This window comes from Bradyrhizobium valentinum (assembly GCF_001440405.1).
Classification (GTDB): Bacteria; Pseudomonadota; Alphaproteobacteria; order Rhizobiales; family Xanthobacteraceae; genus Bradyrhizobium; species Bradyrhizobium valentinum.
In genome coordinates, this window is record NZ_LLXX01000141.1 from 25,230 (window position 1) to 122,833 (window position 97,604).

83 protein-coding genes and 5 pseudogenes are annotated in these 97,604 nt (G+C 59.7%); 60 read left to right on the forward strand and 28 right to left on the reverse strand.

The genetic code is table 11. The features are described from left to right. The 8 genes and pseudogenes from CP49_RS24160 to CP49_RS24195 form a co-directional block, all read left to right on the forward strand. Positions 1-1,107: pseudogene (locus tag CP49_RS24160) on the forward strand (cupin domain-containing protein); the annotation flags it as partial. A 323-nt stretch (positions 1,108-1,430) separates the two neighbouring features. Next, the gene (locus CP49_RS24165; protein WP_057852678.1) at positions 1,431-1,835 is read left to right on the forward strand and encodes a cupin domain-containing protein; all 405 of its coding nucleotides are present in this window, start codon (positions 1,431-1,433) and stop codon (positions 1,833-1,835) included. A gap of 52 nt (positions 1,836-1,887) precedes the next feature. Further along, on the forward strand, positions 1,888-2,562 hold the full coding sequence (locus CP49_RS24170; protein ID WP_057852679.1) for a 2Fe-2S iron-sulfur cluster-binding protein: 675 nt from the start codon (positions 1,888-1,890) through the stop codon (positions 2,560-2,562). Next, complete coding sequence (locus CP49_RS24175) at positions 2,559-3,539, forward strand: FAD binding domain-containing protein (RefSeq protein ID WP_057852680.1); 981 nt, start codon at positions 2,559-2,561, stop codon at positions 3,537-3,539. Before CP49_RS24170 ends, CP49_RS24175 begins: the two co-directional genes overlap by 4 nt. 12 nt (positions 3,540-3,551) lie before the next feature. Beyond that, positions 3,552-5,753 carry a xanthine dehydrogenase family protein molybdopterin-binding subunit gene (locus CP49_RS24180; protein ID WP_057852681.1) on the forward strand — a complete coding sequence of 734 codons (2,202 nt, stop codon included), beginning with the start codon at positions 3,552-3,554 and terminating at the stop codon, positions 5,751-5,753. A gap of 38 nt (positions 5,754-5,791) precedes the next feature. Then, positions 5,792-6,286: a cytochrome c gene (locus CP49_RS24185; RefSeq protein ID WP_245310837.1), complete on the forward strand. Its 495-nt coding sequence runs from the start codon at positions 5,792-5,794 to the stop codon at positions 6,284-6,286. A gap of 120 nt (positions 6,287-6,406) precedes the next feature. Further along, positions 6,407-7,648 (forward strand): oxalate decarboxylase family bicupin, encoded by a 1,242-nt coding sequence (locus CP49_RS24190; protein ID WP_057852682.1) that lies wholly within the window; start codon positions 6,407-6,409, stop codon positions 7,646-7,648. Between the two features lie 86 nt (positions 7,649-7,734). Then, positions 7,735-8,151: a thioesterase family protein gene (locus CP49_RS24195; RefSeq protein WP_057852683.1), complete on the forward strand. Its 417-nt coding sequence runs from the start codon at positions 7,735-7,737 to the stop codon at positions 8,149-8,151. A gap of 95 nt (positions 8,152-8,246) precedes the next feature. Here CP49_RS24195 and CP49_RS24200 read toward each other — a convergent pair whose 3' ends face one another. The 4 genes from CP49_RS24200 to CP49_RS24215 form a co-directional block, all read right to left on the reverse strand. Continuing rightward, on the reverse strand, positions 8,247-9,500 hold the full coding sequence (locus tag CP49_RS24200; protein ID WP_057852684.1) for an arsenic transporter: 1,254 nt from the start codon (positions 9,498-9,500) through the stop codon (positions 8,247-8,249). Positions 9,501-9,651: 151 nt separating this feature from the next. After that, entirely contained in the window at positions 9,652-10,275 is a 624-nt protein-coding gene (locus CP49_RS24205) for an ATP-binding cassette domain-containing protein (protein ID WP_156438612.1), read from the reverse strand. Between the two features lie 33 nt (positions 10,276-10,308). After that, positions 10,309-11,337: an aldo/keto reductase gene (locus tag CP49_RS24210; RefSeq protein ID WP_057852686.1), complete on the reverse strand. Its 1,029-nt coding sequence runs from the start codon at positions 11,335-11,337 to the stop codon at positions 10,309-10,311. Between the two features lie 61 nt (positions 11,338-11,398). Beyond that, positions 11,399-12,340 carry an NAD(P)-dependent oxidoreductase gene (locus CP49_RS24215; protein ID WP_057852687.1) on the reverse strand — a complete coding sequence of 314 codons (942 nt, stop codon included), beginning with the start codon at positions 12,338-12,340 and terminating at the stop codon, positions 11,399-11,401. 503 nt (positions 12,341-12,843) lie between these two features. Between CP49_RS24215 and CP49_RS24220 the strand changes: the two genes are divergently transcribed. Both CP49_RS24220 and CP49_RS24225 read left to right on the forward strand, forming a co-directional pair. Beyond that, complete coding sequence (locus CP49_RS24220) at positions 12,844-13,761, forward strand: AraC family transcriptional regulator (RefSeq protein ID WP_063791752.1); 918 nt, start codon at positions 12,844-12,846, stop codon at positions 13,759-13,761. A 237-nt stretch (positions 13,762-13,998) separates the two neighbouring features. Continuing rightward, on the forward strand, positions 13,999-14,949 hold the full coding sequence (locus CP49_RS24225) for a hypothetical protein (protein ID WP_063791753.1): 951 nt from the start codon (positions 13,999-14,001) through the stop codon (positions 14,947-14,949). A gap of 45 nt (positions 14,950-14,994) precedes the next feature. Here the strand turns inward: CP49_RS24225 and CP49_RS45030 are convergent, their stop codons facing one another. After that, positions 14,995-15,255 (reverse strand): hypothetical protein, encoded by a 261-nt coding sequence (locus tag CP49_RS45030; RefSeq protein ID WP_156438613.1) that lies wholly within the window; start codon positions 15,253-15,255, stop codon positions 14,995-14,997. A 196-nt stretch (positions 15,256-15,451) separates the two neighbouring features. On the opposite strand from CP49_RS45030, the gene tetH reads away from it, so the two are divergent. The 3 genes from tetH to CP49_RS24240 all read left to right on the forward strand — a co-directional run bounded on the left by tetH (position 15,452) and on the right by CP49_RS24240 (position 17,837). Continuing rightward, positions 15,452-16,249: a thiosulfate dehydrogenase gene (gene tetH, locus CP49_RS24230; RefSeq protein ID WP_057852690.1), complete on the forward strand. Its 798-nt coding sequence runs from the start codon at positions 15,452-15,454 to the stop codon at positions 16,247-16,249. 14 nt (positions 16,250-16,263) lie between these two features. Then, positions 16,264-17,409, forward strand: coding sequence for a TQO small subunit DoxD (locus CP49_RS24235; RefSeq protein WP_082646198.1), 1,146 nt, complete (start codon positions 16,264-16,266; stop codon positions 17,407-17,409). An 83-nt stretch (positions 17,410-17,492) separates the two neighbouring features. After that, on the forward strand, positions 17,493-17,837 hold the full coding sequence (locus tag CP49_RS24240) for a carboxymuconolactone decarboxylase family protein (RefSeq protein WP_057852750.1): 345 nt from the start codon (positions 17,493-17,495) through the stop codon (positions 17,835-17,837). 126 nt (positions 17,838-17,963) lie between these two features. Here the strand turns inward: CP49_RS24240 and CP49_RS42010 are convergent, their stop codons facing one another. From CP49_RS42010 to CP49_RS24265, 4 genes are all read right to left on the reverse strand, one after another. Continuing rightward, a complete protein-coding gene (locus tag CP49_RS42010) occupies positions 17,964-19,334 on the reverse strand; it encodes a sensor histidine kinase (RefSeq protein WP_063791754.1) in 1,371 nt (456 codons plus the stop codon). A gap of 300 nt (positions 19,335-19,634) precedes the next feature. Next, positions 19,635-20,018, reverse strand: a complete 384-nt coding sequence (locus tag CP49_RS24255) for a response regulator transcription factor (protein WP_156438622.1) — start codon at positions 20,016-20,018, stop codon at positions 19,635-19,637. Positions 20,019-20,268: 250 nt separating this feature from the next. Beyond that, positions 20,269-20,928 carry a response regulator transcription factor gene (locus CP49_RS24260; protein WP_057852694.1) on the reverse strand — a complete coding sequence of 220 codons (660 nt, stop codon included), beginning with the start codon at positions 20,926-20,928 and terminating at the stop codon, positions 20,269-20,271. Beyond that, positions 20,925-23,651, reverse strand: a complete 2,727-nt coding sequence (locus CP49_RS24265; RefSeq protein ID WP_057852695.1) for a PAS domain-containing protein — start codon at positions 23,649-23,651, stop codon at positions 20,925-20,927. The genes CP49_RS24260 and CP49_RS24265 overlap by 4 nt, the downstream gene beginning before the upstream one ends. A gap of 1,033 nt (positions 23,652-24,684) precedes the next feature. On the opposite strand from CP49_RS24265, the gene CP49_RS43220 reads away from it, so the two are divergent. From CP49_RS43220 to hemA, 5 genes are all read left to right on the forward strand, one after another. Beyond that, positions 24,685-25,083, forward strand: coding sequence for a hypothetical protein (locus tag CP49_RS43220; RefSeq protein ID WP_156438614.1), 399 nt, complete (start codon positions 24,685-24,687; stop codon positions 25,081-25,083). Between the two features lie 596 nt (positions 25,084-25,679). Then, on the forward strand, positions 25,680-26,339 hold the full coding sequence (locus CP49_RS24275; RefSeq protein ID WP_057852697.1) for an HD domain-containing protein: 660 nt from the start codon (positions 25,680-25,682) through the stop codon (positions 26,337-26,339). Positions 26,340-26,447: 108 nt separating this feature from the next. Next, positions 26,448-27,926 (forward strand): catalase, encoded by a 1,479-nt coding sequence (locus CP49_RS24280; RefSeq protein WP_057852698.1) that lies wholly within the window; start codon positions 26,448-26,450, stop codon positions 27,924-27,926. A 108-nt stretch (positions 27,927-28,034) separates the two neighbouring features. Continuing rightward, the gene (locus tag CP49_RS24285; RefSeq protein ID WP_057852699.1) at positions 28,035-28,781 is read left to right on the forward strand and encodes an MIP/aquaporin family protein; all 747 of its coding nucleotides are present in this window, start codon (positions 28,035-28,037) and stop codon (positions 28,779-28,781) included. Between the two features lie 80 nt (positions 28,782-28,861). Next, on the forward strand, positions 28,862-30,124 hold the full coding sequence (gene hemA / locus CP49_RS24290) for a 5-aminolevulinate synthase (RefSeq protein ID WP_057852700.1): 1,263 nt from the start codon (positions 28,862-28,864) through the stop codon (positions 30,122-30,124). A 173-nt stretch (positions 30,125-30,297) separates the two neighbouring features. Here the strand turns inward: hemA and CP49_RS24295 are convergent, their stop codons facing one another. After that, positions 30,298-30,534, reverse strand: a complete 237-nt coding sequence (locus tag CP49_RS24295) for a hypothetical protein (protein ID WP_057852701.1) — start codon at positions 30,532-30,534, stop codon at positions 30,298-30,300. Between the two features lie 272 nt (positions 30,535-30,806). Here CP49_RS24295 and CP49_RS24305 point away from each other — a divergent pair, with 272 nt between their 5' ends. From CP49_RS24305 to CP49_RS43230, 9 genes are all read left to right on the forward strand, one after another. After that, the gene (locus CP49_RS24305; protein WP_057852703.1) at positions 30,807-31,190 is read left to right on the forward strand and encodes a YidH family protein; all 384 of its coding nucleotides are present in this window, start codon (positions 30,807-30,809) and stop codon (positions 31,188-31,190) included. Positions 31,191-31,229: 39 nt separating this feature from the next. After that, positions 31,230-32,327: a sulfite oxidase gene (locus tag CP49_RS24310; RefSeq protein ID WP_057852704.1), complete on the forward strand. Its 1,098-nt coding sequence runs from the start codon at positions 31,230-31,232 to the stop codon at positions 32,325-32,327. Between the two features lie 199 nt (positions 32,328-32,526). Further along, a complete protein-coding gene (locus CP49_RS24315; RefSeq protein ID WP_057852705.1) occupies positions 32,527-33,048 on the forward strand; it encodes a Dps family protein in 522 nt (173 codons plus the stop codon). Positions 33,049-33,135: 87 nt separating this feature from the next. Next, positions 33,136-33,369: a hypothetical protein gene (locus tag CP49_RS24320; protein ID WP_057852706.1), complete on the forward strand. Its 234-nt coding sequence runs from the start codon at positions 33,136-33,138 to the stop codon at positions 33,367-33,369. Positions 33,370-33,380: 11 nt separating this feature from the next. Beyond that, complete coding sequence (locus tag CP49_RS24325; protein ID WP_057852707.1) at positions 33,381-36,335, forward strand: formate dehydrogenase subunit alpha; 2,955 nt, start codon at positions 33,381-33,383, stop codon at positions 36,333-36,335. Positions 36,336-36,347: 12 nt separating this feature from the next. After that, positions 36,348-36,944 (forward strand): formate dehydrogenase FDH3 subunit beta, encoded by a 597-nt coding sequence (fdh3B, locus tag CP49_RS24330; protein WP_057852708.1) that lies wholly within the window; start codon positions 36,348-36,350, stop codon positions 36,942-36,944. Positions 36,945-37,001: 57 nt separating this feature from the next. Next, positions 37,002-38,021 (forward strand): formate dehydrogenase subunit gamma, encoded by a 1,020-nt coding sequence (locus tag CP49_RS24335; RefSeq protein WP_057852709.1) that lies wholly within the window; start codon positions 37,002-37,004, stop codon positions 38,019-38,021. Positions 38,022-38,116: 95 nt separating this feature from the next. Continuing rightward, complete coding sequence (locus CP49_RS24340) at positions 38,117-38,680, forward strand: DUF3305 domain-containing protein (RefSeq protein WP_338060376.1); 564 nt, start codon at positions 38,117-38,119, stop codon at positions 38,678-38,680. Then, positions 38,677-39,753 carry a DUF3306 domain-containing protein gene (locus tag CP49_RS43230; RefSeq protein WP_082646202.1) on the forward strand — a complete coding sequence of 359 codons (1,077 nt, stop codon included), beginning with the start codon at positions 38,677-38,679 and terminating at the stop codon, positions 39,751-39,753. Before CP49_RS24340 ends, CP49_RS43230 begins: the two co-directional genes overlap by 4 nt. A gap of 453 nt (positions 39,754-40,206) precedes the next feature. Here the strand turns inward: CP49_RS43230 and CP49_RS47745 are convergent. Then, positions 40,207-40,326, reverse strand: a pseudogene (locus CP49_RS47745) (formate dehydrogenase accessory sulfurtransferase FdhD); the annotation flags it as partial. Positions 40,327-40,803: 477 nt separating this feature from the next. Between CP49_RS47745 and CP49_RS24350 the strand changes: the two are divergent. The 3 genes from CP49_RS24350 (at position 40,804) to rpoH (ending at position 43,964) form a co-directional block, all read left to right on the forward strand. Further along, positions 40,804-42,186 carry a sensor histidine kinase gene (locus CP49_RS24350; protein WP_057852711.1) on the forward strand — a complete coding sequence of 461 codons (1,383 nt, stop codon included), beginning with the start codon at positions 40,804-40,806 and terminating at the stop codon, positions 42,184-42,186. A gap of 205 nt (positions 42,187-42,391) precedes the next feature. Next, complete coding sequence (locus CP49_RS46260; protein WP_197423211.1) at positions 42,392-42,751, forward strand: hypothetical protein; 360 nt, start codon at positions 42,392-42,394, stop codon at positions 42,749-42,751. 280 nt (positions 42,752-43,031) lie between these two features. Further along, complete coding sequence (rpoH, locus tag CP49_RS24360; protein WP_057852713.1) at positions 43,032-43,964, forward strand: RNA polymerase sigma factor RpoH; 933 nt, start codon at positions 43,032-43,034, stop codon at positions 43,962-43,964. Between the two features lie 79 nt (positions 43,965-44,043). Here the strand turns inward: rpoH and CP49_RS46265 are convergent, their stop codons facing one another. Further along, positions 44,044-44,322 (reverse strand): hypothetical protein, encoded by a 279-nt coding sequence (locus CP49_RS46265; RefSeq protein WP_057852714.1) that lies wholly within the window; start codon positions 44,320-44,322, stop codon positions 44,044-44,046. Here CP49_RS46265 and CP49_RS49360 point away from each other — a divergent pair. Continuing rightward, entirely contained in the window at positions 44,249-44,503 is a 255-nt protein-coding gene (locus CP49_RS49360; RefSeq protein WP_420807642.1) for a DUF3551 domain-containing protein, read from the forward strand. The two genes, CP49_RS46265 and CP49_RS49360, sit on opposite strands and share 74 nt — an antisense overlap. 40 nt (positions 44,504-44,543) lie before the next feature. On the opposite strand, the gene CP49_RS24370 is transcribed toward CP49_RS49360, so the two are convergent. The 5 genes from CP49_RS24370 to CP49_RS24385 form a co-directional block, all read right to left on the reverse strand. Continuing rightward, positions 44,544-45,860 (reverse strand): sensor histidine kinase, encoded by a 1,317-nt coding sequence (locus CP49_RS24370; protein WP_245310838.1) that lies wholly within the window; start codon positions 45,858-45,860, stop codon positions 44,544-44,546. 118 nt (positions 45,861-45,978) lie between these two features. Next, positions 45,979-46,656 carry a response regulator transcription factor gene (locus CP49_RS24375; protein WP_057852716.1) on the reverse strand — a complete coding sequence of 226 codons (678 nt, stop codon included), beginning with the start codon at positions 46,654-46,656 and terminating at the stop codon, positions 45,979-45,981. 356 nt (positions 46,657-47,012) lie between these two features. Next, the gene (locus CP49_RS45050; RefSeq protein ID WP_156438616.1) at positions 47,013-47,255 is read right to left on the reverse strand and encodes a hypothetical protein; all 243 of its coding nucleotides are present in this window, start codon (positions 47,253-47,255) and stop codon (positions 47,013-47,015) included. A gap of 787 nt (positions 47,256-48,042) precedes the next feature. Continuing rightward, positions 48,043-49,305, reverse strand: coding sequence for an efflux RND transporter periplasmic adaptor subunit (locus CP49_RS24380; protein WP_057852717.1), 1,263 nt, complete (start codon positions 49,303-49,305; stop codon positions 48,043-48,045). Next, the gene (locus tag CP49_RS24385; RefSeq protein ID WP_057852718.1) at positions 49,302-52,484 is read right to left on the reverse strand and encodes an efflux RND transporter permease subunit; all 3,183 of its coding nucleotides are present in this window, start codon (positions 52,482-52,484) and stop codon (positions 49,302-49,304) included. Before CP49_RS24385 ends, CP49_RS24380 begins: the two co-directional genes overlap by 4 nt. 549 nt (positions 52,485-53,033) lie before the next feature. Between CP49_RS24385 and CP49_RS24390 the strand changes: the two are divergent. The 7 genes and pseudogenes from CP49_RS24390 to CP49_RS24420 all read left to right on the forward strand — a co-directional run. Beyond that, a pseudogene (locus CP49_RS24390) lies at positions 53,034-53,930 on the forward strand (heme o synthase); the annotation flags it as partial. Between the two features lie 151 nt (positions 53,931-54,081). Then, positions 54,082-54,957 (forward strand): ubiquinol oxidase subunit II, encoded by an 876-nt coding sequence (gene cyoA / locus CP49_RS24395; RefSeq protein ID WP_063791756.1) that lies wholly within the window; start codon positions 54,082-54,084, stop codon positions 54,955-54,957. After that, on the forward strand, positions 54,954-56,939 hold the full coding sequence (gene cyoB / locus CP49_RS24400; RefSeq protein ID WP_156438617.1) for a cytochrome o ubiquinol oxidase subunit I: 1,986 nt from the start codon (positions 54,954-54,956) through the stop codon (positions 56,937-56,939). Before cyoA ends, cyoB begins: the two co-directional genes overlap by 4 nt. Next, on the forward strand, positions 56,936-57,568 hold the full coding sequence (gene cyoC, locus CP49_RS24405; RefSeq protein WP_057852719.1) for a cytochrome o ubiquinol oxidase subunit III: 633 nt from the start codon (positions 56,936-56,938) through the stop codon (positions 57,566-57,568). The genes cyoB and cyoC overlap by 4 nt, the downstream gene beginning before the upstream one ends. Next, a complete protein-coding gene (cyoD, locus tag CP49_RS24410; RefSeq protein ID WP_057852720.1) occupies positions 57,565-57,960 on the forward strand; it encodes a cytochrome o ubiquinol oxidase subunit IV in 396 nt (131 codons plus the stop codon). The genes cyoC and cyoD overlap by 4 nt, the downstream gene beginning before the upstream one ends. A 276-nt stretch (positions 57,961-58,236) precedes the next feature. Further along, positions 58,237-58,731, forward strand: a complete 495-nt coding sequence (locus CP49_RS24415) for a Dps family protein (protein ID WP_057852721.1) — start codon at positions 58,237-58,239, stop codon at positions 58,729-58,731. A gap of 449 nt (positions 58,732-59,180) precedes the next feature. Continuing rightward, complete coding sequence (locus tag CP49_RS24420; RefSeq protein ID WP_057852722.1) at positions 59,181-60,116, forward strand: lactate/malate family dehydrogenase; 936 nt, start codon at positions 59,181-59,183, stop codon at positions 60,114-60,116. A gap of 99 nt (positions 60,117-60,215) precedes the next feature. Here the strand turns inward: CP49_RS24420 and CP49_RS24425 are convergent, their stop codons facing one another. Continuing rightward, complete coding sequence (locus CP49_RS24425; RefSeq protein ID WP_057852723.1) at positions 60,216-60,785, reverse strand: NADPH-dependent FMN reductase; 570 nt, start codon at positions 60,783-60,785, stop codon at positions 60,216-60,218. A gap of 233 nt (positions 60,786-61,018) precedes the next feature. Here CP49_RS24425 and CP49_RS45055 point away from each other — a divergent pair. Together CP49_RS45055 and CP49_RS24430 are read left to right on the forward strand one after the other, a co-directional pair. After that, a pseudogene (locus tag CP49_RS45055) lies at positions 61,019-61,225 on the forward strand (HU family DNA-binding protein); the annotation flags it as partial. Between the two features lie 87 nt (positions 61,226-61,312). Then, positions 61,313-62,410, forward strand: coding sequence for a hypothetical protein (locus CP49_RS24430; protein ID WP_057852724.1), 1,098 nt, complete (start codon positions 61,313-61,315; stop codon positions 62,408-62,410). An 88-nt stretch (positions 62,411-62,498) separates the two neighbouring features. On the opposite strand, the gene CP49_RS24435 is transcribed toward CP49_RS24430, so the two are convergent. The 5 genes from CP49_RS24435 to CP49_RS24455 all read right to left on the reverse strand — a co-directional run bounded on the left by CP49_RS24435 (position 62,499) and on the right by CP49_RS24455 (position 65,824). Further along, positions 62,499-62,783 (reverse strand): hypothetical protein, encoded by a 285-nt coding sequence (locus tag CP49_RS24435; RefSeq protein WP_156438619.1) that lies wholly within the window; start codon positions 62,781-62,783, stop codon positions 62,499-62,501. Positions 62,784-62,950: 167 nt separating this feature from the next. Further along, positions 62,951-63,514 carry a c-type cytochrome gene (locus CP49_RS24440; RefSeq protein WP_057852726.1) on the reverse strand — a complete coding sequence of 188 codons (564 nt, stop codon included), beginning with the start codon at positions 63,512-63,514 and terminating at the stop codon, positions 62,951-62,953. Beyond that, positions 63,501-64,787: a sulfite dehydrogenase gene (gene soxC / locus CP49_RS24445; protein ID WP_057852727.1), complete on the reverse strand. Its 1,287-nt coding sequence runs from the start codon at positions 64,785-64,787 to the stop codon at positions 63,501-63,503. Before soxC ends, CP49_RS24440 begins: the two co-directional genes overlap by 14 nt. Positions 64,788-65,070: 283 nt before the next feature. Next, positions 65,071-65,319 (reverse strand): hypothetical protein, encoded by a 249-nt coding sequence (locus tag CP49_RS24450; RefSeq protein ID WP_057852728.1) that lies wholly within the window; start codon positions 65,317-65,319, stop codon positions 65,071-65,073. 226 nt (positions 65,320-65,545) lie between these two features. After that, positions 65,546-65,824 (reverse strand): hypothetical protein, encoded by a 279-nt coding sequence (locus tag CP49_RS24455; protein WP_057852729.1) that lies wholly within the window; start codon positions 65,822-65,824, stop codon positions 65,546-65,548. 163 nt (positions 65,825-65,987) lie between these two features. Between CP49_RS24455 and CP49_RS24460 the strand changes: the two genes are divergently transcribed. The 6 genes from CP49_RS24460 (at position 65,988) to CP49_RS24485 (ending at position 70,631) form a co-directional block, all read left to right on the forward strand. After that, a complete protein-coding gene (locus CP49_RS24460) occupies positions 65,988-66,248 on the forward strand; it encodes a hypothetical protein (RefSeq protein WP_057852730.1) in 261 nt (86 codons plus the stop codon). 361 nt (positions 66,249-66,609) lie between these two features. Beyond that, the gene (locus CP49_RS24465; RefSeq protein ID WP_063791757.1) at positions 66,610-67,083 is read left to right on the forward strand and encodes a DUF2231 domain-containing protein; all 474 of its coding nucleotides are present in this window, start codon (positions 66,610-66,612) and stop codon (positions 67,081-67,083) included. Between the two features lie 5 nt (positions 67,084-67,088). Then, a complete protein-coding gene (locus CP49_RS24470) occupies positions 67,089-68,432 on the forward strand; it encodes a PQQ-dependent sugar dehydrogenase (RefSeq protein WP_057852754.1) in 1,344 nt (447 codons plus the stop codon). Positions 68,433-68,601: 169 nt separating this feature from the next. After that, positions 68,602-69,633 (forward strand): catalase family peroxidase, encoded by a 1,032-nt coding sequence (locus CP49_RS24475; protein WP_245310839.1) that lies wholly within the window; start codon positions 68,602-68,604, stop codon positions 69,631-69,633. Beyond that, entirely contained in the window at positions 69,630-70,226 is a 597-nt protein-coding gene (locus CP49_RS24480) for a cytochrome b (RefSeq protein WP_063791758.1), read from the forward strand. The genes CP49_RS24475 and CP49_RS24480 overlap by 4 nt, the downstream gene beginning before the upstream one ends. A gap of 9 nt (positions 70,227-70,235) precedes the next feature. Further along, on the forward strand, positions 70,236-70,631 hold the full coding sequence (locus CP49_RS24485; protein WP_082646205.1) for a c-type cytochrome: 396 nt from the start codon (positions 70,236-70,238) through the stop codon (positions 70,629-70,631). A gap of 495 nt (positions 70,632-71,126) precedes the next feature. On the opposite strand, the gene CP49_RS43250 is transcribed toward CP49_RS24485, so the two are convergent. Further along, complete coding sequence (locus tag CP49_RS43250; RefSeq protein WP_082646206.1) at positions 71,127-71,816, reverse strand: formate dehydrogenase accessory sulfurtransferase FdhD; 690 nt, start codon at positions 71,814-71,816, stop codon at positions 71,127-71,129. A gap of 159 nt (positions 71,817-71,975) precedes the next feature. On the opposite strand from CP49_RS43250, the gene pqqA reads away from it, so the two are divergent. The 9 genes from pqqA (at position 71,976) to CP49_RS24540 (ending at position 89,108) form a co-directional block, all read left to right on the forward strand. Next, complete coding sequence (gene pqqA, locus CP49_RS24490; RefSeq protein WP_057852732.1) at positions 71,976-72,056, forward strand: pyrroloquinoline quinone precursor peptide PqqA; 81 nt, start codon at positions 71,976-71,978, stop codon at positions 72,054-72,056. A 33-nt stretch (positions 72,057-72,089) separates the two neighbouring features. Beyond that, positions 72,090-72,476, forward strand: coding sequence for a hypothetical protein (locus CP49_RS45060; protein WP_156438620.1), 387 nt, complete (start codon positions 72,090-72,092; stop codon positions 72,474-72,476). After that, on the forward strand, positions 72,473-73,993 hold the full coding sequence (locus tag CP49_RS24500) for a multicopper oxidase family protein (RefSeq protein WP_057852734.1): 1,521 nt from the start codon (positions 72,473-72,475) through the stop codon (positions 73,991-73,993). Before CP49_RS45060 ends, CP49_RS24500 begins: the two co-directional genes overlap by 4 nt. Before the next feature lie 68 nt (positions 73,994-74,061). Then, a complete protein-coding gene (locus CP49_RS24505) occupies positions 74,062-74,445 on the forward strand; it encodes a carboxymuconolactone decarboxylase family protein (RefSeq protein ID WP_057852756.1) in 384 nt (127 codons plus the stop codon). Between the two features lie 3,264 nt (positions 74,446-77,709). Next, the gene (locus CP49_RS24515) at positions 77,710-79,335 is read left to right on the forward strand and encodes an ABC transporter substrate-binding protein (protein WP_197423212.1); all 1,626 of its coding nucleotides are present in this window, start codon (positions 77,710-77,712) and stop codon (positions 79,333-79,335) included. 64 nt (positions 79,336-79,399) lie between these two features. Continuing rightward, entirely contained in the window at positions 79,400-80,431 is a 1,032-nt protein-coding gene (locus tag CP49_RS24520) for an ABC transporter permease (RefSeq protein WP_057852737.1), read from the forward strand. Beyond that, complete coding sequence (locus tag CP49_RS24525; RefSeq protein ID WP_082646209.1) at positions 80,428-82,254, forward strand: ABC transporter permease subunit; 1,827 nt, start codon at positions 80,428-80,430, stop codon at positions 82,252-82,254. Before CP49_RS24520 ends, CP49_RS24525 begins: the two co-directional genes overlap by 4 nt. Beyond that, complete coding sequence (locus tag CP49_RS24530) at positions 82,251-83,237, forward strand: ABC transporter ATP-binding protein (protein ID WP_057852739.1); 987 nt, start codon at positions 82,251-82,253, stop codon at positions 83,235-83,237. The genes CP49_RS24525 and CP49_RS24530 overlap by 4 nt, the downstream gene beginning before the upstream one ends. A gap of 330 nt (positions 83,238-83,567) precedes the next feature. Then, positions 83,568-89,108, forward strand: a complete 5,541-nt coding sequence (locus CP49_RS24540) for a trifunctional serine/threonine-protein kinase/ATP-binding protein/sensor histidine kinase (protein WP_057852741.1) — start codon at positions 83,568-83,570, stop codon at positions 89,106-89,108. A gap of 394 nt (positions 89,109-89,502) precedes the next feature. Here the strand turns inward: CP49_RS24540 and CP49_RS24545 are convergent, their stop codons facing one another. Then, positions 89,503-89,919: a GlcG/HbpS family heme-binding protein gene (locus CP49_RS24545; RefSeq protein WP_057852757.1), complete on the reverse strand. Its 417-nt coding sequence runs from the start codon at positions 89,917-89,919 to the stop codon at positions 89,503-89,505. Between the two features lie 454 nt (positions 89,920-90,373). On the opposite strand from CP49_RS24545, the gene CP49_RS24550 reads away from it, so the two are divergent. Continuing rightward, positions 90,374-90,538 (forward strand): hypothetical protein, encoded by a 165-nt coding sequence (locus CP49_RS24550; RefSeq protein ID WP_156438621.1) that lies wholly within the window; start codon positions 90,374-90,376, stop codon positions 90,536-90,538. Positions 90,539-91,063: 525 nt separating this feature from the next. Continuing rightward, entirely contained in the window at positions 91,064-92,983 is a 1,920-nt protein-coding gene (locus CP49_RS24555) for a potassium transporter Kup (protein ID WP_082646210.1), read from the forward strand. 735 nt (positions 92,984-93,718) lie between these two features. On the opposite strand, the gene fdhA is transcribed toward CP49_RS24555, so the two are convergent. Next, complete coding sequence (gene fdhA, locus CP49_RS24560; protein ID WP_057852743.1) at positions 93,719-94,927, reverse strand: formaldehyde dehydrogenase, glutathione-independent; 1,209 nt, start codon at positions 94,925-94,927, stop codon at positions 93,719-93,721. A 526-nt stretch (positions 94,928-95,453) separates the two neighbouring features. On the opposite strand from fdhA, the gene CP49_RS46270 reads away from it, so the two are divergent. Genes CP49_RS46270 through CP49_RS46280 form a run of 3 tightly spaced genes read left to right on the forward strand, consistent with a single transcriptional unit; the run spans position 95,454 to position 96,631 of the window. Beyond that, a complete protein-coding gene (locus CP49_RS46270) occupies positions 95,454-95,843 on the forward strand; it encodes a hypothetical protein (protein ID WP_197423213.1) in 390 nt (129 codons plus the stop codon). A gap of 36 nt (positions 95,844-95,879) precedes the next feature. Next, a complete protein-coding gene (locus tag CP49_RS46275) occupies positions 95,880-96,266 on the forward strand; it encodes an NAD(P)H-binding protein (protein ID WP_197423214.1) in 387 nt (128 codons plus the stop codon). After that, a complete protein-coding gene (locus CP49_RS46280; RefSeq protein ID WP_197423215.1) occupies positions 96,263-96,631 on the forward strand; it encodes a hypothetical protein in 369 nt (122 codons plus the stop codon). Before CP49_RS46275 ends, CP49_RS46280 begins: the two co-directional genes overlap by 4 nt. A gap of 241 nt (positions 96,632-96,872) precedes the next feature. On the opposite strand, the pseudogene CP49_RS49365 reads toward CP49_RS46280, so the two are convergent. Both CP49_RS49365 and CP49_RS49370 read right to left on the reverse strand, forming a co-directional pair. Next, a pseudogene (locus tag CP49_RS49365) lies at positions 96,873-97,157 on the reverse strand (recombinase family protein). Next, positions 97,081-97,494, reverse strand: a complete 414-nt coding sequence (locus CP49_RS49370; RefSeq protein ID WP_420807640.1) for a recombinase family protein — start codon at positions 97,492-97,494, stop codon at positions 97,081-97,083. The pseudogene CP49_RS49365 and the gene CP49_RS49370 overlap by 77 nt, the downstream one beginning before the upstream one ends. Positions 97,495-97,604 lie beyond the last annotated feature (110 nt).

A 97,604-nucleotide genomic window follows, 5' to 3' on the forward strand; every position in this document is an offset into this window, starting at 1 on the left:
GAATCCGGCCATAAGGGACCAGTTTCCAGCCGCATTTTCTCCGCCGGCGACGGACGTCGGCAGCATGCCGCTGAGCTGGGCATCGTTCAACAACGCGCCGCGGACGTATTCAAAATGGCGGCTGGGCCCGTCAGGTCACGCAGGACTCCTTTGCGGTTGCGGACACCATCTCCGGCGTCAACATGCGGCTGACGGCCGGCGGCATCCGCGAGATGCACTGGCACCAGTTTGCGGAGTGGGCCTACATGACGTACGGCACGTGCCGTATTACCACTCTGGACGAATTGGGACGACCGTATATCGCCGACGTGAAAGAAGGCGACCTTTGGTATTTCCCCGCCGGCTTGCCGCATTCTCTCCAGGGGCTCGGCCCGAACGGCTGCGAGCTTCTTATTTTCTTTGATGAAGGCAAGGCCTCCGAGTTCACCACCCTCCTGATGTCGGAATGGTTCACGCACACGCCGCCGGATATCCTCGGCCACAATTTCGGCGTCCCCGCCGAGACGTTCAAGGATATTCCGCTGCGCGACCTCTACATCTTCCAAGGCAAATTGCCGGGCGATCTGGCCGCCGACCGCGCGGCGGTGAGCGGAAACGGCGTGCCGCCGCATCCTTTCACCTTCTCGCTCGGATCGGGAGCCCCGGCGCGCGAGACCAAGGGCGGTTCGGTGCGGATCGCCGACAGTCGCAACTTCACCGTTTCCACAACGGTCGCCGCCGCACTGGTCACCGTGCGTCCCGGTGGCCTGGGAGATGCACTGGCACCCCAACGCCGACGAATGGCAGTATTGGATCAAGGGCAAAGGGCAAATGACGGTGTTCAACACCGGCCCGAACGCCGTCACCATGGATTTCAACGCGGGCGACATCGGCTACGTCAAGAAGAACCTCGGACATTATATCAAGAACACTGGCGACACCGATTTGCAGTTTCTCGAAGTGTTCAGAGCTCCCTATTTCGCAGATGTCTCCCTCTCCGACTGGATTTCCCGCACGCCGCCATCGATGGTTGCCCAGCACCTGAACGTGAGCAAGGCTACCATCGCAAAATTCCCCAAGAACAAGCCGGAAGTCATGCCGGAGTGTTCGGATCACGGGTGCATGTAGCCGAAAGCAACATGCTGCCCCCTCCGACTTGGGCCGGCCGATTGCCCTGATATCCGCTTCGCCGGCCGGGTGTTTAGCATCCAGCCGGCGGTTCTCGACAAGGGCGCGCTTTCTTCGATCGGCGGAAGAAACTCACCGCGAGCACACCCGGACGAGAAATGGGAAGATGCGCGCAGTCGATCATGTCACGATCGGTGTCACCACCGAGCAGCCGCGACCGTGGCCTCAGTTCGACGCGGATATCTAAACTCCAATTTAGTGGTTTTCTGAACGGCCGCTGCTAACTTTTCACGGTTACCCATTCAAACAGGATCCGGGACGCCATGAGTTCTCCTTCTGAAATTCATATCGTCAGCCCCGCCCAATTCGATCCGGGAACAGCGCAGACGCCAGGCTCCGAACGTCGCGCTGCTATCGCGCCAACGCTTGGCATAGCGTCCGGAATCTGGGGCGGCCTGTTCGTGGTGGAGCCAGGATCGCGGACGGGAATACATCATCACGGAGAGCAGGAGACGATCGCCTACGTGCTCTCTGGCATCTGCGAAATACGATGGGGTGCGCGAGGAAAATCGGTCGCGCGTGCGAAGGCCGGAGACTTCATTCATGTCCCCGCCTTCCTGCCCCACATGGAAATCAATCCTTCGAAGAAGGCGCCGTTTCGATGGGTTGTCGTGCGTAGCACGGCGACGCCCATCGTGATCAACCTACCGGACGACACTTGGCCGTAAGCCCGGATGTCTTCCAGACAGCCATCATCGACTTGGCGAACATGGAGCAGTCATGGACGAGCATGATTCCAATACAGAACCCGGTACTCCAAATGCATTTGAAGTTACGCGCCGCACGGTAATTGAGACGGGAGCCACCGCATTGCTGTTGACCACGCTGCCGAATGCTGTACTTGCGGACGATCAGATCGATGGCAACGAGCCCCCTTCATCCCCCGTGAAGGTCGAACTCCAGATCAACGGCCGTTCGCATTCGCTGGCCCTCGATCCCCGGACGACATTGCTCGATACTTTGCGGGAGCACCTCGCGCTGACGGGCTCGAAAAAGGGCTGCGATCACGGCCAATGCGGCGCGTGCACTGTGCTGATCGAAGGACGCCGCATCAACTCCTGCCTGACGCTCGCGGTGATGCACGACAGCCAATCGGTCACCACGATCGAGGGGTTCGCCCAAGGCGCGAATTTGCATCCAATGCAAACGGCCTTCGTCGAGCATGACGGCTTCCAGTGCGGCTACTGCACCTCCGGCCAGATCTGCTCGGCCATCGGAATGCTGGCCGAAAGCCAGCAGGGCATGCCGAGCTACGTGACCGAGGACCTGACGAAGTCGGCCCCCGAACTCACCGATGCGGAAATCCGCGAGAGAATGAGCGGCAACATCTGTCGCTGCGCAGCCTACCCCAACATCGTGGAGGCCATCAAACAAGCCGCGGGAATGCCAACATGAAAGCCTTTACTTACCAACGCGCCGACTCGACGGCGCAAGCGGCCGCCGCTGCCGTCAAGCCTGGCGCGAAAATTATCGCTGGCGGCACCAATTTGCTCGACCTGATGAAATTGCAGGTCGAGACACCTTCGAATCTGGTCGATATCAACCGCCTGCCGCTCGACAAGATCGAAGAGACTCCCGATGGCGGCTTGCGTATCGGCACGCTGGTTCGCAACAGCGATCTCGCCGCCGACCCACATGTGCGGCAGCGTTACGGCGTGCTGAGCCGTGCGCTGCTGGCTGGCGCCAGTGCGCAATTGCGCAACAAGGCCACAACTAGCGGCAATCTGCTGCAGCGAACCCGCTGCTATTACTTCTATGACGTCACAAAACCCTGCAACAAGCGCAGCCCCGGCTCCGGCTGTGCGGCGCTCGCTGGCTTTAACCGCATTCATGCCGTCCTGGGCACAAGCGAGCACTGCATCGCGACGCATCCGTCGGATATGGCGGTGGCGATGCAGGCGCTCGACGCCAAGGTGGAGACGGTCAATCGCCAGGGTGAAACCAAAGCGATTCCGATCGCGGAATTTTATCGTCTTCCCGGCAACACCCCCGAGATCGAGACGTCGCTCAAACCGGGTGAAATCATCACCGCTGTGACGCTGCCTCCACCGCCTCCGGGTGTGCAGCTTTATCGCAAGGTCCGCGATCGCGCTTCCTACGCGTTTGCACTGGTTTCCGTCGCCGCAATCGTCGATAGCAACCGCGGCCGGATCCGCTCGGCCCGGCTGGCTTTCGGCGGGTTGGCGCCCAAGCCCTGGCGTTCAGCGCAGGCCGAACAACGCCTGGCTAACGCGCCTTCGACTACCACCACCTTCAACTCAACCGCAGCTGCGGTTCTAGAAGGCGCGCGCGGATTTGGCGGTAACGATTTCAAGATGCCGCTGACGCGGCGCACGCTGCACAGCGTGCTTGCAGAGATGACTCGGACCTGACGGAGCGAACGCATGGAAATGAACTCACCCGTTGGTGCCAATGTCCTCGATACACCAGGCATCGTCGGCAAGCCAATCGACCGCGTGGACGGCCCATTGAAGGTTACCGGCGGCGCGCGCTACGCCTATGAGGTGCAAGAGAACAACGTGCTGTATGGTTTTGTGGTCGAAGCCTCGATCGGAAAAGGAAGGATCAAATCGATTGAGACGCGGGCGGCGGAAAAGGCGCCGGGCGTCGCGCTGGTCCTCACCCATCGCAACGCGCCGGCGCAGGGCACCGGTAATCACCGCGAAGCGCATCCCGTACTCACCGGGCCGCAAGTGACAGGTTACGGCCAACCGGTTGCCTTCGTGGTTGCCAACAGCTTCGAGGAGGCCCGGGCGGCGGCTTACCTCGTAAACGTGAAGTATGATCGGTCGAACGGAAAATATGCGCTCCGTGCCAACCTCAACGAGGCCCGCGTTCCAAAGCCAAGCGACGCGCCGGCAGCCGACAGCGCGGTGGGCGATTTCGCAATTGCATTCGCGAGCGCTCCGGTACAACTCGACGTGACCTATACCACCCCATTGCAAAGTCACGCGATGATGGAACCCCATGCCACGCTCGCGATGTGGGACGGCGACAAGTTGATGCTGCACACGGCGAACCAGATGCTCAATCAGGGTCAACAGGTCATCGCGACAACCCTGAAAATTCCTGTCGAGAATGTACGCCTGATCAGCCCGTTCATCGGTGGCGGGTTCGGCGGCAAACTCTGGGTCAATGCCGATGCGATCCTGGCGGCGATCGCATCACGGCAGCTCAAGCGGCCGGTGAAGATCGCGCTGACCCGGCAGCAGATCTTTCACGTCACGACGCACCGCTCCGACACGATCCAGCGGGTTCGTCTGGGCACCGATCGCGAGGGCCATATTCTCGCGATCGGCCACGATGTATTCTCCGGCAATCTGCCCAGCGAACAAACCTATGAGGGCGCCGCCCTCCAGACGCGTACGCTTTATGCCGGGCCCAATCGGTTGACGCGACATCGTCTGGCGCCACTGGATATTCCGGTGGCGTCGTCGATGCGAGCCCCCGGCGAGTCTGTCGGGCTAATGGCGCTTGAATGCGCGATGGATGAAATTGCCGAGAAATTGAATCTCGATCCGATCGAGCTGCGAGTGCTCAACGAGCCGAGCGAGGATCCGGAAAAGCATATTCCCTATTCCAGCCGTCATTTGATCCCCTGCATGCAGGAAGGTGCGCGCCGCTTTGGATGGGACAAGCGCAATCCGAAACCGGGTCAGGTACGTGACGGACGCTGGCTAGTGGGAATCGGCATGGCTGCGGCGACACGAGGCAACCCGCTTCTACTTTCCAAGGCTAATGTCCGGCTGGGTCCTGACGGTACCTGTACCGTGCGAATGGCAATGACCGACATAGGAACCGGGACTTATACCATCCTGGCGCAAATCGCAGCGGAGATGCTCGGCCTGCCGACGGAACGCATCCAGGTCGAACTCGGTGATACCAGCTTTCCGCAGGCGGCAGGTTCGGGTGGCTCATGGGGCGCTGGCAGCTCGGGCTCGGCCCTTTTCGAGGCCTGCAATGCGCTGCGCGAAAAGCTGGCACGGACCGCCGGCATGGATCCGGCAACCGCAAGGTTCGCCAACGGTAGTATCGCATCGGGCGACCAGTCCAGAAAGCTGACGGACCTTGTGGGCGTCGGGATGGACGCCGATGGTGAAATCCGGCCCGGCCGCAACAACAAGGATTTCTCTCAGCAATCCTACGGCGCACATTTCGCCGAAGTCGGCGTCGACGAGGATACCGGTGAGGTGCGCGTGCGGCGCATGCTGGGCGTATTCACGGCCGGCCGTGTCCTGAACGCAAAGACGGCGCGCTCCCAAGCGATCGGAGGAATGGTTTTTGGCGTCGGTGCAGCGTTGCATGAAGAGATGACGCTCGATCCGCGCTTCGGGTATTTCGTCAACCACGATCTCGCCGAATATCATGTTCCGGTGCATGCCGACATTCCGGACATCGATGCCGTCTTTCTTGCCGAACTGGACGACCAATCCAACCCGCTCAAGAGTAAGGGCATCGGTGAACTCGGAATCTGCGGCGCCGGCGCATCGATTGCCAATGCGATCTACAACGCGTGTGGCGCACGGATTAGGGATTACCCGGTCACACTCGCCAAGCTGCTTTCCAGGTTGCCAGTGCGCGCATGATCGGGCCAGAAGAAACAGGCATCCGGCGCCGCCCATTCATGGTTGTGGCGATCGCAATTACCGCAGCCGCCATCCTGGCGATCTGTCTTGCGGCCTTGCGCGGCGTAGCCGCAGGGCCAGAAGCGACGCCCTCACCTCATGCCATCGAATATCTGCCGAGCATCAGCGACCTGATGATTGCGACAATTCAGCCACGGCATGAGCGGCTCTGGCAGGCCGAGCAGGACGGAAATTGGGAATTTGCGGCCTACGAGCTTGGAAACCTGCGCGGCGCGTTCGATCGACTCGGGCGCGCCCATCCCAGTGAACACGACATCTCCTTTCCGGACATGATCACCTCCGTTACGGAGCAACCGTTCAAGGAACTCAACAGCGCGATCCAATCCAAAGACGGCACCGCATTCGCCAAGGCCTATGCCGATCTGACCGCCGCATGCAATTCATGTCATCAGGCTCTCAACCACAGCGTGGTCGAAGTCCGCGTACCGAATCGGACGTCTACGTCGGACCTAAACACCGACACCCGGAATTGACGCTGGGCATGCCGGCGACTCCAGATCCGCAAGACACTCTGAATATTAATTTAGTGGCTCGGGATAATCGTGGACCTATCTCTGATAGACCCGCGGTCGATTTTTTGAGGAGCGACGACGATGTTTTCGAGACGGAATGTGCTGGCAGTCAGTGCTGCAGGTGCAGTTGCAACCGCGGCGCACGCCGCTTCCTTCGGTAATCCGGACCAGCCGGCGCAAGGCGCTGTCAACGCGAAAGCTCCGGGAAATCTCAGAGATCCTGGCCCGCAAAGCAAGGCCATCGGCAACCAGTTTCCTTCGGCGCAAACTCCGCCCGCCACTGACGTCGGCGGCATGCCGATGGACTGGGCCTCCTTCAACAACGCGCCAAAGCGCATCCAGAACGGCGGCTGGGCACGGCAGGTGACGCAGGCTGATTTCGCCATCTCAAACACGATCACGGGCGTCAACATGCGTTTGACCGCCGGCGGCATCAGGGAATTGCATTGGCACCAGGCTGCCGAGTGGGCGATCATGACCTACGGCAGCTGCCGCGTGACCGTTCTGGACGCCGTAGGCCGGCCATACGTGGCGGACGTCAACGAGGGCGACCTTTGGTATTTTCCGGCAGGCCAGCCGCATTCGCTGCAGGGTCTCGGCCCGGACGGCTGCGAATTCGTAATCTGCTTTGACGACGGCGATGCCAGCGAATTCAATACGCTATTGGTGACGGACTGGTTCGCTCATACGCCGCCCGAGATCCTTGCCAAGAATTTTGGCGTCCCGGCCCAGACATTCGCCAAGATCCCGCTGCAGAACCTCTGGATCTTCCAGGGCACCGTGCCCGGCGATCTGGCATCTGACCGCGCTGCGATCAGCAAGACCGGCCGCGTTCCACCTCATCCGTTTATCTTCCGTCTTGCATCGTCAGCACCGGCGAGAGAATCCAGGGGGGGCGACGAGCGGATCGCCGACAGTAGCAACTTCCCCGTCGCAACCAGGATTGCAGCCGCGCTGGTAACCGTTCGCCCCGGCGGTGTGCGCGAGATGCACTGGCACCCGAACGCCGACGAATGGCAGTATTACATCAAGGGAAAGGGACGCATGACGGTCTTCAATACCGGCCCGAATGCGATGACGATGGATTTCAATCCTGGCGACATCGGCTACGTCAAGCGTAACCTTGGACATTATGTCGAGAATGTCGGCGACACCGACCTGCAGTTCGTCGGCGTCTTCAGGGCTTCGCGCTACGAAGAGATTTCTCTGTCCAACTGGCTGACGCATACGCCGCCGGCGTTGGTAGCCCAGCATCTGAATATCGACGAGGCGACCATCGCGAAATGGCCGGACAACGCCCCGGGCGTAATGCCCCAATCCTAGATCGCGGTCGAAGTCGGGCCTGCCATGCAACGGAGTTACTGGTGGCGCCTGACCCAGTTCGCCACAAGACCGAGAACGAGGAAGATATGGATGCGCTCGACAACGTCATGATCGGCATGACGGCCGAGAAGACCGTCACCGTGACCTCCGATATGACAATCGGCCACTTCGTGGCGCAGATGCCGCAGGTCTACGCCACGCCGATGATGATCCTGCATATGGAAATGGCGTCAGGCTCCGCGATCGCCACGCATCTGCCGGCGGGTTTCGTCAGCGTCGGCATGGACGTGAAAGTCCGTCACCTCGCAGCAACGCCGGTTGGCCGCGTGGTCCGCGCCCTTTCTCGCGTCGTCAAGATTGATCCCAAGAGCGTTGTATTCGAGGTCGAGGCCTGGGACGGCGACCGCAAGATCGGCGATGGCACCCATCGCCGCGGCATCGTCAATGTGACGGAGTTCGAACAACGGTTCGGAGTAAGGCAGCTCGCCGCGAGCCTGAATTGAACTGAAACCGCCCGTTGTGCCGTACTTGGCGCTAGACTAACCTCGATCTTTGCCCTCAGACGTAATCTTTTCTGAGTCCACGGACGATTCTACGTTCATGGGGGAAACGCCGACATGGCAAGCAGCGACAGCACGAGCGCCGGCGGCATAACGATGAAGCCGAGTCTCAGAAACCGAAGAGCCGTAACGCTCTCGCCCTCCCGGCGCAGTGCGATCAGCCACAGAATGGTGGCGAGCGAGCCTGTCACGGAAAGATTCGGCCCGAGATCGACGCCGACCATAATCGCACCAACCACCTGCTGCGGCACCTGCGCAGCATGACTTGTGGCCGACGCGATCAGACCCACCGGCAGATTGTTGACGAGGTTGGAGGCAACAGCAACGGCCATGCCTGCGACCCACGACGTCGCTTGCGGCGACGCCGCGGCAGCGTCGTGCAGGTTGCGCGCCAGCGCCCACAACACGCCGGTTTGATTCAATCCCGCGACAACAACGAATAGGCCCGCGACGAGCGGCAGCACGCCCCAGGAAACGTCCTTGAGAATCGGCAGCGGCGATCGCCGCGCGATTACCAGCACAACAGCAGTCAAAGATACGCCTGCGCAAAAGCTCGGTAACCCGAGTGGCCGATCGAACGCAGATGCCGACAGTTGCACTACGACTGTCAGTGCGATTCCGATCGCTGCAAGCTTGCCGCCTACCGTCAGCGGTGGCGCGTCCTTGATGGCGGCGACCTTTGCAGCGAGCGCCGGCCGTTGCGTCAGCCGTAATGCGACGTATGTCGTGAGAATCGCGGCCAATGACGGCCCGGTAAAATAACGCAGCCAATCCAAAAGAGCCGGCATCTGCCCGCCGAACACGACGAGGTTGGCAGGATTGGCGATCGGAAGGACAAAGCTCGCGGCGCTGGCGACGAAAGCGCAGATGAAGAGATAAGGGAGCGGCTCGACCTGCGCGGCCCGAGTCGTGGCGTAAACCGCCGGCGTCATCACCACAGCGGTGGCGTCGTTCGACAGGAACACCGTAACCATGGTGCCGACGACGTAAATGATCAGGAACAATCGTTTGGCCGAACCACGCGCATGCCTCACCGCCTGGGTCGCGAGCCAGTCGAACAACCCTTCCTTCCTGGCAACTTCGGACAGCAGCATCATGCCAATCAGAAAGAGGTAGACGTCAGTGCCCTCGCCGATCGCTGCGAATGCCTGCCGCCAAGACAGCAAGTTGAACAGAACCAGCATCGCGGCAGCCGCCGTCGCCCAAACGAACTCCGGCGAATTCCATGGCCGGGCGATCACGCCCAACGTTGCAACAGCCGCAATCGCCCAGATGGCTGAATTGAACGCCATCAGCCCGCACTTACGAGCTCGGCCGCAAGGATTCTCCCGCCGTGCTCCGCAAGCCTCCCTCCTCGATAAGGGTCCAGACGTCGACGACTGCGCGGATTAAGCTGATCGAGGATCCCATCGAAAGCGGTTTCGCTCCTGCGCGCGATTTGTGTCAGTTGCCCTTTTCTATCCATAGCAACGTGTCGGCGTTGACGGCTTCAACCCGATGATGTGTGGCCAGCAAGACCGCTCGCCCGCGCGTTTCGAACCGAATATTCTCGACCACGAGGGCGGCGGTTGCGCCATCAAGTCCTTCCGTCGCTTCGTCGAAAACGTCGACATCCGGCGATGCGACAAGCAGACGAGCAATCCCCAATCGCCGCCGCTCCCCGCCCGAGAGACCTGTTCCACCGTCTCCAAGCTGATGGTGTAATCCCTTCGACAGATTTGCGATTGCCAGATCAAGACCAACCGCCGCCACAGCGATCTGCAGCTTGTCATCGTTTGCGTCGGGCCGGCCAAGCAGCAGATTGTCGGCGATCGAACCGCGGAACAATTCGGTTCGCTGCAAGAGATAGCCGATGCGACCACCATATGCCGCCATTCCCGGCCGGGCGAGACGCTCGCCACCGAGCGCGACAGTCCCGCTATCCGGCGTGAGCACGCCGGCAGGAATAGAGCCGCGGAGTCCATGAAACCTCCTAGGATACCTTGTCGCGAACTGGTTAGATCCGGTCGACCGGCTCATTTTGCGCAATTCCCGACGAGCCGAGTACAAACTGAGGGACAGCAGCAACGCCTTCCCTGTGTGATGCCGACCACCACCGCGTCACGCTGCAACGCTCCGCGACGGCGGGGCCATAAATTCCGGTCCGACCGGATCGGTGATAGCTTCGCGCAGAATCCGATCGATCTCGGCCTTGGCCGAATTATCGAGCGACCAGCCGGTCACCTCGTCGACGGGCTGCAACTGATCGGGATGACGCGCCCCCCACAATGCCGTGGTGATGCCCTGATCCAGCATCCAGCGGACCGCCAAGTGAATAACGCGCTTGCCAAACCGTTGCCGAGCGAGGCGGTCGAGCCTATGCACGGCGGTCTGATATTGCGCGAAGCGAGGCTTGAGGAACTTCGGATCGGCGCGCCTAAGATCGTCGCCACCGAAAACCGTATTCGCCTGCATTCGTCCGGACAGGAGACCCCGGCACAGCGCTCCATATCCCAGCATCGCAATACTATTCCTAAGGCAGTAGGGTAGAAGGTCGGCCTCGATGCCACGTTCGAACAAGTTGTACGGCGGTTGCAGCACATGCAGCGGCGCGACGCGGCGAAAACCTTCCATCTGGCCGACCGAAAAGTTGCTGACGCCGATGGCGCGGATTTTGCCCTGCGCAAGCAGCATATGCATTGCGTCCGCGGTTTCTTCGATTGCAATCAATGGATCAGGCCAATGGACCTGATAGATATCGATGTAATCGGTTCGAAGCCTGCGCAAGGAATCTTCGACCTCGCGCATGATGCGGGCGCGGCTGGCGTTGCGAGATACCCTTCCGCCCTCCCATTGAAGTCCAGTCTTGGTGGCAATTAGCACGTGCGAGCGTAACCCGCTTTCGGCGATCGCCCTGCCAACGATCTCTTCAGAGCGGCCGAATCCGTAGACCGGGGCGGTGTCGACAAGATTGATGCCGTGCTCGAAAGCGGCCTGGATAGTAGCGACAGATTCAGCTTCGTCGGTTCCGCCCCACATCCACCCGCCGATGGCCCAGGTGCCAATGGCGACGGGCGACACCTTGAGCGACGTGCCGGGAATTTCGGTAAGCGGCAGTTTCCTTGCGAGAGCGTCTGCTTGATGAGTCATAATCCTGTTCTTTCTTCGAGTGAATACGCCTTCAGGCTGTGGATGGCGGACAAGTCCAACCTCAATCGGCAGCGACCGGTGGTACGGCGTAGAGACCGGCTTCCTCCTCGGCGATGCGCCCCAGGGCGGTCCAGTCGAGGTCGCCGTAACCCCGCGCGATTCCCGTGATCAAACGGTCTCGAAGCACGCCCACCGATGGCATCGGCGCGCCCGCGTTCTCTGCTTCTGCAAGGGCAAGCCGCACATCCTTGAGCACGAGGGGCAAGACAAATCCCGGCGCGTAGCTCTGTCGTGCAATCTTGTCGCCGTAAATTTTATGCGCACGCCCGCCGAACATTGTGCTCGTCATGATGTCGATGAAGGGCTGGGGATCCAGCCCATGCTTCCGGAGTACGGCAACGACTTCTCCGAGCATCTCTAGTGCCGTGGCGCTCATCATATTGCCGAGCAGTTTGATGAGGTTTGCGTTTCCCGGCTCGTCACCGATTACGAACGTCCTTTGTCCGAGACTGTCGAGGATCGGCTGGCAGCGCTCGACATCGGCCGCGACGCCGGCGGCGACGATGAACAGCTGGCGCGCCTTGGCGGCATCCGGATTCCCGAAGACCGGCGCAGCGACATAACCTTGTCCGTTCCGCGCATGCTCGCGCGCCAGCAACGACGCAGCCGCCGTGCTGATCGTACTCATCGACAGATGGATTGCGCCGGGCATCAGACCCGCGGCCAGACCGTCGAGGCCAACCTCCGTGCGACCGAACACGACTTCGCGCACGGCGTCGTCGTCCGGCAACATACTAATGACGACGTCGCAGTGGAGCAGATCGCCAATGTCCGTGGTGGGCCTCAGACCGAGCGCCTCAAGCTCGCCGACCCGATCCGGGCGGCGGACATAGGCGATCAACTGTCGTCCCTTGGCCGCGAGGTTTGCGGCCATCGCCGCCCCCATGCGGCCGAGGCCGACAAACCCAATTTCGCCCAGCGCCGGCGGGCGGGCAGCGGCCAATTTCGAAACGCCTCCGCGTTCGCGGGACGGAACTACGGACGCACCTCCGGAAGCGAGAGGAGGGCCGGGTTCGTGTTCGGACATAGGAACTCCTGACCCGGCGCAGCCGCACCGATTGATGCGCACCTTGCGACGGACACACCGGAGATCTGGTAATGAGCGGATCTTGCGCTTGTCTCGGCTTGCGGCGCTTTACGCTTTATTGCCCCGGATTTCCCGATTACGGTCGTCCAGCCTGATACGCGCATGGCGGACGTTCCGCCGGGCTCACAGATGCCGCCTCGCATAAAATCGAATTTAGAATCTGAACGGCAATTTAATGGTGCCGAGATTCCACCCGCATTAGTTTGGCCTTTGATTACAGTTCTCGCAAAGGCAGATAGCGTCTTTGGTCGCGAGCACCAATGATGGTTAGTGACAAATGACCCCACCATCGCTTTCATGCCCTTGTCACAGGGACGCTGACCAAAAGGGGAGCCGTTGCACTTGTCAGGAGAACACCAATGAGTGACATCGGCATCAGTATTTCGGGTTATTGTCGTCCGTCTTCTCCATCAATCGTTGAAATTACGCCACCCGATATCGCTCGCCGGCGACTAGCGAACTGGGGGGCAATACAAGCGGACGCGGTAAAGGTTACCCGACGCGAAACCTTCGAGTACCGTTTTCAGGCGCGAAGACATCTGCTGATCGCTTACGAGCGCGCAGAACGACATGATGGTGAGACGCTTATCGAGGGTTTGCCCAAATCGACTTTGCGCGAGTTCAATGGCAAGCTCAGCTTCGTGCCTGCCGGCCATTGCTTCTACGGATGGCAGATCCCGCGAGTACTCACGCGCGTCACATACTTCTATATTGATGTGCAGGATCCGTTGTTTGATCCGGAAACTGGCATCACTTGTCCCCTGATCAGTCCGCGACTGTTCTTCTTCGATCAAGCCGTCTGGAACACGGCGCTCAAACTCAAGGCCGAGGTCGGGAGTTGCGATCCGGGAAGCCGCCAGTATGCAGAGGCCCTGAGTCTAGTACTGATCCACGAACTCATCCGATTGGAACGAACCACTTCCGTTGCGACGAGGCCGATTCGCGGCGGCTTGCCAGTGTGGCAGCAGAAGCGGCTGGTGGAATTCATCGAGGAGCATCTAGCGGAGGACGTTTCGCTGCTCACTCTCGCAGAACTCGTCGATCTAAGCGTCTATCACTTTGCGCGGGCCTTCAAACAATCCTTCGGCGTGCCGCCGCATCGCTACCATATGGACCGCCGGATGGATCGCGCCAGGAGCCTGCTGCAGAGGCCGGCGCTCTCGGTGACACAGATCGGAATCCAGATTGGCTTTCGCGAAACGAGCTCATTCACGAGAGCATTTCGTAAAATCACCGGACTTACGCCGACCGAATATCGGGGTCACCGAGAGGCTTAAGCTCACAATGCGGGAACCAAACCAAATCTTTGCCGGCAAGGAAGGCAGCTGCTTCGCCCTTAGCACCCTCCCCGCTATCCTTCTGGATTGACCGTTGCGGCTCATGGATCAAGATGGGCAACTGCCTTTTCCGGTTCTGAATTGACAATGCCCGCAAGCAGGCACTGGATGGGTAACGGTCGAAGGGTGCCGCATCTCTGGACAGTTAGTAGAGTAGTTGGACGGTAGGAGGGCGCGATGGCTCGCACTGCTCGGCATACAGCAATAACCGGCTTTCTGCTTCTGCTCGCGACATGTTCGGAAGGGTCGGCGGCCTACGTCGGAGACCGCTTCTTCCCCTCAACATTGGCGACCACTGTTCCCACCCCGGCGGACTTCTACAATCCCCCATATTTTGTGCGGCTGCCTGACACCGCCACCGCGCCGACCACGCACGAAATCGATATTCCCACGACCTACAGCAGACTTGTTACCAGGGACTTGTCGGTGTTCTTCACCGAGACGTTTCGTATCCTGGAGGATTCGAACAGGGGCACACGCTCGGGCTTCGACAATCTCGTGATCGGCACCCAGTATCAGCTTTATGCCAACCCCGAGCACCAATTCGTTTTTACTGTGGGTGGCACGGCGGCGATCGGCGGCACCGGAGCGCCCGGGATCGCCTCGTCGTTCTCCACGCTGACGCCGACCGTCTACATCGGCAAGGGCTTCGGCGATCTACCTGATTCGGTGGCGTGGTTGCGGCCGCTGACGATCAGCGCCACGGCCGCTGTCGCTATGCCGACCGACCCTGTCAGCCTTACCGCGACGGCGCTGCCCTCCGGCGCGACCACGCTCACCGAGACGATCAACCCGAAGATCCTGCAGCTGGGCTTGGCGCTCGAGTACAGCCTGGTCACCAACCATTATACCGGCGCCAACCGTACCGGGACCCGCTACCCGGAGGGATGGGTTCCGCTGGTTGAATTCACAACGTCGACGCCACTCAACGGGCCAAACGCGGGGAAGACAACCGGCACTGTCAATCCGGGCGTCATCTGGGTTAGCCGCTATCTCCAGGTCGGGGTAGAGGCAATCATCCCGATGAAAGCCCAATCCGGCCGGGACGTGGGTGTGCGCGCACAGGCTCACCTGTATCTGCCCGCGATCTTTCCCGATTTTTACGGCAAGCCAATCTTCGGGAAGTAAGTACGAGCCGCGCACGCGATTCGCTAGATCGGCGAGCCCGTGCCGTCAATCGTTTGACTTCGGTCCGCCATGATAACGGTACGCATCGAGCCCGGTCGACTGTGTTGCATGGCCTAAGACCATACCGCTCCCGTTCCGCCGGGAATCGCCATCGGTGTACGGATTGCCCGGTCCCAGATTTTGACAATTGGCGTCAGGGTAGAACTGCGCGCAATAGCCGGGGTCTTCGATAACAGCCTGCGACAGGACAGGAGTTGCGAAAGCTGCGGCGGCAACAGCGGCGGCGCCGATCAATGCTAACTTCATCTTGGTCTCCTTTGGAGCGTGTGAGGTGGTGCAAGGCTACATCGGAGTGCGATTGCAGTTCCGCCAGTAAACTCCATTTGAGGAAGACGCGCGTCGGAGCGGACGTTCGCGCGTTGATCTCATTCAAATAATTTAATGGCCCCGAGTTGGCCCGCTATCTATCTGCCTGAAGAGAACAGGCAGGAGTTAGACGTCCGTGAAGGTCATCACTGGAAGAAGAGGCATACTGAAAACATTCGCTTTGAGCCTGGCTACAGGCGCGGTCAGCCTTGCATCGGCCGCGGCCAAGCCTGTAACAGCGACCATCGAATCCGCGTTGACACCGTCCGCTGCAACACATCTTGACGCGTTAAAGAAGCGTCTCGCGCAGGCACCTCGCCGCCGCGACTTCAAGACGGTGCCGATGATCCTGAACAGCCAAGAGCAATGGGATCACGAAGCATTGACGGAAGTGCTGTCCTACGGTCCTGCGCCAAGGCAGGCATGGGATAATACTGACATCGCGGGCCCCTGGCTGAACCTGATGCGCAACGCGCTCAATTCGCAGATATGGTCGTTCAAGCATCCTGACTTCCTCACTGTCTCGGTTACGCATGGTACGGCGAATCTTGCGCTCTATGATCAGGCCACGTGGGACAAGTATCAGCTTACACAACTCGCTGGCGAGGAATTCCCGACCAATACGTCCATCGTCGAGCGGAAAGCGGCGGCTGCCAATCCGGCGAACTATGAGGATCCGGCGGGCCCGTTCTCCGGCGGCGATAACTCGATCCCGGCCCTGATGCGGCGCGGCGTTGTCTTCTTGTCTTGCCACAATGCAATTTGGGAACAGGCTGCGGCCCTTATCAAAGTCGATATCAATCCCGACAAGCTCTCTCATGCCGCGCTGGCGGCGGAATTGACCAACCATCTGGTGGATGGCGTGGTTCTGATCCCTGGTGCCGCCGGCACGCTGCCCGAGTTGCAGCAGGTCGGCTTTCACTACGCTAAATAGCCCCAGGTTAGGCCATGACATCCTTACTTCGCCGTATTGGTTTCGCATCGGTTGCCGTCGTCCAGGTCAAAGACGGTACGGCTGCCGCCTCCCATCCAGCCGCTGCCCTGCGCGGCAGGACAGACGCGCTGCGCAGCGCTGCACTCGCTCTGCTTTCGATCCGCTTCATTCAAGGATTCATTTATTGGGGCGGCGGCTCGCGCCGCTTCATCTACGCGCCCGCCAAACTCGATCCGAACGCCGCGAGTTGGATGGCCAACAAACTCCAATCGGCGATGCCGGGCGCCTTGCTCGGAACGGATCAGCTCATTGCCTTTCTGCTACATCATTTCTATCTTCTGTATACCTCACTCATCCTGTTCAGCGCAGCCGAGCTGATCACGGGACTGCTCCTGATCACCGGCTTGTTCACCCGGGCCGCGGGTTTGGTCTCAATCGGCCTTTCCGTGATGCTGATGCTGATGTTCGGATGGCAGGGTGCAACCTGCATAGACGAATGGACAATGGCGGCCTGCAATTCGGCGATCGGTGCCACCCTGATGCTTGGCGGCAGCGGCGCCTTCTCGCTCGACAACGCGCTGCTGGCACGCAGGCCTGCGCTCGCCTGCCGGGCGTGGTTTCGGTGGCTGTCTGGAGCCTTACCGCTCCCGATGCGAAGGGAGTCTTTCCAGCGAATCGCAGTCGCGGCGTTTGCTGCTACTGTCATTCTCAATGTTGCCACCTACGATTACTTTCGCGGCTCGGTGGTCACGGCGTTTCATAGTGGACCGGTTAGTCCGAGCAAGCATCATCTTAGTCTAGCGGACGGTGTCCTGCTCCCGAACGGCGCCGTGCGCTTTCATGCCTATCTCGATGGCGGCACGCCGGCAGCGCCTTCCAATGTGATGACTGCAGTCTTGAAGTCCAATGATGGCGCCGTGCTTGAGCAATGGGACGGCAGCGCGTTAAATCACCTGCCGGCTTCGGCGATCGCCAACGACTTCGCCTACAATCGCTTTGCACCGGGTCCGTTCGGGCTGCGCGCGCAAGTGGGTGCCATGGCGACGATCACGCTACCCACTGCGGGCGCCTCGGACATAGGCCGCCTCTCTAACGCCGCGACGTTGCAGCTGCGCACCGTCAACGGCAATACATTCAACGTCGCGATCAGAACGGAATAAGGCGAAGGAAAGTGGGGCATGTCGCCCTCGCACTTTTGGAAGAGCCACTTATCCAAGCCGAAATCAGGAGCAGTCACATGGCCATGCTTGAATGGAACACCTATCGCCAGCAGCTCAAAGTCCGGATTGGCGAAATTGCCAAGCTTAGCCCCGACACGATCAAGGGCCATCAAGCGCTGACCGCCGCTGGCCAGAACACAAACCTGCTCGGGCCGAAGACCCGTGAACTGATCTCACTCGCGGTCGCCGTTACCGTCCGGTGCGACGGTTGTATCGCCGTGCACGCCGAAGCTGCGGCGCGTCACGGCGCCGCGCGGGAAGAGATCGCTGAGGCGCTCGGTGTTGCGACCGCCGTCAACGCCGGTGCCGCCCTCGTCTACTCCACCCGCGTGTTGGACGCCTATGAGCAGGTAACCGCTGCGCCATGATCCTCCGCGGTCATTGCCCCGTACGCATTCTGGAAGCCGCAAAGCTTCGCGCGCATGCTGCAGTTTGCTTTGACCGCCGGATGAGCGCCGGAACCGGCCACGTCCGTCGGAGCCAGCTCCCGTTGTTTACGACGGCGTCGACGCATACGGACATGCAATCTCAACCACACACCCAGACCCTGGAAGGATGGTAAACCGAAAGCCGTGCAACTTTACAATTGCTGCTACCAGGTTAAGGCCGAGACCCAGGCCTGATGTGTGTCTTACTTTATCCGACCGGTAGAAACGCCTTAGCACCGCGTCGCGCTCGTGTTCGCTGATGCCGAGACCGTTATCCCTCACGCGCACGATATTCTCGCCTTTGCCGCGAAACAATTCGATCTCAACCTGCCCACCGGCGGGCGTATACTTTATGGCGTTGTCGATGAGATTGGCCACCGCCTCGATCAGCAAGTCCCGGTCACCATGGACGCTTAGTTCATCAGCTGACCGGATCAGAAGGGCGATACCTTTGTCTTCCGCTATCGGCTCGTACATGTCGACCACTTCGCGTGTGATATCCGCCAGCGCGACCTTGCCAAAGCCGGCCGATCGCTGACTTTTCTCGATTTCCGCAAGCCGCAGAATGGCGGTAATGATCGAAAGCGACTGATCTAGTGAGCTTATCGTTTTGTCTGCGGCAATCTGCAGCTGCTCCAGCGTGCTGGCGTTCGCGCGACCGCGCTCGAGCGTCAATAGTGCACGCGTGAGCGGCGTGCGCAGGTCATGCGCGATATCGTTGCCGAGGCCTGCTAGGGCGTGGATGAGAGTTTCCATCTCGTCGAGCATGCCATTGACTATCATGGCAAGTTTGGAGAAGGGGTCGTCGGTGTTCCGATGCGGGATTCGTTCACGCAGGTTGCCGGCGACAATGCGCTGTACCCGCTCGTTGATTTCAACGATTCGCCTGCGGGCGCGAGCGTACAACACTACGCCGACCGCGAAGCAAAGAAGTACCGACGAAAGCAGACCAAGTGCGACCGCCCCTTCAACGACGTGCGCGATCTCCGTGACATCATCGACGTTTCGTCCGATCAAAAGCAGGTCACCGTTCGGCAACCTTCGCGCGATCAGGCGGACAGCCTGTTTTTTCCGGCCACTTTCGTCTCCCCGGTCGACCGCAGCGTCCTGTACCGCGTTGTCGGTTTTAAGATTTGGCGGCAGGTCTTCCAGATTGCCCGCAATCCTGCTGCCATTTGGTCCAAACAATCCCGCGAGCCTAAGGCGGCCCGGATCCTGCTTCAGATAGTCGTCGATCGCGTCGAGCCTACGATCGGGCGACAAGCCCGCAAAGAAGCCGCTTTGCGAGGCGATCACACGGTCGGAACGCATCGTCAGGTCATCGCTTATTTTCAAATAGACGAAGCCAAGCAATGCAACGATAAAGGCCGCAAAAGCCGCGGCCACCAGTACCGTCCACCGTAGCGTGGTCGAGCGCATGAACTCAGGCAATTGCATAGAATGCTTACCCGTGAGATCCAGTTTTCTGCCGGCTCTCGGACGCGCTTGGGAGGCTTGGCACAAAGGGGCAATGACCTCGTCAATATCATAACCCTTTGGCGCGTTCGCTCTCGCCTGCCCGACCGCAGCTCTGGTCTAACTGCTTAGTCCGATCAAGGCGAACGGCTCGATCCTACGGTGGTTGTTTGGAAAGTCGTGTTGGTTTGGGTCCCCCTATACCTTTGTTTGCTATCAGGACACGCCCGCTGACGTCGAAAAGGCCAGAGGAAGCGTCGTACTCGGGCAGGGCTCAGGATCTCATTTTCCCGCGTCGCCTCGACGTTCGCTCAGGGCAATCTCGATGCATTTGATCAAGACGGATCCCGCGAAGGGCTTGGCCAGGAAGGAAATAGCTCCGGCCTTCAGCGCTTGCGTGCGGACGTTCTCTTCGGGAAAAGCCGTGATAAAGATAAATGGCGCATCGTAACCTTGGCCGCGCATGTGCATCAGAAGGTCCAAGCCGCTCATAGCCGGCATCTGGACGTCCGCAATGACACAAGACGATTCGTCCAGGCAACTCGACTGCAAGAACTCCTCAGCCGACGCAAATGTATGGACCCGGTATCCATGCGAAGTTAGAAGATTGTCGGTCGCGACGCGGACGGAAGCGTCGTCATCAACGACCGAGATTACCGAAAGCATGGACAAGGCAGAACTTCCTGAGGTAGGACCAAGGCGAACGCTCGCATTAGCACCGCCCCTGCCAATATGGACGGTCAAATAGGTTTGGGAAGTCATACTTAGGTCTGTACGCCAACGACTTGTTGCGCAAGCTTTGCCGCACTGGCGCGGACCGTTACCGGCTCAGCACCTGTGCGAAGGTCGTCTAGGGGCAAATTCACTACGGATACGCCCGCTTCTGCCAGTCCCTTCGCCTAGTGCCCAAAACGGCCTAGGGCTTGATGCGACCAACCCCGAGCGTTTGGGCCTTTCTCAGCAGATCGGCCAGTGACCTCGCTCCCATCTTCTTCATAATGCGTCCCCGATGGATCTTAACGGTAATCTCGGCCAGTCCGAGTTCGGCTGCTATCTGTTTGTTCAGGCGTCCGGACGCTACCCAAGCCAGAACCTCCCGCTCGCGGGGAGTCAGGGTCTCAAGAAGTGCTTGCAAATCCGCGACGATCTTGTCGGCCTCGCGCCGTTTCCGATCCCGTTCGATCGCCGTCACCACCGCGTCCAGCATGTCTTGGTCGCGAAACGGCTTGGTCAGGAAATCGACCGCTCCGCCCTTCATGGCCCGGACCGACATCGGGATATCGCCATGGCCCGTCATAAAGATGATTGGAATGTGGATGTTCGCCTTGGCCAGTTCGGTTTGAAAGTCCAATCCGCTCAGGCCGGGCAACCTAATGTCAAGCACCAGGCAGCTGGCGACGTCCGGAAGCTTGCTGTCCAGCATTTCGGGCGCCGAAGCGAAAACCTCAACCTTCAAGCCTATTGATTCAAAAAGATTGGTCAGCGCCCTGCGCATCGATTCGTCGTCGTCGACAACAAGGACGATCGATTCCTTGGCGCTCGCGGATCCATACGATGATTTTGGACGCTCGGTCACAACGCATCCTCCTGATGCAAGGGCAGGACGAATTGAAATGTCGCACCTGGCCCCTCGTTGCGACAGATTGACAGCCGTCCTCCGTGAGCTTCTACGATCGAACGGCAGATCGAAAGGCCCATACCCAGCCCGCTGGACTTAGTGGTGAAAAAGGCATTGAAAAGTTGGTTTGCATTCTCAGCGGAGATTCCGACGCCGCAATCCGTCACACTTACGAGCACTCGACCTGTCTCGTCCTGGCCTGATCGGATCACAAGTTCGCGCGGCCGATCCATGACCGGCTCCATTGCTTCAATGCCATTCATCACCAGGTTGATAATTACCTGCTGAAGCTGGACCCGATCGCCAAGGACCATGGGTAGACTCGGCGCCAACTCCTTGCGCAATGATACGCTGTGGCTGCTTAACTTACGCTGCACCAGCGCGATTACCTCCTGAATGACGTGATTGACATTAAGGAGCGCTTTCTCCATCTCGGATTTTTTCGCGAGCGCCCGCACTCGGCGAATCACCTCGCTTGCCCGAATACCGTCCTCGATGACCCATTCTGCCGAACGGCGCGCCTTGGCCAAGTCGGGAGTTTTGTTGTCCAGCCAGCGCAGACAGGCTTCGGCGTTAGCGATGACGGCGGCGAGCGGCTGGTTCACTTCATGGGCGATGGACGCCGTCAGTTCGCCCAGCGCGGTCACGCGGGTTACATGTGCGAGTTCCGCCTGCGCGTTGCGCAGCGCCTCTTCGGCGTGATCTGCGCGGATCGTCGCCGTAATATCCGTACCGGTTCCCCGATAGCCCAGGAAGTTGCCGCTTGCGTCAAAAAATGGCTTACCGCTCGACCGGACATAGACGGGAGATCCATTTGCGCTTACGGCGCGATACACGAAATCGCGAAATGGCTGATGTGCGTCGTGCACCGCCCGATGCAGCCGCCATTTTTCGGGCTCCGATTCGACATCAGTTGCGACATCCCAGCGAGCCAAACCAGTTATGCGTGAAGGCACGATGCCGACAGCATTGTAGTGCTCCGATATACGCGTGACCCTGTGGTCAGGTCCGGTTTCCCAGAGCCAGTCGGAGGCCGTTTCGGCATAATCGCGAAAACGCTGCTCGCTCTCGCGAAGCGCAACTTCAGTCTGCTTGAGGTCTTCGATATCGGTAGCCGACCCATACCATTTGACAATGTTGCCTGCCTCGTCGTGCATCGGCTCGGCTTCGAACAGAAACCAGCGATACTCGCCATCGAAACGCCGGAGCCGAGCTTCAAGCCCACCTCGCGTCCCGGTCTCCCGTATTGCACTCCACTTCTGCAACATGCCCTTCTTGTCGTCAGGGTGAAAAGCGCGAGGCCAGCCAGTTTCAGCTTGGTCCAATGACAGGCCGGTATAGTAGAGAGCCGGTTCATTAAGAAAGTCGGGGATCCCTTCGGGTCCGGCGCGCCAGACCAGCGTCGGTATTGTATCGATGACCAGCCGAAGGCGATCTTCCGACTTCTTGATTTCGTCAAATGCCCTTTGCAATTTCTCCTGTGCTTCGTATTGCTCGGTGACATCCAGGTGTGTGCCGATCATTTCGATCACTTCGCCGTCGCTATTGACGACAGGATGTCCCACGGAATGTACATGCTTTATCGATCCGTCAGGAAGAACTATCCGAAAATCAACTTCGAAGTCCGCCTTCTCTCGGATCGCCCGGGACAATGCTTCGACATTGCGGACCCTGTCGTCGGGGTGGATACGATCCCGGAAGGTCTGCAGCGGCACAGCGCCCTTCTCCGGATCGAAACCAAAAATGTAGTACACTCCGGTCGAGCGATACACGAACTCTCGACGGCGCACATCCCACGCCCAACTGCTTGTGTGACTTAAGCGCTGGGATTCGGCCAGATAGGTTTCACTCCGTCGCAGCTTCCGCTCCGCTTCCTTTGCATCCGTCACATCCGTTACCGCCCCAACAAACCTGACGCTCCCCGACGCATCTCTCTCGGCACGAGCTACGGCATGGACGTATTTCACCGAGCCATCAGGCATCGCCAGCCGAAATTCAAGGTCGAAATCGCTTCCCTTGCTCGACGCCTGCTGGAGGATGTCTTGCACCGCAGCACGATCGTCCGGATGGGTGCGTTGGATAATGAATTCCACGGTCGGTATAGTCGTCCGATCGCATTGGAAGATTCGAAACGTTTCGTCGGACCAGACGATTTTTCCGGTCAAGACATTCCATCCAAAGCTTCCGGTACGGCTCAATCTTTGTGCCTCGGTCAAATACATTTCGCTGCGCCGCAGCGCGGCTTCAACTCGCTTTTGCCCCTCGATCGCTGTTTGCAAGTCAGCGCCGGAATGCCGGAGTGCCTCTGTCGCATTCTTCTGCGCTGAAATAGCGAATGCAACGAAAAGAGATGTAATAGAAAACAGGATCAGACGCGGCACCTCTGAGATGCCCACAACCAGTAGATTGTGCTTCCAAGTAAATGAATTGCTGGGGGGCACCAGGTAATAATGAAAGGCCAAAAGGGCGAGTGTGATCGCCAACACGGCCGGACCGAACCCGCCGAACCACGCAGCGAGGATAACAGCGCAAAGCATCAACGATGCGATGGGCTCAGCGTGCAGAGAACGTGTTATAAGTTCCACGGCCACTATCGCAACGACGACCGACAAGACCGCGATAGGGTAGGAAGCAATCCTATGCGGCTTTTTCCACGCTTGACGGAGATCAGATTCAATCATCTCCTTGCTTATCCTGAAGGTGAGGAGACTGCTAACGGCCGCCGAATTGCCGAAGCCGAAAGTCGTCCCATGAACTGCGATCGACCGGGCGGAACCCGTCCAAGCAGCTCGATGCGAAGCCAAGAGAACACAAAAGCCCCCTGTGCGAGCGCATTAGAGCACTTTGGAGCACAATCAGCAATTTGTTCCAGCCGCCAACGGCGGCCACAAACGGGGTCCGAGGGCCAGTCGCCATTGATCGCGGCGGCATCTGTTTACGGGGACCATTTCCGGCGACGCGATTGCGGCTAGATCCTGGCCTTAGGCATCATCAGCATCCCGCTTCGCAGCTTACGTCCGGGAAAATTGAGCAAGGCGACCATTGCAAACGACAGTATGACCCGCTCGATCCCTTTCGATATCGGATGCTTACCTGCGTACGATTGAGCGATCGGTCTCAACCCTCCTAGTCTCTGCTAATCGCAAGAGCCGATTGCAGGTGACAAAATGTCCACGATCCCGGCCAAAACGATTGAGCGCAGCCGCAATAAGTCATTTGGGCGGAATCGAGTCCGTGCTCCGCCGGCAAATTACCCTTGTGACGGCGAAGCGGTCTGCAGCTTTAGCTTGGGAGACGGCACATGAGGGTCAAGCTCTGCACGCGTTGTCCCTATACGCCGCGAGATTTGGCAGGCCACTACGATCCCGAGGGCGAGCTTTACGCTTGCGCGAAGTGTGACGGCGGACAAGAGGTGAGCACCAACCACTACCCACGCAAGACCGGGAGGAGGCAAGAATGCGCAACAGCCCTCAATATCCTTGGAACGTCGCACCCAAGCGTTGCGCTGTCTGCGACGGAAGGTTTGGTCTCATCCGCCACTACTCCTGGCGAACCGCCCTCTGCTCAAAGAAATGCGTTAACCGCTTCAAGGCCCGTCAAGAGGGCGACCACAGGTGGTTACGTGGACTTCATTCCGCAGCCTGGCAACGGGCGCAATGAACGCCATGCACCAATGTCTCGACGTTCAGAATTTCGGAGCGAGGAGGTTGCACAATGATTCATTTATGCAAACTCGTCTTCTGGGGCTGCATCTGTTGCCTGCTGGCGATGGAGGTCAAAGCGCAGAATGGACAAAGCCAGGCCGGAATTCATCGCCATCCACCGCAGGATCAGCCCCTGCACGAGAAGTTCTATTCGAAATGGCAAATGCCCGATAATCCTTTGGTTAGCTGTTGCAATGAGGCGGACTGCTATCCGACTGAAATCAAGTACGTTGACGGCAAGATCTACGCAAAGCGCAGAGAAGACGGAAAGTACATTTCCGTGCCACCTGAAAAGGTCGAGCGGAACAGGGACAATCCCGATGGCAGAAACCATCTCTGCGCCCCGCCGCCCAATTTCTCCCATTCATCCGACACCGTGTTCTGCTTCGCATTAGGAGGCGCGACATGAGATTCGTATTGGTAATTGGCAGGACGCCCTGCCAGCAATCCGTCTGCGTGCTGTGCGGCGAGCCAATCGGGACAAGTTATCTCCGAGAAGTCGGAACGCAGCTCACCTATTGCGATCATGATTGCTACGCCGATCACTGCGCAAGCGCTGCCCTGCTTTTAGAATCGGCCTTGGGCCCAGAACCTTCGGATGCCGCCAAAGCACTGGGCCGCGGCCGCTGAATGACTTCCGCCATCTGCGGATTAACGCAATTCCGGTGTCATCACAGCAATATTGGCAAAGTCATTGCGAAGCGGACGCATACATTCTCATTGCAACGCGGTTAAACGCAACTCCGTCAACAGCTGACGCTCCGAAAGCAAAGAGTCACGCCGCTGCGGGGCAGTCGGGTACCGGGATTTCGACGACGCGCAACACAGGAGCAATCCGTGGCCAAACGCCCGACACTCACCACCGGAGCAACCCAATGAACGACAACTCCAAACGACCGCCCTGGTCCATGCATCGGGTATGCCCGTCACCGACAACCCCAACGTTCAGACTGCCGGTCCGCGGTTGTTAATGTGCTCTCAAGATCAATCGGCAGGCGACGTGCAATGAATACCGATCTTACCATCAATACCGATCTCGCCGGGACCACAATCCCCGACAGCAAGCTCGCGCGCGAAATAACGGAGCTGGTGCGGGATACCGAATCGCCACTGCTCTTTCACCATTCGAGCCGCGTCTACTACTGGGGCGCGCTGGCCGGCAAGCGTCGCCGGCTCAAATTTGATCCCGAACTGCTTTATGCAGGGGCGATGTTCCACGACATGGGATTGACCCATCAACACAGCAGCCAAATCGAGCGATTCGAAGTCGACAGCGCGAATGCCGCGCGTGATTTCCTCCGAAGCCACCTCATCGCGCAACAGGATATCGAAACCGTCTGGACCGCAATCGCCTTGCATACGACGCCCGGCATCCCGCAGCACATGCACCCGGTCGTCGCGCTAGTGACGGCGGGCGTCGAAATGGACGTCCTTGGGCTGGCTTACTCACAATACAGCGATGCGGAGCGCGAGGCGGTGGTGCATGCACACCCGCGTCCGCCGCATTTCAAGGAGGATATCATCCAGGCCTTCTATGACGGCAACAAACACAAGCCGGCGACGACCTTCGGCAACGTCAATGCCGACGTGCTCGCAGACAAGGATCCGCGCTTCACCCGCGTCAATTTCTGCAGCGTGATCCGAGGATCCGCCTGGCGGGGGTAAGCCCGGAAAACCTCAAGTCGAGAAGCACGGCACTGAAGCCGCCATCGGCCGAACAGCAGGGCCGATGCAGGCACCCGCGACCTAATCCAACACAATGGAGGACTGATCATGTCTAGCGAGCAAGGCAACACGAACAAGTTTACCAACGCGACTGGAGCCCCGGTTGCTGACAACACCAACATCATGACCGCAGGTCGGCGCGGCCCGGCGCTGCTGCAGGATATCTGGCTTATCGAGAAGCTGGCGCATTTCGACCGCGAGGTGATCCCGGAGCGGCGCATGCACGCCAAGGGCTGGGGCGCCCACGGGACCTTCACGGTCACGCACGACATCACTCGCTACACCAAGGCCAAGGTTTTCTCGAAGATCGGCAAGCAGACGCCGATGTTCGCGCGCATATCGACCGTCGCCGGTGAGCGCGGCGCCGCCGATGCGGAACGCGACATCCGCGGCACCGCCCTCAAGTTCTATACCGAGGAGGGCAACTGGGACATCGTCGGCAACAACACGCCGGTGTTCTTCTTCCGCGATCCGTTGCGGTTCCCGGACCTCAACCATGCCATCAAGCGCGACCCGCGCACCGGGCTGCGCAGCGCGGATAACAACTGGGATTTCTGGTCGCTGCTGCCGGAGGCGTTGCACCAGGTCACGATCGTCATGTCCGATCGAGGCATTCCGAAGAGCTTCCGCCACATGCACCTGTTCGGCAGCCATACCTTCGCGATGATCAATGCCGCCAATGAGCGCGTCTGGGTCAAGTTTCATTTCCGCTCGCAGCAGGGCATCCAGAACCTCACCGACGCCGAGGCCGCAGCTCTCGTCGCCGCGGATCGCGAAAGCCATGGCCGCGACTTGCTCAATGCGATCGAGGCGGGCGACTTCCCGCGCTGGACGCTTTTCATTCAGGTGATGACCGAAGCTCAGGCGAAAACCCACAGGCACAATCCCTTCGACGTGACCAAGGTGTGGCCGAAAGCGGAGTATCCGCTGATCGAGGTCGGCGTAATGGAGCTCAATCGATACCCTGATAACTTTTTCGCTGAAGTGGAGCAGGCCGCGTTCTCGCCCGCCAACATCGTGCCCGGCATCGGCTTTTCGCCCGACAAAATGCTCCAGGGGCGGCTGTTCTCCTACGGTGATGCGCAGCGCTACCGGCTCGGCATTAACTTCAACCACATTCCGGTCAACGCGCCCCAATGCCCGTTCCAAAGCTACCATCGCGATGGAAAGATGCGCACCGACGGCAATCTGGGCGGAACGCTCACCTACAATCCCAACAGCGCGGGGCTCTGGGACAACCAGCCGGATTTTTCCGAGCCGCCGCTCGCGCTGGAAGGGGGCGCAGCGCACTGGGACCACCGCGTCGACGACGATCATTGGGAGCAGCCGGGAAATCTGTTCCGGAAGATGACGCCGGCCCAGCAGCAGGTGCTCTTTGAGAACACGGCGCGGGCGATGGGCGATGCGAAACTGCACATCAAGGAGCGGCACGTCGCAAACTGTGCCAAGGCCGATCTGGCCTACGGCGCAGGCGTCGCGAAGGCGCTGGGCATCAATTTCAGACCGCAGACGATCGCCGCGGAGTAGGCCCGCCGGCCGGCGCGCTCACGCGCGCTGCCGGCCATTCCCAACTAACAACGCTCCCTGGCGAAGCCTGATCGCCCCAAAGCGGAAATCTCATCTCTGGAGAGAACGATGTCCAACCGGATCGCACCAAAGCTCCTGGCGGAGTTCATCGGTACCTTTGCATTCGTATTCATCGGCGCCGGCGCCGCAGCCGTGGTCGGCGACGGTGTCGGCCTGCCCGGTATCGCCGCGATTGCCTTCGCCCACGGCTTCGCCATCATGGTCTTCGCCTTCGCCTACGGCCCCGTTTCGGGCGGGCACATGAACCCCGCCGTAACCATCGGCGTGGCCGCCGCCGGCGCGATGGGCGTCGGCGAGGCGATTGGCTACATCGTCAGCCAACTCGCTGGCGGCGTCGCCGGGGCGCTCTTGTTGTCGGCCGTACTGGGCGGCGCCGAGACCGGCCTCGGCCTGCCTGCACTTGCGCACAACCTCCCACTAGGCGCCACGTCCCTCACAATTACGCCCGCTGCCGGTTTCGTGATCGAGGCGGTGCTCGCGTTTTTCTTGGTGACGGTCGTACTCAGCACTGCGGTTGCGGGCCGCGCCGGCAACCTCGCGCCGCTTGCGATCGGGATGACGCTCACTCTCAACATCATCATGGGTGGGGCCCTCACCGGTGCCGCGTTCAATCCGGCCCGGGCTCTCGGCCCGATGGTCGCGGCTGCCAATTTCCACAATGCCTGGCTGTACCTGACAGCGCCGATCGTTGGCGCCATCATCGCTGCCATTCTGCACACGGCCCTTGCCCGGCTCGCCCAAGATCGGATGCCAGCGCCCGCGCCGGGCAGCGCCGCCGCGACGCCCGCCGAATGAATCCCATTCCCTCGCCGCACGCAACGTAGCAGCCGAGCACGCAGCGTAGCAGACGACTTACCAACAAGGAAATCTCTGGAATGTTCGACTATAACGGGAGCTTTCAATTTGCCATTGCTGCTCTGAAACGTGAGCGCCGCTATCGCGTGTTCGCCAACCTGGAGCGCAAGGTGGGACAGTTTCCCCACGCCCTTTGGAACAGCCCGAGCGGCAAACGGGACGTCGTTGTCTGGTGCTCGAATGATTATCTCGGCATGGGCCAACACCCCGAGGTGATCGAAGCGATGTGTTCCGCCGCGCGCACGATGGGCGCGGGTGCAGGCGGAACGCGCAACATCTCGGGTACGAATCGGGCGCTGGTAGAGCTGGAGGCCGAGCTCGCGGACCTGCATGGCAAGCAGGCGGCGCTCGTCTTCACGTCGGGCTACGTGTCTAACCATACGGGTATCGCGACGATCGCCAGGCTCCTTCCGGATTGCCTGATCCTGTCCGATGCACTCAACCATAATTCCATGATCGAAGGCGTGCGTGCCGCCGACTGTGCCAAGCAGATCTGGCGCCATAACGATACTCAGCACCTGGAGGAGTTGCTATCGCGCGCAGCGCCCGGCCGCCCGAAGCTGATCGTGTTCGAGAGCGTCTATTCGATGGATGGCGACGTCGCTCCACTCGAAGCGATCTGCGACCTTGCGGAGCGCTATAACGCTATGACCTATCTCGACGAGGTCCACGCTGTTGGCATGTACGGGCCGCGCGGCGCTGGCATCGCCGAACGGGACGGAGTGATGGAGCGTATCGACGTCATAGAGGGAACGCTTGCCAAGGCCTTCGGCGCACTTGGCGGTTATATCGCCGGCACGAGCGATGTAGTGGACGCCGTCCGATCCCATGCTCCCGGATTTATCTTTACGACGGCCCTGCCTCCCGCGGTAGCGGCGGCTGCGACAGCCTCGATCGCCCATCTCAAGGCATCGGGTGCAGAGCGCGCGGGCCAGCGCGACGCGGTGGCGGCAACCAAGGCGGCGCTACGGCAAGCCGGCCTGCCGGTGCTGGCGACGGAGACGCACATCGTTCCGGTCATGGTCGGGGATCCCGACCTGTGTAAACAGGCGAGCGACCTCCTGCTTGACCGGCACGGCATCTACATCCAGCCGATCAATTATCCGACGGTTCCCCGCGGCACCGAGCGATTGCGGATTACCCCCACCCCGGCACATGACGCGCGGCTGATCGGACGGTTGGCTGACGCCCTGATTGCGGTATGGCAGGAGCTCGATCTTCCGCTCGGAAGAGACCACCGACCTGTCCAACAGCGTGCACAGACGGTCGCGGCCGGCGGCTAGTCAGTCTCGCTGTTTACTCCACCAATTGCATTTTGGTGAGCAGTGCGCCGTCCCTGCTCGATTCCGAATTGCCGGAATGACCGCGGCGAAACTCCCGAAGCAGTTTCGCCTTTGTAAGATGGTCGCCTTCCAAGGAAGGCTGCTTAGGTTCTCATGCAATGCGGGAACGTTTCTTAGTTGTACCCGCTGGTGCCGGGCGACGAGCCGCCGAACTGGGAGTTGCCGGTGCCGCTCAACGTCGTCGGACCGTCTGGATTGCCGTTCGGGTTGCCGTAGTTCGGATGCAGCTGGACCGTGCCGACAGCATCGCGGTCGGTCCTCGCGAGCGGCTTGTGATGAACTGTGTTTGCAAAGGCGACGGTGCCTGAAAGCGCGAGCGCAAAGGCCAACGCGATTGCGGGGAGTTTCATGGTTGTGTCCTTTCGTGTAGATCGTTGCCCCCTTCTTCACGCAGATAAGAGACAATCTCGATCATCCCATTAAATTCCTCTTCAGGCGCGATAGACAAGCCGCTCGCATGCGAACTCACGCGGAGCCGGCAGGCCCTGATCATCTTGCTGGCTTCCGCGTGCCAGGCTTGCTTTGACATAAAACGCGGTTTGACGCGCCGAGCAGAATGAATCCCTTTTTAATGGATTTGGCTGGCGCCGCGCTTCATTATTGTAAAGAGACGAGAGATGCAATGATCGCGAACTACACCGACCACGCAGCGAACGAGCGAACCTTTCTTGCCTGGATACGGACCGGCTTGGCCGTGACAGCGTTTGGATTCTTTCTCGTCAAGCTGAACCTCCTCGTTGCGGTGGCGGGCGGCGGGAGCTCATCTCATCTTCCGGTGGAAAGCGGCGAGCCGTTGGTCGCGGCCGCGGCGCACTATGCTGGCCTGGCGTTGGTGGTGACTGGAATCGCCATTATCGCACGAAGCGGCACTGGGTTTGAGCGCACGCGCCGCGCAATCGATCGCGATGAGGTCATACACATCCCGCGGACCCGGGCGGAATCGCTACTTTCGGCGGCTGTGACCGTCGCCGTGGTGATTTTCTGCATCTATCTCGCGAAGCTTTGACGTTTCGCGACGCGCAATCCATAGGAGAACGCCGTGGACATGAGAAACGACAATTGGTCCTGCACAGGCGTGCGCCCCGCTGGGCTGATCATTCGACAAAAAGACCCGAACAATCTCGAAATGCCGTTCGATCAGCTTGGCGAATTCATCACGCCAACCGAGTTGTTCTACATACGCAGCCATTTTCCCACGCCAGAGCTGGATCCTGTCGCCTATCGACTGTCGATAGGCGGTGCGGTGGGCAAGGCGCTAAGACTGAGCTACGCCGAGATCCGCGCCATGCCATCGCGGACTCGCGTCGCTACGCTGGAATGCGCCGGCAATGGCCGGGTTTTCCTGGTGCCGCCGGTGCCGGGCGCACAATGGGAACTCGGTGCGGTCGGCAATGCAGAATGGACTGGTGTTCCGCTCTCCTTGCTTTTAGAGCGCGCCGGACTCGCGGACGATGTCTGCGAAATAGTGCTTGAAGGAGCTGATCGCGGCATGCCCAAGGAAGAGCCAAAGCCGCCGGGGCCGATCTCATATGCCCGCAGTATCCCGAGGGCGCGGGCGATGGAGTCCGATGTGCTGATCGCCTACCAGATGAACGGGCGAGATCTGACGCCCGATCATGGCTATCCACTGCGCGCCATAGTGCCCGGGCATTACGGCATGGCGTCGGTGAAGTGGCTGACCAATGTCGTTGCAACTACACAGCCCTTCCAGGGTTACTGGCAGACTTCCGACTATGGCTATTGGGACGATTCCGCGGGAGTACCGGTTCGCCGGCCACTCGCGGAGATGAAACTGAAGTCCCAGATCGCACGCCCCCGTGTGTACGAGACCCTCGAACCCAATCGCTCCTACTGCATTTTCGGTGCTGCCTGGGCGGGAGATACCGATGTCACCGAGATTTCGATAAGCGATGATGGAGGCGCGTCATGGGTTCAAGGCGAGTTCCTCGACCCGATAAACCGGCACGCATGGCGCCGCTGGAAGTACGACTGGATCACTCCGACACAGCCGGGCCGCTATACACTGTTGGCGCGCGCCACCGGAGCAGACCAACGCACCCAGCCGGACGGTCATGATCCGAATTTCGGCAGCTATGTGATTGATCACCCGTTGCCGATTGAGGTTTTTGTGGCCGCGCTTTGAATCGCGGTGCCGCCTTACAAATCCCCCTTATGAGGCAATTGCGCGATAGTCCACGCCTTGAATGCGTTCGCCACGGCGCCTATCGGGCGAAGATCATCATAAATCCTTTTTTAATCGAATTCCTGCGCCGGCGAGTTCATCTTCGTCGTGATCAGCTGCGCCAACCAGACGCGTGGCTATCTTAGAAGGAGATGACCAGATGAACGTGCATGATGCCAAAGCGTTGCAGATTGCCTCGCTTGAAACGCCAACAGACCTTGGACCAGATGCAGTCCGGGACATATCAGGCGCGCTCAATATTTTTCTAGCGGACATGTTCGCGCTGTATGTGAAAACGAAGAACTTTCATTGGCATATGTCAGGGCCGCATTTCCGCGATTATCATCTTCTGCTCGACGAGCAGGCCCAGCAAATCTTCGCCACCACCGACGCAGCCGCCGAGCGTGTCCGCAAGATCGGCGGAACGACACTGCGTTCGATCGGCCAACTTGGCCGGTTGCAACGTTTTCGGGATAACGAGGCCGATTTCGTTACGCCCCTGGACATGCTCACCGAGCTGCGTAGCGACAACAAACAGCTGGTGGCCAACTTGCGCGAGACACATGATCTTTGCGAAATGCTTGGCGATGTGGCGAGCGCAAGTTTGCTGGAAAACTGGATTGATGAGGCCGAGCGGCGCACTTGGTTTCTGTTCGAGGCCACCCATAGCAGCACTTCTTGAGAATGATTTCAGTGGCATCGTCGCTGGAACGTAGGAGCGGATGCTCCCCAACTTGAAGGCGCGCTCCTATCACGACGCGTGCTAACCATGACGCTGCTGACCCAGGATTTCTTGATGAGCGAGCACAAAGCAACCATCGGGCGACGTCAGCTACTTCGCACCGGGATAATCGGCTTTATCGCAACAGCCACCAGCACCCTGGGAAGCCGCGGCGTCGCCGCTGACACGGAAGCCAAGGACGACAAACGCAGGGCTCGCTTTCAGGTCAACGCGGCGGAGGTTCAAACCTTTTATCGGGTCAACCGCTACCCGAAGCATTGAGGGGATTTCCCATGCTGATCAAGCGCTCAGAGCGTCAAGTGCGCCGAGGCAAAGTTGCCACAGATTTGGCCAAGCAATCGGGTGACAACCTTGATCGTCGCTCCTTCCTGCGCCGCTCAGGTCTCGCCGCTGGAAGCCTAGCTGCGCTCGGCAGCTTACCACTTGCCGGCATACGGCAAGTGGAGGCAGGTCCGCCGCCGCCGCCCGGCGCAACCGTCACCACACGGAAGAATTTCTGCACCCATTGCTCAGTGGGTTGCTCGGTCATCGCGGAAGTCGCAAACGGCGTGTGGATCGGCCAGGAGCCGGACTATGACAGCCCCATCAATCGTGGCTCACATTGCTGCAAGGGCGCGGCAGTCCGCGACGACGTGTTGAGCGACCGCCGGTTGCGCTACCCGCAAAAGCTGGTGGACGGCCAATGGAAGCGGCTCTCCTGGGATCAGGCCATCGATGAGATCGGCGACAAGCTTCTGGAAATCCGTCAAAAATCGGGTCCGGATTCGGTCTACTGGCTTGGTTCGGCCAAGTTCACCAACGAAGCGGCTTACCTCAACCGCAAGCTCGCCGCGTTCTGGGGAACGAACAATTCCGATCATCAGGCGCGCATCTGTCACTCCACCACAGTCACCGGAGTCGCCAATACCTGGGGCTACGGTGCGATGACCAACAGCTACAACGATATCCGTAACTCCAAGACCATTCTGCTGATGGGCGGTAACCCCGCCGAGGCGCATCCGGTTTCGTTGCAGCACATTCTTGAGGGCAAGGAACTCAACCGCGCGAATTTCATCGTCGTCGACCCGCGGATGACCCGAACTGCGGCGCATGCGACCGAATATGTCCGAGTGCGGCCCGGAGTTCACATCCCCACCATCTATGGAATGCTCTGGCACATCTTCGAGAACGGCTGGGAGGACAAGCAATTCATCCAGCAGCGCGTCTATGGGATCGAGGACATTCGCAAGGAAGTCGCGAAATGGACGCCTGATGAAGTTGAGCGAGTCACTGGCTTGCCTGAAGCCCAGGTCAAGCATATCGCAAAAGTTTTCTCCCACGAGAAGCCTGCAACGCTCATCTGGGCGATGGGACAGACGCAATTCTCCACGGGTACTGCAAATGTCCGGGCGAGTTGCATCCTGCTGCTCGCCACCGGCAATGTGGGTCATGCCGGCGGAGGAGCCAACATTTTCCGCGGCCACACCAATGTGCAAGGTGCCACTGATCTCGGCCTCGATGTGACGACGCTGCCGCTCTATTACGGTCTTTCCGAAGAGGCGTGGCAGCATTGGTGCCGGGTGTGGGAGATCGACATCGACTGGATGCGCTCGCGCTTCGCTGACAAGACCCTGATGGAAAGCCCGGGCATCCCCAGCACGCGCTGGTTTGATGCCACGTTGCTGCCGAGGGATCAGGTCAGCCAGCCGGATACGGTGCAGGCCATGTTCATCATGGGGCATGGCGTCAATACCATCACCCGCATGCCCGAAGCCAAGCGAGGGATCGAGAAACTCGAGTTGCTGGTCGTCTGCGATCCCTATCCCACCGCATGGTCGGTGCTCTCGGAGCGCAAGGACGGGATCTATCTTCTGCCGGCCTGCACGAGTTTCGAGATGGATGGCTCGCGCACCGCATCGAACCGCTCTCTGCAGTGGGGTGAGAAAATCGTGGATCCCGTCTTCGAATCCAAGAACGACTACGACACGATGTACATGCTCGCCCACAAATTCGGTTTCGCCGACAAGATGTTCAAGAATATCAAGGTGGAGAACGGCTCCGTATCGGCCGAGGACATTCTGCGCGAGATCAATCGTGGCGGGTGGTCGACCGGATACTGCGGCCAGTCGCCCGAGCGCCTCAAGGCGCACATGAAGAATCAGTCAAAATTCGATCTGGTCACCTTGCGGGCACCTAAAGACGATCCCGAGGTCGGCGGCGACTATTACGGGCTGCCGTGGCCATGCTGGGGAACGCCGGAAATCAGGCACCCCGGATCATCGATCCTCTACAACACCAATCTGCCGGTCAAGGAAGGTGGCGGGACCTTCCGCGCCCGTTTCGGCGTTGAGCGCGTGGTCAAGCGCAAGGTCATGGAGAACGGGCGGGAGGTCGAAAAAGAAGAGCATGACAATCTGCTCTCGGAAGGCTCCTACTCCGTCGGCTCGGAAATCAAGGATGGCTATCCTGAGTTCACGCTCGGTGTCCTCAAGTGGCTCGGCTGGGACAAGGACCTCACCGCCTCGGAGATGAAAATCATCCGGAAGGTGAACGAGGGCAATCCCGATACTGTTTCATGGTCGCTGGATCTTTCCGGGGGTATCCAGCGCGTGGCCATCGAGCATGGTTGCAGCCCCTATGGCAATGGCAAGGCGCGCATGGTTGCCTGGAACCTGCCGGATCCGATCCCGGTGCATCGCGAAGTCATTTACACCTCGCGGCCCGATCTTGTCGGCAAATATCCGACCCTTCCGGATGCCCGACAGTTTCGCGTGCCCAATATCGGTTTCACCGTCCAAAAGTCCGCTGTCGACAGGGCCATCGTCAAGCAATTCCCGCTCATTCTCAGTTCCGGCCGGCTCGTCGAATATGAAGGCGGCGGCGAGGAGACACGCTCTAACAAGTGGCTCGCCGAATTGAAGCAGGACATGTACGTCGAGATCAATCCGGCGGACGCCGCCGAGCGCGGCATCAAGGACGGCGGCTGGGTCTGGGTCACCGGAGCCGAGAGCAACTCCAGGACGCGGGTAAAGGCGTTTGTGACCGAGCGTGTCGGCAAGGGCGTCGCCTGGATGCCCTACCACTTTGCCGGCTGGTACGAAGGCGCCGATCTGCGCAGCAAGTATCCGAAGGGAAGTGACCCGATCGTGCTTGGCGAGAGCGTCAACACGCTAACGACCTATGGCTACGATGCCGCCACCGGAATGCAGGAACCCAAGGCAGCGCTTTGTCAGATTCAAGCGGCATGAGGAAGATTGATCATGGCTCGCGTCAAATTTCTTTGTGATGCCGACCGTTGCATCGAGTGCAACGCCTGCGTGACAGCCTGCAAGAACGAACATGAAGTGCCGTGGGGCATCAATCGCCGCCGCGTCGTCACCATCAATGACGGCAAGCCCGGCGAACGCTCGGTCTCAATGGCCTGCATGCATTGCACGGATGCGCCGTGCGCCGCGGTTTGCCCGGTGTCGTGCTTCTACACCACGGCCGACGGCGTCGTGCTGCACTCCAAGGATCTGTGCATCGGCTGCGGCTACTGCTTCTACGCCTGTCCGTTCGGTGCGCCGCAATATCCGAAAGTCGGCAACTTCGGTTCGCGCGGCAAGATGGACAAATGCACCTATTGCGCAGGCGGACCGGAAGACGATTCCTCGCCGGCCGAATACGCCAAATATGGCGCCAACCGCCTGGCCGAAGGCAAGCTGCCGATCTGCGCCGAGATGTGCTCGACCAAGTCGCTGCTCGCCGGCGACGGCGCGATCATCGCCGAGATCTACAAGGAGCGGGTGATGAAGCGCGGTTACGGTTCGGGCGCATGGGGTTGGACCACCGCCTATCACGAAGGCATCGCTGTCTGATTGACGATTGGTAGCGCTGCCGCAGGACCGGCATTCGCGAACCACGGGAGAATGATTATGAGGACGTATCTTTCCCACATTCGTTCCATCATCTTCACGTTGGCAATTCTGACCGCGATGGCGGCGATGCCGGTGCTCGCACAGCAACTCGGCCCGGACGGAGCGCCTAATCCAACCGCGAGCGTCGTGCCCGAGCATAAACTGCTTCAGCAATCGCCCCGCATCGAGGGACGGATCGATATTCCAAGCGAAAGGGCTCGCGTCCTCATGCAGCCCGCCGGGCGGCAATGGGATCATTTCCATGAAATCACATTGCACTGGCTCGGCGCGACCGTGATCGTTGGCATGATCGCCGCCCTGGCTGCCGCCTATTTGATCATAGGGCGTTTACGGATTTCGAACGGGCGTTCCGGGCGGAAAGTACTACGCTTTAGCTCCTTCGAGCGCTTCTCACATTGGCTGACCGCCGCGTCGTTCGTGGTCCTCGGCTTGACCGGTTTGAACATCACGTTCGGCAAGATCGTGCTGCTCCCAATAATCGGGCCTGAAGCGTTTAGCAGCATGTCAGAAGCTGCCAAGTACGTGCACAATTACGTCAGCGCCGCCTTCGTCATCGGTCTCGCGCTTATCGTAGCGCTTTGGATAAAGGACAACCTCCCGCGAAACGTCGACATCGACTGGGTCAAGCAGGGCGGCGGCTTCATCAGATCGAAACATGCGCCGTCGGGGCGTTTCAATGCCGGAGAAAAGCTCGTGTTTTGGTTTGCGCTTGGCGCTGGAGCGGCGGTCATTATTTCCGGTTGTCTACTGATTTTCCCGTTCTATGTGACTGATATCGCAGGGATGCAGATCGCACAGGTCGTGCATGCCGTGATCGCCGTTCTGTTCATTGCGGTTATCATCGCGCACATCTACATCGGCACGCTCGGTATGGAGGGCGCCTTCGAGGCGATGGCCACCGGCGAGGTCGATCTCAACTGGGCGAAGGAGCATCATGACCTCTGGCTCGAAGAGCAACTGGCCAAGGAGCGTCTCGCTGCTCGATCCGGACAATCATCAGCAGTTCCGGCGGAATGAGCCTGCCGCTGACGATCCTCCTCTGTGCCGGCAATTACGGATTGGTCCATGGCTTTGACCCGTAAACGAAGATCCCTGCCCAGCCCGCATAGTGCATGTCGTCCCGACGTCTACAAAATCAGCGATGGAGATCAAGCGTGAGATCAACTGCGCTCACTAGAATTGCGGTTGGTGTGGTGATCGAACGCTGCAAAGCGAAGAGCCCGTGGCTCGATTTCCTCTGGCGGCCGATCTCTGTGCTGGTTGGAACGCCGTCGGCCACACCCTGGACCCAGATCGGTCAAGAAGGCGACGCAACGACATTTTATGCGGGTGAGGCTGCGATCGAACTGCATCGGACCGAAACGGCGAACTATCGGGATAATCTCTCGTCCGGGACACCCGCGCTTTGGGTCGTGCTGCGACCGAGGCCTACCAATTCTTCGCGTCCCGCGTTCAACATCCTTATGGTTACGGCTGATCCCTCGGAGGGTGAAGCTTTGACCGATGCCGGCAATGATCTGGTCGCAACCGTTCCGATGCCCGCTTCGATTATCGAGACGATCGAGCTTTTCATCGCCGAGCATCACGTCGAGCGCCCCTTCAATAAGCGGCAGCGGGACCGAGGTGAGCCGCGGGTGCCTGGCCACCGCAGCGAGAATACGGAGAACAGCAAATGACCCGGTCAGAAAGCACCTTGTCGCGCTGGTCGCGAATGAAGCAAGAATCCGTCGAGGTCGGGGCACCGGACCGTTCATCGGAGCTCAAATCCATTGACGCAGAGCGTGCCGATTTGAACGAAGCAACGGCGACACCGGCAGCAAGCTCTCCAACCTCCCCTCCCTTCGACCCGGCAAGCTTGCCACCGCTGCAATCGATTGCTGCGGGTACCGACATCCGATTGTTTCTGGGATCAAATGTCCCGGTCGAACTAACGAAAGCTGCGCTACGCCGGACCTGGGTAACCGATCCGGCCATTCGCGACTTCGTTGAGATTGCGGAGAACCAATGGGATTTCAACGATCCAACCGCGATGCCCGGCTTTGGACCGCTAACAGCCAACGATGTCTCTGCTGTTTCCGGTGCACAACAAGCTCTTGCTGGGCTCAGAGAAGCCGAGCAGGCCCGCGGACTTACGAAAGACGCTGTCGATGCCGAGCCCATCCCAGACACGCGCCAGATTGATGAGATCGATCGTGCACGGGCGCAGGAATATGCGTTGCTCGCGGCATTGCTTTCACACAGTCCCGACACGCAAATGATCGAACGTTTGTCCCGCCTAACCGGCGATACGACCCAGCTGGGCGCTGCGCATGCGGAGCTCAGTGCGGCAGCCGCCGGCGTGCCACCAGAACAGATCGAGCGCGAACATTTCGATCTTTTCGTTGGACTTGGGCGTGGTCAACTTTTCCCCTACGCGTCATATTACCTGACGGGTTATCTCCATGGGCGGCCCCTCGCCCGTCTCCGTCAAGCCCTGAAGCAAATTGGTATTGAGAGGACGGAGGAAAACTCTGAACCTGAGGACCACGCCGCGGTACTTTTCGAAGTCATGGCCGGGCTCACCAGTGGCCAGATCATTGCTCCCCGCGAGACCGATCGGGATATCTTCGAGAACCATATCAAGCCGTGGATCGGGCGGTTCTTTTCGGACCTCGAGCATGCCGAATCCACGCCATTTTATGTGAGCGTCGGAAAACTCGGCCGCATCTTCATGGAAATCGAAGCAGAAGCATTCTTGCGTTCATCATAGGAACGTAAGCTGGGTGGCAGACGGGTTACTGCCATCGCCGTCGTGTAAGCGGCAAGGCTTGCGCTCAACAGCCGCGGCAGATGTTTCCGATGGCCCGATCAACGGCGGCTTCTTCAGGGGTAGGTTTTAGCATGGCGTCTGGAAGCGAAGAAACATCCGCCGCTGTCGGCTGACGATGTGGTGGAACAGGCGCGGTCCCCGTGAGGCGCGAATCTGGCGTCAGCGAGGGTGGGACGGTTGGATTCGCTGGGGTCATCAAGCCATGCGTCGTGGGCCCATGCATCCCGCCTTGCGCATAACTGGCAGAAAGTCCGGCCAGAACGAACACCACGGTCACTATAATAAGTTTTCGCATCTTACACTCCTTGCCATGGCATTGAACGTTTCAAACGTATATGCGTTCGCGCGATCTGACCGGTAGGCGATCACGTTCGCTAGCCCTGCAGGTAACTATCACGGCATTACCGTCCCGGCTCCATACAAGATGCGATGCGGATGCGTGAACAACTCGAACCCGTCAGTACGCGCGATGGCTGCAAGCGTGATGCCCGCGGCCTCCGCCAGGTTGTTGGCGCACTTTTCAGCACAAGCCCGTCTATGCATGCCTGAACACTTTCCGTTTCACGCTCATGATCTTGAGCGGACCGCCGGCAAGTAGACGTCGCTCTCCACGGCATTCCTTTCAACTAAAAACGAATTTAGCTTTCCGGCGTCCAGTCGATGACATTGAGCCAATCCTTACCGCCCGATACGGGCGCGAGAATATGGATTCGCCCTGGCACGATCACTCTGCGGCGACGCTAAAACCCTATTTAATGGTGAAATTAGTCCCGCGATCTTAGATCACGCTCAGAACGTTACTCTCGATGGGTTCATGTGGTTGTCGAGTGGACGGTGCGCTCCGCGCCCTGCGCCCCCGAACGAAGCGGGCGTGCGCCGTTTCATTTTTGAGAGGGCTGAAGTCACGACTTATCTGCAGCAGCAGTGGATCACCCCGCGCCCGATTGCGTTTCGGGGTGGACGCACCGAATGAAACCTGGATGATGCACGATGTTCGCAGGGATTGATTCATTCTCCGTGCAGCTTCCCGACGTTGTCCGCACCAGGACATTCCGCTGGGCCGCCGGTGCATTCGCGGTGTGCATCGTGCTGTTCTCGGCTTTCGTTTATTGGCAGGCTGTCGACTATATGTTGGCGAGAACGGATGCCGCCCTTACAGAGGAACTCCTCGCTATTGCCGCGGACTCTCCGGCTCGGCAGTTGAACGCTATCGACGATCGATTGAGCCACGATCCGCGTCGCATCAGACTTGCGGGTCTGTTCCGCCCGGATGGGCATCGAATCGCGGGCAATCTCGCGAGCCTTCCGCCAAGCCTCAAGATCGACGCTCCAGTTCAGAGCGTCGCGGCGATTCGGATCGATCCAAATGGCCCGGAAGAGATGACCGTTCGCGCAATTTCCCGCAACTTGCCGGACGGCAACGTGCTGGCGGTTGCCCGCAACATCGACGAACTGAAGCAGCTTGCGGAGGTCGTGGCGCGAGCCCTGCTATTGGGGTTACCCCTCGCCCTGTGCTTTGGCCTGGCGATCGGCATGGTCCTGAGCGTCAGAGCCCAGAAACGCGTGGCCGAATTTAATACACTCGTCCGCCGCATCGTCGCCGGCGATTTGCGACAGCGCCTGCGCACGCAGGGCCTTGACCATCCGTTCGACAAGCTTGCAGAAACCGCAAACGGAATGCTGGACGAAATTGAAGCTCTCGTGCGGGAGATGGCAGGGGTTGGCAACGAAATTGCTCACGATCTCCGTACACCGCTCACCCGGGTGCGCCTCGGCCTCGAACGAGGACGCGCCAATGCCAAGAGCCTCGAGGAGTTACAGGCGGCCACCGACCGGGCGATTGGTGGCGTTGACCAGTCATTGACGATCATAACCAAGCTCTTGCGGATCGCGGAGATCGAATATGGCGGACGCTTGAACGAACTCGACAATGTCGCGCTGCCCGACCTTGTCAGGGAAGTTGGCGATCTATACGCGCCCATCGCGGAGGACAAGCATATCACCCTGTGCGTGGTGGCGAGCGGTGATGCAACAGTGCGCGGCGACCGAGACCTGCTTCTTGAGGCAGTGGCCAACCTGGTCGACAATGCCATGAAATTCACACCTGTAGGTGGGTCTGTCGAGGTCGCCCTGGTCCCCGGCAAGAACGAATCCATCGTTCGAGTTTCGGACTCGGGACCCGGCATCCGGGAGGATGAGCGGGATGCCGTCATTCGGCGCTTCTACCGTTCGGACAAGAGCCGAACCACATTCGGGTTTGGCCTGGGTCTGAGCCTGGTGTCAGCGATCATCAAGCTGCACGGCTTTCGGCTCACGATAGCAACCGGTCCAGGTTGCGTGGCTCAGATCGCATGTACACTTCCTACCGTTTGAGTCTTACTTGTTTGATCCACGTTTCTGTTTGGCTCGAGCGGGCCGGATATTCAAGTCGGATGGTTGAACGAGAATTTAATGGAAAGCACGCGTGAGCATTCCCACCTCCAGTGTATCGTGACGTGGGCGGTTGCCTCGCTCAGACATGCCAGCGTCTGACCAAACCCTGTGGCGGAAAAGCCCGCCCATTCCAAAGGAGAATGTGATGAGAGGACGAGTTATGATGATCCTGGCAAGCGCGGTGTTAGCCGGCAGCCTTGCCACCGGTGCACAGGCACGCGGCGGCGGTGGCGGCGGAGGACACGGTGGTGGCGGCGGCGGCCATATGGGCGGGGGCTTCGGCGGAGGTCACATGGGTGGCATGGGTGGCGGCTTTGGTGGGGGCCACATGGGTGGCCTTGGCGGCGGTCGCATCGGAGGTTTTGGCGCGGGCATGGCGCATGTCGGTCACGAGCACTTCGGCGCAGGAAGGCGTCGTTTTGTTGGCGGCGGCTATTACGGCTACGGGCTTGATTGTCCCTATTACGGGTCTCCCTACACCTGGCCGTACACCTGCACTTACTGAACGGCTGCTGACCCAAGTCGCGCGGCCTTCGCTCTGGTGGGCTCACCTGGAAGAATTGGCGAACAAAACGCCAGCTCTGCCGGGTGGGCCCCCTCACCGTCGTAGGCGCCTCGCACCGTCTCCGTTCGAACGTCATGGGAATAGCTCCGCTCTTGAATTCGAATTTAATGTCCTAAACCTCAATTTAATGGCTCCGCCGCGCTCGACACCTATCATTTGGTGATCCGCTCGGGTTTCGAGTGCCGGAAGATATTCAATCTTCCATGATGGAGCGACTGGTATGGGCATTGAAGGGCAATTTGCAGGCCTCGCAATTCGAACACGGCGCGAACCAGCGCTAGCCAATGGTGGCACTGGTAAAGGCTATCTCCACGACATCCGGCGTTTCGCGATGCTCGAGAGGGAGCAGGAGTTTGAGCTCGCCAAGCGCTGGCGCGAGCACGGCGACCGTGATGCTGCCAACCAGCTTGTTACAAGTCATTTGCGTCTGGCCGCTAAAATCGCCATGGGCTACCGCGGCTACGGTCTTCCGGTCTCGGAAATCATCTCCGAAGGCAATGTAGGCTTGATGCACGCATTGAACCGGTTTGAGCCAGAGAAGGGCTTTCGCTTCACCACTTACGCGATGTGGTGGATCAAGGCTTCCATCCAGGACTATATTCTGCGCTCCTGGTCCCTTGTGAAAATAGGCACTACCTCGAACCAGAGGAAGCTCTTTTTCAAACTGCGAACCGCAAAGAGCAAGATTGCTGCATTCGAAAGTGGAGACCTGCGCCCGGACCAGGTCGCTTCGATCGCAAAGAGCCTCGATGTCACGGCCCAGGATGTCGTCGACATGAATCGACGCCTCGCCGGCGATAAATCGATCAATGCGCCGATACATAACGACACCGAAGTCGGCGAATGGCAGGACCATCTCGTCGATCAGTCGCCCTCACCGGAAGCCATCGTCGTCGAACAGGACGAGCAGGACTACCAGCGCAAGGCGCTGATTGCTGCAATCGACGTGCTGGACGACCGCGAACGCCGTATCTTCGAGGCGCGACATTTGGTCGACGAACCATCGACGCTGGAAGACCTCGCGGCCAAATTCAGCGTGTCGCGTGAACGCATCCGGCAGATCGATGCCCGCGCCTTCGAGAAAGTACGAAAGGCGGCCAAGAATCTTGCGGTAAAAGCGCATGTGGCGGAGCAGGAGGCTTGGAACCGCTGAACCGAGACTCGATGATTCCGCAGATCGCGACAAAGGATCGAGTCGGCGCTCGGAACGCGCCCACCAGCTCGACCTATCATCATCTCGTGGGCCTCCCCTCCAGCGCTGCTGTAGACCGCTCCGCGTCGAGCCACACTTTGGGGACCGGACGACGCGGAGGCAAGATCGCCGTTGCCCCAGAAACAAAGTTAAGTTTTTTATAGTCGATTCCGCCGTCGTGTGTCCCCATCTCGACGATTAGGCATTCAGTGAGTGGGAGACCCGACATGAACATGATTTCGTCCATGTTGTTAGCTTCGGCTATCGCGATATCGGTGATCGGTTTCGGCAGGCTGGAATCGGCAAAGGCAGGTCCCATCGTTCCTCCCGGACATGACTGTATCCAGTATGACGAGGGTGGGACGGATTGTAGTTTCACGAGCTATTCGCAGTGCGAGGCGACGGCTTCGGGGTTAGCCGCGGAGTGCTATGGCAGTCCAGTTCAAGATGACCAGTATTGGCGATGGAACAGCAAGACCCGCGGTCCGCACACCAGGTAGTCCTCCATCTTCGCATCGCCGGCTTTGGTAACGAGTTGTTTCAGCCTGATTGACGACCGGGACAAATGATCTCCATCCGGCCGCCGGGGCCTGAATGAATCGCCAGCCTGAAGCCGTGAAGCTTTACGATGGCAGCCACAAGGTTGAGGCCAAGCCCCACACCCGGCGTACTGCGGATCTTGTCCGACCGGTAGAAACGCCGCAGCACGGCCTCGCGCTCCTGTTCGCTGATGCCGGGGCCCGTATCTGTAATGCGCACGATAGTTTTTTTGTCGCCGCTTTCCAGCTCGATGCCCACCCGGCCGCCTTCGGGCGTGAACTTGATGGCGTTGTCAACGAGGTTGGCGACCGCCTCAAACAACAGATCCCGGTCACCAAGCACGTTAAGGTTGTATTTCACCTTGGCTCGCAAGTCGACCTTCTTGTTCTCCGCGATCGGCTCGTATAGGTCGCAGACCTCGCGCAGCATTGCGTGCAGGGGCACGCTGCCGAAGGCCGCCGAGCGCCGGCTGTTTTCGATTTCAGCCAGACGCAACAGCGCAGTGATAATGGCCAGCGACTGATCAATACTTGCGATCGCCTTATCTGCAACCGTCTGGAGCTGTTCGACCGTGGTCGCGTTGGTGCGGCCGCGTTCAAGAGCGAGCCGTGCCCGTGTCAGCGGCGTACGCAAGTCGTGTGCGATGTCGTTGCCGACGCCGGCGAGCGCGTGGATCATCGTTTCCATTTCATCGAGCATGCCATTCACGATGACGGCGAGCTTCGAAAACGGCTCGTCGGCGTTACGGTGCGGAAGCCGTTCGCTCAGATCACCGGCGATGATGCGCTGTACCCGTTTATTGACCTCTTCGACCCGCTTCTGGGCGCGCATGCTCAACAACGCCCCCGCCAGCAGGCACAGGCAAAGCGCCGGCAACAAACCCAGCGCGAGCGCCTGACCGACGACGTGGGAAATCTCCCTCGTTTCATCGACCTCACGTCCGATGACCAGCGTGTTGCCGTTCGGCATTGTTCGGGCGATCGCGCGGATGACGCGAGCGTCCCGCCCTGTCGGAAGCATCCGAGTGACCGAGACGTTATGGACAATATCGTTCAACCTGAGCTCGGGCGGAATCCGTTCCATGTTGCCGGCTATCCTGCGGCCGTCCGCGCCGAACAGTCCGGCATGTTGAACCCCGCGGGAATCCTGCTTCAGATTTTGATTGATCGCAGACAGCTGCTGTTCACCAGGCAGGCCAGCGATAAAGTCTAATTGGCTGCTGATCATCCTGTCGGACCGTGTGATCAGGTAGTCGTCGACCTTCCAATAGATGAAGCCGAACAGCGTAATGACGAAAACTGCGAACACCCCGGCCACCGCGAGGGTCCAGTGAAAAGTACTCGAACGTATGAATTGCGGTTGACGCATCGGATCTCGCCGCCCGGATATCGTGCTAGCCGTCAACGACGGCGCATTGCTCCCGGCCATTGTAAACTTATGGTCCCGCGCGAAGAATGAAGCCGGCGCCGCGGACATTGTGGATCATTGGGACTTCGCCGGGACCATCCACCTTATGCCGCAGGCGGCCCATATGCACGTCCACAAGATTGGTCGTCGGAACGAACTTGTAATTCCAGACTTCCTCCAGAAGCATGGCCCTCGTCAAAAGCTGATCGCTACGTTGCACCATATATTCGAGCAGGCGAAACTCGCGCGGCAGCAGATCGATGACGCGATCGCCGCGTTTGGCGGTGCGCTTGATCAGATCGAGCTCGAGCTGCCCTGCCCGCAGCGTCGTTTCGCGCGATTCCGCCGGACGGCGCAGCAACGCCTCGACCCGGGCGATAAGTTCGACCAGCGCAAAGGGTTTGGTGAGATAGTCGTCGCCACCCATCCGCAATCCGCGCACGCGGTCGTCCACCGCGCCTAGCGCGCTCAGCACCAGCACCGGAGTGCGCACCTGGTCCTTTCGCAGCGCCTCGATCACCGTAAGCCCATCCATTCCGGGCAACAGCCGATCGACGATCATGGCGTCCGGCCGCGATGATCGCGCCTTGTCGAGGCCATCGATCCCGTTGGCCGACCATTCGACTTCAAAACCGCGATCGGCCAGCTCGGCGGTGATTTCCTCAGCCGTCTCGCTATCATCCTCGATCAGCAGCACTTTTGTCATCAATCGATTCCCGACTGCGGCGAAAACATTCGCAGACCTTGAGGTTCCTACCCCCACGACTGCACGCTTGCCCGAGACCCCTGTCATGTCAACGACCACCTGCCATGGATTGCTCCCGAAAAGAGCGGGACGGCGCCGCCGCCCGCCTCATTCGGGGGCAAAAGGCTTGGCGTGCGCCGTCCGCTCGGCGACCATCTGCCACCGCCTGAGGGGGCAAGCGCGGTGGGGCCGCTCACGGGTGAATTTAGGCCGGGTCCGTCGCGCGCACCATTAAATAGGGTTTTAGAATTCGGAGCTGCCGCCGTCAGGACCTCTGCAACGTTTGATGGCCCCTGTCGAGGGAAGGCGTTACCCTCTCAACAGCCTGATGGCAATGGAGGCGATACGCCCGGCGTCGCAGCGGCGCCCGTTGCATTGGCTGGGGCCATCGCGGCTGGCGTCGCCAGGTTCATCGTCATGCTCTCGGCGCAAACCGACGTGTTCGGCGTCGGCACCACCGTCATCGTTGGATCAAGGCTGGTGGCGGCAAGCTGCGTGATGCCGGGCTGGATCGTGCCGGGTGGCGGACTTGCGGGAATTTCCGGCGTCGAGAGTGTCAAAGCAGCACCGTTGGTCGGGGGACCTCCCGGCGTTGAGCTACATATGGTTGTCGATGAGGTGCCCACCGGGGACACTGGCGATATGGTTCCGGTCGTGCTGGCGACGAGGGATGTGGGAATTGTTCCCAAGGGGGTTGATGACGCCGTTGTGGTCGACGGCGTCATCGCAGCTGTGCCACGCGCCATGGATGTGGAAACCGTGCCTGATGCCTTCGATAACATAGGCACGGGCGGTATGGTGATGGGAGTCAAAGGCAGGGGCGGCACTGTGGGTGGCTGCGGCGCCGGTATGGTCGTGCCGAAAATATCCGTCATGAACGATGTGGCCGGTTGTGCGGACAGCGTCAGGTATGGTGCAGTCCCGCTAGTTGTTGTGGACGCGGAGGAGGCCGCCAGTACTGCGGGCATCGTCGGTGCCGCGGAAACCGATGGCAGCGGTCCGGTTGCACCGCCTGTTGCTGACATGGACGTAACCGAGACCGCCGGCGTCCCCGGCGCGATTTGTCCTGTCGGTGCAGCGCAAGTCACGACTGTCCCCGGCATTGTGGGGTCGGACGCCAACGGGACGGGTGCCAACGTCGTGCCGGGAGTGCCTGGCTCGGTGACCGCCGAGAACGGACTAGGACCATTGAGCGGGGATGTCACGATCGTTCCCGGCGTCGTTGGAAGGCCCATGGCTGTGGTGCCCATTGTGGAGACCTGCGCCAGACAAGCGCTGGAGCCCGCTAGCAGGGCCGCCATCGTGAACAGCAAGCGTCGCATCGCGTCTTCTCCTCCCCTGCTCTACCTAACCAGGTTGCGCTTTTCGTACCGAGACCTTGCTGCCTTCCGCCAAGCCCACCATCGGATTGAGGATGACCTGGTCGTCGGGCTTGACGCCGTCATGAACCTCGACCTCCTTGCCGAAGTCGCGTGCGATCGTGATCTTCTGCAGATGGACGGTGCCATCTTGGACAACCGCAACGTGCAAGCCATCTTGATCGAAAACGACAGCGCCTGCGGGAACAATCATCGCTGGCGTCTTGCGTGGAATAAACAGCTCGACCGAGCAGTAAATTCCGGGGCTGAGCGCGCCGTCCGGATTGGGAACATCGATCTCGGTCAAAAGCGTCCGGCTTCCGGGCTGCAACGCGCTCGCTATCCGTGTCACCTTGCCCGGAAACGTACGATCCGGAATCTCGGGGACACGAACCACCGCGTCGACGCCGGGTCCAAGCCCGAACGCCTCGTCCTGCGGGACGAACACCTGCGTTCGGATAACGTTGGGGTGCATCAGCGTAAACATGAAGGTCGATCCGGATGTCACCAGGCTGCCGTTGTCGATGGCGCGCTGTGTGATCACGCCGTCGAACGGCGCCACCACGCGCTGGTAGGCCTTCTCCTGCCCAAGTACTCGAACTTGAGCCTCCTGGGCTGCAATATTCGATTGAGCCACTGCAACAGCAGCCTGCTGTGCCTGCAGGGTGAGGCGATCGTTGTCGCCTTGCTGAAGTGTGAGCCATCCCTGCTTGACCAGATTGCTGTCACGCGCATTGGTGACCTGGGCGAGGTCCCGGCTTGCCTGCGTTTGCTGCAGTGTGGCCTGGTTCTGAGCCAGCGTCGCCTTGGCTTGCGTAATCTGATGATCGAGCTCAGGGGCCGTGATGTTCGCCAGCAGCGCTCCCGCCTTTACCTGATCGCCGATATCGACATAGCGCTTTTCGATATAGCCGCTGGTACGGGCGAAAATGTTCGCGGCCTCAAATGCTGTGGTGGTCGCCGGCAACGTGACGGTTATCTTGCTGTCGCTGGCACGGACCGCGGCGACGCGAACATCGGGGACAAACGCCCTGCTCTGCTGCGCGGTGGCCATGACGTCGACCTCCGCCTGGTAATGGCGCCAGGCGCCCGCGCCAACGCCGCCCACGAGTAGCAGCAACGCACTTCCGCCGAGCAGCGCCCCTCCGTAACGACGCCGCCGCTTGCATGGTAGCGCAACAACGCGATCTGACTTAGGGTCAGTCCGGTTCTCGGCATTTTCATCTGTGGGCCGCGCACTAATGTCGGTCATTCCGGGACCTCCTCAAATACGCCATGGTGAGGCTTTCCGTCGTTGCCCTTGCGCAGGATGGCGAATAGGTAGGGCACGATCAGCAGCGTCGTCGGTGTCGCAAACAGCAGCCCGCCGATGACGGCGCGTGCGAGCGCCGCGTTCTGCTCCTCGCCCGCGCCTCCGATCGCCATCGGGATCATGCCGACCATCATGGCTGCAGCCGTCATCAGCACGGGACGGATCCGGGTATAGCCGGCGCTCAGGGCGGCCTCAAAGGCGGAGTGCCCTTTCAACTGCTGCTCGCGCGCGAAGGTCACGAGTAGTATCGAGTTCGCCGAGGCAACGCCGACCGCCATGATCGCTCCCATCAGCGAGGGAACATTCAGCGTGGTGCCAGTGACGAACAACATCGTGACAATGCCGCAGAGTGTCGCCGGCAGCGCCAGAATCACGACGAACGGGTCGCCGAAATTCTGATAATTCACAACCATCAGCAGATAGACGAAGACCGCGGCGAACAGCAAACCGATACCCAGATTTCGAAACGAGTCGTTCATGCTCTGGATCTGTCCGATCACCTGAATTGAATTGCCGGGCTTGAGTGTCTTCTGCAGCTCGGTCGTGACCTTGTTGATGTCAGCGGCAACGCTGCCGAGATCACGGCCCTGCACACTGGCATACACATCAAATACCGGCTGGATGTTGGTCTGATTGGAGTTCGTGGCGATCTTTTCCCGCTTGAACGTCGCGACGTTGCTGAGCATGCCGGGGACCGTTTGGCCACTCACCGCGAGCGAAGTGGAAACCGGCGTGTTTGCGAGCGCATTCAGCGAGTTGACCTTGTACTCTGGCGTCTGCACAGCCAGATAATACGGAATCCCCGAGATCGGATCGGTCCAGAAATTGGGCGACACCTGCTCCGATGAACTCAGGCTGACATTGATGTTGGTAGCGATCGTGCTGGCATTGAGACCAAGCTGCGCCGCGCGGGTCCGATCGATCTGGGCAAAGAAGGCCGGACCGTCGACTTCCTGCTGCAGATGCGCGTCGACGATGCCGGGAATCGCGGCAAGGCGTTGGCGAAGCTCCCTTGCGACCGCGAGATTGTTGAGATCGTAGCCCACGGTTCGGACGTCGATCTGCGCCGGTAACCCGAAGTTCAGAATCTGCGTAACGATATCGGCGGCCTGGAAATAGAATGTAGCCTCCGGAAATGCGGCGGGCAGTACCTGACGCAGTTTCTTGATGTAGTCGGCGGTCGGCTTGTGTCCCTCCTTGAGCGCCACCTGGATGACGCCATCGTTGATCCCGATCGTCGAGCCATCGGCGAATGCGAGATTGTAGGCTCGCGCCGGCAGTCCGATATTGTCGACGATCATCAAGCGGTCCTTCTCCGGAATGACCTCGCGGATCTTGTCCTCGACCGCCTGGAACATCGCCTCCGTGCTCTCGATGCGCGTTCCCGCAGGAGCGCGTACATGCAGCTGGATCTGCCCGCCGTCGATCAGCGGGAAAAAGTCGCGCCCAACAAACGTAACCATCACCGCGCCAAGGCCGAGTATCAACACGGCAACGACGGGAACGATCGCCTTCCGCCGAAGCAGGGTCGTCAGGAGCTTCGAGTATCCATCGCGCAGCCGATCGAAGCCGCGGTCGAATGCCGCCGTCATCCGCGAGAACAGGCCTGCCGGCGCCCCCTCACCCGTGTGGCGACGTTCACTCCTGAGCAATAGCCCGATCGTGATTGGCGTCAGGGTCCGCGATAATCCATAGGAAGCCAGCATCGCAAACACGACGGCCAGTCCCAGCGGCGTGAACAGGTACTTGGCCGGTCCGTCGAGGAACACCACTGACGTGAAGACGCAGCTGATGGCGAGCGTCGACACCAAGGTAGGCACCGCGATTTCGGCGGCGCCATGCAGCGTCGCCTCGGAGAGCGGCATGCCTTCCTCCGTCCATAGGCGATGGGTATTCTCGATCGTCACGGTCGAATCGTCGACCAATATGCCGACCGCCAGCGCAAGGCCCCCGAGGGTCATCGTGTTCAGGGTTTCGCCGAGAAAATACAGCACGGTGAGTGACGACAGGATCGCCAGCGGAATTGAGATCATCACCACCAGCGTCGAGCGCCATGAACCCAGGAAAACCAGAATCATCAACGCCGTGAGGCCGGCCGCGATGGCACCTTCGCGCAGGACACCATTGACGGAGTTCTTGACGAATACCGACTGATCGAACAACTCCTTGACGTTGAGCCCGGCCGGCGCAGCGGCTCGGATGTTCTGCAGCGCCTGCTTCACGCCATTGACGACCGCCAATGTGGAAGCATTGCCGTTCTTGATCACGCTGAGCAGAACCGAGCGGCGGCCGTCTTCGCGCACGATGTTTTGTTGCACCATGGATCCGTCACGGACCTGCGCCACGTCTTTCAAAAAGATGGTGGCCCCATTTGAAAACTTTACCGGCATCATGTTGAGATCGTCGATAGATGCCGGCGTCGCGTTGGTTCGCACCGTGTATTGGGTTTCTCCGATCTTCGCTGTTCCCGACGGCAGCGTCAGATTCTGCGTATTGACCGCGTTCACGATGTCGAGCGGCGTCAATCCTCGGGACAGGAGCTTGTCCGGGTCGATATCCACCATGATCTGACGATACTTGCCGCCGGCCGGCGTCGGCAGAGTGACGCCAGGCACCGGCGCCAGTTGCTGCCGGACCCGATAGATACCGAAGTCATAGAGCTGCTGCTCGTTCAGGCTGTCCGAGCTGAGGCTGAGCTGCAGCACGGGAACGCTCGACGCATTGAACTGCACAACGATCGGCGGCTGGATACCGGGCGGCATCAACGAGCGAATGGAATTGGTAGCGGAGACGATTTGCGCGATAGCGAGGTCGAGATTGACGTTCGGCTGGAAGTAAATCTTCTGGATCGACAGACCATTGAGCGTCTGCGCTTCCATGTTCTTGATGCCGTTGACGTTCGCACTGATGGAATATTGGCTGTAGGTGGTGACGCGCTGCTCCATTTCCGGCGTGGTAAGTCCGGTGTATTGCCAGATCACGGTGACCACCGGGATTTGGATTTCCGGAAATATGTCCGTCGGCATCGACCGGATGGCGGCGACGCCGAGAAACAGGATCAGTGCTGCCAGCACATAGAAAGTGTGCGGAAGCCGTAGCGCAAACCGAACGATCCCCATCCTCTGTCCTTACTGCGTTCCGCGTAAACGGCATTGCGAGCCGGCCAACAAATCTACTGGAGCTGGCCCATACATGGCGGCCGTTCGCAGCACTCTCAATTAAAAACCGATTTAGACTTTCGCAGTCGTTCGCGGTCTCCGCCAACGGCGGCGATGTAAACGTTCGTATGATCCTTCGAACCCTTATCCACATAACTGACCGTACCCACGTACAATTGAGCGAACCATCCGGGCGCCTCTACTCTCGGTGCTACTCGACAACCTGCAGTGACTGAACGTCTACTACTCCGGTCAACTCAATGTATCAGCGGCGCCACCTCGCGATGAATGCGAACACATCGCAGCACATGCTGTACGAATGGCCGGCTAATCTGCACCGGTTCCGATCGACACGATTGTGAACAGGACGAACCGGCGATGCTGCCCTCCGGCGACACTGGAAATGGCCAAAGGCTTCACCCCGTACATCATCAGGCCGTGATCAACGGACGCGGCGACGAAGTCGTCCGACTGGCAAAAACAAATCTCTGGCGCTGAAAGACTTTGACCATGAAGATCACAGCCATCTCCCTTGCTCGCCCGCGAGTGCTGCCCCGCTCCGGTTTGACGACACGGGTGCCTGATTTTCTCGCCCTCATGAAGCCACGCGTGATGTTGCTTGCGGTGTTCACCGCATTCGTTGGGATGATGATTGCACCGGTTTCTTTCGATCCACTACTCGGCTCGCTTGCGATGGTCGCAATCGCCGTTGGGGCCGGCGGCGCCGGGGTGCTGAATATGTGGTACGACGCCGACATTGACGCCGTGATGGCCCGTACGGCGCGGCGTCCGATCCCTCGCGGCCGGATTTCGCGCCGAGCAGCGCTTGCGTTCGGCTTATTTCTTTCCTGCGGCGCGGTTCTCGTCCTTGGTATGGCGACCAATGTCGCAGCTGCTGCCCTGCTCGCCTTCACGATCTTCTTCTACGTCGTCGTCTACACCCTCTGGCTGAAACGGATTACGCCGCAGAACATCGTCATTGGCGGATCTGCCGGCGCACTTGCTCCGGTGGTCGGCTGGACCGCCGCCACCGGCAGCGTCGCCATTGAGCCGGCCATTCTGTTTCTGATCATCTTCCTGTGGACGCCGCCCCATTTCTGGGCGCTGTCGCTCAATCGTGCAGACGAATACGGCCGTGCCGGCGTGCCCATGCTGCCGGTCGTTGCCGGACGGACCGCAACGACGCTGCAAATCCTCATCTACAGCGTTCTGTTGATACCGACCTCGCTGCTGCCATGGGCGCTCGGGTATGCCGGAGCGCTATATGGCGTGGCTGCCCTCGCCAGCGGAGCGATCTTCCTTGCGCTGGCGTTGCAGCTGCGTTGGAGGCAGGAGAGCGATCGGCGAGCGGCACAGCGTCTGTTCCTGTTTTCGATCTCCTATCTGTTCTTGCTGTTTGCCGCACTGTTGACCAACGCCATCGGCGATCGATCGTCGGAGACGGTCTCAGCGCTTGAGGACGCCCGGCGAATCACGCGATCCGCTCCGCTCGCAGCCCAGCAGCTCCCGCTCCGTACCGCAATCGCTTTCACCGTTGCGAAGTCAGACGAGGCCTAAAATGCGCTACAGAATACTCGCTCTCATCTTACTCGGCGTCACGCTTGGCGGATGCTCGGAAGGCGTCCTCGACCCAAAAGGACCCATTGCTGCAGCCGAACGGCTGATCCTGTTCAATTCGCTCGGCATCATGCTGGCGATCGTTATTCCGACGATCCTCGCCACGCTCGCCGTCGCCTTCTGGTTTCGCGCGTCTAATTTGCGCGCTGCATACTTACCGGATTTCGAGTATTCCGGGCGTCTCGAGCTGCTCGTCTGGTCGATCCCCGCCATGACGGTGCTTCTCGTGGGCGGCGTCGCGTGGGTTGGCGCACACGACCTCGACCCGCGTAAGCCGATCAGCTCCAGCGTAACGCCCGTTACGGTCCAGGTCGTCTCGCTCGACTGGAAATGGCTGTTCATCTATCCGGAGCAGGGAATCGCGAGTGTCAACAAGCTGGTCGTGCCGGTCGGCACGCCGGTCAGCTTCGAACTGACCTCATCGAGTGTCATGAACAGCTTCCACGTGCCTCAGCTCGGCAGCCAGATCTACACGATGTCCGGAATGGTGACGCGCCTTCACCTGCAGGCCGACCATCCCGGGACATACCCGGGGCGGTCCACCATGTTCAGCGGTGACGGCTTCTCCGACATGCGCTTCACGGTCGATGCAATGACGGACAGCGGATTTGCGCAATGGGCTCGCCAGGCTCGCCAAACCGGTCCGGCACTCGACACGCAGGCCCTTGCCGATCTGGCAAAGCCGAGCAAGGCGGTCGCGCCGTTCACCTACCGAACCGTCGCCGCCGATCTGTTCAGCGGCATCGTGGACGCCGGCATGGGCACGCAAGAACCGTCTCTACCAATTTGTTCCACGCCGCAGAGGGCCGAACCATGAATCTGCTCGGCAAGCTCGATTGGAGCGCGATTCCCCTTCATCAGCCCATCGTCATGGCCGCAACGGCGTTCATGGCCCTTGTCGTGGTGGCCGTGCTCGGATTCATCACGATGAAGGGCGCCTGGCCGTATCTGTGGCGCGAATGGCTAACCTCGGTCGACCACAAGCGCATCGGCGTCATGTATTGCATACTGGCGCTCGTCATGCTGCTGCGCGGCTTCAGCGACGCGATCATGATGCGCGCGCAGCAGGCGGTCGCAGCCGGCGGCGCACAGGGGTATTTGCCGACCGAGCATTTCGATCAGATCTTCTCGGCGCACGGTACGATCATGATCTTCTTCATGGCCATGCCGTTCGTGGTAGGTCTCATGAATTTCGCGGTGCCGCTGCAGCTCGGCATCCGCGATGTCGCCTTCCCTACGCTCAACTCCGTCAGCTTCTGGCTGACCGCCGCGGGTGCGCTGTTGATCAACGTTTCGCTCGCGGTCGGCGAGTTCTCGAAAGCCGGCTGGTGGGGTTATCCGCCACTCAGCGAATTGCAATATTCGCCCGGCGTCGGCGTCGACTACTATCTTTGGTCGCTGCAAATTTCCGGACTCGGTACCTTGCTGTCCGGAATAAACTTCGTCACGACCATACTGAAGATGCGCGCCCCGGGCATGAGCTACATGCGCATGCCGGTTTTCTGCTGGACTTCGCTCGCCACCAACCTGCTGATTGTGGCGGCCTTTCCGGTGCTGACCGCGGCTCTCGCGATGCTGCTGCTCGATCGTTATCTGGGCTTCCATTTCTTCACGAATGAGGCCGGCGGCAATCAAATGTTGTACGCCAACCTGTTCTGGGTCTGGGGACACCCGGAAGTCTACATCCTGATCCTGCCGGCGTTCGGCGTGTTTTCCGAGGTCATCGCAACCTTCTCTGGCAAGCCGCTGTTCGGATACCGCTCGATGGTGGTAGCGACCATGGCGATTTGCATTCTCTCGTTCTTCGTCTGGCTGCACCACTTTTTCACCATGGGCGCCAGCGCAAACGTCAACGGCTTCTTCGGCGTCATGAGCATGATCATCGCCTTGCCAACCGGCGTGAAAATCTACAACTGGCTGTTCACGATGTACGGCGGCCGCGTCCGGCTCACAGTGCCGGTGCTATGGACGGTCGGCTTCATGGTGACCTTCGTCATCGGTGGCATGACCGGCGTGCTCCACGCCGTGCCGCCGGTCAGCTTCCAGCTTCACAACAGCGTATTCCTCATCGCGCATTTCCACAACGTCATCATTGGCGGCGTACTGTTCGGCGCGATGGCGGGATACACCTATTGGTTCCCCAAGGCTTTCGGCTTCGCGCTCGACGAACGCTGGGGCAAAGCCTCGTTCTGGTGCTGGTTCGTCGGGTTCTATCTCGCATTCATGCCACTCTACCTGTTGGGCCTGATGGGCATGACCCGGCGCATGCAGCATTATGACGATCCGGCGTGGCAGCCGTGGCTGGTGGTCGCGATGATCGGCGCCGTCGTCATCCTGGGCGGGATCATCTGTCAGATCGTGCAGCTCGTCGTGTCGATTCGCGCTCGCGACAAGTTGCGTGTGACCGCCGATCCATGGAATGGCCGTACGCTCGAATGGGCGACAGCGTCGCCGCCGCCAGCCTGGAATTTTTCTTCCGCACCAAACGTTACCGGAAGGGACGCTTTCTGGACCAGCAAGCGAAGGGACCGGGCAAGGCAGGACAGGCCGGGGTCGGCGCATGTGTACGAACCGATAGAAATGCCCAAAAACAGCGCCACCGGTTTTGTCTCGGCCTTCTTCGCCGTCCTCATCGGTTTCTCGATGATCTGGCACATATGGTGGCTCGCCTGCGTCGGCCTGTTCGGAGCATTCGCGACACTGCTTGCCTTTGCATTCCGCAGACACCCTGAATTCGAGGTGCCAGCCAAGCAGATTGCCCAGTTCGAACGGGCTCAATCGGCAGGAGCTGCCGCATGAACATCGCCGCCGCCATCGATAGCGTCCCGCCAGAGGCGCTGCCAAGCGCAAGTGAAACGGGGCCCGCCCCAAAGAGGGTCGTGGTCGCCTATGGCTTCTGGATACTCCTGTTGAGCGACATCGTCATGTTTGCCGCGCTGTTTGCGAGCTATGCGATTCTCGTTCGCGCAACGGCGGGAGGTCCAACCGGCGCCCAGCTCTTCAATCAGACCACGGTGGCGATCGAAACCGCGTGCCTACTGGTCTCCAGCTACACTTGCGGACTGATGTCGCTCGCGGTCAATTCGCGAAATCGTCTCGGGACATATTTGGGTGCCCTGGTCACGTTTGCGCTCGGCGCGACATTTCTCACGCTCGAGCTCCGCGAATTCGCCGACATGATCGCTCACGGCGCGACGCCGCAGCGCAGCGCCTTTCTCTCCGCCTTCTTCACGCTCGTCGGCTGCCACGGGTTGCACGTCGCCCTCGGGCTGATCTGGCTCGTGGTGATGATGGTCCAGGTGGCGGTGATGGGATTCGTCGACAGCGTACAACACCGCTTGCTCTGCTTCTCCCTGTTTTGGCACGCGCTCGACATCGTTTGGGTCGGCGTTTTCACGGTAGTCTATCTGATGGGAATTAGCCTATGACGGACGTTCGATACGATCGTGCCCCCGGAGATATCCCGAACGAGGAAATGCAGGCACGGTCTCCCTCGGAGGCTCTGGTCTACACCATCGGCCTGCTGGTGGCGCTCATTCTCACGGCGACGTCCTTCTGGGTTGCGAACACGTCGCTGCTCTGGCCAGGCGGCATTGGCCTGGGGCTCGCGGTCCTCGCCATTTCCCAGATGGGAATTCACTTGGTGTTTTTCCTGCACCTCACCAGCGGGCCGGACAGCACCAACAACATACTCGCGCTCGCCTTCGGCCTGCTCATCGTATTCGTGGTGGTCGTCGGTACGATGTGGATCGTGACGGATCTGAACGACAACATGCTGATGCCGCCGTCCGATGCGATGAACATTCGGATGCAGCGTTGAGATCATGAGCGATCATTGCAGACATGGAGATAGCGACCATGGCGCATGTCCATCGCGGCAGGCTCGGGCGAGAGTACCGTCATGCTGACGCCCGCTGCTTCGCAACTATTTTGGGCGCATGCCGCTCTCTTGTGACGGTCCTGGAAGGCTAAACAGCTTTTTAATTGAAACATCCGGGAACGAGGACGATCTACGGACTATCCGATCGATACGCCGCAGATCGCCATCTGCTTGCTGCTGAAAATCACCCGACCAACAATCGACGAGGTCACTCACATGTTGCAGAAAACGCCGCTCACGACTCCCACCACTCTTTCGGAAAACGCGGTTCGCGATATTTCCGCCGAATTGACGGTGCTTCTCTCGGACGTGTTTGCGCTGTATCTCAAGACCAAGAATTTCCATTGGCATATGTCTGGTCCGCATTTCCGCGACTATCACCTGATGCTCGATGACCAGGGCGACCAGCTTTTCTCCATGACGGACGACATTGCCGAACGCGTGCGGAAGATCGGCGGGACGACCGTTCGTTCGATCGGCCAGATCTCGCGCCTTCAGCGCGTCGTAGACAACGATGCGGAATACGTTAAGCCGCTCGGCATGATAGCCGAACTCCGCGAAGACAACGCAACACTGACGCGGAACATGCGCGAGGTTCATTCGCTCTGCGACAAGGCAGGGGATGTGGCCACTGCAAGCCTGCTGGAGAACTGGATTGACGAGACTGAGAAGCGAACCTGGTTCCTCTTCGAGTGCGGTCAGCATACCTGAGCCCTGGACGAAAGAAACGATGCGGAAGTTCACCCTCGCGGATTTCTCCCGATTTACCCGTCGATGGATGAACATGTTCGACCAGAGTCCTAACGACGGCCTTTCTGTCCTGACTTGCGCCAGCATCAAAGGAGGCACCAATGAGTGACAGGAGCGGCCGAACAGTTCCCAAACGTCGAGCCAAGGTTCGAAAGAAACCTCGATCAACAAGATCGAGAATGCAGGGTGCGGAGTGGGAACGTGTCAACAGCCAACTCGACGACGCCCTCAGGCAAACCTTCCCTGCCAGTGACGCGCTGTCGATTATTCAAATCGTTCGCTGCCGCTAAAGCTCGAGGCCGGGCCTTTCCCCAGCATAGCTGGCACTTCCGACCAGGAAAATGCCGGTTTGATCATTGAGCATTTCGGTCACCGCCACCGAAAATCCAAGGCACGGATGAGGATATGTCATGAAGATCGGAATTGTCGGAGCAGGAGCCGTCGGGGCCGCATGTGCAATGGCAACCCTCATGCGAGGTTGCGCCAGCGAGCTGGTTCTCGTCAACCGAGCCCGCGATCGCGCGAGAGGCATGGCGACCGACATGGGCTACGGGGCGCCACTGTCATCTACTGCCAGGGTGACAGAAGGAGACTATTCGGATCTGGCAGGCGCCGCACTCATCATGATCACCGCCGGCGTCAACGAGAAATCCGGCGGGGCAACGGATCGCAGCGATCCCCTAGGCCGCTTGCGCCTGCTGGACAGGAATGCCGAGATCTACCGCAAGGTAATTCCGCCGATCACCACGGCCGCGCCGGACGCCGTTCTGCTCGTCGTCACCGACCCTCCTGATCCGCTTGCCTATCTTACCCGCGAACTGGCCGGCCATGAACGCGTTCTCTCTACCGGCACGCTGCTCGACAGCCTGCGCTTTCGCGTGCATCTGGGCCGACGGCTCAGGGTAGCTCCTACAGCCATCGAAGCGCAGGTTCTGGGCGAACACGGAACATCCCAGATTTTTCATTGGTCCGCCGCCCGCGTGGGCGGCGTCCCGCTTCCGGATGCGCTTGAGCAGTTCGGGGTTATGCAAGGCGACGACGTCCGCACGACGATCGAGAATGAAGTGCGCTATGCAAACATCACGATCATTGAAGGTATTGGAGCCAGCCAGTATGGAATTGGAATGGTCTGCGCACGGATCGCCGAAATCGTGCTGCGCGACGAACGCACCGTAGTTCCGATCGGGGCCTATAATTCAAAACTTGGAGTGACACTCTCGCTACCCGGCCTCGTCGGCCGCGACGGTTGCCTCCAGGCCCTCGAGCCTCCTCTGTCGAATGACGAACATGCCGGTCTCAAGAAATGCATAGAAACATTGCGTAAGGTCCAAGAGCGAATTCGCTGACTAATGTCGACGGAAATAATTTCGGGTGGCTTTGGCTTTTCCCGGGCGCCGAACATGAAGGCCTTGATGTCCAGCGCGCCTATGCGGCAGTCGTGACGTTTATGCCGCCGCTCGAACAAAGCGCGCTGCCCTGATCTCCTCGAGGAGATCATCGACACCCGCAAGTGCGAAGCTGAGCGCAGCTTCGTCGATGAGGCGCCCGTCGCGCACCTTCTCGTGCACGCCGCCGATCACGATCTGCGGCCGAAAAACAGGACGTGCCGGTATCGATGCGAGTGTCTCGTACATCTGCTGCTGCGCGCGCACACCACCGGTGAAGGCGGGCGAGGCCGTCATCGTCAGCACCGGCTTGCCTTTCAGCGCCGACAGACCGTAGGGCCGAGAGGCCCAGTCGAGCGCATTCTTCAGGACGCCGGACATGCCATGATTGTATTCGGGTGAGATCATGATCACGCCATAGCTCGCCTCAATCGCCGAACGCAGGGCACGCACCGATTCAGGTGCGTGCTCGGCGTCATCATCCTCGTTGTAGAGCGGAATCGCATGCAGCGGGAAAATGTCGAGCGCAGCCCGGGACCCGAGCGCGTTCTGCAGGCCGCGAAGCACCGCGGTGCTGTTGGAGGCGCGGCGCAGGCTGCCGGAGAGGCCGAGAAGCGAGAGTTGTGTCATCGGGGGACGAGGCTCCAAAAAACTGGCATTTCCAAATTGGCGATCAGAGAAACATCGCCGTCGGTCAAGCTCAAGTAAATTCGATTTTAGATTCCACGCCCTGTGACTGTTCGCGAATGTCGACGTTTCAGTAAACGGATGCGTGATCAGGCTCGTATTCCTGTGTCGCGGTGCGCATTATCCTGTTGGGGATACTGAGATCGCAAGGAAGCAGAGCTGTGACAAAAGACCTTAAGAAAGCCACGCGCATCGGCCGCAAGCCGAGAAGCGTCACCGAGGTGCGGATTGCTCCGTCTCGTATCATCGTGTTCAAGCCGTCGGCCGTTCTGAAGAAACGAATCAATCGCCCCAACCAGACGAGGTCGCGTGAGCAGCCGGGATATTCTGGCTCTATTGGGACACGTTCTGCGCGACGTTACTTAGCGCCGTCTGGTTCATGACCATCAGTTCGCATCCGGACACTGAGATCACCGACAGGTAGCGCCACGCCATCGGTTCTGAAATTCCATCGCCGCAAGAGAATAACCATGCATCGTAACAACAGCCATATCCGACTGGCGGATCGCGCCTCCGATTACAAACGACTTGGGATCAAGCCGGTTGAAATAGCGGAGTTTGAGGACGGCCAACGTATCGGCACGGAAAGTGGCCGCTATGAATGGTGGTACTTCGATGCCCATCTCGACAATGGGGCCACCGTCGTCGTGGTTTTCTACACCAAACCGAATGTCAGCCCGAACGGTCCCCTTGCGCCGAGGATCACCATCAACCTCACCTTGCCAGACGGCCGCAGCTTCGCGAAGCTTCTCGACACCAGGCCGGAGCTCTTCAAGGCATCGAAATCCGGTTGCGATGTCAGCATCGGTCCCAACCGTTTCGTTGGCGATCTCAAGCGCTATCACATCACCGCAATCATCGAGGAGATATCGGTCGATATCGAATTGACGGCCGACGTCCCCGCCTGGCGCCCCAAATCCGGCCATCTCTATTTTGGTGCCGAAGAGCGAGAAAAGCTCTTTGGCTGGCTCCCCGCGGTGCCCCAGGGGCGGGCAAACGTCTGCTACACAATCGGCTCTGAGGAACACCGCGCCTCCGGCAGCGGATATCACGATCACAATTGGGGCGACGTCCCCATGCAGACGCTGATGCACAACTGGTACTGGGCCCGCGCCAGCGTCGGTCCCCACACCGTCATCGCGTCCTACATCACCGCCACCGCCTCTTACGGCCATGAAACGCAAACCATATTCATGCTAGCCAAGAGCGGCAGAATCATTGCTGACAACGATGCGAAGGTATCCTTCGAGACGGATCGGATCGCGATCGACGGCAAGACCGGCAAGCCGGTGGCCGATGTCACCCGCTACACTTATCACGATGCCGATACGCGCTATGTCGTGTCATTCGAGCGCGAGAAGACCATTTTGCAAGCCATCCTCACCGACCGCGCGCCGCTGCTCAAGCGGATCATCGCCCGCCTGATCGGATTCGACGGCGCCTATCACCGCTTCACCGGCAAGGTAACGATGGAGAGGTTCGAGAGGGGCGTGCGTGTGGATCATTTCGAAGACCGTGCCATCTGGGAACTGATGTATTTCGGCAAGGCGCGCGATCTCAAGGCCTAAAGTTTCAGGACCTTCTTGCCATTCTGGGTCAGCGATCAGCGACTACTTCTCAGCATGGCACTTTGACGCGGCCATGCGGCTCTCAATTTCAAAGCGCGGGAATCATGGGTCCATAGTAGGTGCCCCAGTGGCCCAACACATCGCGGCTCTCGTGGTCGCGGAATCCGTTGCGCAAACCACCGGTGCGGCTACCGTAACCGCCAAAGCCGCCACCGGAAATGCCACCGAACGCGCCGCGAAAATGATTGCCGCGAAAGCTGTCACCTGTGCCACCGCCACCATGGCCGCCGCTTCGGGCAAATGCGCTGGTGGAAAGGCCGTGACTTCCGAAAACAAGGACAATTGCAAGAACGACTGTGGCTTTGCGCAACATTGGCGACCTCATGAGATGCTTGCACATTCGACGACGATGTCGATCATTTGCCCGCACGGAGCTTGCAGTGGATTTCTAAAATATGCGAACGTACACTTGTACTCGCTTGTCCCATATTGCTGCTGTTGACGCGTCATCGCAGCATTTCGGCAGAACAACGTGCGACGTCAGCAGTTCGACATGCATTCCGGGTTTTTGACGTCGGGCCTGGGATCGCCAACGAACATGTTGCGATTTGGCATCTTGATTGCGGCAAGCGACTTGGCATCAAGCGTCGCATTCGCCGGCAGCAGGCCGTTGAGGCTAAGGATATAGGCGGACAACGCGTAGACGTCGTCGTTGCTTAGCGATTGCGGCGCGTTCTGTGGCATGGCGCGGCGTATGTAATCGAACAACGTCGGCGCGTATGGCCAGTAGCTGCCGACCGTACGCACCGGATTTGGCGTTCCGAGCGTGCCCTGCCCGCCGACGAGCCGGTCGCCGATGCCGCCCTCGCCCTTTGCGCCGTGACAGGCCGCGCATTGCTGATCGAATACTTCACTTCCACGGCTGACGGTGCCGCTTCCCGGCGGCAGGTTGCTGCCGTCGCCGCCGACATCGATGTTCCAACCCGCGATCTCCGCGGGCGTCGCCGCGCGGCCGATGCCATACAGGCTTTGCGCCTCCGCGCGGGTCGCGCACAGCAGTGTGGCAACAGCCAATGCTGAAAATACAAGCCTACGCGTTGGCATTTGTTATCTCGCCGTCTTCAGCGATACGCCATGGCCAGATCGCGTTGTTATGGTAGACGTAGTTGTCGCCGCGTACCGCGAGCAATTCAGCCAAGGTCGGCTGTACGTACCCGGTTTCGTCGATGGCACGGCTCTGGATCACCGCAGGCTTGCCATCCCAATGCCACGGCAGGCGGAAGCGGGTCAGCGCCCGGGTCAGCACCGGCTCCTGCAGTTGGGCCTGCTGCCAGCTCTTGCCGTCATCGACGGATACATCGACACGACTAACCTTGCCGCGTCCGGTCCAGGCGATGCCGCTGATTTCGCGGAAACCCGGCGCCGTCAGCCGCTGGCCGCCTGACGGCCGGGTGATGATGGATTTGGCTTCCATGTAGAAAGTGAATTCGCGCGCCGTACCGTTGGGCATTGGGTCGGTGTATTTGGACGTCTCTTCACGCGAGTAAGCTGGCTCCGCGGTGACATGCAGGCGGCGCAGCCACTTCACATTCATATTGCCCTCGAAGCCCGGCACCAGCAGGCGAAGCGGATAGCCTTGCTGCGGGCGCAACCGCTCGCCGTTCTGGCTATACGCCAGCATCGCGTCATCAAGGCATTTCTCGATCGGAATACTCCGGGTCATTGCCGCGGAATCGGCGCCTTCGGCGACAACCCATTTTGCGCCCGGCTGCAGGCCCGCTTCCTGCAACACCAGCTTCAGGCTGACCCCAGTCCATTCGGCGCAGCTCAGCAGGCCGACAAGATCGGAAGCGGTCTTGCCATAGGGCTTTTTGTATTCCGGGTTGCCCGAGCATTCGAGGAAATAGATGTGAGACTCCGAGGGAAAGCGCCGGATGTCGTCCATCGTGAAGATCAGGGGCCTGTCGACGAGGCCATTGAGCATCAGCCGGTGCTGCGCCGGATCAATGGTGGGAACGCCGCCATGATGGCGCTCGTAGAACAGACCGTTCGGCGTGATGATGCCGTCGAGGTCCTGCAACGGCGTGCGTCCAGATGCCGACAAATATTGCGGCAGCGTCTTCGAGACGTTTTTGATGACATCTTTTTCGAACGGGGACGGCGCGCCGTAGGGCTGGGTTCCCATGGGATCGCCGGGCGTCTTCATCCATTCCGGCACGTTGGGAGGGAGGTTGCCCGTATTTTCGGCCGCGCGCGCTTCACTTCCGGCGAGGCCACCAGCAATGACAGCCCCGCCCAATAAGGCGCTACCTTCCCTCAGAAATCGCCGCCGGGACGCGGAGCCAACATTCCTGTCGATGTCGGGCGGCTTGGTCATCCTTGTCCTCCGCGCAAAATCGGTGTGCCTGGAATAACCTCGGCGAAGCTCGGCCCGGTCCCGGAGGAAGGCATCTTGATGATAATCACAAACCGCGGCGATGCTTGCCGTGGATTGCTGCGCCTTATCCGCTCTTGCCGGTCCCACAGGGTCGATTTGGAATTCCTTAGGTTTGCCCTTCCCCCTTCCCGCTCAGACATGGAAAGGGCCGCGTCGTTCCGACGCGGCCTTTTCTGGATTTGCCGCGCCCGATTTCGAGCCGGCATAGATGCTTCGCGTCAGCTTACTTCCAGGCGTGCCGGCGAACGTGCATCCGCGGACTCGGGATGACCGGGCCGCCGCTGCCGAACAGCTGCGGTGTCGTGGCGTGCGGGCCCGCCGCCGGCGTGGGCCGGCCGCCATTCAGGACGTCGTTATTGGGATAGTAGAATGCGAACGCGCCCGGCTCCTGGATAGCTGCCTGCGCGAAAACCGGCGTTGCGAACATCAGCGACAGAATCGCTGCCGCACCGAAGATCTTGGCTCGGTTCATCGTCTTTCTCCGTGTGTCGATTGGTAATCTCGGCCCTGAATCTCAGGACGTCACAACGGAGGTAAGCCGAAACGCTGCCTCTCCCATTAAATTAGGCTTCAGGAAGCTAAATTGAATTTTACATCGATCGCTTGAATTGCGCTCTGCCTTCCATGGGAACGAAAGCACATTGAGGCCGCCATGACGCATGCCAGGCCGCCTCGAGATATTTTCATTTTCAGTTTGATCAACGCGTCACGTTCGGGGGCTGAAAGCAGCCACCTTGGCGGCGGTGCGTCTGATGGTGACGTTGCCGATGGTGATCGATTGACGCGTTGCCGTTGTGCCAGTTGTTTCGATAGTAGCCGCCCTCGGTGTACGGATTGCCAGGTCCCAGGTTTTGGCAATTTGCGTTCGGGTAGAACTGCGCGCAATAGCCAGGATCTTCGATAACGCCTTGCGCCAGTGCGGGAGTTACGGAAGCCGCCGTGACAAGAGCGGCGGCGCCAATCAATGCGAATTTCATCTCGGGTCTCCTGGTTGGTTCTCCTTGATGGGATGAAGAGAAAATGGGAACGCAGCCCCCATCCTGCCAATACTCTAAAATTCAATTTAATGGTGCGTCGGCTGGACAGACCTAGATCAGCTGCAGCTACGAAGACGCTCTCATCAAACAATGGAGATTCGTCATGTCCAATACCGCGCCAAAAATCGCTTTCGTATTGTTACTGTCCCTGGCCACCCCCGCCACTTCCTTTGCGCAGGTCGCGCGGACCGCAGGCGCCGCCGGGTCCGGCAATGTACCGATCAGTGGTATTCCGCCGGGCCCGGCAAATGTCGGTGGTCTGAATAATGTGATGGTCGATCCCAGCGGGATCGGCAACGCATCCAAGATAGCTCCGCTGCCGCCACCGCATATCACCATCCCGGTGGTTCCGCGATTCGAGTAAGGCGAAGAGACCGCGCGACTTCGTACGGGTTGTGCCAGCGGTCTGCCTCAATGAGATCCGCGTGATTACGGCAACGGATTGTCAGCGGTCCCATTTTCTGGTTCGGCGATGAATATCCTCATGGCGAACCTCAACCGCAACATGACGCCGATAGATCACCTCATGCAGATGTAGCGGCAGAACTCCCGAGCGCGCACGTTCGAACCCATCTCGAAAACTAAAACCGAATTTAGAGGACCCGCGCGCGAACGATGTCAATATTGGATTGTCGGACCAAATCTTCACGCCGGCGATCAGGACACAGGGATCAAGCGGCCTGGAAGCAGAGATGCGCGCAACCTCAGTCGGGAGAATTTGAAACATGGAGCAGCACGCTACGATCGCGGAAGCGAGTTTCATAGAGGATGCCAATTTGAAGTCGGCCAGCAGGCCGCGCGGACGACCGATCCATCGGATGTTGGTGTCGTTCTCCTTCGCTTATTTCGCCGCCGCTCTGGCCACCGATCTTGCTTACTGGCAGATGCCTGATGTGATGTGGGAGAGATTCTCCATCTGGCTCATTGCGGCCGGTCTGATCATGGCGGGCCTGGCCACTATTGCGTACGTGATCGACCTTGTAGGCGGCAGACGAATCGACAGGCCGGCTTGGCCCCGCGCGATTGGCTACGCGATCGCGGTCTTGCTCGCACTGACAAACGCTTTCGTTCACAGCCGCGACGGTTATACCGCGGTGGTACCGACCGGTCTGATGCTTTCCGCGCTTGTCGTCGTCGTTCTCGTGTTGACGGCACTTATTGCCAGGGCCCTGAAAAGTCGCCATCGGTTTGGAGTATAATCATGATGCACACCCTCAAGAATGTAGGTTCGACGAGGCTGCCGCGTCTCGCCGCTCTCCTTGTCGCCGGCCTCGGACTCGCCGGCTGTGACGATCATGCCGGCGATCCGAAAATGCAGATCGGCGCCAATCCCGTGCTGCCCGAGTTGCAGCAGTACTTGATGCCGCCGATGCGCGTCGCAAAGGTCGTAGGATGGGGCAAGGAAACTCCCACCGTGCCGGAGGGGCTGCAGGTTCATGCACTGGCGACCGGCTTCCAGCACCCGCGCTCCCTCTATGTCCTGCCCAATGGAGACGTGCTGGTGGTCGAGAGCAATGGCCCGGAAGCTCCGATTTACAGGCCCAAGGACATCATTACCGGCTGGGTGCAGTCATTTGCCGGCGCCAAGGCAAAGGACGCAAACCGCATCACGCTGCTGCGCGACACCAATGGTGACGGCATTCCCGAAGTGCGAACCGTATTTCTGGATCATCTCAACTCGCCATTCGGCGTCGCCCTGGTTGGTCACGATCTCTATATTGCGAACACCGATGCCATCGTCCGCTATCCATATCAGGATGGGCAGACCAGCATCACCGCGGCAGGCACCAAGCTCACGGATCTTCCCGGCGGACCAATCGATCACCACTGGACCAAGTCGCTGTTGGCCAGTCCGGATGGCTCCAAGCTCTATGTCGGGGTCGGATCCAACAGCAACGTTGGTGAAAACGGAATCGGCGCCGAATATGAGCGGGCCGCGATCTGGGAGGTCGACGTTGCGTCGGGCGCGCATCGCATCTTCGCCAGCGGCGTACGCAATCCTACCGGCCTGCAATGGGAGCCTGAGACCGGCAAGCTCTGGGCCATCGCCAACGAACGCGATGAGATCGGCCCCGACCTGGTTCCAGATTATCTGACCTCGGTAAAGGACGGCGGCTTTTATGGCTGGCCCTACAGCTATTACGGCCAACATCTGGACCCGCGCATCATGCCGCAGCGGCCCGATCTGGTCGCGACAGCAATTGCGCCGGACTATTCGTTGAGCTCTCACGTCGCGCCGCTGGGATTGGCGATGTACACAGGCACCGGGCTTCCCGCAAACTATCGCGGCGGTGCGTTCGTCGGCGAGCACGGAAGCTGGAATCGAACGCCGCTTAACGGTTACAAAGTGGTTTTTGTGCCGTTCAGTGGCGGAAAGCCAAGTGGCCCGGCGCAGGATGTCGTCACAGGCTTCCTCGATGCGAACAATCACGCGCGGGGACGTCCGGTTGGCTTGGCAGTCGACAAGAATGGCGCATTGTTGATTGCTGACGACGTCGGAAACACGGTTTGGCGGGTATCAGGCTCCACGCCGAAGCCTCCCAGGTAGTGGTCCCCAGCCAGTGATCGAGTAAACGACCCGCATAACGCAGAAAAAGCGCCATGCGGGCGACGCTCGCCGAACGTCGGATACACACGATATGAAACCACTCTGGTTCAAAGCGGCTACAGCGACCAATCCCGGACTGCTGGTCCGATTGGGCGCGATTGGCGCGGTAATGCTGAGCGTGACCGGGGCATTCGCTTACACCGGTGGCTGGCTCTCGCCAGAGCGGCTGACGCAAGACCGGATGATGGCAGCCTTCCGCGATGCCAACGGCACCCACGTCGGCTTCCGCCGCAACCACGCCAAGGGAGTTTGCGTCACCGGCTGGTTCGAAAGCAGCGGGCAGGCAGCAGCAATATCGAAAGCCGCTGTCTTCAAGACCGGCCACGTCCCGGTGGTTGGCCGCTTCGCGCTCGCCGGGGGCACGCCCTTTCAGCCGGATGCGCCCAACACGGTGCGCAGCATCGCACTGCGCTTCCTGCCGCCTGGCGGCGAGGAATGGCGCACGGGCATGAACAACATTCCGGTTTTTCCGGTGAACTCGGCGCGCGGCTTTTACGAGCAGTTGCTCGCCTTCAGCCCCGATCCGGCGACCGGAAAGCCTGATCCAGCTAAAATAAAAGCGTTCCTGGCTGCTCATCCGGAAACCGCGCGGGCACTCGCCCTGATCAAGAAACGCCAGATCACTTCCGGTTTCGCAGACTCCAGCTTCAACGGCCTCAACGCCTTTCGCTTCGTCGACGCAGCCGGTGCCTCTCTGCCGGTTCGTTGGTCCGTAGTGCCGGTGCAACCAGTCGCGGCCGACGCGGCGGAGCAACCGGAGGCAGGAGACGAGAACTATCTCTTTGATGACCTGATCGCCCAAATCGCGCAGCATCCACGGCAGTGGCGGCTGATCGTGACAATCGGACAAGCTGGCGACTCGACCGACGATGCGACGCAGCCCTGGCCAGAGGGCCGCCAGCAGATCGGCGCCGGCACGGTGACCATCGATCAAGCCTCGAGCGAAGACAGCGGGCGCTGCACCGCCATCAACTACGATCCTTTGGTCTTGCCAGCCGGCATCGAGCCGTCCGACGACCCGTTGCTAAGCGCCCGCTCGGCGGCCTATGCGCGCTCGTTCACGCTGCGGGCCGAAGAGAAGCATGAAAAGCCACCCAGCGCAGTCACGCCGGAGCAAGTGCAAGTTGGAGGCAAGTCATGACCGCCCAGCCACGCTTCCCGGCCGCGTCCCGGCTTCTGCATTGGCTGATGGCGCCCATGATCATCGCGATGCTGTTCATCGGCGTCGGCATGGCCGCTTCAGTCTCCCGACATTACGACCTTCTGGTCTCGATCCACCGGCCGCTCGGAATTGCGATCCTGGGCTTGTGCGTCGCGCGGATCGTCAACCGCTTCATCAATCCGCCGCCAGATTTGCCCGACACGGTTCCATCCCTGCAGCGTTTCGCCGCCAAGGCATCGCATATCGCGCTCTACGCACTCATACTCGTCATGCCGTTGGTCGGCTGGGGCATGCTGTCGGCAGCGCGCTATCCGATCGTGCTCTACGGCCCAGTGCAGCTACCGCCGATTTTGCCGCATGATTTGACCCTCTATGCCTGGCTCCGCGACCTCCATTCCGTCCTCGCCTACCTGTTGTTCGCGACATTCCTCGCGCATTTCGGGGCCGCGCTTTACCACGGCCTCATCCGGCGCGACGGCGTGTTCGGGAGCATGGCATCCTGGAAATCAATGCAATTTGCGAGGACTAACCGCGCGTTGATACAGAACTCAACGCAAACGCCTGAACCCTAGGGGTAGCAGATGCGCATCGTCACTAGGATCTGCGTTGCTATCTGCTCGATGATGCTGGCGTGCAATGGGACGCTTTCGGGCCCGCTTGCCGCGCACGCGGAGGGCGTTACCGCGGCCGGCGAAAAGATCTTCGCCCATTGCGCCCCCTGCCATTCGACCAAGCCGGGTGAAAACAAGGTCGGACCGTCGTTGGGCGGTGTCTTCGGCCGCAAGAGCGGAACAGAACCTAGCTATAGCTATTCCTCGGCAGTCAAAGGACTTAACGTCACCTGGGATGAAACAACTCTTGACGAATGGCTGCGGGGCCCCAGCAAGTTCGCCAAGGGCACGAAGATGATTTACTCAGTCCCGGACGAGAAAGATCGGCGGGACGTGATCGCCTATCTGAAGACGCTGCCGAAATGACGGATTGCGGCGTCGGAGTCGCCCTTTTGCGGTGGGCCAGGCGTGCACTCAACAGCCCCGGCAGATGTTTCCAATCGCTCGATCGACGGCGGCCTCTTCAGGGGTCGGCTTGAGCATGGCGTCCGGGAGCGAGGGAACGTCAGCCGACGTTGGCTGATGATGCGGCGGTAGCGGTGCGGTCCCGGTGATGCGGGAATCCGGCGTCAGTGAGGGCGGGACCGCTGGATTCGCGGGAGCCGTCAGGCCCTGCATCTCTCCTCCAGGCATACCTTTCCCGTGCATCCCTCCCCCGTGCATGCCGCCGCGGCCATAACTGGCGGAGAGCCCGGCACGAGGGTAGCTATGATGAGTTTTCGCATATTGCGCTCCTTGCACGGTTGGCATTGAAAGGCTTCGAACCACCCGTCGATGCGGCCGGCGGTCAATGAGTGAGAGCTGAGATGCATGGCCCCTTTCCCGCATTGGACCGGCTCTACTCGTCAACGGATCGTCTTGTCACTGGATGAGATAGTGTTGCAGCAATGCCATGCTGATAACAATCGCGTCACTACCGCAATGGCTCCTATGCGATTCTACACGGATGAGTGAACACTTCGAATCCGTCCGCGCGCGCGATGGCGGCAAGTGTGATACCCGCTGCATCCGCCATCCGAGCACGGTCGGAGCCGAAATCGACACCATCGCGGGCGCCGGCGCCCCAATCGAGGCGGCTTTCGGCACATCTCCACCGATACCCTGCTGGTGAGAAGTACGATACCCTCGCTCGCCACAATGGAGGCACGGGCTAGCTAGAGCCCCTGAAGGCTTGTCGAGCGCATTGTGGCAGCCAACGTCCTCCCAACGCAACGATACCGCTCGTGACAGTCCAGAAGGCCGCCGCGTGAACGGCGCGCGTCTCGATATTAAGTACTTGGCGCGCTGGCAGGCCTTCCATGGCAGCCATGATCTGTCCCGGCGAGAATTGCCCCCATGACCGATAGTGGCGGTCGGACGCACCGCTTCCGCAATTGATTCGATGCCGCACAATCCGCACTCCGTCGGTCCCGCCATGCGCCGCCACCGTTCCTTCAGGCGATCGGCTCTCGGCCGACTGAGCCACATCCGCAATTCAACCCCGTCATCGAGGTGCACCATGTCTAACGAGACGATATCAGCACCAGAGCCGATGAAAAATCCGGCATGCATGACGCGCTGTTGAGGAAGCGGCTCAAGGTTAGCGAGGTGCCTCGTTCATCTCCGCCTCACAACACTAAACGCCAATTTAGTTGGGGGCCCGCAGCACGTCGCTACATAGAGGAGGTGATGACGGCGGCAATCGCGCCGCGGATTTAAGGAGTTCTAAAAATGGCCTGGAAAACACCGAAGATCGTCGAAGTGCCGGTTGGCATGGAAATCAACATGTACGCCTGCGCGGCGCATAAGTAGCTTCGATAACACCCGTTAGGTCGAGCACCGGGTATGGTTCCCGAGGGTCGTGAAGTTCGTCCCTCAAAGAAGGTGCGGCTGCATCCAACGCAGTCGTCGCTTACCGCCATGAAACGTAATCCTAACTTCGTTCGCCATCGCCAAATTACAAAGTATCGGGACAGCGGCAAGCTCTTCGCGAGACGCCATGGGTCGTCACGCACCCATGATGTGATTGTTGCTGTTACGCTGCTCGCATTACTGGTCGTGGCTATCGTGACCTGCGCCATCTCCAATGAAATCACGGATAGCAGTTTGGATCGCCAGAGTTATGTCGCGTACGCGATCGACGTCGTCGCGACCCTGGGCTTGAGCATTGGACTGGCGGTGCTGCTGTTCTCCAGTCGTCCCCGTGCTGACGACGAAGGAGCGAGGTCGTGAGCAAGCCCTTCTCTCGCCGTCGATTTCTGCACACTGCGCTTGCTGCGAGCGTAGTGCCCAACTTACCCGATGCCGCGCGCGGGGCTGCGCCTGCTCCCAAGCGTCTTGTCGCGGGAACGCGCGTGTTGGAAGTGAACGGCCGACCAGCCAAAGTCTTCGGGCTGACAGGCCCCGACGGGCGTCCCGGTATTCGCCTTGCTGCAGGCGAACGATTCCGCGTGGATCTTGCCAACGAATCCGGCGCACGGACCCTTGTCCACTGGCATGGGCAGCTTCCACCTTGGACGCAGGACGGTTTCCCCTGGCCGCAGACCCCGCCGATCGTGAACGGCGCTGTTCAAGCTTATGACTATGCTCCGATTCCCGGCACGTACTGGATGCACTCGCATCATGACATGCAGGAGCAGAGCCTGATGACCGCGCCCCTTATCGTCCATAGTACCGCTGAGCTTCGCGAGGACCGCCAGGAAGTCCTCCTCATGCTGCACGACTTCACCTTCCGAACGCCGGAGGAGGTGCTCGCCGGTCTCACCGGCACGAGTGTAGCCGCTGCACAGGCCATGACGAAAAAGACCGAGGAGGCCCCAGCTGACAAGGGCGACGCCAGTGTACCTAAACCACGCATCGTGGGAATGGCCGCCCATGCGCCAAGTATGGCCATGCCGGGAATGACCATGTCAGGACTGGGCGGCACGCAAATGCACATGGATCTGAATGATGTTCACTACGACGCCTTCCTTGCGAATGATCGAACCCTCGCCGATCCGCAGATCGTGCGCGTTGAACGCGGCGGTCACATCCGCCTCCGGGTCATCAACGGTGCATCGTCGAGCCAGTTTTGGGTCGATCTTGGCGAACTCGTCGGCCGCGTGGTCGCGACCGACGGCCACCCAGTACATGCAGTGGCAGGCAATCGTTTCCCGCTCGCGATGACCCAACGCCTCGACATCCTGATTGATTTACCGCGGGCCGGCGCGTTTCCGATCCTTGCGCGGCTGGAAGGCGACGGCCGGCAGACCGGGATCGTCCTCGCCACTCAAGGTGGGCACATTCCGCGGATAGCCGAGGGCGCGCCAGCCGCGCCGCCGGTCGACCAGTCGCTGGAGGCCCGCCTTATGGCAGAGGAGCCGCTGTCGCAACGCTCTGCGGATATCGTCAAGACCATCGTTCTCGGTGGCGGAATGAAGCCTTATGCTTGGTCCATGAACGGCGAGTATTGGCCGCAGGTCTCGCCGCTTATGCTGACAAAGGGACAACGCGTCGAGATCGATCTGGTCAACCGCACCATGATGGCGCATCCGATCCATCTCCACGGCCACGTGTTCCGGGTGATCGCAATTGATGGACGACCAATCCAAGGGGCCGTGCGCGACACCGTTCTGGTGATGCCGATGGGCCGCGTCCGGATTGCTTTCGACGCCGACAATCCGGGACGATGGGCGTTGCACTGTCACAATCTCTACCACATGGTCACCGGCATGATGACGGAGCTTAGATATCAGGGCATCATCTTTTGACGACCGCTCCCTCTCTCCATCCCATTGAAGGTCTTCGCGAACTACTCGATGTGAAGGATACCGACATGATGCTCAATTGGAACGATTACCGCAAACAACTGGCGGCCGGCGTGAAAGAAATCGGTCAGCTCAGCCCCGACACCATCAAGGGATATATGGCCCTCAGCGCGGCTGGCCAGAAAACGGATCTGCTTGGCGCGAAAGTCCGCGAGCTCATCGCTCTCGCAGTGGCCGTCACCTTGCGCTGCGACGGTTGCATTACGGTGCATACCGAGGCCGCAATCAAACGCGGCGCGACCACGGAAGAGATTGCGGAAGCTCTAGGTGTCGTCACGACCGTCAACGCCGGGGCTGCGCTTGTCTACTCCGCACGTGTGATGGATGCGTTCAACGAATACCCGAGCGCTGCCTCGCCGCGCGAGCCGGATTCCCTCGCCAATCTGCGTAGCTGAACTCGGATTCTCGGCCGCATGCTCTTGCGCGTGCTCAAAGCTCCTGGCGTCTTCAGAAGAAGCTCCTCCAATAGTCAATGAATTACGGTCGATGGTGACGCAAGCCGAGCGAAAGTAACTGCGAACCGTTGTGCGAAGGGTAGCCATTCTAACGCTCACTGAATGCGACGGGGCCGCAACGGAAGACGATTGCTGGTAAATGGGAACAGATTGGCGGCCTCTGTCGCACTAAAGAAGAATTTAGTGGTGCCGATGCGGTTGTCTCCTATCTAGTCAGCAAAGGAGACAACTATGAAAATCACCACAGTAGCACTAGCAATTGCGTTGACGCTCCCCAGTACGTTCGCCCTCGCGCGAGGTGGGATGAGCATGGGAAGTCACGTCACTCGCCCCTTCAGCACGGTCGGTACGGCAGGCCGTATTGCAACTAAACCCAGGAATGTTTCTGGGAACACGCTTCTTCCCATCGCGCATGATCCAAGCGGATCGACACTAACTGGGCCAGCTGTGAACCGCGGCGGCTAACCCATAGAAAGCCTCCGCAACTTCGCGGGCTTTCTCATACATAGCGGCTGGAAGCTTATTCGTGCTGGCAGGGCCGCAGCACGGCCGGACCATTCCACTACCGGATACCGGAGGCGCGGCCCCTTGGACATGCGCGCATGGTCTTGCCGATTAAACGAACGTGAGGCCGGTGCCCATTGGGGAGACGGCCACCCGAACGCATTTGATCGGCAGCGTCCCGGCCCACCACGTGCAGGTCGAGACCGTTCGCTACCCGACAAGTTGATTGGAGCAAATGCGATGCGTTCTTTTTTGGCCCTAAGCCTGATGATGATCTTGGGTGCTGCTGCAAGCGCCGCGACTGTGCATCACACTATCCCGCGACATCATGTCATCGTTCGTCCTAGCCAAGGGTTCCAGGGCTACGCCGGTCCGGGCTGGGCCTACGCAGCGCCTCCGCCTACGGTTCACTACGACGACACACCTAGCTACAACGATCCGTCCAAGTTTGGCGGCCCAACGGCCTTACCTATTGAGAACTAGACATAGGGAGCGGCGGACTCGGCCACCCTAAGTGCCGCTCGCGAGACTTCGTAGCGTTCGCGACGCCGATTGCAGCGGGCTTTGTGGCGTCGTGCACCGCCACTAGGAGCAGCGCCGCCAATGACTAGATTGCGGCATCTTTTTGTCATTAAGTCCGAGCGCCGAACTCGCGGCGCAGCACACTTGATCTGCGTGAATGCAGCCTGATTCCCCTCTCAACGGTCAGTCGCGTTCGATGATCTTGGCGCCCGGGTAGACCCGGCGGGCGTACGCAACAACCAGCGCTCGGTCCTGTGTCTCCAAGAACGGAGTCCGGATCTGACACGACCCAACGATGAGGTGCCACAAGCCGTTAAGCCTTTGGATGATGACGTCCACGTGAGTGCTTCCTTCGCTGCTTGAGAGGTGTTGTGGGTTATGTGTGCACCTGATGCAACCGAACACGTCCTGACACAACCGTGCGGGCAAGCGCAAACCGACTGGAGCACGAACGCAGAGGCCAGTGCTATAATGATAGGAGGGAAAAAGCAGGGCGGTAAAGCCGATCAGCAAAGCAACGTCGCCTCATGCTACACCTCCAGGCATGCTTCGCGATCCCGTTACTCCACCCTGGCTCACATTCGCGAGCAGCCGACCGAGCCGACGCCTTAACCGGATTAGAGTGCGCTGCTTTCTCAGCTCGCCGCTCGTAGTCCTCAGCAAGCGCCTTAAGCTGACCCGCGACGTGTTGGTCCGTCATTGTTTGGGCCGCCCGGAGTATGGTCCGTGCCGTGTCCAAATATTCCTTGCTCAGCATTTCGCCTCCACAATCCCAGTTCGACTGGCATAACGCCGTCGAACTACAACCAATCACAGAGAGACGGACCGGGCCATTGCACAGGCGTTTATCAGTGCCTTACATTTGCTTGAGACGAGGATACTTAGGTTTGCGATCATCACCTGCGCGCCTCGCGAGTGGTGGAGCCTGGCTCCTCGCGCGGCGGCTACCTAGCGAAATCGGTCGATCAGCTGGTGACGCTGCTGTTGGCCAAGTACGCTCGCGAGGTCGCTAAGGGCTGCCAAGCGACAAGCGTATCCTCCGCGCGGCTCGGAAAACGCACGGCGCGCGTCTAACGGCTTGGTGTTGGGGCTGATTTCGGGTTTAGGGCGCCGTCAAGCGCGCATTCGACATTCCATTATCGCGCGAGATGATTCTGCGTCTCATACGGGCGATTCGTTTCGCGCGATATTTGGTCGGCGTCGGATCGGGAAAGCTATCGGATTTCCCAGACGGCAGTGCATCAGGGCAATTAGTCGAGGGAAAGCAAGATCGAGCCACGTTGTCGAAGTGGAGCAACGATCTTCGCCAGAGCTTCCGAACCATCACGACTGTAGCTGGTGTGTCCGAGTTCGACGCAAAGCTGCAGATAAACCAGGCCGTTCCCGGACTGAATGCCGGTCACATTACTCGACACAAGCTTCTTGAGAACCACCTGCGATGCCAGCAACAATCAATCAGCAGCGCGCTCTATTTGCTGGTCTGGGAACATCGATGAACAAAAATCAAGGGTCTCCCAGGATGGCCGGGCCGCAGTGCAAGCTGACGAGCTACTTTGGATGCATCGATCAATTCGCGCGGTTGCGAAGAAGGGAAGCAAGCGCACCATTCGACAGGCCGCCTGATCCGATATAGGTCGAGCGTCGATACCGAAGATCGCGTGGCGGCCCGAAACGAACTGTCACATGCGCGGCTTAATTCTCAACCAACTGCTTCATCGCGGCAAGTTTGGTGATCGATTGTAGACTTGCCGCGCAGACTTAACCAGAACGAACTAAGAACACTGCGATCTTCGATCAAGATGAAAATGCGACGTTGCCTGGACCCGAACGGGTCGCTCATTGTCGACCACGTCCCCGAATTGAAACTCATAATTGGCCCGCAGCCGGTTCCGGATCTTCCACCGCAAGACACTCAGAACCGGTTCCAGCTGATCTTCGGACGCTTCATCAATGTATTCGCGCGGCCCGGATCACCCCAATGATCTGCAATGGCTCGGCGCGGCGACGCTCGACAAGGCCGTTGAGATAAAAGTAAACTTCAACGCAGCGCACCTCAAAGGATGGGCTTAGGCAAGACGGATTGGGGAAGTCGATAAGGAATAAACTTTCGGACAAGGCTGTCTACGATCGGCCCCCCGAAGTCTCAGAAGATTATTTTGAGGCAGCAGGGAAGAAATGATGCGGAAACATCCGGTGATTTGGGCAGTCGTTGGCGGATGCGGGGTGCTGGCCTTGATCAGCGGCGGGTCTCTGGCCCAAACCAAAGACACCATCGTCATCGCAGTACCGGGAACACCACAAGGCGTGGATGTTGACCGCCAATCGGGTCCCCAAACGTGGACGATGGCGGCACAGGTTATCGAACCGGGCGCAGAATGGAAACCAACCACCTATCCGTATGCGCCGACCCCAGGGGCAGATCCGACCAAGATTCCTGAGTTCACCTACCCAGACTTCCGGGCGCAGGAAACAGTTCCGCGCATTTTTGAGAACTGCGATTTGAGTGCGGACAGCAAGACCGCCGTTTATCGTCTGCGCAAAGGGGTGAAATCGGCGGTGGGAAATGAATTCACGGCCAAGGACGTGCTGTGGAGGGTTAAGCGCGCGCATGAGCTTAAGGCGATTGGAACGTTTATGCAGAATGCTGCGAACGCGCCCGACCCAAAACAGTGGCAGAAAGTCGATGATCACACTGTGCGGATCAGCTCCGACAAGCCGATGCCGCTAATTTGCAAAATTCTCACCAACCTCTACTGGTATTGGTACGATAGCACGGAAGCGAAGAAGCATTCGACGCCTGACGACCCGTGGGCTACCAAATGGGCTTCGACGAGCCTTGTTGCCTTTGGACCCTATGTGATCCGCAGCTGGGAAGCGGGCAATCGCGTGGTCATGGATGCCAACCCGAACTATTGGCAGGGTCCACCGAAGATCAAGCGCATCATCTATCAGGTCGTTCCGGAGTCGGCGAGCCGTCTGGCACTTCTCAAGGAGGGCAAGGTTGATTTGATCGAAGGCGTTTCGCCCGACGAGGCGGTCAGCCTTGCAACGGCATCCAACGTGCGCGTGGCCGCGGTTCATGGCAACCAGTCGATCTATCTGGTGATGAACAACAATAAGGCGCCGTTTGACAAGGTGCAGGTTCGGCAAGCCATCAATCATCTGCTCGCGCGCGACCAGATCGTTAAAGATATCTATCGCGGGCTGGCCGTCTCCTGGGAAGGCGTAATGCCCAGCGTCTATCCCGGCTATGTGGAATTCAACAACTACACATATGATGTGGCTAAAGCCAAGCGCCTGCTCGCCGAGGCAGGCTATGCCAACGGCTTCCAGACCACACTGACCTACAGCGCCGGCGATCCCGTGCAAGAGAACATAGCCGTGCTTTTGAAGTCGACGCTATCTCAGGTCGGTATAAACATCGATCTGCGCAAGCAGCCCGTATCGGCTCATTCTGACTTGGTTCAGTCAAAGAAAGCCGATTTTGCACTCTGGATCGACTACCCGATCCAGCCGGACCCCAACTACTCGCTCAGGCTGCTTTATCTGACAGGCAATGCTGTCAATTACCAAAATTACAGCGACAAGGAGGTCGACCGCTTGCTCGAAGAGGGCGCCTCGATCGTCGATCCCGCCCAGCGCAACCCCTTCCACCGCCTCGCCGAAGAACGCATCCACGAGGCAGCAACTCTGGGTTGGATCGCAGAACCGTCGTATGTCAACGCTATGAGCGCCAACCTCTCGGGCTGGAAGTGGTTCACCACCCAGCACTATAAAGTCAACGAAATGTCCTTTGCCAAGTAAGACGCTGCATCGTATCCGGGCAAGCGCCTGAGGCAGGACGGGTCAAAGTAGCAGGTTTAGAATCATGCGGACCCTCAAGTACATCGGCCGACGCTTGTTGGTTCTGGTCCCGCAACTGTTCCTGATCTCGATCGTTACGTTCACTCTCGTGCGCATGCTGCCGGGCGATCCTGCCCGCCTAGAATTGGGCCCTCTTGCCCCAGAGGAGGGAGTAGAGCTGCTTCGCCACCAACTCCGCCTCGACGAGCCACTGCCGCAGCAATACATCGCCTACCTCCAGCGTCTTCTTCAGGGTGACTTCGGCAGGTCCTGGGTCAATTCGAGCTCGGTTGCTCAAGATCTTCTCGTCCGCGCGCCAGCGACGCTTGAGCTCATCACCGCCGGAATGCTCATCGTGCTGGTGATTATGGTGCCGATCGCGCTTCTCTCGGCGAGTCCGTCCCGCGGTTGGCTGGCGCGCGCGACGCGGCGCGTCAGTTTCGGCTATGGCCTGCTTGCTGGAGCTTTGCCGGATTTCTGGCTCGGCCTAGTTCTCATCTTCGTCTTCTTCAGCGTGCTGGGGTGGGCGCCTGGTCCGGAGGGCAGGCTCGCCATCCTCGATCTTCCGCCCGCGCGGGTCACGGGCTTCTACGTCGTAGATGCACTGCTCGCTGGGAATTTCGACACCTTTGAGTCGGCTTTGTCCCATCTCGCACTGCCGGCCGTCACGCTTGCTTTCGTCTATGGCGGCCCGATCTTTAAAATGGTGAGAGCGAGCATGGAAGCGGCGCTTCGCAGCGACTACACGATCTATGCCGAGGGCCTCGGCCTGCCGCGACGCACGGTCCTGCTATGGGCGATGCGCAATGCGGCGCCGCCGGCAGTTGTGGTCACAGGCGTTGTTGCCGGATATCTGCTCGGCGGCGCAGTTCTGATCGAAACAGTTTTCAATCTAAACGGAATCGGCCGGTATGCTGTGCAGTCGATCACGACTGCAGACTATGCACCGATACAGGGCTTCGTGCTGGTCGCAGCGGTCTTCACGGTGATGGTGAACCTGATTGTCGACCTCCTCCAGTTCATGATTGATCCGCGTGTCTCGGCGAGGGCCTCTTGAGCGCGCGTAAGGTTGATGACGACAGGCGCCAGCAGCATTCGTCTGCAAGCGTAGCAAGGCATCCGGCGCACCGGAGCGTCATCGGATTGTGGTCGCGCCTCAGCCGCTTCGACCGGGCGGTTTTGGTCGTCTTTGTTCTTATTTTGATTATAGCAGCCATCGGCCCGTTTGTTGCGCCCTATCCTCCGACGGTTGCTGATCCGCTGCAGCGGCTGGTGTCTCCGAATGGCGCGCATCCTTTCGGGACAGACGAAAACGGCATCGATGTCCTGTCCCGGCTCATCGCAGCTCCTCGCACCGACGTACTCATTGCCGTCATTGCCACCACCCTCTCGGTTGCGATCGGCGCGCCGCTTGGCGTTGTCGCTGGTTATTTCGAGGGAGCAGATCGGCGAGCGATGCGATGGATATCGGAGGGGACACTGCGTCTTCTCGACGTCATTCAGGCGTTCCCGGTCTTCATTTTGGCTATGGTGCTGGTGGCGATTCACGGCACCGGACCGGTTAATGTGGTTTTCGCAGTCGCTTTCGTGAATTTTCCGGTGTTCCTCCGTCTGGTGCGATCTGAAATGCTTTCCCTGCGCGAGCATCTTTATGCCGAGGCTGCGGTGGCTCTCGGCAACTCCGAACTCGGCGTCGGTTTTAAGCATCTGCTTCCGAACGCATGGCCGACAGTCCTAGTTCAGGTGTCGGTAACGATAGGCTTTGCGGTGCTATTGACCGCCGGACTGAGTTTCGTAGGTGCTGGCGTTAGCCCGCCTACGCCTGAACTCGGAGCGATGATAGCGAGCGGCGCCAAGTTCATGATCACCGGACAGTGGTGGGTTGCGATGTTTCCGGGGCTCTTGTTGGGCCTAATCGTCTTCACATTTGCCGCCATGGGCGACATTGTAGGCAAGCTGATGGAGCCGGGGCAAAGAGCCATACCCTCGCGTCGTCTCTTATCGAACGCCCGCATCGCGCCTGCGGCGCAGGCCGAAGCCGCCGCACCTTCCGCACAGGACGCGGTACTCTCGGTCCGTGGGCTCGCTATCGAGGCCTCTGGTCGCCCTCCCATCCTCGACGGCGTGAGCTTTGATCTCATGCCCGGCGAGATTCTCGGCGTAGTCGGCCTCCCCGGTTCCGGTAAGTCCATCCTCGTTCGCGCCATCCTTAGGCTGCTCGGCCACGGTCTGCAGCGGCGTGCGGGCCATGTCTTTTTCCGCGGCAAGGATCTGGCCGAACTCGATGAAAAGACACTGCGCGCCATTCGCGGCTGCGAGATCCTGCCTCTGCTCCCCAACGCCAAGAGCCAGCTCAATCCGCTGGTGCGAGTTGGCGATCTCATGGTGGCGCATATTCGAGCCCACAATCGGTGTTCCCGCCGTGAAGCACATGCGCGCGCCGCGAGGATGCTGGGCGCGATCGGGATCGGCGACGCGGAGCACTGGCTCGCGGCGTATCCGCACGAGTTGAGCGGCGGCATGGCGCAGCGCGTCTGCCTTGCTATCGCACTGGTGCATCGGCCGCCGCTAATCATCGCCGACGAGCCGACGGCTGGCCTTGACGTGACCGTGCAACGACAGGTGCTCGACCTGATGATAGAGCTTTGTCACCAAAGTGGCGCCGCCCAGGTCCTGGCGACTCGCGAACTCGGAATCGTCGCCCATTATTGCCACCGCGTTGCGGTCCTGGATGAAGGTCTGATAGTCGAAATGGGGTCCGTTCGAGATGTGCTGTTGGCCCCTCGCCACGCCGTTACTCGTAGACTGATTGCAGCTGCCGACTTGCGCGCCGTCAGCACTGCTCCGACAACCAACACATCCTCGAAGATGGTCCCATGACAGATACCCTGGTAGCCGTCGAAGGGCTGGTCAAGCGCTTCTATCTTAGGGGCCAAAACTATGTCGGTGCTATCAATGGGATCAGCTTTGAGATCGGACGGGGGGAGACTCTCGGGCTCGTCGGGGAAAGCGGATCGGGCAAGACGACGGTCGGCCGGTGTCTGCTCCGCCTGGTTGAGCCAACGAGCGGGCGTATTCGCTTCGAGGGCTCCGACATCACCCAACTCACGAAACGGGAACTCAAACCGTTGCGGTCGCGCTTGCAGATGGTGTTCCAAGATCCGTTCGCCTCCTTGAACCCGCGCCGGACGGTGCGACAGACCGTTGAGGAGCCGCTCGCCCTGCAGCGCTATGCACCGGCCCACGCCTGGCTCGGCATGATAACCGAGATATTGAAGCGAGTGGGTCTCGGGCCGCAATACCTGGATCGTTTTCCGATCGAATTGACGGCAAGTGAACAGCAACGAGTGGGTATTGCTCGGGCGCTCATCACCAGCCCGAAGCTTGTCGTTCTTGACGAACCGACCTCGACCCTCGACCCCACGGTCCGTGAGGAAATCTTGGGTCTGCTGCGCTCGCTTCAAAGCAGCATGTCGGTGGCGTACCTGTTCATTTCGCACGACATCATGGCGGTGGAACGTATGAGCCACCGGGTTGCAGTCATGTATCTCGGCCACATCGTGGAACAAGCTCCGACGGCGGCCATAATGGCAGACCCACGCCACCCGTACACGCGCGCCCTGATGTCAGCCGTCTTGTCGCCTGACCCGGCCCGTCGGTTGCCCCGCAGCCTGGTGGTCGGTGAGATTCCGAGCGCGATAAATCCCCGCCGGGAATGCCCGTTCTACAGCCGCTGTCCGATCAGGTTGGATCGCTGCCTCGACGATGTACCGCCAATGGCTGCGGTGGGTCCTGAACACGGCGCAGCCTGCTTACGTTGGCGCGAGACGTCCGAAGTGCTCGCCGAGGTCGCTCCGGAATAGTCGTGAGCCGCGTCGTGCCTGCCTAGCAGCTGGATTTTATGACTGTAATGTCATAGAGTTGCGCCAGCCGAGAAGTGGCTACACTCGGTCGATTTCGCAAAGTTGGCGATGACGCGCGCTAAAAGTTGGGAGCGCCGTGAGGAATGCCATCATGAGGCCCATCGCTCTCGATGTTGCTTGTCGCTGCGCTGCCGCCACGCACTTTGGCGGCCGCGACGCCCGCGTGGAGGCGACGTCGATGGCGGAAGCTGATCTGCGAAGCAGGCCAGAGGCGCGAGTAATCCTTGAAGTCCGAGCTTGCGCCATTGGCGTGAACGCGGAGTCCATCAAATGAATTTATCCCTGTCACTCGGAGTGGACGGGGTTAGTCGCCTCACGGTGTTGTTGGAGGATAGTGGGCGCGTCCTCTGTCGAGGATGGCACGGTGACGTCGATGGCGACGGGACCGCCGTGCTGGCCGTACTCTCCGCATCGGAACACCCCACGCCGGCCTTCGTTGATCAGCTGGCTCATGAATACGCACTGAAGGATGAACTGAACGGTCGGTCAGCGGCGCGGCCGCTGGCACTTGTGCGCGAACACGGGCAGACCGTGCTACTCCTTCAGGACCCCGGGGGCAGGCCTCTCGTCGGGCTTCTCGGCCGACCCATGGAGATGGGACGGTTCTTGCGCTTCGCCACAGGTTTATCGGCTGCACTGCGCCATGTACACGAACATGGCCTTATCCATAAGGACATCAAGCCGGCCAATGTGCTCGTTGATTTCGCGACCGGCCAAGTTTGGCTGACAGGCTTTGGTATCGCTGCGCGTCTCCAGCGCGAGCGTCAGTCACCTGAACCTCCCGAACTCATCGCGGGGACGCTCGCCTACATGGCGCCCGAACAAACCGGACGAATGAACCGTTCGATCGATTCCCGGAGCGACCTCTATTCACTCGGGGTCACCCTGTACGAAATGCTTACCGGGGCCCTACCCTTTATGGCCTCGGATCCGATGGAATGGGTCCACTGCCATATTGCGAGACAGCCTGTCCCGCCAGTAGAGCGGTTGAAGGACGTGCCAGCACCTGTCTCCGCCATCGTGTCGAAGCTGCTCGCCAAGAGCGCCGAGGAGCGCTACCAGACCGCGGCCGGCCTGGAGCGCGACCTCGGGCGCTGCCTTGCCGCATGGGAGGCTCAGCATCGGATCGATGCCTTCCCGCTCGGCCAACAGGACACGCCCGATCGGCTTTTGATTCCCGAGAAACTGTACGGGCGCGAGCGCGAGATCGAGACCTTGCTCGCCGCCTTCGACCGCGTCGTCACCAGCGGCCGGCCGGAGCTGGTGCTGGTCTCGGGATATTCCGGCATCGGCAAGTCAGCCGTCGTCCATGAGTTGCACAAGGCACTGGTGCCGGCGCGCGGCCTTTTCGCCTCCGGCAAGTTCGATCAGTACAAGCGCGATATTCCTTATGCGACGCTGGCGCAAGCGTTTCAGGGCCTGATCCGCGCACTTCTGGGCAAGAGCGACGCCGAGCTGGCCGGCTGGCGCTACGCGCTCGGCGAGGCGCTTGGCCCGAACGGGCGGCTCATGATCGACATTGTTCCCGAATTAAAGCTCCTAATCGGAGATCAGCCGCCGGTCCCGGATCTTCCGCCGCAGCAGGCACAAGGCCGTCTCCAGTTGGTGTTCCGACGGTTTCTCGGCGTCTTTGCGCGGCCCGAACATCCGCTGGCGCTCTTTCTCGACGATCTGCAATGGCTCGACGCGGCGACGCTCGACATGCTTGCCGACTTGTTGACCCAGGCGGACGTGCAGCGGTTGCTGGTGATCGGCGCCTACCGGGACAACGAGGTCGATTCCGCTCATCCCCTGATACGGAAGCTCGACGCCATCCGCAAGGCGGGAGCATTTGTGCAGGAGATCAGTCTTGCGCCACTGGCCCGAGAAGACCTGGTGCGGCTCATTGCGGATACGCTGAGCTGCGCGCCGGGCGATGCCGCCTCGCTGGCGCGACTGGTCCACGAGAAGACGAATGGCAATCCCTTTTTCGCCATTCAGTTCATCTCTACGCTTGCCGAAGAGGGGCTGCTCCGCTTCGATCATGACGCCGCACGCTGGTGCTGGGAACTCGATCGCCTTCACGCGAAGGGGTACACCGACAATGTGGTCGATCTCATGGTCGGGAGATTGACCCGCCTGCCCGTCGCGACCCAGGCTGCGTTGCAGCAGCTTGCTTGCCTCGGAAACGTCGCCAAGATCACGATGCTTTCGGTCGTCCTTGGAAAATCGGAGGAAGACATCCGTTCGGACCTCTGGGACGCCGTTCGTCTAGAGCTGGTTGAGCACTTGGAGAGCTCTTACAAGTTCATCCACGACCGTGTCCAGGAGGCCGCCTATTCACTCATACCGGAGCCGTTGCGCGCCGAGGCGCACCTCCGCATCGGAAGGCTACTCGCAGCACATACCCCGGCGGAAAAACGCGAAGAGGACATCTTCGAAATCGCCAATCAGCTCAACCGTGGCGCCGTCTTGATCACGTCACGCCACGAGCGTGAGCAGTTCGCCGAGCTTAATCTGCTCGCGGGCCGGCGCGCCAAGGCCACTACCGCCTACGCCTCGGCGCTCACTTATCTGACTTTAGGTGAGGCCCTGTTGCCGGAGGACTCGTGGGAGCGCCGGCACGAGCTCACCTTTGCGCTGGCGCAGCACCGGGGCGAATGCGAGTTCCTCACTGGCGCGCTGGCGCAGGCGGAGCAGCGCCTGGCGGGGCTGTCAAGCCGGGCCGCAAATACGGTGGAACGAGCTACGGTCGCGTGCTTGCGCGCAGATCTGTACACGGCTCTAGATCAGAGCAGCCGCGCCATTGCCGTGGGGCTCGACTACCTCCAGCATCTGGGTATCGACTGGTCGCCGCATCCGACGGAAGAGGAAGCCCGACGCGAATACGAGCGGATCTGGTCGCAGCTCGGGGGCCGCACGATAGCGTCTCTGATTGAGCTGCCTTTGATGAGCGACCCGGCCTCCCTCGCAACGCTGGATGTTCTGGCCAAGATCGTGCCACCTGCATTCTATACGGATGCGAACCTGCTTGCCCTGATCACCTGCCGAGCGGTCAATCTCAGCCTCGAGCGCGGCAACTGCGACGCTTCGTGCAGCGCCTATGAATGGCTGTCCATGCTCGCCGGCCCGCACTTCGGCGACTATCGGACCGCCGTATATCGCTTTGGTCAGCTCGGCTATGACCTGGTCGAAGGACGCGGACTGACGCGTTTCCAGGCCAGGACCTACATGGACTTTGGTGGTAGCGTTCTGCCCTGGACGAGACATGTCCGGGCTGGCCGCGATCTGGTGCGCCGCGCGTTTGAGGCGGCAAACAAGGTTGGGGACCTCAACTACGCCGCCTACTGCGGCAACCAGTTGAATACGAATCTTCTCGCCGCGGGCGATCCGCTTGCCGAGGCTGAACGCGAAGCCGAGCATGGCCTCGCATTCGCGCAGAAGACGCGGTTCGGACTTGTCATTGACTTCATCACCTCGCAGCTCGGGCTGATCCGGACGTTGCGCGGCTTGACGCCGACATTCGGCTGCTTCGACGATGAGCAGTTTGATGAGGCTCGGATCGAGCGCCGCTTTTCCGGAAATCCGGATTTGGCGTTTGGCGAGTGCTTCTACTGGATTCGCAAGCTGCAGGCGCGTTTCTTTGCCGGCGACTACGCGTCGGCCCTCGAGGCCTCGCCCAGGGCCCAACGGCTGTTGTGGAGCTTGGGCTCGCAGTTTGAAACGGCGGAATATCAATTTTACAGCGCGCTGACTCACGCCGTGTCCTGTGATTCTGCGGCAGCCGGCGAGCGGCAGCAGCACCTTGACGCTGTCGCTGCTCATCACAAGCAACTCCAGCTCTGGGCGGCGAATTGCCCGGACAATTTCGAGAACCGCGCCGCGCTGGTCGGCGGCGAGATTGCGCGGATCGAAGGCCGGGAGCTTGATGCCGAACACCTCTACGAACAGGCCATCCGCTCGGCCCGCGCAAACGGCTTTATTCACAACGAGGCGCTCGCCAATGAACTCGCTTCCCGCTTCTACGCAGCGCGCGGCTTTGAGAAGATTGCCCGCCTGTATTTGCAGGACGCCCGCTACGGCTATCTCCGCTGGGGAGCCGATGGCAAGGTGAGGCAACTTGATCGGCTTCATCCGAGTTTGGCCGCTCCGGAGGCGCACGGTCCCACAGCGAACATTGGCTCCTCGGTCCAGCAACTCGATGTAGCGACCGTCGTCAAAGCCTCTCAGGCCGTGTCCAGCGAGATCGTTTTATCCAAGCTGATCGAGCGGCTGATGACGATCGCGCTCGAGAATGCAGGCGCGGATCGCGGACTTCTGATACTGCCGGCAGAGGATGACCCTTTGATTCAGGCAGAGGCAAAGGCCGCCGACGATCAGATTGAAGTCGTGCTGTGCCAAAGGCTAATCACCAGCGTCACTTGTCCCGAATCTCTCGTCCGCTATGTAATCCGCACGCGCGAAAGCGTGATTCTCGATGATGCCTCCAAGCCCAACCTTTTCTCCGAGGACGATTATCTGCGCGGCCGACCAGCCAAGTCGATCCTCTGCCTACCGCTGATGAAACAAGGACGCTTGACGGCGCTGCTCTACCTCGAAAACACGCTGAGCTCGTACGCGTTTCCCCCAGAGCGAATTGCGATCCTAGAACTGTTGGCGGCGCAAGCGGCGATCTCGCTGGAGAACACCCGCCTCTACAGCGATCTTCAAGAGCGTGAGGCGAAAGTCCGGCGCCTGGTCGAATCCAACATCATCGGGATCTCAATTTGGGACTTTGATGGTCGCATTATTGAAGCCAACGAGGCCTTTCTACACATAGTGGGACATAGCCGCGACGATATCGTTTCGGGTCGTCTGCGCTGGACCGAGCTAACGCCCACCGAATGGCATGGCGCTGACGAACGGTCCGTGGCAGAGCTTAGGGCTACGGGAAGCTGCAAAGCCTTCGAGAAGGAGTACTTACGAAACGACGGCAGCCGCGTGCCCGTGCTTGTCGGCGCGGCGACCTTCGGTGGACCTCGCGACCAGGGCGTCGCCTTCGTCCTCGATTTGACTGAGCGCAAAGAGGCCGAGCAGAACCTGCGAGAGAGCGAGCGGCGATACCGCGAAGCGCAAGCGGAACTTTCTCACGTTACGCGCGTGACGATGCTGGGAGAGCTAGCCGCCTCGATCTCCCATGAAGTAAATCAGCCGCTCGCCGGCGTCATCGCCAACGCGGAGGCATGCCAGCGCTGGCTCGACCGCGAAACTCCTGACCTGAACAAAGCGCGCCGCTCAGTGGAATGGGTAATAGACGACGGCAATCGGGCGAGTGAGGTGATCCGACGCGTGCGTGCGCTCGCGAAAAAGACGGGCGTTGAGAAGGCGCCTCTCGACATCAATGATGTCGTCAGGGAAACCATCGCCCTGGTGCGGCGTGAACTGGCCAGCCACCAGGTGTCGTTGCGCACGGATTTCGCATCCGCTCTGCCCGTGATCCAGGCCGATCGGGTTCAAATGCAGCAGGTGATTATCAACCTGGTGATGAATGGCATTGAAGCCATGCAAGCGGTCACAGATCGGCCGCGCGAACTGGTGATACGATCCTGCCAGGACGAGAAACAACAAGTGCTAACAAGCGTAACGGATTGCGGCGTCGGAATCTCCGCCGAGAATGCCGATCGACTCTTCAACGCCTTCTTCACCACCAAAGCCAGCGGCATAGGTATGGGGCTGTCGATCTGTCGTTCGATCATCGAAGCCCACGGTGGCCGGCTGTGGGCCATTGCAAACGTGCCACACGGTACCACGTTTCAGTTCACCCTGCCGGCGAAAGCCGACACTGCGTCCTGAATGCTGCGCGCGTAAGTCCGAAGAACAGGCGGCCCCGGACGCGAGTTCACTCTGCATCAATCGCGCCGTTCTAACCGATCGACCTGGCGCGATTGAGGCGCGAGGAGGCGCTTCACTCCGGTGCCGTCGCTCGATCTGCCAAAAGGACATCGTCTCTGGAAACGCAGCGAGCGCTCTTCCGGAGGATGCCGACGTTACTCAACCTTTCCCATCGTGCGACTAAATCGAGATGTAAAGGCTGCGAAGTCGCCTTATCACAAAAAAAGCCCCGACACAGGGCGGGCTTTTGTGTTTCCTGAGATCGGCAGTCATTGACCAGGGCGCCGACATCAAATGGCCCTCACTGTCGTCCGATCAGCTCGGTTCGACAGATGGCCAAGCTTAACTCCGTCACCTACTGAGCTGTTTTCGGTAAGGGGCTTAATGCCGCCGCCGCGGCGTTCGCGATGCCGGTGTCGTTCTCCATGCTAAAGCCGGCAATACCTACTGCGCCTACGACTTCGCCGTTTACGCGTATCGGCACGCCGCCGCGCAGTGCGGCGATGCCGGCGGTGACGAATGCCGTTCGACCTCGATTGATGTTGTCCTCGATCTCTGCCGTCGGCCGTTGTAGCCGCGCAGCCGTTCGTGCCTTCTCGATGGCGAGGTCCGCGCTTGCTGGACGGACACCGTCCATCCGCTGGAAAGCAAGCAGATCCCCGTTGGGATCAACCACTGCGATTGCCGAGGGGCCATTGCGCTGCTGCGCGGCCTCCTTCGCTGCTTGCAGGACCGTCTGAGCTCCAGCTTGATCGAGGACCAATACGCTCATGGTCTGTGCCCGGACTGACAGGCAGAAGACCGTGGCCAATATTCCAACGCTAATTCCAAGTTTCGTCATGGCGAACCGATCGCTTCGTTAAAGTTTAGCCTCTTATCATGCATGGCGACTTACGGGATCTCATTTCCTGATGTGGGAAGAAACGAGCACCATGCTCATCACGCTTGAGTGTTCGGCGACGCCGCGGAAGGGCTTTCAAATCCAATCGCAAGGTTTGGCCGCGAGATAGAGCAAGAGCTGCGAAAACACCGCAATGCTGGGAGTTTGATTTCTCCCTCTCGCACGCTATTTGCTTTGTGTGGCTGAGCAGCTCAACCGTGATCTTGGGCGCCTTTGATGGTCCGGATGGATTGCAAGATCCTTGCAACCACAGCCATTAAGAAGAGTTAGCAACCCGGTGGATATTAAGCCGTTGTTCGGCCTTTGTGGTGTTCCCATCGCTTCGATGACGTCCGAGTTTAACGACCAGGTTACTTCGGTCGCGCTCAGCGACGTCCGCGGTGCACTCGGGATCAGCCACGATGCCGGAACCTGGATCGAAAGCCTCTATGTGTCGGCCGAGATCATCGGCATGGCGGTTTCGCCTGGCTGGTGGTGGCTTTCACGCTAAGGCGCTGGCCGCTGTTTGCGATCGCGTTATGCGGCGGCGCTCGGCATCATTGCCATGGGAGTGGTACTGATGCTGGCCAAGAAATGATGTGGCCGAACACACCGCGCCAGCCGAACAAACGCCAGCAGCGTTAGCCTCAGCTCTAAGCGTGATCAGACCTGTTGCGATCGGCGCTCTAGGTACACACGCGATCTCTTAAACTCGAATTTAGCCCTCCGACGCTCCAATTTCATGGTCGGAACAGAGTCTGGACCTACATTACGTGGGATAGGCCATCTGACCTTTGCGCTCACGGTCTCGCCGCCTGAAAGACAACCCGTGATGTGCGAAAGGCGCGATGCTCCAGGTTGGCCGCGTGAGGAAGGCTCAATGATCGCTAACCACACCGAGCGGCAGGATACGCACCAGCTTGGCCGTACCCACATTCGGATTTTTGCTCTTCAGGCTGAACATCCTTGTTGACGCGATGGGTGGCGCAAGCTTGCCCCATCTCGCTGCGCACGAAGGAAGAATGCTGGAAATATCATGCCAACATCTGCTGCGTCCGCACTGAATACTCCGGCGGATCGAGCTGGGGACACTCAAAAGAAGTTGGCACGGCCCGCAACCGTACCGGCTGGGCTTCTGGCACTCGGCATTGTCTATGGCGACCTAGGGACCAGCCCTCTGTATACCTTGCAGACTGTTATGCACTTCATGGGGGATCAATTCACGCCGGAAGCGGCTCTTGGCACGCTGTCCCTCGTCTTTTGGGCGCTGATCATCACGATATCGATCAAGTACTGCTTTCTGGTCATGCGCGCCGACAATCACGGTGAAGGCGGGATACTCGCGCTGATGACGTTGACCGGTGCCCGCTGGGCTGGTCGTGGTCGGTGGCTCATTATCATGGGCCTGTTTGGTGCAGCCCTCATCTATGGAGACGGAATTATTACACCGGCAATCTCGGTCCTGAGCGCGGTAGAAGGCCTGAACGTCGCAACAAGTATATTCAAACCGTACACGATGCCGTTTGCCCTTATCATTCTGGTCGGCCTGTTTGCGATTCAGAATCGTGGGACCGGGACCATTGGAAACACCTTCGGACCGATCATGTTCGTGTGGTTTGCCACAATCGCGATTCTTGGACTTGTCGGAATCGTGCATCATCCGCATGTTCTGGCTGCGATAAGCCCTATCTATGGTGCTCGACTCATGATTGAGCACGGATTTCTCGGGTTCACCCTGCTGGGCGGCGTATTCCTCGCCCTGACGGGCGGTGAAGCGCTTTACGCTGACATGGGCCACATCGGACCAAATCCAATCCGCGCTGCCTGGTATTGCGTCGTGCTGCCGGCTCTCGTCCTCAACTACGCCGGCCAGATCGGGAATTTCCTGGGCGCTCCCGACCTCGAAGCAAACCCGTTTTTCAAGCTCGCGCCAAACTGGTCGATTTACCCGCTGGTCGCGCTCGCAACGCTCGCCACCATTATTGCCAGCCAGGCCATCATCACCGGTGCGTTCTCCATGACGAGGCAGGCGATGCAACTCGGCTATTTTCCGGGTGTACGGATCCGTCAAACCTCGGCGGAAGAACACGGACAGATCTACGTACCATTCGTCAATTGGACTATGATGGCGTTTACCGTCGGCCTGACCGCAGGATTCGGAAGTTCCGATCGCCTTGCGGGAGCTTACGGGACCGCTGTATCGACCACCATGGTCTTAACGACGGCACTGCTCTACCATGTAATGCGCAATCGGTGGCATTGGTCCCTCTGCCAGGCAGCCGCCGTCACGAGTATTTTGTTGGCCGTCGATGTTGCCTTCTTCTCGGCGAACCTTCTGAAGATATTGGATGGCGGCTGGATCCCGCTGACATTCGGCGCCCTCGTGTTCACCATCATGACGACCTGGCATTACGGCGTTGAGGCAATGTATCGCCGCAACGCGGCAATATCTCAACAGCCGGCCAAGTTCTTCGCGCACCTTCGCACAGATAACGTCGCTAGAGTTCGTGGCACGGCGGTGTTTCTCACACGAGTTGGTGGGGCGATACCGCCCATCATCGTCAACTACGTGAAGCGCGTCGGATCGCTGCAAAAGACCGTTATTTGCCTGACGGTCAGCTTCGAGGACGTTCCTCGCATTCGATCAAAAGACCGCGTCCGCATAGAACAACTCGACGAGGGTTTTTGGCACGTAACTGTTCACTTTGGTTTCGTCGAAGTCCCCGACCTTCCGGCTGTCCTTGCGCTTGCGAAACAGGACGGAGTGTCAGTCCTCGATGAAGCAAGCTATTACATCGAGCGAGGGGATTTCAGCAGCAGCAAACATCGAAATCTCCTGTCGCGATGGCGCATCGCATTATTCTCGTTCATGTCGCGCAATTCCGCGCATGCCATCGACCGGTTCAAGATACCCTCGAGCGCATTGATTGAAATAGGCCGAAGGGTCGAGCTGTGATAAGCAGATAGAGCAGGCAGCGGCGAACTTTCAATTCGAGTAGCAGTGAGGCAAAGCTCCTCAGCTTGCGCGAATGCAGCCGTTCTCGTTCTTGGGACTTGAGCTTGTCATGAACGGAGGGCTCGCCCGATCGAGTACCGGCATCAGAGGTTCGCCAGAATCCGGTAAGACTACACAAAAGATTAGATACGATGGGCTCTCGAATTCATTCACGTTGCTGGCTGCTCTGGCCGCCATGAGCTGTCACGCCACTAAAAATCGTGCTGGATGGAGGCCTGCGCCGACTGCACGAAATGGCGCTTCGCCATTTCGACTCCCTGCTGCCTAACAACAGGCCGACCAGGGCGATCGTCGGCGGTGCGGTAGAGCGGACCTGAACGAGGCCAGGTCGTTCCTTCCAAACGGGTGCCGCCTTCAACCCGGCGCGAGCGCCTGGCCCTATGGTCGCGACTGGTATTTTCAGCGATGTGACAGACCCAATCGTTGGTGCCATCGTCGCTGCCATTCTGCACACGGGCCTCGCCCGGCTCGCCCGTGAAGGGAAGGCGGCCCAGCCGCCCAGCGCTGCCCAGACGACCGCTGAGTGAGTCCCAATCGAGGTGCTCATGTTTCAATTTGAGAGGAAAATCGCCCCGCTGCCGCTCGATAATACACCGTGGACGCTTAGAGCGTCCACGGTGTCGTTTTGGAGATAGAAAGACCCTCAATCAGTGATGCGCCCAGTTTGCTTTTGTCTCAGGCCGCTTTAGAGAGTTGCCCGTGCGGATCGATGACGAATTTGCTTGCGACGCCGGCGTCGAATGATTTGTAGCCTTCCGGCGCCTGCTCAAGATCGATCACCTTGACATTGACGATCTTGGCGATGGGCAGCCTGTCCCAAAGTATCGCCTGCATGAGCTGGCGATTGTACTTCAGCACCGGCGTCTGGCCGGTGTGGAGGGCATGGGACTTTGCCCAGCCGAGACCGAGGCGCAGGCTGAGGTTGCCCTGTTTGGCTGCCTGCTCCTTCGCGCCGGGATCGTCGGTCACATAGAGGCCGGGAATGCCGATCGCGCCGGCTGCGCGGGTGATCTCCATCAGGCTGTTCAGCACGACGGCAGGCGCTTCGACGACCTTGCCGTCGGTTCCTTGCGCCTTTGCTTCGAAGCCGACGCAGTCGATCGCACAGTCGACTTCCGGAACGCCGAGGACGTCGGCGACCAGTTCGCCCAACCGATCGTGCCTGGTGAGATCGATCGGCTCGAAGCCGACGTTCTTGGCGTGGGCGAGTCGCTCCGTGTTCATATCTCCGATCAAGACAACTGCGGCGCCAAGGATGCGCGCGGACGCTGCCGCCGCGAGGCCGACCGGCCCGGCGCCGGCGACATAGACCGTCGACCCCACCCCGACCTTGGCGGTGACGGCTCCATGGAATCCCGTCGGCAAAATATCGGAGAGGCAGGTCAGATCACGGATCTTTTCCATCGCGTGCGCCTTGTTCGGAAACTTCAGCAGGTTGAAATCGGCATAGGGCACCATCACGTAGTCGGCCTGCCCGCCGATCCATCCGCCCATATCGACATAGCCATAGGCGCCGCCAGCGCGGTCGGAATTGACGTGAAGGCAGACGCCGGTGTCACCCTCTCGACAGGTCCGGCAGCGGCCGCACGCGACGTTGAAAGGCACCGATACGAGGTCGCCGACCTTGAGATACTCGACGTCACGGCCTTTCTCGATCACCTCGCCGGTGATCTCGTGTCCGAGCACCATGCCGGCCGGTGCCGTCGTGCGGCCCCGGACCATGTGCTGGTCGGAGCCGCAGATATTTGTCGTTACGACCTTGAGGATGACGCCGTGGTCGATCGACTTTCCTGCCGGATTGCGGAAGGTCGGAAAGTCGATGCTCTGAACTTCGACGCTGCCGGGCTTGAGGTAAACCACGCCACGATTGGAATTGGAAGGCATCTGCAATCTCCTCTAAGTTTCGCTCTGAGATTCATTTCGATGTGCCGAGTTTCTGCGGACGGCAGGACGCCATCAGTGCGCGCTGAGGGACTCAACGAATCCCCGATGTACGGGCGGATCTTGGGATTTTGCCCCAAGCCGACGCCAACCGGATTGGCTCGAACATAATCAATGTGCCGGAAAATGACTTTGCCCTTCTTGCTGCGACTGGGGCGAGCTTGCGCTAACTTCGGGATCACGCCTTGGTCTCCCGGCAATCTTCCCCCAGCGGCGTCCGACGTGGCGGGCGAGCACGTGGGCTTCAAACAATCGTGAGGGACGTGCTTCAACTCGGCGTGAGAGCGGGCGGCATATTCGAACTAGCCCTCTGCGAAAGATGAGATGACTGACCTTGGGCGCACTTGACGGTGTTCGTTATTTTGACCTCGAAGATCGACTTTGGGCGGCTTTCCGTCGGGGCTACCGCCTTTTGGCGGCCTGTCTATGTTTGAGCGGTTTGCATCTGACTGCGCGAAAGAGGGTTTCCATGACCGAAGAAACACAACATGCGCGTCCACTCTCACGAGTTCGCGAACCCGCAGACCGTGAGCAAGACGCTAGCCGCCGCACTCTGCTGGGATTGCCCTTTCTCGCAGAGGCGTCTTTGGCTCCATTCGCCACGGCGACCACTTTAGTCCCACCCCCCGCTACTGCCGCCACACAACCGCCCAACACATATACTGAGCCGCTTGGCACGAGCCTGGAAGGCTGGCCGTATCCTGGCCCCCTCCAATTCCTGCCGCTGACCATGGAGGGCCAACAGGTCCGGATGGCCTACATGGACTTCCGCAGCCCAATTCGGTGGCAAATGACCCACGACGGTCATGAAAAGGCAAAGGTCGGCATCGCCGGACAACAATGGATCAGCATAAAATGAACGATTTGATTATTTCAAACTGAAAGGCACATTGCGATGACCAAGATCATAGTGCTCGGCGCCTCGGGCGCGATGGGTAAGCACGTTGCTCAGCAAGCCGTTGATGCCGGACATGAGGTTTCGGTGATGGTGCGCACACCTTCCAAACTGCCCGCATCATGGCGGGACAAGGTCAAAGTGCACAAAGCCGATATTACCACCCTGTCTGCAAATCAGCTCGGAGCGCTTCTGGGCGGTGACGATGTTGTCATCAACACCGCGGGTCTGGTTAGCGACGGCGACAGATTCGTCACTCTGGTAGCACATATTGTCAGTGGCCTTGAGACCATTGAGCCGGCAAATCGCCCGGTGGCGTGGTTCATCGCGGAGCAGGTCTGCTGGACATTGGCGACACGCGGCGTCGCGGATTGGAGCTGCCGTTGATCAAGAAGACCTACTGGCCGCACGGCGAGAACTTCAAGCGGCTCGAGGCATCCACACTGGACTTTCGCCTGCTCTGCCCTGGCCCGATGGTGGAGGACGCTGCTGTCGGCCTGGAAAGGTTGCGCGTCGCCATAGACCGATTGCCTGTTCAAACACCCGCTGCAGTCAAGTGGTTGCCCGATTGGCTGCTCGTGCCGATCTTTGCCTCTCGTGTGCCAGAAATGATCATCCCCTACGCTGACGCGGCGGCGCTGATGCTGAACAACCTTGAACCCGGGAATGCGATGTCACGCCATCGCGTGGGTTTGGCTTTGCCGGTCGGCATGAAAGGTAAAAAGGAGCGCTGGACGGCACGCGCGCCCTGAACAGAGCACAACCCCACCCGGATGGAGTGTCGCCTGTTGGCAGATTGTGTTGAAAACGTCTTTTCCGCCTTCACAAAAACGGCCACGGACCTTCGCATCGCCCCTAGCGAGCATGCAGCGGTAGAAACGTCCAAACATCGGCCTTTCGCAAGATTTTGGCAGCCTCTCAAATTTCGACTTTTTCAACAGTATCCGCCAGAAGCGATCACTCGGTATCGGCATAGCGTCGTTCCGCCGTGGCTCATATTCGCGCTTCAATAGCAGGCTCGACACAACGCCGCCCTAGTTTCGTTCCTTTCGGCCTGGCACGAGCGAGAAAGGCGTGGACTCGCTCTCGAATGATCCTCCGCTCAAATTCCGCAAATACGCTCAGCATCTAAAACAACGCCTTGCCGGCGGTGGTCGAAGTATCGAGTCCTTGCTGGTCAAGGAACAGCCCAACTCCCTTTTCACGAAGGCTTTGGAGAATGTCGAGCAGGTCGGTGAGCGATTGACCGAGCCGATCCACTGACCATGTCGCAACCATGTCGAGCTCTTTCGCGTTTCATCGTTCTCATCATGGCGTCAAGCCCAGGACGTTGATGCCTGCCCTTGGCGCCGCTGATGCCGGCGTCTTCGTAGACTTTCCAAATCTCCCATCCCGACCTACCGGCCACAGCGCTCAACTCGCGCAGTTGACTTTCGGTGTCCTTGGATGTGCTGACCCGTAGACAGATGGCGACGCGCTTTTTCATTGAGTTCTTCTTTGCCGGAGTCAGCATGCTCCTTCCATTTAGCTCAGCGAAGGGAAATAGCTCAGCGAGCGCGTGCATCCGCACGCGAGTTTTAAAATGGGTTTTCGGTATACCCGGAAGATGAGGCATGGGGGTGTGTATCGGGACTAACAGAACGACGGCAGTCGGCGGCGCTGGCCAGTGGTCACGAGAAATCCTGCCTCAAAGTGGCGGCGATCTGTTCCAGCGCCCAGTCGACC

Bases quoted from the DNA above. Each gene is read 5' to 3' on its own strand.
- CP49_RS24210 (WP_057852686.1), bottom strand. From the start codon at position 11,337: ATGACTCATCAAGCAGACGCTCTCGCAAGGAAACTGCCGCTTACCGAA.
- CP49_RS24515 (WP_197423212.1), top strand. From the start codon at position 77,710: ATGCGGAAACATCCGGTGATTTGGGCAGTCGTTGGCGGATGCGGGGTG.
- CP49_RS24335 (WP_057852709.1), top strand. From the start codon at position 37,002: ATGAGGACGTATCTTTCCCACATTCGTTCCATCATCTTCACGTTGGCA.
- fdh3B (WP_057852708.1), top strand. From the start codon at position 36,348: ATGGCTCGCGTCAAATTTCTTTGTGATGCCGACCGTTGCATCGAGTGC.
- CP49_RS24340 (WP_338060376.1), top strand. From the start codon at position 38,117: ATGTCGTCCCGACGTCTACAAAATCAGCGATGGAGATCAAGCGTGAGA.
- CP49_RS24190 (WP_057852682.1), top strand. From the start codon at position 6,407: ATGTTTTCGAGACGGAATGTGCTGGCAGTCAGTGCTGCAGGTGCAGTT.
- CP49_RS24280 (WP_057852698.1), top strand. From the start codon at position 26,448: ATGTCTAGCGAGCAAGGCAACACGAACAAGTTTACCAACGCGACTGGA.
- CP49_RS24465 (WP_063791757.1), top strand. From the start codon at position 66,610: ATGGAGCAGCACGCTACGATCGCGGAAGCGAGTTTCATAGAGGATGCC.
- CP49_RS24350 (WP_057852711.1), top strand. From the start codon at position 40,804: ATGTTCGCAGGGATTGATTCATTCTCCGTGCAGCTTCCCGACGTTGTC.
- CP49_RS46275 (WP_197423214.1), top strand. From the start codon at position 95,880: ATGACCAAGATCATAGTGCTCGGCGCCTCGGGCGCGATGGGTAAGCAC.
- CP49_RS46265 (WP_057852714.1), bottom strand. From the start codon at position 44,322: ATGGGACCTGCCTTTGCCGATTCCAGCCTGCCGAAACCGATCACCGAT.
- CP49_RS24540 (WP_057852741.1), top strand. From the start codon at position 83,568: ATGAATTTATCCCTGTCACTCGGAGTGGACGGGGTTAGTCGCCTCACG.
- CP49_RS24295 (WP_057852701.1), bottom strand. From the start codon at position 30,534: ATGAAACTCCCCGCAATCGCGTTGGCCTTTGCGCTCGCGCTTTCAGGC.
- CP49_RS24170 (WP_057852679.1), top strand. From the start codon at position 1,888: ATGGACGAGCATGATTCCAATACAGAACCCGGTACTCCAAATGCATTT.
- hemA (WP_057852700.1), top strand. From the start codon at position 28,862: ATGTTCGACTATAACGGGAGCTTTCAATTTGCCATTGCTGCTCTGAAA.
- cyoA (WP_063791756.1), top strand. From the start codon at position 54,082: ATGCGCTACAGAATACTCGCTCTCATCTTACTCGGCGTCACGCTTGGC.
- CP49_RS24180 (WP_057852681.1), top strand. From the start codon at position 3,552: ATGGAAATGAACTCACCCGTTGGTGCCAATGTCCTCGATACACCAGGC.
- CP49_RS46270 (WP_197423213.1), top strand. From the start codon at position 95,454: ATGACCGAAGAAACACAACATGCGCGTCCACTCTCACGAGTTCGCGAA.
- CP49_RS24185 (WP_245310837.1), top strand. From the start codon at position 5,792: ATGGTTGTGGCGATCGCAATTACCGCAGCCGCCATCCTGGCGATCTGT.
- CP49_RS24545 (WP_057852757.1), bottom strand. From the start codon at position 89,919: ATGAGCGTATTGGTCCTCGATCAAGCTGGAGCTCAGACGGTCCTGCAA.
- CP49_RS24470 (WP_057852754.1), top strand. From the start codon at position 67,089: ATGCACACCCTCAAGAATGTAGGTTCGACGAGGCTGCCGCGTCTCGCC.
- cyoD (WP_057852720.1), top strand. From the start codon at position 57,565: ATGACGGACGTTCGATACGATCGTGCCCCCGGAGATATCCCGAACGAG.
- CP49_RS24255 (WP_156438622.1), bottom strand. From the start codon at position 20,018: ATGCTTTCGGTAATCTCGGTCGTTGATGACGACGCTTCCGTCCGCGTC.
- pqqA (WP_057852732.1), top strand. From the start codon at position 71,976: ATGGCCTGGAAAACACCGAAGATCGTCGAAGTGCCGGTTGGCATGGAA.
- CP49_RS24220 (WP_063791752.1), top strand. From the start codon at position 12,844: ATGAGTGACATCGGCATCAGTATTTCGGGTTATTGTCGTCCGTCTTCT.
- CP49_RS45030 (WP_156438613.1), bottom strand. From the start codon at position 15,255: ATGAAGTTAGCATTGATCGGCGCCGCCGCTGTTGCCGCCGCAGCTTTC.
- CP49_RS46260 (WP_197423211.1), top strand. From the start codon at position 42,392: ATGAGAGGACGAGTTATGATGATCCTGGCAAGCGCGGTGTTAGCCGGC.
- CP49_RS24380 (WP_057852717.1), bottom strand. From the start codon at position 49,305: ATGACCGACATTAGTGCGCGGCCCACAGATGAAAATGCCGAGAACCGG.
- CP49_RS24460 (WP_057852730.1), top strand. From the start codon at position 65,988: ATGTCCAATACCGCGCCAAAAATCGCTTTCGTATTGTTACTGTCCCTG.
- CP49_RS24385 (WP_057852718.1), bottom strand. From the start codon at position 52,484: ATGGGGATCGTTCGGTTTGCGCTACGGCTTCCGCACACTTTCTATGTG.
- CP49_RS49360 (WP_420807642.1), top strand. From the start codon at position 44,249: ATGTTGTTAGCTTCGGCTATCGCGATATCGGTGATCGGTTTCGGCAGG.
- soxC (WP_057852727.1), bottom strand. From the start codon at position 64,787: ATGACCAAGCCGCCCGACATCGACAGGAATGTTGGCTCCGCGTCCCGG.
- CP49_RS24175 (WP_057852680.1), top strand. From the start codon at position 2,559: ATGAAAGCCTTTACTTACCAACGCGCCGACTCGACGGCGCAAGCGGCC.
- CP49_RS24325 (WP_057852707.1), top strand. From the start codon at position 33,381: ATGCTGATCAAGCGCTCAGAGCGTCAAGTGCGCCGAGGCAAAGTTGCC.
- CP49_RS42010 (WP_063791754.1), bottom strand. From the start codon at position 19,334: ATGCAATTGCCTGAGTTCATGCGCTCGACCACGCTACGGTGGACGGTA.
- CP49_RS24265 (WP_057852695.1), bottom strand. From the start codon at position 23,651: ATGATTGAATCTGATCTCCGTCAAGCGTGGAAAAAGCCGCATAGGATT.
- CP49_RS24165 (WP_057852678.1), top strand. From the start codon at position 1,431: ATGAGTTCTCCTTCTGAAATTCATATCGTCAGCCCCGCCCAATTCGAT.
- CP49_RS24475 (WP_245310839.1), top strand. From the start codon at position 68,602: ATGCTGAGCGTGACCGGGGCATTCGCTTACACCGGTGGCTGGCTCTCG.
- CP49_RS24450 (WP_057852728.1), bottom strand. From the start codon at position 65,319: ATGAACCGAGCCAAGATCTTCGGTGCGGCAGCGATTCTGTCGCTGATG.
- CP49_RS24430 (WP_057852724.1), top strand. From the start codon at position 61,313: ATGCATCGTAACAACAGCCATATCCGACTGGCGGATCGCGCCTCCGAT.
- CP49_RS24375 (WP_057852716.1), bottom strand. From the start codon at position 46,656: ATGACAAAAGTGCTGCTGATCGAGGATGATAGCGAGACGGCTGAGGAA.
- CP49_RS24455 (WP_057852729.1), bottom strand. From the start codon at position 65,824: ATGAAATTCGCATTGATTGGCGCCGCCGCTCTTGTCACGGCGGCTTCC.
- cyoB (WP_156438617.1), top strand. From the start codon at position 54,954: ATGAATCTGCTCGGCAAGCTCGATTGGAGCGCGATTCCCCTTCATCAG.
- cyoC (WP_057852719.1), top strand. From the start codon at position 56,936: ATGAACATCGCCGCCGCCATCGATAGCGTCCCGCCAGAGGCGCTGCCA.
- CP49_RS24195 (WP_057852683.1), top strand. From the start codon at position 7,735: ATGGATGCGCTCGACAACGTCATGATCGGCATGACGGCCGAGAAGACC.
- CP49_RS24435 (WP_156438619.1), bottom strand. From the start codon at position 62,783: ATGTTGCGCAAAGCCACAGTCGTTCTTGCAATTGTCCTTGTTTTCGGA.
- CP49_RS24550 (WP_156438621.1), top strand. From the start codon at position 90,374: ATGACGTCCGAGTTTAACGACCAGGTTACTTCGGTCGCGCTCAGCGAC.
- CP49_RS24315 (WP_057852705.1), top strand. From the start codon at position 32,527: ATGAACGTGCATGATGCCAAAGCGTTGCAGATTGCCTCGCTTGAAACG.
- CP49_RS24420 (WP_057852722.1), top strand. From the start codon at position 59,181: ATGAAGATCGGAATTGTCGGAGCAGGAGCCGTCGGGGCCGCATGTGCA.
- CP49_RS24275 (WP_057852697.1), top strand. From the start codon at position 25,680: ATGAATACCGATCTTACCATCAATACCGATCTCGCCGGGACCACAATC.
- rpoH (WP_057852713.1), top strand. From the start codon at position 43,032: ATGGGCATTGAAGGGCAATTTGCAGGCCTCGCAATTCGAACACGGCGC.
- CP49_RS43250 (WP_082646206.1), bottom strand. From the start codon at position 71,816: ATGCATGCCGGATTTTTCATCGGCTCTGGTGCTGATATCGTCTCGTTA.
- CP49_RS43230 (WP_082646202.1), top strand. From the start codon at position 38,677: ATGACCCGGTCAGAAAGCACCTTGTCGCGCTGGTCGCGAATGAAGCAA.
- CP49_RS24200 (WP_057852684.1), bottom strand. From the start codon at position 9,500: ATGGCGTTCAATTCAGCCATCTGGGCGATTGCGGCTGTTGCAACGTTG.
- CP49_RS24555 (WP_082646210.1), top strand. From the start codon at position 91,064: ATGCCAACATCTGCTGCGTCCGCACTGAATACTCCGGCGGATCGAGCT.
- CP49_RS49370 (WP_420807640.1), bottom strand. From the start codon at position 97,494: ATGCCTCATCTTCCGGGTATACCGAAAACCCATTTTAAAACTCGCGTG.
- fdhA (WP_057852743.1), bottom strand. From the start codon at position 94,927: ATGCCTTCCAATTCCAATCGTGGCGTGGTTTACCTCAAGCCCGGCAGC.
- CP49_RS24285 (WP_057852699.1), top strand. From the start codon at position 28,035: ATGTCCAACCGGATCGCACCAAAGCTCCTGGCGGAGTTCATCGGTACC.
- CP49_RS24530 (WP_057852739.1), top strand. From the start codon at position 82,251: ATGACAGATACCCTGGTAGCCGTCGAAGGGCTGGTCAAGCGCTTCTAT.
- CP49_RS24415 (WP_057852721.1), top strand. From the start codon at position 58,237: ATGTTGCAGAAAACGCCGCTCACGACTCCCACCACTCTTTCGGAAAAC.
- CP49_RS24505 (WP_057852756.1), top strand. From the start codon at position 74,062: ATGCTCAATTGGAACGATTACCGCAAACAACTGGCGGCCGGCGTGAAA.
- CP49_RS24320 (WP_057852706.1), top strand. From the start codon at position 33,136: ATGACGCTGCTGACCCAGGATTTCTTGATGAGCGAGCACAAAGCAACC.
- CP49_RS43220 (WP_156438614.1), top strand. From the start codon at position 24,685: ATGATTCATTTATGCAAACTCGTCTTCTGGGGCTGCATCTGTTGCCTG.
- CP49_RS24235 (WP_082646198.1), top strand. From the start codon at position 16,264: ATGACATCCTTACTTCGCCGTATTGGTTTCGCATCGGTTGCCGTCGTC.
- CP49_RS24425 (WP_057852723.1), bottom strand. From the start codon at position 60,785: ATGACACAACTCTCGCTTCTCGGCCTCTCCGGCAGCCTGCGCCGCGCC.
- CP49_RS24480 (WP_063791758.1), top strand. From the start codon at position 69,630: ATGACCGCCCAGCCACGCTTCCCGGCCGCGTCCCGGCTTCTGCATTGG.
- CP49_RS24310 (WP_057852704.1), top strand. From the start codon at position 31,230: ATGAGAAACGACAATTGGTCCTGCACAGGCGTGCGCCCCGCTGGGCTG.
- CP49_RS24305 (WP_057852703.1), top strand. From the start codon at position 30,807: ATGATCGCGAACTACACCGACCACGCAGCGAACGAGCGAACCTTTCTT.
- CP49_RS24485 (WP_082646205.1), top strand. From the start codon at position 70,236: ATGCGCATCGTCACTAGGATCTGCGTTGCTATCTGCTCGATGATGCTG.
- CP49_RS24520 (WP_057852737.1), top strand. From the start codon at position 79,400: ATGCGGACCCTCAAGTACATCGGCCGACGCTTGTTGGTTCTGGTCCCG.
- CP49_RS24440 (WP_057852726.1), bottom strand. From the start codon at position 63,514: ATGCCAACGCGTAGGCTTGTATTTTCAGCATTGGCTGTTGCCACACTG.
- CP49_RS24225 (WP_063791753.1), top strand. From the start codon at position 13,999: ATGGCTCGCACTGCTCGGCATACAGCAATAACCGGCTTTCTGCTTCTG.
- CP49_RS24240 (WP_057852750.1), top strand. From the start codon at position 17,493: ATGCTTGAATGGAACACCTATCGCCAGCAGCTCAAAGTCCGGATTGGC.
- CP49_RS45060 (WP_156438620.1), top strand. From the start codon at position 72,090: ATGGTTCCCGAGGGTCGTGAAGTTCGTCCCTCAAAGAAGGTGCGGCTG.